Annotated in this window: 114 protein-coding genes (2 of these 114 running past the window's edge); 52 read left to right on the top strand and 62 right to left on the bottom strand. The window is 72.6% G+C overall.

Going from position 1 to position 109,519, the window contains the following annotated elements; translation table 11 throughout:
• Together Aau02nite_RS13150 and Aau02nite_RS13145 are read right to left on the bottom strand one after the other, a co-directional pair.
• On the bottom strand, positions 1-528 hold the 5' portion of the coding sequence (locus tag Aau02nite_RS13150) for a 1-phosphofructokinase family hexose kinase (protein WP_212988652.1). Its footprint begins 420 nt before the window's first position; 528 of the gene's 948 nt are visible here — the first part of the coding sequence; it begins with the start codon at positions 526-528; the stop codon falls past the left edge of the window.
• Positions 529-532: 4 nt separating this feature from the next.
• A complete protein-coding gene (locus Aau02nite_RS13145) occupies positions 533-1,363 on the bottom strand; it encodes an endo alpha-1,4 polygalactosaminidase (RefSeq protein WP_212988651.1) in 831 nt (276 codons plus the stop codon).
• Between the two features lie 252 nt (positions 1,364-1,615).
• On the opposite strand from Aau02nite_RS13145, the gene Aau02nite_RS13140 reads away from it, so the two are divergent.
• The 3 genes from Aau02nite_RS13140 to Aau02nite_RS13130 are packed head-to-tail and all read left to right on the top strand — an operon-like array spanning position 1,616 to position 3,735.
• A complete protein-coding gene (locus Aau02nite_RS13140; RefSeq protein WP_212988650.1) occupies positions 1,616-2,515 on the top strand; it encodes a carbohydrate kinase family protein in 900 nt (299 codons plus the stop codon).
• A gap of 59 nt (positions 2,516-2,574) precedes the next feature.
• On the top strand, positions 2,575-3,234 hold the full coding sequence (locus tag Aau02nite_RS13135; RefSeq protein ID WP_212988649.1) for a helix-turn-helix transcriptional regulator: 660 nt from the start codon (positions 2,575-2,577) through the stop codon (positions 3,232-3,234).
• Between the two features lie 33 nt (positions 3,235-3,267).
• Positions 3,268-3,735, top strand: a complete 468-nt coding sequence (locus Aau02nite_RS13130; RefSeq protein ID WP_212988648.1) for a DUF3291 domain-containing protein — start codon at positions 3,268-3,270, stop codon at positions 3,733-3,735.
• 3 nt (positions 3,736-3,738) lie between these two features.
• On the opposite strand, the gene Aau02nite_RS13125 is transcribed toward Aau02nite_RS13130, so the two are convergent.
• The 5 genes from Aau02nite_RS13125 to Aau02nite_RS13105 all read right to left on the bottom strand — a co-directional run bounded on the left by Aau02nite_RS13125 (position 3,739) and on the right by Aau02nite_RS13105 (position 9,124).
• The gene (locus Aau02nite_RS13125; protein ID WP_212988647.1) at positions 3,739-4,581 is read right to left on the bottom strand and encodes a carbohydrate ABC transporter permease; all 843 of its coding nucleotides are present in this window, start codon (positions 4,579-4,581) and stop codon (positions 3,739-3,741) included.
• Complete coding sequence (locus Aau02nite_RS13120; protein ID WP_212988646.1) at positions 4,581-5,525, bottom strand: carbohydrate ABC transporter permease; 945 nt, start codon at positions 5,523-5,525, stop codon at positions 4,581-4,583. The genes Aau02nite_RS13125 and Aau02nite_RS13120 overlap by 1 nt, the downstream gene beginning before the upstream one ends.
• Entirely contained in the window at positions 5,525-6,844 is a 1,320-nt protein-coding gene (locus Aau02nite_RS13115; protein WP_212988645.1) for an ABC transporter substrate-binding protein, read from the bottom strand. Before Aau02nite_RS13115 ends, Aau02nite_RS13120 begins: the two co-directional genes overlap by 1 nt.
• 17 nt (positions 6,845-6,861) lie before the next feature.
• Complete coding sequence (locus Aau02nite_RS13110; protein ID WP_212988644.1) at positions 6,862-7,749, bottom strand: SIS domain-containing protein; 888 nt, start codon at positions 7,747-7,749, stop codon at positions 6,862-6,864.
• Between the two features lie 82 nt (positions 7,750-7,831).
• Complete coding sequence (locus Aau02nite_RS13105; RefSeq protein ID WP_212988643.1) at positions 7,832-9,124, bottom strand: alpha-glucosidase/alpha-galactosidase; 1,293 nt, start codon at positions 9,122-9,124, stop codon at positions 7,832-7,834.
• A 110-nt stretch (positions 9,125-9,234) separates the two neighbouring features.
• Between Aau02nite_RS13105 and Aau02nite_RS13100 the strand changes: the two genes are divergently transcribed.
• The gene (locus Aau02nite_RS13100) at positions 9,235-10,023 is read left to right on the top strand and encodes a DeoR/GlpR family DNA-binding transcription regulator (protein ID WP_212988642.1); all 789 of its coding nucleotides are present in this window, start codon (positions 9,235-9,237) and stop codon (positions 10,021-10,023) included.
• A 25-nt stretch (positions 10,024-10,048) separates the two neighbouring features.
• Positions 10,049-11,179, top strand: a complete 1,131-nt coding sequence (locus Aau02nite_RS13095; RefSeq protein WP_212988641.1) for a PQQ-dependent sugar dehydrogenase — start codon at positions 10,049-10,051, stop codon at positions 11,177-11,179.
• On the opposite strand, the gene Aau02nite_RS13090 is transcribed toward Aau02nite_RS13095, so the two are convergent.
• On the bottom strand, positions 11,155-11,682 hold the full coding sequence (locus Aau02nite_RS13090; RefSeq protein WP_212988746.1) for a YsnF/AvaK domain-containing protein: 528 nt from the start codon (positions 11,680-11,682) through the stop codon (positions 11,155-11,157). The two genes, Aau02nite_RS13095 and Aau02nite_RS13090, sit on opposite strands and share 25 nt — an antisense overlap.
• A gap of 168 nt (positions 11,683-11,850) precedes the next feature.
• On the opposite strand from Aau02nite_RS13090, the gene Aau02nite_RS13085 reads away from it, so the two are divergent.
• A complete protein-coding gene (locus Aau02nite_RS13085) occupies positions 11,851-12,315 on the top strand; it encodes a DUF4262 domain-containing protein (protein ID WP_212988640.1) in 465 nt (154 codons plus the stop codon).
• On the opposite strand, the gene Aau02nite_RS13080 is transcribed toward Aau02nite_RS13085, so the two are convergent.
• Together Aau02nite_RS13080 and Aau02nite_RS13075 are read right to left on the bottom strand one after the other, a co-directional pair.
• A complete protein-coding gene (locus Aau02nite_RS13080) occupies positions 12,302-13,546 on the bottom strand; it encodes an SGNH/GDSL hydrolase family protein (protein ID WP_212988639.1) in 1,245 nt (414 codons plus the stop codon). The genes Aau02nite_RS13085 and Aau02nite_RS13080 overlap by 14 nt on opposite strands.
• A 76-nt stretch (positions 13,547-13,622) precedes the next feature.
• The gene (locus Aau02nite_RS13075; RefSeq protein WP_212988638.1) at positions 13,623-13,964 is read right to left on the bottom strand and encodes an ArsR/SmtB family transcription factor; all 342 of its coding nucleotides are present in this window, start codon (positions 13,962-13,964) and stop codon (positions 13,623-13,625) included.
• A 60-nt stretch (positions 13,965-14,024) separates the two neighbouring features.
• Between Aau02nite_RS13075 and Aau02nite_RS13070 the strand changes: the two genes are divergently transcribed.
• Entirely contained in the window at positions 14,025-15,062 is a 1,038-nt protein-coding gene (locus Aau02nite_RS13070) for an FAD-dependent oxidoreductase (RefSeq protein WP_212988637.1), read from the top strand.
• 169 nt (positions 15,063-15,231) lie between these two features.
• On the opposite strand, the gene Aau02nite_RS13065 is transcribed toward Aau02nite_RS13070, so the two are convergent.
• From Aau02nite_RS13065 to Aau02nite_RS13055, 3 genes are all read right to left on the bottom strand, one after another.
• A complete protein-coding gene (locus Aau02nite_RS13065) occupies positions 15,232-16,014 on the bottom strand; it encodes a hypothetical protein (protein WP_246595098.1) in 783 nt (260 codons plus the stop codon).
• A 119-nt stretch (positions 16,015-16,133) separates the two neighbouring features.
• Positions 16,134-17,699 carry a pectate lyase family protein gene (locus Aau02nite_RS13060; protein WP_212988636.1) on the bottom strand — a complete coding sequence of 522 codons (1,566 nt, stop codon included), beginning with the start codon at positions 17,697-17,699 and terminating at the stop codon, positions 16,134-16,136.
• 201 nt (positions 17,700-17,900) lie between these two features.
• Positions 17,901-19,955, bottom strand: coding sequence for a S9 family peptidase (locus Aau02nite_RS13055; protein WP_212988635.1), 2,055 nt, complete (start codon positions 19,953-19,955; stop codon positions 17,901-17,903).
• A gap of 232 nt (positions 19,956-20,187) precedes the next feature.
• On the opposite strand from Aau02nite_RS13055, the gene Aau02nite_RS13050 reads away from it, so the two are divergent.
• Positions 20,188-20,397, top strand: coding sequence for a hypothetical protein (locus tag Aau02nite_RS13050; RefSeq protein WP_212988634.1), 210 nt, complete (start codon positions 20,188-20,190; stop codon positions 20,395-20,397).
• Positions 20,398-20,517: 120 nt separating this feature from the next.
• On the opposite strand, the gene Aau02nite_RS47320 is transcribed toward Aau02nite_RS13050, so the two are convergent.
• Complete coding sequence (locus tag Aau02nite_RS47320; RefSeq protein ID WP_281420974.1) at positions 20,518-20,646, bottom strand: hypothetical protein; 129 nt, start codon at positions 20,644-20,646, stop codon at positions 20,518-20,520.
• On the bottom strand, positions 20,624-21,967 hold the full coding sequence (locus tag Aau02nite_RS13045) for an APC family permease (RefSeq protein ID WP_212988633.1): 1,344 nt from the start codon (positions 21,965-21,967) through the stop codon (positions 20,624-20,626). The genes Aau02nite_RS47320 and Aau02nite_RS13045 overlap by 23 nt, the downstream gene beginning before the upstream one ends.
• Positions 21,968-22,078: 111 nt before the next feature.
• On the opposite strand from Aau02nite_RS13045, the gene Aau02nite_RS13040 reads away from it, so the two are divergent.
• Positions 22,079-22,570: an Lrp/AsnC family transcriptional regulator gene (locus tag Aau02nite_RS13040; RefSeq protein ID WP_212988632.1), complete on the top strand. Its 492-nt coding sequence runs from the start codon at positions 22,079-22,081 to the stop codon at positions 22,568-22,570.
• Here Aau02nite_RS13040 and Aau02nite_RS13035 read toward each other — a convergent pair.
• Positions 22,512-23,036, bottom strand: a complete 525-nt coding sequence (locus Aau02nite_RS13035) for an Rrf2 family transcriptional regulator (RefSeq protein ID WP_212988631.1) — start codon at positions 23,034-23,036, stop codon at positions 22,512-22,514. The genes Aau02nite_RS13040 and Aau02nite_RS13035 overlap by 59 nt on opposite strands.
• Before the next feature lie 60 nt (positions 23,037-23,096).
• Here Aau02nite_RS13035 and Aau02nite_RS13030 point away from each other — a divergent pair, with 60 nt between their 5' ends.
• On the top strand, positions 23,097-23,843 hold the full coding sequence (locus Aau02nite_RS13030; protein WP_212988630.1) for an NIPSNAP family protein: 747 nt from the start codon (positions 23,097-23,099) through the stop codon (positions 23,841-23,843).
• A gap of 29 nt (positions 23,844-23,872) precedes the next feature.
• On the opposite strand, the gene Aau02nite_RS13025 is transcribed toward Aau02nite_RS13030, so the two are convergent.
• Entirely contained in the window at positions 23,873-24,529 is a 657-nt protein-coding gene (locus Aau02nite_RS13025; RefSeq protein WP_212988629.1) for a TetR/AcrR family transcriptional regulator, read from the bottom strand.
• An 80-nt stretch (positions 24,530-24,609) separates the two neighbouring features.
• Between Aau02nite_RS13025 and Aau02nite_RS13020 the strand changes: the two genes are divergently transcribed.
• A complete protein-coding gene (locus Aau02nite_RS13020) occupies positions 24,610-26,370 on the top strand; it encodes an ABC transporter ATP-binding protein (RefSeq protein WP_212988628.1) in 1,761 nt (586 codons plus the stop codon).
• Positions 26,371-26,380: 10 nt separating this feature from the next.
• Here Aau02nite_RS13020 and Aau02nite_RS13015 read toward each other — a convergent pair whose 3' ends face one another.
• Both Aau02nite_RS13015 and Aau02nite_RS13010 read right to left on the bottom strand, forming a co-directional pair.
• Positions 26,381-27,556, bottom strand: coding sequence for an amidohydrolase family protein (locus tag Aau02nite_RS13015; RefSeq protein ID WP_212988627.1), 1,176 nt, complete (start codon positions 27,554-27,556; stop codon positions 26,381-26,383).
• Positions 27,557-27,622: 66 nt separating this feature from the next.
• Positions 27,623-28,162, bottom strand: coding sequence for a hypothetical protein (locus tag Aau02nite_RS13010; protein WP_246595097.1), 540 nt, complete (start codon positions 28,160-28,162; stop codon positions 27,623-27,625).
• A 213-nt stretch (positions 28,163-28,375) separates the two neighbouring features.
• Between Aau02nite_RS13010 and Aau02nite_RS46375 the strand changes: the two genes are divergently transcribed.
• Together Aau02nite_RS46375 and Aau02nite_RS46370 are read left to right on the top strand one after the other, a co-directional pair.
• Positions 28,376-28,840, top strand: a complete 465-nt coding sequence (locus tag Aau02nite_RS46375) for a hypothetical protein (RefSeq protein ID WP_246595096.1) — start codon at positions 28,376-28,378, stop codon at positions 28,838-28,840.
• A 232-nt stretch (positions 28,841-29,072) separates the two neighbouring features.
• The gene (locus Aau02nite_RS46370; protein ID WP_246595095.1) at positions 29,073-29,333 is read left to right on the top strand and encodes an EAL domain-containing protein; all 261 of its coding nucleotides are present in this window, start codon (positions 29,073-29,075) and stop codon (positions 29,331-29,333) included.
• Between the two features lie 45 nt (positions 29,334-29,378).
• Here Aau02nite_RS46370 and Aau02nite_RS13000 read toward each other — a convergent pair whose 3' ends face one another.
• From Aau02nite_RS13000 to Aau02nite_RS12985, 4 genes are all read right to left on the bottom strand, one after another.
• Positions 29,379-29,600, bottom strand: a complete 222-nt coding sequence (locus tag Aau02nite_RS13000) for a hypothetical protein (protein ID WP_212988626.1) — start codon at positions 29,598-29,600, stop codon at positions 29,379-29,381.
• Between the two features lie 167 nt (positions 29,601-29,767).
• Complete coding sequence (locus tag Aau02nite_RS12995; protein ID WP_212988625.1) at positions 29,768-30,880, bottom strand: hypothetical protein; 1,113 nt, start codon at positions 30,878-30,880, stop codon at positions 29,768-29,770.
• Positions 30,881-31,542: 662 nt separating this feature from the next.
• Positions 31,543-31,785: a hypothetical protein gene (locus Aau02nite_RS12990; protein ID WP_212988624.1), complete on the bottom strand. Its 243-nt coding sequence runs from the start codon at positions 31,783-31,785 to the stop codon at positions 31,543-31,545.
• Positions 31,786-31,817: 32 nt separating this feature from the next.
• The gene (locus Aau02nite_RS12985; RefSeq protein ID WP_212988623.1) at positions 31,818-32,591 is read right to left on the bottom strand and encodes an SDR family NAD(P)-dependent oxidoreductase; all 774 of its coding nucleotides are present in this window, start codon (positions 32,589-32,591) and stop codon (positions 31,818-31,820) included.
• 160 nt (positions 32,592-32,751) lie between these two features.
• On the opposite strand from Aau02nite_RS12985, the gene Aau02nite_RS12980 reads away from it, so the two are divergent.
• From Aau02nite_RS12980 to Aau02nite_RS12965, 4 genes are all read left to right on the top strand, one after another.
• Positions 32,752-33,651 carry an AraC family transcriptional regulator gene (locus tag Aau02nite_RS12980; RefSeq protein WP_246595094.1) on the top strand — a complete coding sequence of 300 codons (900 nt, stop codon included), beginning with the start codon at positions 32,752-32,754 and terminating at the stop codon, positions 33,649-33,651.
• 129 nt (positions 33,652-33,780) lie between these two features.
• A complete protein-coding gene (locus Aau02nite_RS12975) occupies positions 33,781-34,743 on the top strand; it encodes an NAD(P)-dependent alcohol dehydrogenase (protein WP_212988622.1) in 963 nt (320 codons plus the stop codon).
• A gap of 108 nt (positions 34,744-34,851) precedes the next feature.
• Entirely contained in the window at positions 34,852-35,298 is a 447-nt protein-coding gene (locus tag Aau02nite_RS12970) for a hypothetical protein (protein WP_212988621.1), read from the top strand.
• 157 nt (positions 35,299-35,455) lie between these two features.
• A complete protein-coding gene (locus Aau02nite_RS12965; protein ID WP_246595093.1) occupies positions 35,456-35,758 on the top strand; it encodes a hypothetical protein in 303 nt (100 codons plus the stop codon).
• A gap of 32 nt (positions 35,759-35,790) precedes the next feature.
• Here Aau02nite_RS12965 and Aau02nite_RS12960 read toward each other — a convergent pair whose 3' ends face one another.
• Positions 35,791-36,555 carry an NAD-dependent epimerase/dehydratase family protein gene (locus tag Aau02nite_RS12960; protein ID WP_212988620.1) on the bottom strand — a complete coding sequence of 255 codons (765 nt, stop codon included), beginning with the start codon at positions 36,553-36,555 and terminating at the stop codon, positions 35,791-35,793.
• A 440-nt stretch (positions 36,556-36,995) separates the two neighbouring features.
• Here Aau02nite_RS12960 and Aau02nite_RS12955 point away from each other — a divergent pair, with 440 nt between their 5' ends.
• Positions 36,996-38,921: a hypothetical protein gene (locus tag Aau02nite_RS12955; RefSeq protein ID WP_212988619.1), complete on the top strand. Its 1,926-nt coding sequence runs from the start codon at positions 36,996-36,998 to the stop codon at positions 38,919-38,921.
• Between the two features lie 45 nt (positions 38,922-38,966).
• Here the strand turns inward: Aau02nite_RS12955 and Aau02nite_RS12950 are convergent, their stop codons facing one another.
• The 3 genes from Aau02nite_RS12950 to Aau02nite_RS12940 form a co-directional block, all read right to left on the bottom strand.
• Complete coding sequence (locus tag Aau02nite_RS12950) at positions 38,967-39,749, bottom strand: SAM-dependent methyltransferase (protein ID WP_212988736.1); 783 nt, start codon at positions 39,747-39,749, stop codon at positions 38,967-38,969.
• Between the two features lie 141 nt (positions 39,750-39,890).
• The gene (locus tag Aau02nite_RS12945) at positions 39,891-40,136 is read right to left on the bottom strand and encodes a hypothetical protein (protein WP_212988745.1); all 246 of its coding nucleotides are present in this window, start codon (positions 40,134-40,136) and stop codon (positions 39,891-39,893) included.
• 37 nt (positions 40,137-40,173) lie between these two features.
• Positions 40,174-40,809, bottom strand: a complete 636-nt coding sequence (locus Aau02nite_RS12940) for an acyl-CoA-like ligand-binding transcription factor (RefSeq protein ID WP_212988618.1) — start codon at positions 40,807-40,809, stop codon at positions 40,174-40,176.
• 80 nt (positions 40,810-40,889) lie between these two features.
• Here Aau02nite_RS12940 and Aau02nite_RS12935 point away from each other — a divergent pair, with 80 nt between their 5' ends.
• The 4 genes from Aau02nite_RS12935 to Aau02nite_RS12920 all read left to right on the top strand — a co-directional run bounded on the left by Aau02nite_RS12935 (position 40,890) and on the right by Aau02nite_RS12920 (position 44,150).
• Entirely contained in the window at positions 40,890-41,828 is a 939-nt protein-coding gene (locus tag Aau02nite_RS12935) for an oxidoreductase (protein WP_212988617.1), read from the top strand.
• 113 nt (positions 41,829-41,941) lie between these two features.
• Positions 41,942-42,457: a VOC family protein gene (locus Aau02nite_RS12930; RefSeq protein ID WP_246595092.1), complete on the top strand. Its 516-nt coding sequence runs from the start codon at positions 41,942-41,944 to the stop codon at positions 42,455-42,457.
• A gap of 128 nt (positions 42,458-42,585) precedes the next feature.
• The gene (locus Aau02nite_RS12925; protein WP_212988616.1) at positions 42,586-42,774 is read left to right on the top strand and encodes a hypothetical protein; all 189 of its coding nucleotides are present in this window, start codon (positions 42,586-42,588) and stop codon (positions 42,772-42,774) included.
• A complete protein-coding gene (locus tag Aau02nite_RS12920) occupies positions 42,771-44,150 on the top strand; it encodes a dihydrolipoyl dehydrogenase family protein (protein WP_212988615.1) in 1,380 nt (459 codons plus the stop codon). The genes Aau02nite_RS12925 and Aau02nite_RS12920 overlap by 4 nt, the downstream gene beginning before the upstream one ends.
• Before the next feature lie 54 nt (positions 44,151-44,204).
• On the opposite strand, the gene Aau02nite_RS12915 is transcribed toward Aau02nite_RS12920, so the two are convergent.
• Together Aau02nite_RS12915 and Aau02nite_RS12910 are read right to left on the bottom strand one after the other, a co-directional pair.
• Positions 44,205-45,710, bottom strand: a complete 1,506-nt coding sequence (locus tag Aau02nite_RS12915) for a P-loop NTPase (protein WP_212988614.1) — start codon at positions 45,708-45,710, stop codon at positions 44,205-44,207.
• Positions 45,701-46,072 (bottom strand): hypothetical protein, encoded by a 372-nt coding sequence (locus Aau02nite_RS12910; protein WP_212988613.1) that lies wholly within the window; start codon positions 46,070-46,072, stop codon positions 45,701-45,703. The genes Aau02nite_RS12915 and Aau02nite_RS12910 overlap by 10 nt, the downstream gene beginning before the upstream one ends.
• A gap of 114 nt (positions 46,073-46,186) precedes the next feature.
• On the opposite strand from Aau02nite_RS12910, the gene Aau02nite_RS12905 reads away from it, so the two are divergent.
• Together Aau02nite_RS12905 and Aau02nite_RS12900 are read left to right on the top strand one after the other, a co-directional pair.
• Positions 46,187-47,785, top strand: a complete 1,599-nt coding sequence (locus tag Aau02nite_RS12905) for an MFS transporter (RefSeq protein WP_212988612.1) — start codon at positions 46,187-46,189, stop codon at positions 47,783-47,785.
• A 92-nt stretch (positions 47,786-47,877) separates the two neighbouring features.
• Positions 47,878-49,095 carry a cytochrome P450 gene (locus tag Aau02nite_RS12900; protein ID WP_212988611.1) on the top strand — a complete coding sequence of 406 codons (1,218 nt, stop codon included), beginning with the start codon at positions 47,878-47,880 and terminating at the stop codon, positions 49,093-49,095.
• A 17-nt stretch (positions 49,096-49,112) separates the two neighbouring features.
• Here the strand turns inward: Aau02nite_RS12900 and Aau02nite_RS12895 are convergent, their stop codons facing one another.
• From Aau02nite_RS12895 to Aau02nite_RS12880, 4 genes are all read right to left on the bottom strand, one after another.
• On the bottom strand, positions 49,113-49,625 hold the full coding sequence (locus Aau02nite_RS12895; protein ID WP_212988610.1) for a hypothetical protein: 513 nt from the start codon (positions 49,623-49,625) through the stop codon (positions 49,113-49,115).
• A complete protein-coding gene (locus Aau02nite_RS12890; RefSeq protein ID WP_212988609.1) occupies positions 49,612-50,064 on the bottom strand; it encodes a MarR family winged helix-turn-helix transcriptional regulator in 453 nt (150 codons plus the stop codon). Before Aau02nite_RS12890 ends, Aau02nite_RS12895 begins: the two co-directional genes overlap by 14 nt.
• A 52-nt stretch (positions 50,065-50,116) precedes the next feature.
• Complete coding sequence (locus tag Aau02nite_RS12885) at positions 50,117-50,794, bottom strand: hypothetical protein (RefSeq protein ID WP_212988608.1); 678 nt, start codon at positions 50,792-50,794, stop codon at positions 50,117-50,119.
• 110 nt (positions 50,795-50,904) lie between these two features.
• The gene (locus Aau02nite_RS12880) at positions 50,905-51,501 is read right to left on the bottom strand and encodes a TetR/AcrR family transcriptional regulator (protein ID WP_212988607.1); all 597 of its coding nucleotides are present in this window, start codon (positions 51,499-51,501) and stop codon (positions 50,905-50,907) included.
• Between the two features lie 66 nt (positions 51,502-51,567).
• Here Aau02nite_RS12880 and Aau02nite_RS12875 point away from each other — a divergent pair, with 66 nt between their 5' ends.
• Positions 51,568-51,957 carry a nuclear transport factor 2 family protein gene (locus Aau02nite_RS12875; RefSeq protein WP_212988606.1) on the top strand — a complete coding sequence of 130 codons (390 nt, stop codon included), beginning with the start codon at positions 51,568-51,570 and terminating at the stop codon, positions 51,955-51,957.
• Between the two features lie 25 nt (positions 51,958-51,982).
• Here the strand turns inward: Aau02nite_RS12875 and Aau02nite_RS12870 are convergent, their stop codons facing one another.
• The 6 genes from Aau02nite_RS12870 to Aau02nite_RS12845 all read right to left on the bottom strand — a co-directional run bounded on the left by Aau02nite_RS12870 (position 51,983) and on the right by Aau02nite_RS12845 (position 57,353).
• Positions 51,983-54,253 carry a heavy metal translocating P-type ATPase gene (locus tag Aau02nite_RS12870; RefSeq protein ID WP_212988605.1) on the bottom strand — a complete coding sequence of 757 codons (2,271 nt, stop codon included), beginning with the start codon at positions 54,251-54,253 and terminating at the stop codon, positions 51,983-51,985.
• An 11-nt stretch (positions 54,254-54,264) separates the two neighbouring features.
• A complete protein-coding gene (locus Aau02nite_RS12865; protein WP_212988604.1) occupies positions 54,265-55,239 on the bottom strand; it encodes a DUF8832 domain-containing protein in 975 nt (324 codons plus the stop codon).
• Between the two features lie 2 nt (positions 55,240-55,241).
• On the bottom strand, positions 55,242-55,451 hold the full coding sequence (locus tag Aau02nite_RS12860; protein WP_212988603.1) for a heavy-metal-associated domain-containing protein: 210 nt from the start codon (positions 55,449-55,451) through the stop codon (positions 55,242-55,244).
• A gap of 157 nt (positions 55,452-55,608) precedes the next feature.
• A complete protein-coding gene (locus Aau02nite_RS12855) occupies positions 55,609-56,220 on the bottom strand; it encodes a DUF305 domain-containing protein (protein ID WP_212988602.1) in 612 nt (203 codons plus the stop codon).
• 96 nt (positions 56,221-56,316) lie between these two features.
• Positions 56,317-56,754: a DUF6153 family protein gene (locus Aau02nite_RS12850; RefSeq protein ID WP_212988601.1), complete on the bottom strand. Its 438-nt coding sequence runs from the start codon at positions 56,752-56,754 to the stop codon at positions 56,317-56,319.
• A 29-nt stretch (positions 56,755-56,783) separates the two neighbouring features.
• On the bottom strand, positions 56,784-57,353 hold the full coding sequence (locus Aau02nite_RS12845; RefSeq protein WP_212988600.1) for a TetR/AcrR family transcriptional regulator: 570 nt from the start codon (positions 57,351-57,353) through the stop codon (positions 56,784-56,786).
• 82 nt (positions 57,354-57,435) lie between these two features.
• On the opposite strand from Aau02nite_RS12845, the gene Aau02nite_RS47315 reads away from it, so the two are divergent.
• Complete coding sequence (locus Aau02nite_RS47315) at positions 57,436-57,570, top strand: hypothetical protein (protein WP_281420972.1); 135 nt, start codon at positions 57,436-57,438, stop codon at positions 57,568-57,570.
• 2 nt (positions 57,571-57,572) lie between these two features.
• Positions 57,573-58,103 carry a DUF2269 domain-containing protein gene (locus Aau02nite_RS12840; RefSeq protein WP_212988734.1) on the top strand — a complete coding sequence of 177 codons (531 nt, stop codon included), beginning with the start codon at positions 57,573-57,575 and terminating at the stop codon, positions 58,101-58,103.
• Here Aau02nite_RS12840 and Aau02nite_RS12835 read toward each other — a convergent pair.
• Positions 58,081-60,060: a heavy metal translocating P-type ATPase gene (locus Aau02nite_RS12835; protein WP_345478705.1), complete on the bottom strand. Its 1,980-nt coding sequence runs from the start codon at positions 60,058-60,060 to the stop codon at positions 58,081-58,083. The genes Aau02nite_RS12840 and Aau02nite_RS12835 overlap by 23 nt on opposite strands.
• 36 nt (positions 60,061-60,096) lie before the next feature.
• On the opposite strand from Aau02nite_RS12835, the gene Aau02nite_RS46365 reads away from it, so the two are divergent.
• A complete protein-coding gene (locus Aau02nite_RS46365) occupies positions 60,097-60,270 on the top strand; it encodes a hypothetical protein (protein WP_246595114.1) in 174 nt (57 codons plus the stop codon).
• 236 nt (positions 60,271-60,506) lie between these two features.
• On the opposite strand, the gene Aau02nite_RS12830 is transcribed toward Aau02nite_RS46365, so the two are convergent.
• Positions 60,507-61,538: a LacI family DNA-binding transcriptional regulator gene (locus tag Aau02nite_RS12830; RefSeq protein ID WP_212988598.1), complete on the bottom strand. Its 1,032-nt coding sequence runs from the start codon at positions 61,536-61,538 to the stop codon at positions 60,507-60,509.
• Positions 61,539-61,568: 30 nt separating this feature from the next.
• Here Aau02nite_RS12830 and Aau02nite_RS12825 point away from each other — a divergent pair, with 30 nt between their 5' ends.
• Positions 61,569-62,783 (top strand): MFS transporter, encoded by a 1,215-nt coding sequence (locus Aau02nite_RS12825; RefSeq protein WP_212988597.1) that lies wholly within the window; start codon positions 61,569-61,571, stop codon positions 62,781-62,783.
• Between the two features lie 6 nt (positions 62,784-62,789).
• Here the strand turns inward: Aau02nite_RS12825 and Aau02nite_RS12820 are convergent, their stop codons facing one another.
• The gene (locus Aau02nite_RS12820; RefSeq protein ID WP_212988596.1) at positions 62,790-63,077 is read right to left on the bottom strand and encodes a hypothetical protein; all 288 of its coding nucleotides are present in this window, start codon (positions 63,075-63,077) and stop codon (positions 62,790-62,792) included.
• A 172-nt stretch (positions 63,078-63,249) separates the two neighbouring features.
• Between Aau02nite_RS12820 and Aau02nite_RS12815 the strand changes: the two genes are divergently transcribed.
• Positions 63,250-64,029, top strand: coding sequence for a class I SAM-dependent methyltransferase (locus Aau02nite_RS12815; RefSeq protein WP_212988595.1), 780 nt, complete (start codon positions 63,250-63,252; stop codon positions 64,027-64,029).
• Here the strand turns inward: Aau02nite_RS12815 and Aau02nite_RS12810 are convergent.
• Positions 64,019-64,705 carry a Type 1 glutamine amidotransferase-like domain-containing protein gene (locus Aau02nite_RS12810; protein WP_212988594.1) on the bottom strand — a complete coding sequence of 229 codons (687 nt, stop codon included), beginning with the start codon at positions 64,703-64,705 and terminating at the stop codon, positions 64,019-64,021. The genes Aau02nite_RS12815 and Aau02nite_RS12810 overlap by 11 nt on opposite strands.
• Positions 64,706-64,982: 277 nt before the next feature.
• Between Aau02nite_RS12810 and Aau02nite_RS12805 the strand changes: the two genes are divergently transcribed.
• Positions 64,983-65,513 (top strand): EXLDI protein, encoded by a 531-nt coding sequence (locus tag Aau02nite_RS12805; RefSeq protein ID WP_212988593.1) that lies wholly within the window; start codon positions 64,983-64,985, stop codon positions 65,511-65,513.
• A gap of 221 nt (positions 65,514-65,734) precedes the next feature.
• On the opposite strand, the gene Aau02nite_RS12800 is transcribed toward Aau02nite_RS12805, so the two are convergent.
• Complete coding sequence (locus Aau02nite_RS12800; protein ID WP_212988592.1) at positions 65,735-66,700, bottom strand: GlxA family transcriptional regulator; 966 nt, start codon at positions 66,698-66,700, stop codon at positions 65,735-65,737.
• A 70-nt stretch (positions 66,701-66,770) separates the two neighbouring features.
• Here Aau02nite_RS12800 and Aau02nite_RS12795 point away from each other — a divergent pair, with 70 nt between their 5' ends.
• The 10 genes from Aau02nite_RS12795 (at position 66,771) to Aau02nite_RS12750 (ending at position 75,846) form a co-directional block, all read left to right on the top strand.
• A complete protein-coding gene (locus Aau02nite_RS12795) occupies positions 66,771-67,523 on the top strand; it encodes an EamA family transporter (protein ID WP_212988591.1) in 753 nt (250 codons plus the stop codon).
• A 15-nt stretch (positions 67,524-67,538) separates the two neighbouring features.
• A complete protein-coding gene (locus Aau02nite_RS12790; protein ID WP_212988590.1) occupies positions 67,539-67,772 on the top strand; it encodes a hypothetical protein in 234 nt (77 codons plus the stop codon).
• Complete coding sequence (locus Aau02nite_RS12785) at positions 67,742-69,094, top strand: ABC transporter substrate-binding protein (RefSeq protein ID WP_212988589.1); 1,353 nt, start codon at positions 67,742-67,744, stop codon at positions 69,092-69,094. Before Aau02nite_RS12790 ends, Aau02nite_RS12785 begins: the two co-directional genes overlap by 31 nt.
• A gap of 1 nt (position 69,095) precedes the next feature.
• A complete protein-coding gene (locus Aau02nite_RS12780) occupies positions 69,096-69,995 on the top strand; it encodes a carbohydrate ABC transporter permease (protein ID WP_246595091.1) in 900 nt (299 codons plus the stop codon).
• A 4-nt stretch (positions 69,996-69,999) separates the two neighbouring features.
• Positions 70,000-70,893, top strand: coding sequence for a carbohydrate ABC transporter permease (locus tag Aau02nite_RS12775; protein ID WP_246595090.1), 894 nt, complete (start codon positions 70,000-70,002; stop codon positions 70,891-70,893).
• Between the two features lie 54 nt (positions 70,894-70,947).
• Positions 70,948-71,916, top strand: coding sequence for an NAD(P)/FAD-dependent oxidoreductase (locus tag Aau02nite_RS12770; RefSeq protein WP_212988588.1), 969 nt, complete (start codon positions 70,948-70,950; stop codon positions 71,914-71,916).
• Positions 71,917-72,023: 107 nt separating this feature from the next.
• On the top strand, positions 72,024-72,845 hold the full coding sequence (larE, locus tag Aau02nite_RS12765; protein WP_212988587.1) for an ATP-dependent sacrificial sulfur transferase LarE: 822 nt from the start codon (positions 72,024-72,026) through the stop codon (positions 72,843-72,845).
• Positions 72,838-73,512: a nickel pincer cofactor biosynthesis protein LarB gene (larB, locus tag Aau02nite_RS12760; RefSeq protein WP_212988586.1), complete on the top strand. Its 675-nt coding sequence runs from the start codon at positions 72,838-72,840 to the stop codon at positions 73,510-73,512. Before larE ends, larB begins: the two co-directional genes overlap by 8 nt.
• On the top strand, positions 73,509-74,741 hold the full coding sequence (gene larC / locus Aau02nite_RS12755; protein WP_212988585.1) for a nickel pincer cofactor biosynthesis protein LarC: 1,233 nt from the start codon (positions 73,509-73,511) through the stop codon (positions 74,739-74,741). Before larB ends, larC begins: the two co-directional genes overlap by 4 nt.
• A gap of 25 nt (positions 74,742-74,766) precedes the next feature.
• Positions 74,767-75,846, top strand: coding sequence for a LacI family DNA-binding transcriptional regulator (locus tag Aau02nite_RS12750; protein WP_212988584.1), 1,080 nt, complete (start codon positions 74,767-74,769; stop codon positions 75,844-75,846).
• Here the strand turns inward: Aau02nite_RS12750 and Aau02nite_RS12745 are convergent.
• Genes Aau02nite_RS12745 through Aau02nite_RS12715 form a run of 7 tightly spaced genes read right to left on the bottom strand, consistent with a single transcriptional unit; the run spans position 75,843 to position 82,853 of the window.
• A complete protein-coding gene (locus Aau02nite_RS12745) occupies positions 75,843-76,715 on the bottom strand; it encodes a sugar phosphate isomerase/epimerase family protein (protein WP_212988583.1) in 873 nt (290 codons plus the stop codon). The two genes, Aau02nite_RS12750 and Aau02nite_RS12745, sit on opposite strands and share 4 nt — an antisense overlap.
• Positions 76,712-77,761, bottom strand: a complete 1,050-nt coding sequence (locus Aau02nite_RS12740) for a Gfo/Idh/MocA family protein (protein ID WP_212988582.1) — start codon at positions 77,759-77,761, stop codon at positions 76,712-76,714. Before Aau02nite_RS12740 ends, Aau02nite_RS12745 begins: the two co-directional genes overlap by 4 nt.
• On the bottom strand, positions 77,758-78,585 hold the full coding sequence (locus tag Aau02nite_RS12735; protein ID WP_212988581.1) for a sugar phosphate isomerase/epimerase family protein: 828 nt from the start codon (positions 78,583-78,585) through the stop codon (positions 77,758-77,760). Before Aau02nite_RS12735 ends, Aau02nite_RS12740 begins: the two co-directional genes overlap by 4 nt.
• 19 nt (positions 78,586-78,604) lie before the next feature.
• A complete protein-coding gene (locus tag Aau02nite_RS12730) occupies positions 78,605-79,591 on the bottom strand; it encodes a Gfo/Idh/MocA family protein (RefSeq protein WP_212988580.1) in 987 nt (328 codons plus the stop codon).
• A 5-nt stretch (positions 79,592-79,596) separates the two neighbouring features.
• The gene (locus Aau02nite_RS12725; RefSeq protein WP_212988579.1) at positions 79,597-80,511 is read right to left on the bottom strand and encodes a carbohydrate ABC transporter permease; all 915 of its coding nucleotides are present in this window, start codon (positions 80,509-80,511) and stop codon (positions 79,597-79,599) included.
• The gene (locus tag Aau02nite_RS12720; RefSeq protein ID WP_212988578.1) at positions 80,508-81,509 is read right to left on the bottom strand and encodes a carbohydrate ABC transporter permease; all 1,002 of its coding nucleotides are present in this window, start codon (positions 81,507-81,509) and stop codon (positions 80,508-80,510) included. The genes Aau02nite_RS12725 and Aau02nite_RS12720 overlap by 4 nt, the downstream gene beginning before the upstream one ends.
• 6 nt (positions 81,510-81,515) lie before the next feature.
• Positions 81,516-82,853: an ABC transporter substrate-binding protein gene (locus Aau02nite_RS12715; protein WP_212988577.1), complete on the bottom strand. Its 1,338-nt coding sequence runs from the start codon at positions 82,851-82,853 to the stop codon at positions 81,516-81,518.
• Between the two features lie 177 nt (positions 82,854-83,030).
• Here Aau02nite_RS12715 and uxaC point away from each other — a divergent pair, with 177 nt between their 5' ends.
• On the top strand, positions 83,031-84,428 hold the full coding sequence (gene uxaC, locus Aau02nite_RS12710) for a glucuronate isomerase (RefSeq protein WP_212988576.1): 1,398 nt from the start codon (positions 83,031-83,033) through the stop codon (positions 84,426-84,428).
• A complete protein-coding gene (locus tag Aau02nite_RS12705; protein WP_246595089.1) occupies positions 84,425-85,726 on the top strand; it encodes a mannitol dehydrogenase family protein in 1,302 nt (433 codons plus the stop codon). The genes uxaC and Aau02nite_RS12705 overlap by 4 nt, the downstream gene beginning before the upstream one ends.
• A 41-nt stretch (positions 85,727-85,767) precedes the next feature.
• Here the strand turns inward: Aau02nite_RS12705 and Aau02nite_RS12700 are convergent, their stop codons facing one another.
• On the bottom strand, positions 85,768-86,163 hold the full coding sequence (locus tag Aau02nite_RS12700) for a hypothetical protein (RefSeq protein ID WP_212988575.1): 396 nt from the start codon (positions 86,161-86,163) through the stop codon (positions 85,768-85,770).
• 34 nt (positions 86,164-86,197) lie between these two features.
• Entirely contained in the window at positions 86,198-86,581 is a 384-nt protein-coding gene (locus Aau02nite_RS12695) for a hypothetical protein (RefSeq protein ID WP_212988574.1), read from the bottom strand.
• 39 nt (positions 86,582-86,620) lie between these two features.
• On the opposite strand from Aau02nite_RS12695, the gene Aau02nite_RS12690 reads away from it, so the two are divergent.
• Positions 86,621-89,521, top strand: a complete 2,901-nt coding sequence (locus Aau02nite_RS12690) for a CHAT domain-containing protein (RefSeq protein ID WP_212988573.1) — start codon at positions 86,621-86,623, stop codon at positions 89,519-89,521.
• A gap of 332 nt (positions 89,522-89,853) precedes the next feature.
• Here the strand turns inward: Aau02nite_RS12690 and Aau02nite_RS12685 are convergent, their stop codons facing one another.
• Together Aau02nite_RS12685 and Aau02nite_RS12680 are read right to left on the bottom strand one after the other, a co-directional pair.
• Complete coding sequence (locus Aau02nite_RS12685; RefSeq protein WP_212988572.1) at positions 89,854-91,026, bottom strand: hypothetical protein; 1,173 nt, start codon at positions 91,024-91,026, stop codon at positions 89,854-89,856.
• A gap of 235 nt (positions 91,027-91,261) precedes the next feature.
• Positions 91,262-92,422 carry a hypothetical protein gene (locus Aau02nite_RS12680; RefSeq protein WP_212988571.1) on the bottom strand — a complete coding sequence of 387 codons (1,161 nt, stop codon included), beginning with the start codon at positions 92,420-92,422 and terminating at the stop codon, positions 91,262-91,264.
• Between the two features lie 308 nt (positions 92,423-92,730).
• Here Aau02nite_RS12680 and Aau02nite_RS12675 point away from each other — a divergent pair, with 308 nt between their 5' ends.
• Positions 92,731-93,435, top strand: a complete 705-nt coding sequence (locus Aau02nite_RS12675; protein ID WP_246595088.1) for a Crp/Fnr family transcriptional regulator — start codon at positions 92,731-92,733, stop codon at positions 93,433-93,435.
• Between the two features lie 108 nt (positions 93,436-93,543).
• Positions 93,544-94,734 (top strand): helix-turn-helix transcriptional regulator, encoded by a 1,191-nt coding sequence (locus Aau02nite_RS12670; RefSeq protein ID WP_212988570.1) that lies wholly within the window; start codon positions 93,544-93,546, stop codon positions 94,732-94,734.
• Here Aau02nite_RS12670 and Aau02nite_RS12665 read toward each other — a convergent pair.
• From Aau02nite_RS12665 to Aau02nite_RS12635, 7 genes are read right to left on the bottom strand one after another with little or no spacing between them, the layout of a single operon-like run.
• Positions 94,664-95,323 carry an isochorismatase family protein gene (locus tag Aau02nite_RS12665; protein WP_212988569.1) on the bottom strand — a complete coding sequence of 220 codons (660 nt, stop codon included), beginning with the start codon at positions 95,321-95,323 and terminating at the stop codon, positions 94,664-94,666. The two genes, Aau02nite_RS12670 and Aau02nite_RS12665, sit on opposite strands and share 71 nt — an antisense overlap.
• Positions 95,324-95,354: 31 nt before the next feature.
• The gene (locus tag Aau02nite_RS12660) at positions 95,355-96,104 is read right to left on the bottom strand and encodes a 2,3-dihydro-2,3-dihydroxybenzoate dehydrogenase (protein WP_212988568.1); all 750 of its coding nucleotides are present in this window, start codon (positions 96,102-96,104) and stop codon (positions 95,355-95,357) included.
• On the bottom strand, positions 96,101-97,255 hold the full coding sequence (locus tag Aau02nite_RS12655) for an FAD-dependent monooxygenase (RefSeq protein WP_212988567.1): 1,155 nt from the start codon (positions 97,253-97,255) through the stop codon (positions 96,101-96,103). Before Aau02nite_RS12655 ends, Aau02nite_RS12660 begins: the two co-directional genes overlap by 4 nt.
• Positions 97,256-97,265: 10 nt before the next feature.
• Positions 97,266-98,561: a phenylacetate--CoA ligase family protein gene (locus Aau02nite_RS12650; RefSeq protein WP_246595087.1), complete on the bottom strand. Its 1,296-nt coding sequence runs from the start codon at positions 98,559-98,561 to the stop codon at positions 97,266-97,268.
• Positions 98,558-99,325: an amidohydrolase family protein gene (locus Aau02nite_RS12645; protein ID WP_246595086.1), complete on the bottom strand. Its 768-nt coding sequence runs from the start codon at positions 99,323-99,325 to the stop codon at positions 98,558-98,560. Before Aau02nite_RS12645 ends, Aau02nite_RS12650 begins: the two co-directional genes overlap by 4 nt.
• Positions 99,322-100,443 (bottom strand): 3-dehydroquinate synthase II family protein, encoded by a 1,122-nt coding sequence (locus Aau02nite_RS12640; RefSeq protein WP_212988566.1) that lies wholly within the window; start codon positions 100,441-100,443, stop codon positions 99,322-99,324. Before Aau02nite_RS12640 ends, Aau02nite_RS12645 begins: the two co-directional genes overlap by 4 nt.
• Positions 100,440-101,231, bottom strand: coding sequence for a 2-amino-3,7-dideoxy-D-threo-hept-6-ulosonate synthase (locus tag Aau02nite_RS12635; RefSeq protein ID WP_212988565.1), 792 nt, complete (start codon positions 101,229-101,231; stop codon positions 100,440-100,442). Before Aau02nite_RS12635 ends, Aau02nite_RS12640 begins: the two co-directional genes overlap by 4 nt.
• 188 nt (positions 101,232-101,419) lie before the next feature.
• Here Aau02nite_RS12635 and Aau02nite_RS12630 point away from each other — a divergent pair, with 188 nt between their 5' ends.
• From Aau02nite_RS12630 to Aau02nite_RS12605, 6 genes are all read left to right on the top strand, one after another.
• Positions 101,420-103,363, top strand: a complete 1,944-nt coding sequence (locus Aau02nite_RS12630; protein WP_212988727.1) for an anthranilate synthase family protein — start codon at positions 101,420-101,422, stop codon at positions 103,361-103,363.
• Positions 103,364-103,479: 116 nt separating this feature from the next.
• Positions 103,480-106,257, top strand: coding sequence for an AAA family ATPase (locus Aau02nite_RS12625; RefSeq protein ID WP_246595084.1), 2,778 nt, complete (start codon positions 103,480-103,482; stop codon positions 106,255-106,257).
• A gap of 73 nt (positions 106,258-106,330) precedes the next feature.
• Entirely contained in the window at positions 106,331-107,818 is a 1,488-nt protein-coding gene (locus tag Aau02nite_RS46360; RefSeq protein ID WP_307857876.1) for an FAD-dependent monooxygenase, read from the top strand.
• 65 nt (positions 107,819-107,883) lie between these two features.
• Positions 107,884-108,498 (top strand): hypothetical protein, encoded by a 615-nt coding sequence (locus Aau02nite_RS12615; protein ID WP_212988564.1) that lies wholly within the window; start codon positions 107,884-107,886, stop codon positions 108,496-108,498.
• A gap of 244 nt (positions 108,499-108,742) precedes the next feature.
• A complete protein-coding gene (locus Aau02nite_RS12610) occupies positions 108,743-108,961 on the top strand; it encodes a hypothetical protein (RefSeq protein WP_212988563.1) in 219 nt (72 codons plus the stop codon).
• Positions 108,962-109,014: 53 nt separating this feature from the next.
• Positions 109,015-109,519, top strand: the 5' end (the start) of a protein-coding gene (locus Aau02nite_RS12605; protein ID WP_212988562.1) for a caspase family protein. Its footprint extends 1,472 nt past the window's final position; 505 of the gene's 1,977 nt are visible here — the first part of the coding sequence; its start codon is at positions 109,015-109,017; its stop codon lies off the right edge, out of view.

Genomic DNA, 109,519 nt, shown 5'->3' with positions numbered 1-109,519 from the left:
ACCGGCGGCCAGGCCGTGTCGCAGCGCCTCGCCGCTGGTGTCGAGCACCGTGGGCACTCCGGCGGCCGCGGCGAGACGGATCAGGGTGGCGTACCCGTCGATCGGAACGCCCGGCGGGAGGGAACCGCTGAGCGCGACCACCGACGCCCGGCCCAGCAGAGCGCCGAAGTGGCCGGTGAAGGCGGCCCACTCCCCCGGCGTGACCCGGGGACCCGGCTCCCAGAAGCCGGTCGCGTCGTCGTGGTCGGCGACCGCGACCGTGCGCCGGGTCTCGCCCGCGATGGTCACGAACGCGGCCGGCACCCCTTCGCCGGTCAGCAGCCCGGCCACCCGCTCACCGGTCGGGCCGCCCAGCAGTCCGGTCGCCAGCACCGGCTCGCCGAGCGCGTGCAGCACCGTGGCCACGTTCAGCCCCTTGCCGCCGGGCCGCTCGGCGACGGTCGTGACGCGGTGGGTGCCGTGCGGCACCAGGGCGTCGATCTCGTACGTGAGGTCGAGCGCCGGGTTCAGGGTCACCGTGACGATCATCGGTTCAGCAGGCCTGGTAGACGTAGGTGCCGCTGCCGGGTGCGGTGACGTCGAGGTCGCGGCGGACCACCGAGACGCTCGCGCCGACCGCCGTGCACGCCTTCTTGAACGCGGCGGCCGTGTACTCGATGACGATCAGGTTGGCCCCGTAGACCTCGGTGTAGGCGTCGCACTCGTCGTACCGGCCGCACTCCTCGGCGATCGCGAAGTCGAGCCCGGCCGCCTTGCCCTGACCGTCGAGGGTGGTGGTGTTCTTCTGAGCGATGGCGAGCCCGGCGCTGTGCGCGTGCGGGGCGAGCAACCGCAGGTACGCCACCGCCTGGTCCCGGGTGAGCAGGCCCCCGAACCGGTCGTACGTGTCGATGTTGTCCGGCTCCACCGCCTGGAAACCCTTCGCCGCGCACCCGTCGATCCAGCCGTTGACGATGGCCGCCAGGGCCGTGCGCTTGGCCGGGGTGCGGATGTCGAGCACCATCTCGTCCCAGGCGCCGTCGATGACGTACCGGCCCTGGGCGTCGCGCAGCAGCAGGTCGTCGTGGTGCTGCTGCCACCAGGTGGCCTCCTGCGGCTGCACCTGGAAGGCGTTGACGTAGCAGATGTTGTAGAGGCCGGCCGCCGGCGCGGCCTCGCGGTCGCGGCTGACCACACGCACCGCGGCGGGCGGGGTGTAGACCTGGCCGATCTGGTAGTCGAACGCGGCGTTGACCGGCGGCAGCGTGTACGCCGCGGCGACCCGGGCGGTGGTGCCCGCGTCGGCGTGCAGGGTGAACCCGGCGGCGGCGGCGAGGGCAGCCACGCCGGCGGCGATCCAGCAGCGAACGGTACGGGTGACCACGACGGAGACTCCCGGGATGCTCAGGGATCTGCCCCGCCTCGGGTGCGGTGCCCGCCACCCTGGCGCAGGAGATGCCGGGCTGGCTACCGGCTGGGCTCGATCGTTGTCAGCGATTCAACTGATCGAACGCACAGGTGTCAATAGTCGTTTGTGCGCGTATGGTGCTGTCGAGCCGCTCCCGCCGGGCGGAAAAGGGTAAACGCGCAATTCAGATTGTTCATTTGGACAGTGTTGAGGACAGCGGAGGACTTCATGGACGTGCTCGTGGTGGGCGACGCCAACCCGGACCTGGTGCTGCGCGGCGACGTGCGTCCCCGCTTCGGCCAGGCCGAGCAGTTGCTGACCGGAGCGGACCTGGTCCTCGGCGGCTCCGCGGCGATCACCGCCGCCGGCTGCGCCCGACTGGGCCTGACGACGGCGCTGCTCACCGCGATCGGCGACGACGTGTTCGGCGACATCACCCGCGAGCGGCTCACCGAGCGGGGCGTGACGCTGATCCAGCCGCGGACGGCGACCGGCCGGCCGACCGGGCTGAGCGTGATCCTCACCCCGCCCGGGGACGACCGGGCGATCCTCACCCTGCCCGGCACGATCCCCACCCTGCTGCCGGAGGACGTCACCGACGAGCACCTGGCCGCCACCCGGCACCTGCACGTGGCGTCGCTCTACCTGCAGCCCCAGCTGGCGGCCGGGCTGGCCGGGGTGTTCGAGCGGGCCCGGGCCCGCGGCGTGGGCACGTCGCTGGACACCAACTGGGACCCCGCCGAGAAGTGGGAGTCGTTCGCCGACATCCTGGCGCACACCGACGTGTTCCTGCCCAACGCCAACGAGCTGCGCGCGGTCACCGGCGAGCCGGACGTCGAGGTGGCCGCGGCCGGCCTGGTCGCGGCGGGCACGACCGTGGTGATGAAGAACGGCGCGGCGGGGGCCCGGGCGTGGTGGCCGGGCGGCGAGGCCGGCGCGCCGGGCCGGGCGGTCGAGGTGGTGGACACGACCGGGGCGGGCGACAGCTTCAACGCCGGTTTCCTGGCCGGGCGGCTCGCCGGGCTGCCGGTGATCGAGGCGATCCGGTGGGCGGCCGCGGCCGGTTCGCTGAGCACCCGGGCCGCCGGCGGCACCGCCGCCCAGGCCACCCGGGACGAGCTGGACTGACCCGGCCGCGGCCGGCGCCGGCGTCTTAAATCAACGGTGGTTGGCAATACGATGGCGGGATGACGGCCCCCGATGAACTCGATTCCGGCCTGGCGGCGCTGGGCGCGCTGACCGACGGCGTGCGCCGCGCGGCCTACCGGGCGGTCCTGGCCGCCGGGACCGGCCCGGTCGGCCGCGACGAGGTGGCCGAGGCACTCGGCGTCGGCCGCACCCTGGCCGCGTTCCACCTGGACAAGCTGGTCGGCGCCGGGCTGCTGGAGGTCTCCTACGCCCGGCGCAGCGGCCGCGCCGGGCCCGGCGCGGGCCGCCCGGCCAAGCTCTACCGCGCGTCGGCCGCCGAGCACGCGGTGAGCGTGCCGCCGCGCGACTACCGGACGGCGGCCGAGCTGCTGGCCGAGTCCGTGGAGCGCAGCGGGGCCGACACCGCGCTCTTCGACGTGGCCCGCGAGCACGGCCGCCGTACGCCACCCGGGACGGACGTCCGCGAGTTGCTGGCCGCGCACGGCTACCTGCCGGTGGAGACGCCGGCCGGGATCCAGCTGACCAACTGCCCGTTCCACCGGCTGGCCGAGCAGTTCCCGCCGCTGATCTGCGGCATGAACCTGGCCATGGTCAACGGACTGCTGGAGGGGGCCGGCGCGGCGGCGGGCTGGCACGCCCGGATGGATGCCGCGCCCGGCCGCTGCTGCGTCGTGGTGTCTAAAAACAAATCTGATTGACATTAGAGAGCGGGGTCTGCTGTGCTGCTGGGCATGACGAGCGCATTCCACCTGGCCCAGTTCAACGTCGCCCGCCTCCGCGCCCCGCTCACCGACCCGTCCATCGCGGAGTTCGTGGCCGGGCTGGACATCATCAACGCCCTGGCCGACGCGGCCCCCGGCTTCGTCTGGCGCCTGGCCGAGGGCCCGGACGGCGACGCCACCACCGTGCGGCCCCTGGCGGAGGACATCATCGTCACGATGTCGGTGTGGGACTCCGTCGAGTCGCTGCGCGCGTTCTCGTACCAGAGCGCCCACCTCGACTACCTGCGCCGCCGCCGTGACTGGTTCCTGCCGCACGACCTGCCGGCCTCGCTGGTCCTGTGGTGGGTCCCGACCGGCCACCTCCCCACCGTCGAGGAGGCGTGCGAGCGCCTCGACCTGGTCGCCGCCGGCCCGTCACCGGAGGCGTTCACGTTCCGGCGGACGTTCCCGGCCCCGGAGCTCACCACCCGGCGCTGAGGACTACCCCTTGAGTCCGCTGAACGTCATGGTGGCGATGAACCGCTTCTGGGCCACCAGGAAGGCGATGATCAGCGGCATCGTGGCGATCACGTTGCCGGCCATCAACTGCGACCATTCCGTACGCCGGGTGCCCTGGAAGCTGGCCAGCCCGACCTGCAGCGTGAACCTGTTGTCGTCACTGATCGCCACCAGCGGCCAGAGCAGGTCGTTCCAGCTCGACAGCAGGGTGAAGACGGCCAGCGTGGCCAGCGCCGGACGGGCCAGCGGCAGCACCACGCTGATGAACGTGCGCAGCGTGCTGCAGCCGTCGAGGCGGGCCGCCTCCTCCAGCTCGACCGGCAGCGACAGGAAGAACTGCCGCATCAGGAAGATGCCGAACGCCGACGCCAGCCACGGCACGAACGCGGCGGCCAGGGTGTCGACGATGCCGGCCCGGGCGAACATCAGGTACGTCGGGATCATCAGCAGCTGCATCGGGATCATCACCGTGGCGACGACGGCGAGGAAGGCCAGACCCCGCCCGGCGAACTTGAGGCGGGCGAAGCCGTAGCCCGCCAGCGAGCACAGGATCAGGTGCGAGACGACCGCGATCGCCGAGACCAGCACGGTGTTGGCGAACCAGCGCACGATGTGCGACTCGCTCAGCAGCGCCCGGTACCCGTCGAGGTGCAGGCTGGCCGGGATGAACTTGGGCGGGAACTGGTTGATCTCCTGCGTGGTCATGAACGAGGTCAGCACCATCTGGACCAGCGGCAGGACGAAGATCAAGGCCAGCGGCATGAGCAGCAGGTGCCAGGGGTTGAACGGCAGGCGGCGCCGCCGGAGGGAAACCGGGTTCGACATCAGAAGGCCCCCGATCCGGAACGGCGGTTGTACCAGATGACGACGACGGTCAGCAGCATCGTCACGGCGAAGAGCAGGTAGGCCACGGCGGCGCCGTACCCCAGTCTCTGGGTCTGGAAGGCCAGCTCGTAGATGTAGTAGACGACGGTCTGGGTGCTGTTCATCGGGCCGCCGCGGGTGGTGGTGTAGATGAGGTCGAACAACTGCATCGCCGTGATGGTCTGCCAGATCGCGGTGAAGACGGTGACCGGGCGCAGCTCCGGCAGCGTGATGTGGCGGAAGACGCGCCACTTGCCCGCGCCGTCCACCGTGGCCGCCTCGACCAGTTCCTTGGGGATGTCCTGCAGGGCGGCGAGGTAGATGACCGCGCAGAAGCCGACCTCGCCCCAGAGCGCGATCAGGCAGATGACGATCAGCGCCTGGCCCGGGCTCTCCAGGAACTGCTGGGCCGGCAGTCCCAGCCGGCGCAGCGCCTCGTTGGCCGCGCCGAACTGCGGGTTGAACACGAAGCTGGCCAGGATGCCGGTCGCCGCCGCCGACGCCACGTACGGCACGAAGATGCAGGTGCGGTAGAAGCCGATGAGCCGGATCTTCTGGTTCAGCGCCACCGCGATCAGGATGCCGAGCAGGATCGAGGCCGGCACGAACAGCACCGTGAGCACCAGCGTGTGCTGGGCCGCCGCGATCGCGTCCGGGTCGGTCGCGATCCGCTGGTAGTTGCGCCAGCCGACGTCGGTGGCCGGCGCGATCCCGTTCCACTTGGTCCGCGAGATGAAGAACGCCCAGACCGCGGGGAAGATCGACAGGCCGACCACCAGCAGGGTCGCCGGCCCGGCGAACCCCCACCCGGTGAGCGAGCGGCGGGCCGCCCGGCCGCGCGACGAGCGCGGCCGGGGTGTCTCGGGGCTGCGCGTACGCGGCGTCGCGGCGAACGTGAGCGCCATCAGTTCTCCAGGGCGTCGGCCGACTTGCGGGCCGCCTCGTCGAGGGCCTCCTTCGGCGAGGCCGCACCCTGCAGCACCTTGGCGATACCGTCGCCGACGTTGCGTGACATCACTTCGTAGCCGGCGACCGTCGGCCGGGCCTGCTTCGCGTTGGCCAGGTTGTCGAAGAACTTCTGCCCACCCGGGTACTCCTTGACGTAGGCCGCGAACTCGGGCGTGCTCTCCTCGGACGACCGCAGCGGGAGGTTACCGACCGCGAGGTTCCACTTGGCGTCGATCTGCGCGCTGGTCAGCCATTTGATGAAGTCGCGCGACGCGCCGGCACGGTTGGCGTCCTCATGGTCGAAGAGCACCCACAGGTCGGGACCGGAGACGGTCTGGTGATCACCGTTGACGCCGGGCAGCGCGGTCACGCCGTAGTCCAGCTTGGCGTCCTTGATGTCCAGCAGCGCCCACGGTCCGGACAGGATCATCCCGACGTGCCCGCTGTTGAACAGCGGGCCGTACTTCTCGTCGGTCTGGTCCAGGTACATCGACTTGTCGTCGACGGCCATCACGCGCAGCGTCTCCAGGGCCTTGACGCCGGCCTCGGAGTTGAAGGCCGGCTTGGTGCCCTCCAGGATCTTGCCGCCGTTCTGCCAGAGCAGCGGCCACAGGTGCCAGGTGGTGTCCTCGCTGCCGGAGACCGAGTACGCGGTGCCGTAGGTGCCGGTCGCCGGGTCGGTCAGCTTCCTGGCCGCCTCGCGGAACTGCTCCCAGGTCCAGTCGTCGGTCGGGTAGGCCAGCCCGGCGGCGTCGAAAAGCTTCTTGTTGTAGATCAGGGCCAGGTTGTCGACCAGCGCCGGGACGCCGATCACCTTGCCGTTCGAGGTGGCCACCGTCCGGGCCGCCGCCGGCATCTCGGTCCAGGCGAAGGACGGGTCGGCGACGAAGCCGGTCAGGTCCTGGGTCTTGCCGCTGGCGGCCAGGTCGCCGGCCCAGTTGCCGAACGCGTACGAGATGTCGGGGTAGCTGCCGCCCGCGAAACCGGCGGAGAGCTTGGTCAGCAGGTCGTCCGTGGTGGGCGCACCCGGCGAGGTCTTGATCGTGACGTTGGGGTGGGCCGCGTGGTAGTCGGCGGCCAGGCCCTCGGCGACCTTCTGGGCCTCCGAGGTCTGCCCGGTCCACCAGGTGAGGGTCACGGTGGCTGCGGGGTCGTACCCAGCCGCAGCGTCCTTGCCGTCGTCGCTCTCGCCGCCCGTGCAGGCCGCGGTCAGGAGCAGGGCCGCGCTTGCGGCGGCCAGCAGCCGGGTCCGCCGGCCGCGCCGAATGGAGGTCATCGCTGTACCTACTTTCGTCAAACCGCGTCGGTGAGGACCACGGATCTGGTGAGCAGCCGGGGGCGGTCGGGGTCCAGGCCGCGGTGCGCGGCCAGGGCCAGGGCGAAACGCTGGGCGAGGACGAGCTGGGCGAGCGGGTCGCGGTCGTCGCGGTAGGTGGTGGCTCCGGCCGCACGGCCGGCCTCGTCGAGCGCGAGCGGCACGTCGCCGAACGAGAAGACGAGGCTGCGGGCCCCGGCCACGGCGACCGGCCCGTGCCGGAAGTCCATCGCCGGGTACGACTCCGAGTAGGCCTGGGCCGCCTCGCGGACCTTCAGCGCCGCCTCGTGAGCGAGCCCGACGGTCCAGCCGGTGCCGAGGAAGACCAGGTGGTCGATGGCGGCCGGGTCGGCCGGCAGCGGCGCCTCGAGGGCGGCGGTACCGTCCGCGACCAGGTGGCTCAGGTCCGCCCCGAACGCGGCGCGGGCCAGGGCCAGCACCGTGGTCGGGAAGCGGGTCTGCACCACGCTGCGCTCGTCGGCGAAGTCGAGCAGCAGCCGGGTCTCGGCCAGCGTGTCGACCGGCTCACCGGCGACGGCGGTGACCGCCACCCGGTGAGTGCCCTGCGGCACCTGGCGCAGCGCGTCGAGCACCTCGGTGGAGGTGCCCGAGCGGGTGATCGCCACGACGCGGTCGTAGCGGCGCCGGGGCACGTACTCGGAGGCGCACACCGCGTCGGTCTCGCCGAGACCCGCGCTCTCCCGCAACTCGGCGATGCTCTGGGCGACGAACCACGAGGTGCCGCAGCCCAGGATCAGCATCCGCTGCCCCGGCACGGCGAGCTCGCGGCGAGCCTGGGCGGTCAGGCCGAGGCCCTGTTCCCAGACGGCGGGCTGGCTGGCGATTTCCTCCGACGTGTCGTTCATGGTCGAGGATTATGCTCGTTTGTTTTCGCTTCACAAGCTTTTGCGTCCAAACGAGCATTCCACGCTGCGCGTCTTGGAGCGGCTACCGCAACGATCCGGGGATCAGGTCACCGTGGGCGGCGGTCAGCTCGTCACACAATGCCCAGATCTGTTCCACCGCCAGGGTGGCCGCGGTGTTCGGGTCGACCATCGCCGCCTGCCGCACCATGCGCTTGTCGCCGGTGACCGCCGCCTGCACCGTCAGCTGACCCACGTTCACGAACCCGCGGTTCAGCGCGGCGCACTGCGGGGGCAGCGCACCGACCCGTTCCGGGCGTACGCCCAGAGCATCGACCACGCACGGCACCTCGACGGCGTAGTCCTCGGGCAGGTTGCTGATCAGCCCGCGGTTGGCGACGTTGCCGTGGATGCGGCGCAGGGTCCCGGTGACCATGCTGTGGATGACCTGGGGGGCGTACTCGGTGGCGTCGCGGCTGACGTCCAGGGGCTCGCCGGCCAGCACCGACTTGCGCACGGTGTGGTACTCGGCCACGTTGTCGGCGCTGATCCGCAGGTAGTCGCCGACCGGGATGCGCAGCCGCTCGATCTCCGCGTCGTCGTGCAGGTACCAGGGCAGGTACTCCGCGGAGTGCTCGCTGGTCTCGGTCGGGAAGTAGCCCAGCCGGGAGTACATGTCCATCCGGACCCGGCGGCGCAACCCGGGCTCCCGGGCGAGCAGCTCGTCGAGCTGCGGATACAGGCTCTGGCCGCGATGCTCGAAGCGCAGCAGCCACGCCTGGTGGTTCACTCCGGCTCCGGTGTAGTCGACTTCCTGGTACGGGACGCCGAGCAGCTCGCTCAGGTCGCGCACGGTCCAGTAGACCGAGTGGCACAGGCCGACGGTCTTGAGCTCCGGGGCGACGGCCGCGAGGTAGCCGACGTTCATCGCCATCGGGTTGGTGTAGTTGAGCAGCCAGGCATCCGGGCACAGCTCACGCATGTCCCGGGCGATGCCCTCGAGCACCGGGAAGGTGCGCAGCGCGCGGAAGATGCCGCCGACGCCGAGGGTGTCGCCGATGGTCTGGCGCAGCCCGTACTTCGCCGGGATCTCGAAGTCGCGCACGGTGGCGGCGTGCATGCCGACCTGGACGGCGTTGATGACGAAGTCGGCACCGTCCAGCACGGCCCGGCGGTCCAGGCTCGTGGTGATGACGGGCCGGGCGCCGAGCTGCTCGGCCGTACGCCGGGCGATCGCCTCGGCGGTCTCCAGGCGCTCGGCGTCGATGTCGTGCAGGGCGAGGGTCACCCCGCGCAGCTCGTCGAAGGAGAGGATGTCCGCGAGCAGCTCACGGGTGAACACGACGCTGCCCGCGCCGAGGAAAGCGATCACTGTCATGGCGGGATTGTTGGCGGTTACGCCCCAAGCGCGCAAGGAAATCTGGTGTTTCGCTTGGAAACGAACTACAGTGACTGCGCGTTTGATCAATCCATACCTGATGAGGGCCCATGCCACAGAGTTCGCTGCGCCGCGCCGACCGGGTGTCGGCCATCCTCGAGCGGGTGGCCAGCCACGGCTCCGTCGACGCCGGGCACCTGGCCGACGAGTTCCGCGTCTCCCCCGCGACGATCCGCCGCGACCTGCAGGTCCTGGAGGACCAGCGGCTGCTGTCGCGCACCCACGGCGGCGCCGTCGCGGTCGACGTCGCGTACGAGCTGCCGGTGCGCTACCGGGTGGGCCAGCACCGCGAGGAGAAGGCTCTGGTGGCCCAGAAGGTGGCGGCGCTGCTGCCGAAGGGCCCGCTGACCCTGGGCCTGACCGGCGGCACGACCACCCACCTGCTGGCCCGGCTGCTGGCCGAGCGCGTCGACCTGACCGTGGTCACGAACGCGCTGAACATCGCGGCCGAGCTGGCTCTGCGTCCCCGGCTCAAGCTGATCATGACCGGCGGCGTGTCCCGCACCCAGTCCTACGAGCTGGTCGGGCCGATCGCCGACCAGGCCCTGGCCGGCCTGAACATGGCGGTGGCGGTGGTCGGGGTGGACGGCATCAGCGCCCGCGGCGGCCTGACGACCCACGACGAGATCGAGGCGAACACCAACGCGGTGATGATCAGGCGGGCCGACCGGGTCATCGTGGTGGCGGACGGCTCCAAGGTGGGCAAGGTCTGCCTGGCCGGCATCTGCGCCATCACCGACGTGGCGACCCTGGTCACCGACACGAGCGCGGATCCGGCGGGCATCGAGGCCATCCGCCGGGCCGGCACCGAGGTGATCGTGGCCAGCGCCCCGGACTGAGCCGGGCGCGAAGGAGTAGATTGACATGCTTCAATTGCCATCGCTGGAGGTTGAAGTCATGCGCCGCAAGCTCGCCCTGGTCAGCACCCTGATACTCGGTGTCGGCACGATCGCCGTCACGCAGGCCGCCGAAGCACACTCGCAGGCTCGCCCGGACGTCCTGCTCGCCCCCGACCTCGCCGACCCCGAGGTCGTCGCGACAGGTCTCACGGTGCCCTGGGGCCTGGGCTTCCTGCCGGACGGCAGCGCCCTGGTCGCGGAGCGCAACAGCGCCCGCATCCTGCAACTGCGCCCGGGCAGCGCACCGGCGGTCGTCGCCACGGTCAGCGGGGTCGCCGCGGCCGGTGAGGCCGGTCTGCTCGGCCTGGCCGTGTCGCCGACGTACGCCGAGGACGGCTTCGTCTACGTCTACTTCACCTCGGCCTCGGACAACCGCATCGCGCGCCTGCGGCTGGACGCGCCGCAGGACCAGGAAGTGATCCTCAGCGGGCTGGCCAAGGCCAACATCCACGACGGCGGCCGGATCGCGTTCGGGCCCGACGGCATGCTGTACGCGGGCGTCGGCGACGCCGGCACCACCGCCAGCGCGCAGAACCAACAGAGCCTCAACGGCAAGATCCTGCGGATGCGACCCGACGGCGGTGTGCCCGCCGAGGGCAACCCGTTCCCCGGCTCGCTCGTCTACAGCCTGGGTCACCGCAACGTGCAGGGCCTCGCCTGGGACGCCCAGGGCCGCCTGTACGCCTCGGAGTTCGGCCAGAACACCTGGGACGAGGTCAACCAGATCGTGTCCGGCGCCAACTACGGCTGGCCCACCGTCGAGGGCCGCAGCTCGGACACCCGCTTCCGGAACCCGATCGTCGTCTGGACCACCGCCGAGGCCTCACCCAGCGGCGCCACGATCGACGACGGCACCCTCTACGTCGCCGCGCTGCGCGGTCAGCGGCTCTGGTCGGTCCCGCTGGACGGCAACGGCGGCGCCGGCACCCCGACCGCGTTGCTGCAGGGCCAGTACGGCCGCCTGCGGACCGCCGAACGGGCACCCGACGGCTCGCTGTGGATCACCACCAGCAACCGCGACGGCCGGGGCTCCCCGGCGGCCACCGACGACCGGGTGATCCGCTTCCCGGCTCAGTCCACGGTCGCCGGCGGCTGACCCGGCACCTGGACCTCGATCCGTTCCTTGCGCACCTCGCCCGAGACGGTCTGCTGGTCGGTGTGGACCACCTTGCGCAGGCGGACCCGCTCGACCGGCACGATCTCGGTGGTGACGACCGGGCGCTCCTCGTGCAGGGTGACCTCGAAGATGGTGCCGCCGTCGGGCGTCAGGAAGTCCTCGTCGGTGCCGAACACGTCCGGGTCCGCCACCAGGGACTGCGCGTGGGCCGGGACGGGCTCGCGCTCCAGGCGCAGCTCCTCGCGGCGGATCGTGACGGTGATCTGCACGTCCTCGGTGACCACGTGCTTGCGCAGCCGGGCCCGCCCGATCTCCACGACGTCGGCCCCGACGACCAGCCGCTCCTCCGAGCGGGTCATCGCCCCGTCGTCCAGGGTGGCGATCAGCTCATCGCGGGACAGGTCCGCGGCGCCGAGCACGCCGGCCCCGCGGGCCCGTTCCCGGAGCTGGTCGTCGCTCATCGTGTCCAAGTGGGTAGCCACAGTGCCTCCATGAGCGTCGTCTGCCCGCGACCTCCGGCACCGCGGTGCCGCTGAACTGCCCGCACGTTTACGGCATAAACGCACGGGACGCTCCCGCACCCGAACGGGTCGGTAATCTCTTCGTCGTCCGGGTACGCCGCAGGCGACGCACATGGAAGGCGGTTGGCGATGACGGCCGGACCACCCGACGCCTCGCTGCGCGCGATCGCCGCGGCCATCGAGCAGGCCGGGGTCTACCTGCAGTTCGAGCCGCAGCCGACGGCCCTGGAGACGTGCTGGTACACGGTCGGCCTGACCGGCCACGGCCATCCCGAGCTGATCCTGTTCGGGCTGCCGCCGGACCTCACGCGCCCGGCTCTGCGCGCCCTGGCCGCCGATCTCATCGCCGGGCGCCGGACGGTCGACGCGGGCCGCGAGGCCGACGACGTGCTGGAGGGGCACCCGGTCACGTTCGTCGCGGTGACCGAGCCGGAGCGGCACCTACCGGTCGCCGCGCAGTTCTACGCCGGCCGGACGGTGCGGGCGCTGCAGATCGTGTGGCCGGACCGGTACCACCGGTGGCCGTGGCAGGCCGGCACGCGGGTGCACGACATGCCGGTGCTGGGCGAGCACGCCCGCCTCACCGAACGGTGATCTGCCCGTCCGGGGAGCGCGTGCAGGTCACCGTGCGGGCGGTGGCCGCGGCCGCACCGGTCAGGCAGTGGCCCAGGACGGCGTGGCCGTTCGCGTTGGGATGCCAGGACTCCTGACAGGTCTGGAAGTAGGTGACGCAGGAGCTGGCGATGCGTTGCACGGCGATCTTGTCGTACCCCGCGAGGTCGGTCAGGAAGACCCCGGTCGGGCCGTCCTGCAGCCGGATCGGGGTGGCCAGGGCGGCGGCCGGGTCGGCGCCGGACTCGCACAGCCGCGCGCCGTCGAACGCCCGCTGCACGTTCAGGTGAACCAGGTCGGCCGCGGGGAACTCGGCGGACATGTCGGCGTGCACGGCCGACACCAGGCTGCCCAGCGCCGCGGAGAAGGCGTGCCCGGCGGGCAGGCTGGCGCGGTGCACAGGACAGCCGGCCCGGTACCGTTCCGCCCCCAGCGCGCGGAACTTGTCCCGGTCGTCGGCGCGGTCGTCCTCGGTGTACAGGGCCGGGACGACGTCCGTGGGCAGCGGGTTGGTGTAGTCCTGGAAGACGACCCGGTGCCGGCCGTCGGCGTCGACCGCGTCCAGGGTCGTCAGCAGCTCCCGTACCGCCGCCTTGGTCTCCGCCACCGCGGCGGTGACCTGCGCTGCCGTGGCCAGATCGTCGGCCGTGCACGGCTCCTGCTCGACCGGGCCGTTGATGTACGCCCACAACTCCCACCAGCCCGTCCACGCGTCGGCGATGAACCGGTTGGCGCACTCGGAGGCGGCGTCGCCGAAGGTGAACCGGCTGTTGTTGGAGCCGAGCCCGATCAGGACCAGATCGATGTCGTACGCGCCCGCGACCGCCCGCAACTGGTCGAGCTGCGCCGCCACGGCGCGTCCGCGCGGCCGGTCCTGTGACGGCTGGGCGAGGTCCTGTGGCTGAGCGCCCGAGCAGGCCAGGTTGATCCGGGCCTGGATGCCGGCGAGGTCGGCCCGGTGCAGCGACGCCCGGGCGGAACGGTGGCAGAAGTAGGCGTCGGTGTTGGGCGCGGACCATCCCGGGAACCCGCGACTGGCGCCGTTGACGTCCACCACCGGCTCGTACGCGCCGGCGCCCTCCCCGCTGATGAAGCTGTCGCCCAGCGCGACCGCCGCCGTCGGCAACGCGGCCGAAGCGGGTGCGGGGATCGCGGCGAGCGCCGCGACGAGCAGGAGTCCGGATGCGAGGGCCCAGATACGGCGCGGGGACACGTCGGCCTCCGAAGGGGTCGGCGGAACGCGAGGAATACTCCGGTCCGCCGATCTGACCACGCAGCCGCGCGGGGCGTCAACGGGGCGGGCCGGTTTCCCCGGTCGGTGCGAGGGAGGCGGGCGGGCAGCACACCGTCAGGTACGCCTGGAGCTGCTGCAGCCGTACCCCCATGGCCTCGGGATCGACCCGGTAGCGGACCAGCTTGCCGTCGCGGCGCGAGGTCACCAGACCGCCGCGGCGCAGCAGCGCCAGTTGCTCGGAAGTCGTCGACTGGCTCAGCCCGGAGCGGGTGGCGATCTCCCCCACCGTGAGCTCGGCATCGCCGGCGAACAGCAGCAGCATCTGCTGGCGGGTCTCGCTGGCCAGGGCCTTCAGGAAGCCCTGGGTCGCCTCGTCCAGCGCCTGTGTCGTGGTCATCACGTCCAGTCTCCCACGCATTCATTTCGTCATTCAACGATATGACGATACTTTTGGAGCATGACAGACACGGACGTAGCCATCATCGGTGGCGGCCAGGCCGGGCTGGCCGCCGCGCACGTCGCCACGGCGCGCGGCCTGCGAGCGGTCGTGCTCGACGCGGCGGACCAGCCGGGCGGCTCCTGGCAGCACTACTACGACAGCCTCACGCTGTTCTCCCCCGCCCGCCATTCCGCCCTGCCGGGCCTGCCGTTCCCCGGCGACCCCGACCACTACCCGGCCCGCGACGAGGTGATCGCCTACCTCGGCGCCTACACCGCCCGCCTGGACACACCGGTCGAGTTCGGGCGCCGGGTCACCTCGGTGACCACGGCCGGCGGCCACTTCGCCGTCGGCACGGACCGCGGCCCGGCCGTGACGGCCCGAGCCGTCGTCGCGGCCACCGGCGAATTCGGCCGGCCGTACCGGCCCGCCCTGCCGGGCCTGGACACCTTCACCGGTACGGTCCTGCACTCGAGCGAGTACCGCCGGCCGGAACCCTTCACCGGTCACCGCGTCGTCGTGGTCGGTGCCGGCAACTCGGCGGTGCAGATCGCCGCCGAGCTCGCCACCGTCGCCCGCGTCACCATCGCCACCCGCGCCCCGCTGCGCTGGCAGTCCCAGCGGATCCTCGGCCGCGACTTCCACTGGTGGCTGGCCACCACCGGCCTCGACACCGCGGGCTGGGCGCCCGGCCTGATCGGCCGCCTGATCCCGGTCATCGACGACGGCCGCTACCGCGCCGCGATCCGTGCCGGCCGCCCCGACCGGCGGCCCCTGTTCACCCGCCTCGACCAGGATGTCGCCCACTGGCCCGGACACCCCGCCGAGCACATCGACACGGTCATCCTGGCCACCGGCTACCGCCCCGACCTCGGCTATCTCCGGCCCGCCGCCGCGCTCACCGCCGGCGGAAGGCCCCTGCACCGGGGCGGGGTGTCCACGGTGGTGCCGGGGCTGGGTTATGTGGGCCTGGAGAAGCAGCGCAGCTTCGCCTCCGCGACCCTGCGCGGAGTCGGCCGCGACGCCGCGTACGTGCTCGACCGGCTGCATCCCTGAGCCGTACGAGTGATTCTCGCGGCGTTGGCCGGCGCAGGCGGTGGCGGTGGCGGTGACGCAGGCGCTGGTGGCGGACCTGGTGCGCGTCCTCGGTTCCGAGCATCCCGAGACCGTGGCCGCGCACCGGGCCATCACCGATTCGACTGTCGACCGCTGAACCGGAGGATCGTCAGCAGCCCAGTCGCTGGGAGGAGAGGGCGATGTCGTCGATCCACAGGTCGAAGCCGGCCGGGGTGGTGCCGCCCTGGTAGAGCTGCCAGCCGATCTTCACCGTGTCGACGGCGGGCAGGACGAACGGGACCTGGTTGCCGCCGTGCGAGTCCTCGTCGGCGGTCAGGGTGATGTCGTCGCCGATCCAGGTGGTCACCGTGTTCGTCGCCGGGTCGAGGCGCCATTCCACGCACTGCCAGGTGTCCGCGACGGCCGGGGCCGATTCCGTCCAGGCGGTCCAGTCGCCGGTGGGTCCGCCGTCCGCGCCGATGCCCCACAGGTTCCGGTCCACGGTGGGGACGTACTGGCCGCCGACCGGGCGCACGATCTCCGCGCTGCCCGGGCCGGTCGCCTCGACCAGGGTGAAGTGCGCCCAGTCGGGCGCCGTGGGGAACGCGTCGACGCGCAGCCGCATCCGGCCGTAGAAACCGCCCGGGGGTACGGCCAGATCGTCCACCCGCAGGAAGGCGCGCCCGTTGTCGACCGTACGGACGTGCAGCACCTTGCCGCCGCGGCCGGCGCCCCGGCGTTCCACGGTCAGCGTGCCGTTGCGGGTGTCGATCCCCCAGTCGAGGCTGCTGGCGCCGCCGACGGGCAGCCGGTCGAAGTTCTCGCAGAAGAGCACGCCGGGCCGCGCACAGTCACGGGCGCCGGAGGCAACCGCCGCGCCGGCGGCACCGCTGCCGGCGAGCAGGCTGAGGGTCAACGCGGACACAGCGGTCAGCAGGCCGATGGGCTTCAAACCGTTCCTCCTCGAGCAGGTATGGGAGCGCTCCCATCATCGCACACCATCGATGCCTTGGAGGCGCCGCAACGGGGCCGCCGGCTGCGGCGACCCCGTCGTTGTGCGGCGGTGCGGTGCTATCCGGCGTACGTCTCGAACTCGGCGACCCTCGGCGCACCGGTCGAGCCGGTGATGTTGAAGGTGATCTTCGTCAGCGAGGTCGCGGCGAAGCTGATGACGCCCGCGCCGTTGCCCGAGGCCAGGACAGCGCCGGTGGCATGGTTGATGAGCTGCCACGAGCCGATGCTGCCGGCCGAGCCCGACGCCTCGCGGATGTTGACCCGGGACACCGTGGTCGCGGATCCCCACTTGATCGAGATCGAGCCGGTCGCGCCGGCCGGGGACCAGAAGGTGCTCAGGTCGCCGTCGCGGACGTTGCCGTAGCCCGTACCACTGGCTTTGCTGGAGCCGTCCGAGCCGGCGCCGATGCTGAGGTTCGTGCCGCTGGGCTGGGTCGGCGCCGGGGTCGTCGGAGCGGGAGTGGTCGGGGTGGGCGTGGGGGTGGCCGGTCCCGGCGTGGTCGGGGTCGGCTGCTGCGGCGAGCAGTTGCCGTTGGAGACCTGCAGACCCTTGTTGGCGCCGGCCGTCTGGCTGACGATCGCCGGTACGCAGCTCGCGCCGTCCAGGGTGTAGGCGTACGGGATGCTCACGGTGGTGTTGCTCTGCGGGTCGGGTCCGGCGGGGTTGTTCTCGCCGCCCGGCGCGGACCACGTCACGTTGTCGAAGATGTTGCCGCTGACCTGCCAGAAGCCGGCCTCGGAGGTGTAGAAGGTGCCGAGGACGTCCTTGGAGTTCCGGAAGTGGTTGTTCTCCACCTTGGCGCGGGCGCCGGCCCGGGAGTTGATGCCGGACTCGATGAGGCTCACGTACGAGTTGTTGTAGATGTGCGCCACGCCGCCGCGCAGCAGCGGCGCGCGGGAGTCGATGTTCTGGTACGCGTTGTGGTGGAACGTGATGAAGCTGTTGGAGCGGTCGCTCTCGCTCGAGCCGATGAGCCCGCCCCGGCCGGAGTTGCGCAGGATGCTGTAGGACAGGGTCACGTACTGGGTGTTGTCCTTCATGTCGAACAGGCCGTCGAAGCCTTCCGACTCCCCGCCGGACGCCTCCAGGGTCACGTGATCGACCCAGACGTTGCGCACGGTGCTCTCCATGCCGATGGCGTCACCGCCGTTGGAGGTCGGCGAGCCCGACTTCTTGACGTTCCGCACCGTCACGTTCTGGATGATGATGTTGCTGGAGTCCCGGATGTGGATGCCCAACTGGTCGAAGACGGCGCCGCCGCCGACCCCGACGATCGTGACGTTGCTGATCCCCTTGAGCTCGATCTTGTCGGCCGCGGTGTTGCAGCTGGCCCCGGACACCTTGGTGGTGTTGCCGTGGTTGATCGTGCCCTGCACCTCGATGACGATCGGGGTGCTGCTGCCGGCCCGGCCGCACAGGGCGGCGTGGATCGCCGTTCCCGTGGTGGCCCGCACCGTCTGGCCACCCGCACCGCCGGTGGTCCCGCCGTTCTGGGTCGCGTAGCCGGTGACCCCGCCGGTCGCCGCCGACGCCTGGCCCATCGGCAGGGCCACCGCGATGGCGGCCCCGACGGCCGCCGTACCCAGGGCCGCCTGCAGCCGCAATGCGACTCGTCGTCTCATCGTCGTCCCACCTTCTCTCGCGTGTGCCGTGGTTTCGTGAAGCCCGGTGGAGCGCCCCACGGCACCGACGAACATGCCGGCCGGCTCGCCCCAGGTAAGCGCTTACCTGGGGCGAGGATAGAGAGACGTTCATCGATAGGGCAAGGTCCTGTCCGGATTACGGGGATACGGCCGTGATGTTTCCCCGTCATTGCGCGGACGTCAGTGGACGATGCCGAGGGACTCCCGCAGGAAGGCCAGCTCGTACTCCCAGAGACCCGGCACCGACACGCCCATGTGGGTGACACCCGGCAGCGGCAGCACGGTGTGCGGACGGCCCGCCGCCACCAGGGCCGCGGACAGCTTCATGGTGTGCACCGGCAGCACATTGTCGTCGATCATGCCGTGCACGAGCAGCAGGGGACGGCGCAGATCCGGGGCGTCGGCGATCAGCGAGCCGCGCGCGTACCCCTCGGGGTTCTCCGCCGGCAGGCCGAGCGTGCGCTCCTGCCAGTGGGAGCTGTAGAGCAGCTGGTCGGTCACCGGGGCGCCGGCGACCGCGGCGTGGAACACGTCGGGGCGGCGCAGCACCGCCAGGGCCGCCAGGTACCCGCCCGCCGACCAGCCGCGGATACCCACCCGGTCCAGATCCAGGTCGGGGAACCGCCCGGCGGCGGCGTGCAGCGCGTCCACCTGGTCCTGCAGGCGGGGGCCGGCGTGGTCGCCGGCACGGGCGCGTTCCCAGCGGGGCCCGCGCCCGGGGGTGCCCCGGCCGTCCGCGACGACCACTGCGAAACCCTGGTCGGCGAACCACTGGGCGGCCCAGTACCGGGACCGGGCGGCGACGGCCCGCTGCGCGGCGGAGCCACCGTACGGGTCCATGAGCACCGGCAGCCGTGCCGTGCCGGGCTCGTGCCCGGTGGGGAACAGCACCGCCGTCCGCAGCTCCCGCTCCCCCAGCGTCAGCAGCCGCGGCGCCGGGCGGACCGGCGGCTCGGCCGCGAGACTGCGCAGCTCACGACCGTCGACCGTGACCGCCTCACCGTCGAGCGTCTGCGCGTCCACCACGGTCACCCCGCCGGCCCGGCGCCCGCCGTGCAGCCCGGGAGTCGTGGTGATCCGGGCCGGGCCGGCCGACGGCGACCACGTCCACAGGTGCCGCTCGGCCGGCTCCTGCCGGGCCGCGAAGAGCACGGTGTCGCCGTCGACCGAGAGCACTTCGTCCAGCTGCAGGCCGGGCGGGGTCACCGGTACGCCGTCAGCGGTGAGCCGCCGGGTGTCGCCGTCGTCCACGCTCCAGAGCAGGACCCCCGACGCCGTGTACGCGGGAATACCGGCGACGATCGTCGTCCACTCCGGATCGGTGTTCTCCCGTAGCACCGTGGTGGCGCCGGTCACGGGATCGGCGGTCAGCACCCGCATCACCGTCTGGCGCCTGTTCTGCACGACCACCAGCAGCCCGGTCGCGTCCCAGACCACCCGGGTCACGTACTCGAACGTGGCACGGTCCCAGACCACCGGCGTACGGCTGCCGTCGAGACCGAGCAGGTGCAGGCTGACGTCGGCGTTCGGCGTGCCGGCGGACGGGTAGCGCAGGGCGGTCGGTGGCTGCTCGGGGCGACCGGGGTCGGCGACGTACCAGACCTGCACCGGGGCGTTGTCCACCCGTGCCGCGACCAGGCTGCGGCCGTCCGGCGCCCACCAGTAGCCCTCGAACCGGTCCATCGACTCGGACGCCTCGTGCTCGGGCAGGCCCCACGTCACCTCGGGGCCGTCGGGTTCGGCCAGCGGCCGGTCGTCCTTGCCGTCGCGCCCGACCACCCGCAGTTCGGCCTCGCACACGTACGCGACCGTGCGGCCGGCCGGGTCGATCCGCGCCTCGGCGGCCGGCTCCCGCGCGCCCAGGTCGGTGACCCCGGCGGATGTCACGTCGACCGCGTACAGCCGGCCGGCCAGGGTGAACACCGCTGTGCGGGCGGCGGCGTCGGTGGCGTACGAACCGATCCCGGCGGACCGGTCGCGCGCCCGTTCCCGCCGGGCGCGCTCGCGTTCGGTCAGCGGTGCCCCGTCGGCCGCCCCGAGCGCCGTGGCGTCCACCAGCAGGCGTTCCGTCCCGGTCGCCACCTCGTACGACCAGAGATCGCCCACCGGGTCGGCGCCACCGCGCGAGCGCAGGAACAACACCCGGGAACCGTCGGGGGCCACCACGAACCGGCGCGGACGGCCGAGCGAGAACCCCTGGGTGCGGGCGACCAGCGCGGGAAACGAAGAAGTCATGCCCCAGTCTCGCCCGGGGCTTGCCGGTTCGCTGCCGGGTGCCTGCCTGGTCCTCCCACCCGGCCGGGGCCGAGGATCGAGGCACTCGCCGCGACCGGAGGAGGCCCGATCCTAGGGAGGTTCTGTCAGTACCTCCGACACCAGTCCCTCCCAGCCGCCGGATTCTCGACCTAACCTTGCCGGACGGGCCGCGCCCACCTCGGGACCGCCGGATGACGTCAGGAGCTGTGCCATGCGGATCAGAACCGCCCTCAGTGCCGCAGTCGTTTCCCTCGCCGCGGTGACCGCGCTGTTCGTCGCCGGGCCCGGCCCGGCGGAGCGCCCCGAGGCCGCGGAGCCCCTCGTGATCGTGCTGGAGCAGGATCACGACACTCCCGCGTACGCCGCCGACCGGCCGGCGCTGCACGGCGGCTCGTCATCGTGGGAATGCGACGAGGTGTAGGCGAGGCCATGGACGGCGGTTCCTGGTCCTGGCGCCACGTGCTCGAGGACTCGGCCGCCGTACGCGGGGGCGCGATGGCCGGGGCCACCGGCTGGATCCTTCCCGGGTGGCCGTGGTCGGTCACAGCCTCGGCGGATTCGCCGCGCTGATGACCGCCGCCGCGGCGGGCTCGCGCCGCGCCTGGCGGACCGGCCGGTGCTGCTCGTCGGCACGGGCCGCGATCCGGTCACGCCGGTCGGCACGCATCATCACCCGCTGGTGCAGTGGTGCCGGGAGCATCCGCCCGACCGGCTGGAACACCGGCTCTTCGATACCGGTCACGCGCTGTCCGATCACCGGACCGCGCTGGCGGGCACGGTCGTCGGCTTCCTCGATCGGCGGCTGGGACCGGCCACATCGCCGTCACGGCCGTCACCAGCAGAGCCGGGATCAGAGCGTATCCGCTGAGGAACAGGACGGCGGCGACGGCCACCGTGGCGACGGCGGCGACGGCGCGCGGGGTACCGGTGAGGATGCGCCAGCCGGACACCGTGCAGCCGAGGTAGACGGCGAGGAAGAAGGCGCTCGGCACGGTGACCATGGCCGACACCGGGACCCTGCCGGTGCCGAGCAGCCAGGTCGCCACCAGCTCGGCGGCCAGCATGACGGTCAGCAGCCACGGCGGCATGGCCAGGCGGTCGCTCCGGCGCCCCGGGGCGGTCAGCGATCGCGCCAGGGCGGCACCTCCGGTGAAGTAGGCGTTGGTCGTGCCGACGGTCAGGGCGATCGCGGCACCCGCCGCCACCGCCGAACCCGCGGAGCCGAAGGCCAGGGACAGCAGGGCAGCCAGCGGCACCTCCGTGCCGGCGCGCGGGCCGAGTGCGGCGATGGTGACGGCGGCGAGCGAGAGGTAGACGACGGTCGTCACCGCGAACGCGATACCGATGACCCGGGGCAGCCGGCGGCGCGGGTCGGCGAATCGTACGGTCAGCGGCGCGATCGCCTCCCAGCCGACGAACGAGAGCATCAGCAGGGCAGCCGCGGATCCGACGGCCGCCCACCCGTGTGGCGCGAACGGATGCCAGTTGCCGGCGGCCGAGCTCGGCACCGCGCCGGCGACCGCCACGATGACGACGACCAGGAGCACACCGATCAGGGCGAGCTGCACCGTCGTCGAGGTTCGGACCCCGCACAGCGTGACGGCGAGCACGACCAGCAGCAGGGCGGCGCCGGCGAGCGCGGTGCCTCCCCGGCCTGCGCCGAGAGAGGCAGCGAGGTAACCGGCGCCCATGTGGCACACGACGGGTGCTCCGGTGATGATGCCGGCGAGGAAGCACCAGGAAGCGGCGCGGCCGGCCCGGATCCCGAGCCCGGCCCGCACGTAGGCGGCGGCCCCGGCGTTCGACGGCCGGGCCACGCCCAGGGCGGCGAAGACCACGGCGAGCAGGCCGGAAAGGACCAGCAGGCCGATCCACGCGAGGATCGATGCCGGGCCGGCGGCGGCCGCGGCCAGTCCGGGCAGGACGAGCAGACCGGGGCCGAGCAGGGCACCGACATAGAGGGCCACACCCCGGGAGACGCTGAGTTCCATGCCGCAATTTTGTTCCGTACGCAGCCGCACGCGATGGCAAAGATGCTGCCCGGAACCGTCTTCGGCGCACGATTGTGTCGCCGAACCGTGCCGTGACGCCATAATGTGCGTATGCCTCAGTACGACGCCACCGACCGCGCCATTCTCGAGCGGCTCCAGCACGACGGCCGCATCGCCAACGTCGACCTGGCCGACGCGGTGTCGCTGTCGCCGTCCGCCTGCCTGCGCCGCCTGCGCGCGCTCGAGGAGCAGGGGATCATCGCCGGCTACCGGGCCGAGCTGGACCGCGCCCGGCTGGGTCTGGAGCTCACCGTCTTCGTCGAGCTGAAGGCCGACCGGCACTCGCTGGAGACGTCGACCCGGATCGAGCAGGCCCTGACGGCCATCCCCGGCGTGGTGGCGTGTCACGTCGTCTCGGGCCACTCCGACTTCCTGGTGGAGGTGGCGGTGCCGACCCTCGCCGCGTACGAACGGCTGCTGCTGGACCGCATCCTGGCCATCCCGTCGGTCGCCGACGCCCGGAGCACTTTCGCGATCCGTACCGTCAAGAGCCGGGGGCCGTTGCCGCTGGACCATCTGGCACCGCGCCGGGACGATCGCTAGGCAGGCCGGGTATCCCCGCCCATTCGGTGGGCAGGGGGTGCGTGCGCAGCAGGGTGTCCAGCAGGTGGTCGATCGTGTGCCGGGAGAGCTCGCCGGCCACGGCCCGGGCCACCTCCTCGTAGATCTCCTCGAGGACCGGCCCGATGCCGTAGCCGACCGGGCACTCCTGGCTCGGCCGGTGCGGGTGCAGGGCGAAGACGGCGCCCGGCTCGACCAACGCGTACACCTCGGCCAGCGTGATGCCGGCGGCCGGCCGGCCCAGCGACCAGCCGCCGCCGGGCCCGAGGCCGGCGGTGACCAGGCCGGCGTCGCGCAGGGGCCCGAGCGCCCGGCGTACGGCGACCGGGTTGCCGGCCAGGCTCGCGGCGATCTGGTCGCTGGTCAGCGCGGGGTGACCGTGCCGCCGGGCCAGCGCGAGCCAGCACAGGGCATGCACGGCCACGGTGAGGCGACTGTTGCCGGCCATGACGCGTTCCCCTTCGTGGTCCATAATGAGTAACACACATTGTTACAGATGGGGGAAGCCATGCCGAGTCAGCCGCTTGCAGTGCCCGCCGACCTGGCCGGCTGCGACGTCGTCGAGATGCGCCGGTACACGTTGCGGCCGGGCACGTTCGACGAGCTCCAGGCGGTGTTCCAGCGGTGGTTGGTCGACGGCCAGGAGCGGTCGGGTATGCGGCTGGGCGGCCAGTTCCGGGACCGGGACGACCCCGACCGGTTCGTGTGGTTCCGTGGCTTCGCCTCCATGCCCCAGCGCCACCAGGCGCTGGAGGACTTCTACCTCGGGCAGGTCTGGCACGCCCACCGGGACACGGCCAACGCCACGATGATCGACAGCGACGACGTGCTCCTGCTGCGGGCGACCGAGCCGGCGCACCGCCCGGGGCCTGCGGTGGACGCCGGAGCCCCGGGACCGACCGCCGACCCGGCGTGGGTGATTGCTCTGGCCTGGTCGCTCCCGGCCGGCACCTACCTGGAGCCGGCGCTGACCGGCCACGGACACGAGGTGCTCCAACAGGCGCTCGGTGTGCCGGTGGCCATGTGGCGCACCGAGCCGAGCCCCAACACCTTCCCCCGGCTGCCGGTGCGCGACGGCGACCACGTGGTCGCGCTGGCGGTGTTCGCCGACCGGGAGCAGTGGTCGAGGGCGGAGAAGCGGCTCGGCGCCGACACCGGGTGGCAGCGGATCGCCGAACGTCTCGACGAGGCCGGGGTGACCGTTGAGCTCATGCACCTCGAACCGACGGCCACCTCACGCCACCCGATGTCGTGACCGTCGAGCGGGGCCGGGTCTCTGCCCGCTCAGGACGGGGTGATGCCGCCGCGAAGCGCTCGGACCGCGAGTCGCCCGGCCTCATGCGCCGGCATGGCCCCCCGCACGGCCTGCTCCGCGGCGCAGTAGAGCACCGAGTAGTAGACCGCCAGCAGCCAGTCGGCGGGGGCCTCGGGATCGAGCGATCCCTCCGCCTGGCCGCGGCGGATCAGGGCGAGGGTGGTGTCGTCCTCGCCGCCCACCAGGTCGTCAGCGAGCGGATGGCCGGAGAAGCGCGATGGGTCGGTCCACAGGAACAGCACCCAGTCGCCGAGTCGCACCACACTCTCGAGCTGACTCAGGAGCTGGTCCAGGGCCGGCGGCTCGGGCGCTGCGCGCGGGACGTCGTCGCACGGATTGACCCCGCCGAAGACCTCGAGCGCCGTACGGAGGCAGGCGTCGAGCAAGGCCGGACGGTCCGGGAAGTAGCGGTGCAGGGTGCTGCGGCTGACGGCTGCCTGCTCGGCGATGGCACTCAGCGGGGCGGCGAAGTCACGTGCCCACATGTGCACGGCGGCGTCGACGATAGCGCGCCGGGTGCGCCGCCGGACCGGCGTGTCCGGGCTGGACGCCGGCCCGAGCGCTGCTGCGTCGGACGGCGGAAGGACGACGTCTGCGGCGGCCACCGGGCCTGAGGAGGACGGCATACGTGCAGCGTATGCTCCCGCGACCCGAGCGCTCGAAAAAGAAACTTGGCAGGCCGATAATGGGACAGTAGTGTCGCATCATGGCTTCCGAAGGATCCTCCGAGACGCCCCGGTGGCGGCTCCTCGCGGGATACGTCCGCCCGCGCCGCGCTGCGCTGGCCGTGGCCACCGCGCTCGGCCTCGTCGGGACGGCGAGCGGGCTCATCAGCCCGCTGGTCACGCGGTCGGTGCTGGAGCGCCTGGGGACCGGCGCCTCCCTGACGGGTCCCGTCATGCTCCTGATGGGCGTGCTCGTGGTCGGCACCGTCATCGGCTACGTCCAGACCGTGATGCTCGGAACCATGGCCGAGCGCATCGTCCGCGGCGCTCGGCGCGCCATGCTCGGGCGGATGCTGGGCGCCCGGTCCGACGCGATGTCGGGCCGCACCGGCGGCGAGATGGTGTCCCGGGTCACGTCCGACACGACCCTGATCCGCGAGGCTGCGACGAGCAGCCTGGCCAATCTCGTCAACGGGGCGGTCTCCCTGATCGGCACGCTCGTGCTGATGGCCTACCTCGACCTGGCTCTGGTCGGTGCGACGGCCGCCGTCATCGTGGTCGGCTCGGCCCTCGCGATGGCGTTGATGCCGTTGCTCGCGCGCCTGCAGCAGCAGGTGCAGGAGGAACTGGGCCGGCTCGGGGGCCGTCTGGACGGCGTGGCGCGGGCGCTGCGTACGGTCAAGGCCAGCCGCGCCGAGGCACGGGAGCTGGACCGGCTGGGGAGCCACGTCGACCGCGCGGCGCAGCTGGGGACGCGCGCGGTCCGCGTCGAAGCCGCGGCGTGGACGCTGACCGGCGTGGCCATCAACCTCGTGGTCCTGGTGGTCCTCGGCTTCGGCGCCTATCGGGTCTCCGTCGGAGCGCTCGACGTACCCACCCTCGTCGCGTTCCTGCTCTACGTCTTCGGCCTGACGTGGCCGGTGATGATGCTGACGATGAGCGTGACGTCGCTGCAGTCGGGCCTGGCCGCGGCAGCCCGGATCGAGGAGGTCACCTCACTGCCGCAGGAGACCGACGCTCCCGGTGCGAGCGCCGCACCGGTGGGCGTGCGCTCCGACGAGGGCTCCGTGCTCGTGGTCGACGACGTGCATTTCCGCTACGGCCCCGAGGGCCCGGCCGCACTGGCGGGCGCCGCGTTCGAGGTTCCACGTCGCGGTCACACCGCGCTCATCGGCCCGTCGGGCGCCGGCAAGACGACGGTGCTGTCCCTGCTGCTCAAGTTCCTCCACCCGGCCGAGGGACGGGTGCTCCTCGACGGGGTGCCGTACGACGCCTGGACCGCCGACGCCGTGCGCCGCCGTATCGGCTACGTCGAGCAGGACACGCCGATCGTGCCGGGAACCGTCAGGGAGAACATCGTGCACGCGGCGCCCGACGCTGACGACGCACGCGTGTGGGACGCGCTGGAGACCGTGCGCCTGGCCGACAAGGTGCGTTCCCTGCCCCGAGGTCTGGACACGGAGGTCGCGGCCGGACAGCTGTCAGGAGGCGAGCGCCAGCGCTTGGGGATCGCCCGGGCCTTGGTCGCGCGGCCCGCTGTGCTGCTGCTCGACGAGGCCACCGCGCAGCTCGACGCGCTGACCGAGGCCGCGGTCACCGCCGGCGTACGCGACCTCGCGGTCACCGGCGCAGTCGTCTCCATCGCCCACCGGCTCTCGACAGTCATGGACGCCGACCACATAGTGGTGCTCGACGCCGGCCGGGTGCGCGCCGCCGGCAAGCACTCCGAGCTGCTCGCCACCGACGAGCTGTATGCCGGCCTCATCGCGGCGCTACGGATCAGCCCGGCGCCCGTCCCGTGACCGAGACCGTTCAGGCAACCGGCTCACCGGCGAGGTAGACCGCCCGCGGCCGGGCCAGCGTCGTGATGTCCCGGGTCGGGTCGCCGTCCACGAGCACGAGGTCGGCGTCCTCGCCCCGGCGGATGCGACCGCGCCCGGCCAGCCCGCAGACCTGCGCGGCGACCGACGTAGCAGCGGCCAGGGCGGTCGCGGGGTCGATGCCGGAGTGCACGTACTCCGCGATGGTGGCGGGCAGGATGCCGTGCGGTTTGGCCGGGCCGATCCCGGCGTCCGAGCCGGCCACGAGGCGCACCCCGGCCCGGTACAGCCGGGCCGCCCCGTCCTGCAGAGCGGCCTGGGTCAGACCCGCGCGCTCGGCCATCGCCAGCACGGCCGGCGGCACCACCACGGCGGGGTCCGAGCCGAGCGTGGCACAGACCGCGGTCCCCGCCTCGGCGAGCGCGGCCGCCAGGTCGTCCTCGACCCGGGTGCCGGTCGCGGTCACGCAGGTGCAGTGCTCGATGCCGTCGACCCCGGCCCGCAGTGCCTGCCGGACGGCGGAGGTCGCGTGGGCGTGCGCGGTGATCGGCAAGCCGTGCTCGTGGGCCGCCCGTACGGCCGCGGTGAGCTCCTCGTCGGTGAACTGCGGCCGCGTGGTGTCCGTGCCGGGCGTGAACACGCCACCGCTGGCCATGATCTTCACGACGTCGGCGCCCGCGGCGGCCCGGTCCCGGACCGCGGTCCGGATCTCCGCCACCCCGCGGACCTCGCCGCCCATCGACCCGCAGTGCCCGCCGACCGTGGTCAGCGGTGCGCCCGAGGCGACCACGGTGGGCAGTCCGGCACCGGCCGCGGCCCGCCAGGCCGGCACCGCCCCGCGCCGGTCCCCCAGGTCCCGGACCGCGGTCACGCCCGCGGCCAGCTGGGCCCGCAACGACGCCTCGATCACCCCGGACACCTCGGCATCGGGCAGGTCGGCGAGCCGGTCGAGCGCGCCCGGTCCGCTGTCCGCACACAGGTGGACGTGCGCGTCGATCAGCCCCGGCAGCAGCGTGCCGTCCGGCGCCTCGACCACCGGCAGGTCCTCGGGCACCGCATCCGTCCCGAGCCGTACCTCGGCGATCCGGCCGCCGGACACGAGCACCACGGCTCCGCCGTCGTGCATCCGTTCGCCGTCGAACAGCCTCGCCACCCGGATCGCGACCATGCGAGCTCCTCCCCCAGGAGCGGCCGGCACGCCCCGGCCACATCGAAAGAGAAGGATGGCATGCCGTCAGTTCGTCGGCGGCTCGCCCGGCACGGTGAACAGCGGTTGCCACGGGTCGTCCGGGTCGGTCGGGTATTCGGTGGAGGGCGCGCCGCCCGTGGTCGACCATCGGGCCTGGTGCGGCAGCGCATCGAACAGCACCCGGTCCCCCCGGGCGTAGACCTCGGCCGGATCCCATTTGTCGGTCACCCCGGTCACCGCCGGGCTCGGGCGCGGCGCCTTCTCCGACGGGCTGACCGGTCCGATCACCGACCACGGGCTGGGGCTGGACCCGTCCCCCGCCGCCGACGGGTCGAAGCCCTGGTTGACCCACTTCGCCTCGTAGACGACGCCGTGCCAGACCACCTTGTATCCGCTCACGTACTGGGCGGTGAGCCGCCAGACCGGGTACGGGCTGGTCTCCGGGTCGTCCACGACCGGCGCCCGGTCCGGGATCGCCACGGAGTCGCGGCCGGAGATACCCACCGCGCTGCCGGGCAGGCCCGCGAAGACCGACGAGAAGGCCAGCGCGTCCTGGGCCACGCCGCTGCAGGTGTTGGAGTGCACGACGACGTTGGTGTGAGCAGGATGTCGCCGCCGGCGGAGCGCAGCTGGCTGATCCGGCGGTCCAGCTCCAGCGAGGCGGCCGCCTCGTCCGGGGTGTAGGCGCCACCCCAGCTGGGCGCGCAACCGTCCTTCGGGTCGGCCACCACGAAGGCGAGGGCCACGTCGTTCGCCGGATTGACCGCCGGATCCTGAAACTCGAAGGTCGGCGTCAGCGTGACGTCCACGTACGGCACGGCCCAGGACTTCGCGGTCGGGCCGGCCGAGTCGCGCAGGTACAAGCGGCTGGACGTGCTGCGGGTCTACGGCTTCAACCTGATCCTGCTGCCGGTCAACCTCTCCGGCAGCTTCGCCTCGATCCTGCAGCTGCTCACCGGCGAGAAGAGCGCCTTCAAACGGACGCCCAAAGTGCGCAACCGGACGATCGCCGCGACGACGTACCTGCTCGCCCCGATCGCTCTGATCGCCCTCTGCGCCTACACCGTGGTCCGCGACGTGCAGCTGCGCCAGTGGGACGACCTGGTCTTCGCCGGGCTGAACCTGGTGCTGGCCACGTACGCGATGGTGGCGTTCGTCGGGGTCGGCAACACCGTGGTCGACCTGGTGACCCAGCCCCGGTCGAGCTCCTTCGAGGAGTTCACCTTCTTCACCGTCTTCCAGCCGACCTCGACGCGGCGCTGATCCGAGCCGCCCTGGCGTCCGCGACCGCCCTGCCGGAGGACACGCGGCTGGCGGTCAACGTCTCCGGCGACCTGCTGCGGCGGCCCCGGGAGCTGTAACCGCTGCTGGCGGAGAGCACCCGGCCGCTGGTCCTGGAGATCACCGACGCCGACGGCGCGGATCTCTCGAACTTGCCGGCGGGTGTCCGGTCGCGGTCGACGACGCCGGTGCGGGATACGACACGCCGGCCCGGATGGAGGCGCTGAAACCGGGCTTCCTCAAGCTCGGGCGGGCGTCATTGGCCGGGGTGGAGGCCGAGGGTGCCCGCCGGGCCTCGATCCGGTCGCTGGTCGAGTTCGCGCGGGAGTATGGCTGCACTGTCATCGCCGAGGGGATCGAGTCTGCGCCGCAACGTGATGCGCTTGTTGGGTGTGGTGTGCCGCTGGGGCAGGGGTTCTATCTTGGGCGGCCGGTGCCTGTGGAGCGGGCGCTCGCTGACGCTGCCAGTCGCTGACCGGCTACGCGTCGGCTTCGGACGGCCGCTTGCCGCGGCCGGCCTTCAGCTCTCGGCGGCGACGCGTCGCTTGGTGCGCCGCTTGGTGAGGTAGGGCAGCGCGAACAGGTACAGACCCGAGAACAGCAGCAGCCCGAGCGGCAGCAGTGGCACATAGGACACCCACAGCACCGGATCCTCCTGGGCCAGGGCGACGAAGGTGACGATGACCGTCACCGTGAAGGCGATGGCGAGCCAGCGGTGGAACTGCCGGATCCACTTGTTCATGGGGACCTCCTCCTGAAGTGGCTGACCCCGACTCGCGGCGCGCCGGCGGGCGGGATCTCTACGCCGGTCACGCTATGTGCGGTGCGGTGGCGGCCGCTTCTTGATTCCTGACCGGTTCCGCGCAGGATCCACGCCGGGCGCTGAGCACCCGGCGTGGGTGTGCCGGATCAGGCGGACCGCAGGACGAAGTTCCCGTTCGAGGTCTCCTGGTCCACCACGACGACTCCGCGCCGGTCGATGCCGATGACGGTGATGGCGATGTCGCTGACCGGCTCCGGGAACAGGGTGGTCTGCCCCTTGCGCCAGCGGAACGGCACCGCGGTGCTCTGCGGGTCCGGCCACGTGGAACCCGTGACGTCGCCGCGCTCGTTGATGTCCACGCCGCCGCCCACATGGCCCGGCAGGCTGAGGTCGAGCATCCGGCCGGCCCGCCACAGCACCGGCCGCGAGTCACCGGTGCCGAAGGTGGCGGCGCCGGTCATCATCCCGGCCTCGTTGAGGTCCGCGACCCGGCCGGCGGTGGCGTCCGTACCGGCGAGCAGGTCGGTCATCCGGCCCCGCTGCCAGAGGAACGGGTGCTCGTCGGCTGACCCGGCGACCGCGCTGGTGCCGGCCACCTGACCACGATCGTTGATCGCCGTCGGCGTGCTGCCGGCGCCGCCGAGCGTGCCCAGCTCGGTCATCCGGCCGCGTTGCCAGAGGACGGCCCGCTCGGTCGATACCCCGCTCCGGGTGAGGACGCCGATGACCTGACCCCGGTTGTTGATCCCGACGGCCCGGCTGTCCATCCCCGCGGGAGTCGCCAGCATCGTCATCCGTCCGCCCTGCCACACGAAGGCGCGGGAGGCGTCGTTGCGATCGGTCGCGGTGCCGGCGACCTGATCACGCTCGTTGAGGAAGGTCGCCCCGAACGAGGCCACGGCGGGTCGCTTCAGATACCTGACGGACCCGGACCGCCACAGGAACAGCCCGCCCGGGACAGACCCGGCGATGTGCCCCTTGTCGTTGACGGCGCCGGCCGTGGCGCCCTTGACGGGCACAGCGGTGGGGGTACGCCGGCCCTGCCACCACACGACGGCCCGGTAGTTGTCGGCGGCGTCGATGCTGGCGCCGATGATGTCGCCGCGCTCGTTCATCGCGGTGGCGAACGACCCCGGGCCACCCAGCGAGTGCAGCGGGACCAGTCGTCCCGTACCGGCGGCGGGTGGCGGGGCCGCGGTCGCCATGGAGGGGACAGCAACGGTCAGCGCCACGGCGCCGGCCGTCAGGATGAGACTCACTCTTCGGATCGGGTACAAGGTGTCGGCTCCTCAGATCGTGGCCATGTCACCTTGTTCGTCACCGCCGGCCCCGGATCCGTTCACCGAACGCACTGTCGCGTCGCCGACTCAGCAGAACCAGGACCAGGTCGGATCAGGTCGTCTGGTACCGCACAGCGTTCATGGCCGCCCGGATCCGCAGCCACGTCGGGTCCGTGTCCTCCGCGCTGGTCACGGTCGCGAGGTCGTCCTGCTTCCAGCTCGTCCGGGCTGAACACCGGCGTCTCGTAGCCGTCGCAGTCCAGGATCAGCGCCCGGCGGAGCACCCGCATCGCGGTCCCGGCGGCCCGCGCGAACAGGCCGAGGGTCGCGCCCTGATGGCTGCTGAACGTCAGCCTCAAACCGCCGGCCGGATGCACGGCGACTCCGGTGTCCCACCACGGTCCGGCTGTATCCGACCTCACCGCAGCGGCCGAGAGACCGGACCCCGCGGAGCTGGACTGCGGGCGCGACGGTTCCCGCGGCGAGGTCGATGACGTCCGACGACACCGAGCCGTAGGTCGTGCTGCTCGACGACGGTGACGCCCCCGACGCTCGGCCGTCCGGACTGAAAGCCAGATACCGGCACGCCGTGGTGGCAGGCACAACCTCCACGTAGGACATTCCCGAGGCGGTCCACTGCGTCACGCCGTCCTCGCCGGACGCCACCGGCAGGGGCTGGGTCGGATGCCACGCCACCGGGGCATCCGGTCCCGGTCGATGATCCCGATCTCCCGCAGGTCCTGCCCCGCACAGTCCCAGATGCGCACCGCCGGGCTCCCGGAGGCCGGGCCGGCGACCAGCGGAAGGCGGGGATGGCACACCAGCCGCTCGACGGCAGCTCCAGCACCCACGCGGATCCGGGCCACGGTCTGCATGACAGCCATCCCGACACCTCAGGCCGTGCGGATCGGCGCGGTCAGAGGTCGTAGCCGCCGGAGACCTCGATGTTCTGCGCCGTGATCCAGCGGCCGTCCTCGCCGAGGAGGGTCGCGATCACCATGGCGATGTCGTCGGGCTCGCCGATGCGGCCGAGGGCGGTCTTGGCCGCGAGCGCGGGGATGACCTCGGGGTACGCCTCGAAGGCGGCCACCCCGGAAGAGTCGGAGAGCCGGGTCCGCGTCGGGCCGGGCGAGACGGCGTTGACCCGGATGCCGCGGGGCGCGAACTCCTTGGCCAGATAGCGGGTCAGTACGTTCAGGCCGCCCTTCATCGTGGCGTACGCGGAGAAGCCGGCGTCCACCAGTCCGGTCGGCAGCGCCGAGTTGCTGCTCACGTTAACCACAGCGCCGCCGTCGACCAGCAGGGGCAGCAGGGTCTGGGTCAGGAAGTACGGACCCTTGAGCAGGACCCGCATGAACTTGTCGAACAGTTCCTCGGTGGTGTCGGTGAACATGGCCATCCCGCCGAAGCCGGCGTTGTTGACCAGGTAGTCGAACGTGTCCCGCTGCCAGGTGTCACGCAGTGCCGCCCCGACCTGCTCGCGGAACTCCGGGAAGGTCTCGCTACGGCCGATGTCGAGCCGCAGAGCGACGGCGGTGCCACCCTCCTTCTCGACGGCGGCGACGGTGTCCCGGGCGCCGGCCTCGTTGCCGCTGTAGGTGAGGATGACGTCCGTCCCCCGCTTGGCGAGCTGGATGGCTGTGCTCTGCCCGATGCCCGAGCTGGCGCCGATGACGATGGCGACCTTCATGCTGTACCCACCTGTTCGATCCTGGAGCCTTGGGCAGCTCCCTGCGATGTCGATGGATCCATTCCAGCATCGTGAGCAGGTCGAACAGTAGAGCAATGCTCCCGTACCCTTGCCTGATCCTCTCCTTGTGAGGAACGCGGCGGGATGCTCTAATCGATCCGTGCCCCTCGACGAACTCCGCACCCTGCTGGCCCGCCATGCCCGCGAAGACTGGACCACCCCCATCGACGGTGTCCTGATCGGCCGGGCCGAGCAGGCGTTCGAGTCATCGGTGTCGATGTCCGGGATGGTCCTGGCCCTCATCGCCCAGGGCGCGAAGACACTCGCGCTGGGCGACCGGGTGTACGAGTACCGCGCCGGGCAGTACCTGGTCGCGTCGGTCGACCTGCCGGTCACCGGTCACTACACCGAGGCGAGCACCGCGCGCCCGGCGCTCGGCTTCGGGCTGGTCCTGCAGCCGGCGGCGATCGCCCAGCTGCTGCTCGCCGCGCCCGGCGACCTTCCCCGGGGCGGCGGCACACCGTCCGCGATGGCTGTCAGCGACGCGCCGGCCGAGCTCATCGACGCGGCCGTGCGGATGCTGCGTCTGCTCGACCGGCCACGCGACATCCCGGTGCTGGCCCCGTTGATCGAGCGGGAGATCCTGTGGCGGCTCATCACCGGCGAGCAGGGTGCCACCGTCCGCCAGCTCGGCCTGGCCGACAGCAGCCTGGCCCACGTCGCCCGCGCGGTCCGGTGGATCCGCGAGAACTACCGGGAGTCGTTCCGGGTGGAGGACGTGGCGCGGATGAGCGGTATGAGCGTGTCCGCGTTCTACCGCAATTTCCAGGCGGTCACCGCGATGAGCCCGATCCAGTTCCAGAAACAGATCCGGCTCCAGCAGGCCCGGCTGCTGCTGGCCACCCGCCCGGGCGACGTGACGGCGGTCAGCCACCAGGTCGGCTACGACAGCCCGTCGCAGTTCAGCCGCGAGTACCGCCGCCAGTTCGGCGCACCACCGAGCCAGGACGCGGCCCGCCTCCGCGAGGCCACCCAGTCCTCCGAGCTGTCCGTGCCCTGACCCGCCACGCCCCGTCCTGCCCTGCCCCGTCCTGCCCCGCCCCGTTAGCGTTGCCGCGCCGTCGCCAGCGACTCGCTACCGCGCGGCGCCCTCAGCGCGGTCACAGCGGCGCCTCCCCATGATGAGCCCATGCGAGCGGTGATGTTCCAGGCGTACGGTCCGCCCGAAGTCCTCACCCCGGTCGACCTGCCCACGCCCGTGCCCCGCGGCGACCAGGTTCAGGTTCAGGTGCACGCGACCACGGTCACCTCCGCCGAATGCGGCATGCGCCGGGGTGAGCCCCGCTGGGGCAGACTCATCCTCGGACCGCGCCGGCCCCGCAAGGGCGTCCGGGTGCTCGGGCTGGAGTTCGCCGGCCAGGTCACGGCTGTCGGCCCGGCGGCGCGGCGCTATGAGATCGGCGATCGCGTCTTCGGATTCACCGGCTTCGGCGTCGGGGCGAACGCCGAGTACAAATGCCTGTCCGAGCGGGCATCGCTCACCTGGATGCCACCGAACGTCAGCTACCAGCAGGCCGCGGCAACCGTGGACGGCTTCACCACGGCCTGGTACTTCCTGCGCGAACTGGCCCGGATCCGATCAGGACAACGGGTCCTGGTCATCGGCGGCTCCGGCAGCATCGGCACGTACGCGGTTCAGCTCGCGAGGCGGACCGGTGCCGTGGTCCACGCCGTGTGCAGCGGCCGCAACGTGAAGCTTGTCGAGTCACTGGGGGCGGAACGGGTCTTCGACTACACCGTCGAGGACTTCACCGCCGGCGGCGAGCGGTACGACGCTGTCTTCGACACCGTGGGGCGGAGCTCGTTCGCCCGGTGCCGGCCGGTGCTGGCACCTCGGGGCTGCTACCTGCCCACGACGGGGCTGGTGAACAACGTGCTCGCCCTGCGTACCGCGGTCACCGGTGGACCGCGGGTCCGCACCGGCATGTCGGTGCGCAAGCACGCGGCGCTGGCCGAGCTGCGCGACCTGCTCGCGCAGGACGCGCTCCGGATCATCATGGACCGCAGCTACCCACTGGCCGAGCTCGCCGAGGCGCACCGGTACGTCGACAGCGGCCACAAGACCGGCAACGTCGTCATCACCGTCACCTGAACATGAACCTCAACCCGACCTCACCGCGGAGAGCGTCACCTCAACCCGACCTGACCACAGGAAGCGTCACCTCAAACTGACCTGGCGGCGGGAAGCGATGATGGCAGCGTGTCCCGAACCCCGGAAGTCTCCGGCGTGGAGGCCGACGACCGCACGGTCGGGGGTCTGCTCGCCTATCAGGCTCTGATCGAGATCCGCGCCCTGGCCGGGAAACCGAGCCGCCACCCGGGAACGGTGAATGCCGACGAAGTGCTCATGGAGATCCGGGTGCTGGCGGACCGGGCGCACAATCTACCCCTGGGACCGGGCCCGCGAGGCAGGTGGCGAGCAGCCCGCGCGCGGCACGCCGGCCCCCGGGAACAGGCGATGCGGGCCCGGCCGATGAGCTACACCTGGCACACCACGGGTGAGCAGGGACGAGTGTGGATGCTGCGGCACATCTCCGAGGCGGGATACCGGTGGACACCGCCACCGCCTCTGCCGACGTCCGGTAGGAACGCCGACGCTTGGTCCTTCCGCCGGTGGCTGCGCGCGCTGGTCGCCCGACTGAGGTAGGGAAATGACCGGCACCGCCGCTGATTGATCGTTTGCGCCGAGGTGCTTCGCTGACGCCTTCGATCCCGCGACGTAGGAGCCGACGATCTTCTTCTTCGAAGGCGAGCGGGCCGGCCTTTCCCAGCGCCGGTCTCCCCTGGCCGGCTTCTGGGCGCTGGTGGTGGGCGGCGCCCTGCTCATCGTGCTGACGGTGGCGCTCCAGCCGGTCACCGACGTGCGGGACTGCTCGAACTACGGCGGCAGCGGCAACGCCAGCGTCTTCTCCGACGAGAACTGGGATCTGATCTACCCGCTGCTGTTGCTGGCCTGGCTGTCCGCGGTCGTGACCGAGCAATTGCTACCGATCACCTGGAACGGCCGGAAGGGTGGTTTGATCGTCGCCCGGGCCACGCTCGCCGTGATGGTTGCCCTGGTCGCCTCCTGCTGCGCCGGCGTCCAGCTGCTCGGGCTCTGCCACTAGCCGGCCGGGTACGCACCCACAGGACCATCTCGTCATGGCTTGCCGAGCGGCTTGGCCGGCATCGTCCCGCCGACCAGCCGGTGCTCCGGACGGTTCAGGTCCGGCTCCCCCACCGTGGCGGCCCAGCGCTCCGCGTCGTCCTGCGGCTGGTAGCCGATCGCCTGGCCACCCGCGGGCGACCACCAGCGGCGGGTGTTGGCCGACACGCCCCAGACCAGCCGCCACCCGGTCGCCGTGAGTGAAGCCTCCACCAGCCGCGCCGCGTCGTCGGGCGAGAGCCACACCGACAGATCGCGCGGGTCGCCGGGCTGCTCGGTGCAGGAGCCGATGCGTAGGCAGATCACGTGGATGCCGTACCGGTCGTGGTAGAGCCGGCCCAGCGACTCCATCGCCGCCTTGCTCCAGCCGTAGTAGGAATCCGGCCGCGGCGGCACGTCGTCGGCCAGGCCCTCCGGGCCGGCGTCGGCACGCTCGTACAGCCCGGCCGCGTGGTTGCTCGACGCCAGCACCACCCGCGGCACCCCGGCCTCGTGCGCCGCCTGCAGCACCCGCTCGGTGCCGCGCACGTTGACCGCCAGCACGTCCTCGAACGGCCCCTCACCAGCGATCCCGCCCAGGTGCACCACCGCGTCGACGCCCCGGCAGGCCCGCCCGACCGCCGCCGCGTCGGTGACGTCCAGCGCCTCGACGCCCTCGCCGGCCCGCACGTCGGTCAGCCGCAGCTCGTGGTGGCCGAGCCGCTCGCGCAGCATGTGCCCGATGGAACCGGACGCGCCGGTCAGGAGAATCACCGCCATGGGTCCGGTGTGCCCCATGGGCGCAACCCCATGCCTGACCAGGACCACCATCCGTCCGGGCGGAGTCGCCGACCCCGAAACCGTCAACAGAGCCGCCGTGAGCGCCGAACGACCGACCAGGGCCGAGCCACCCACCCCGCGGTCATCGAGCAAAAAGCCGCCGGCCACGCGGATCAACCGGCCAGGACCACCGACCACCCCGGCCCGAACCACCCACCCCGCAACAGCCGCCAGAGCCGCCCCAGCCGCGCCGATCGACCGGCCAGAGCCATCGATCACCCCGACCGAGCCGCCCGCCCCGTGATCATCGGGCAGAGCTGCCGGACGCATCGATTGACTTGGCCGCCGCCGCGCTCCTACGCTCACCGTTTCTCAGGTGTCTATTCGGTTACTCCGCAGTGAGTATCGTCTGTTATTCAGGTGAACGGGGAGTTTTACACGTGTACGCCGTCCTGGCTTGGTTCTCCGAACGCCGCGATCCCGCCGGGACCGACGCTGCCCTGCGGCGCTGGCGGGCCGCGGTTGATCCGCTGATTCCCGACGAGTACGCGCGGCGGCACTTCGGCGGCGACGACTGGGGCCTGGAGGTGCTGCACACGACGACCCCCGGGGCGTACCGCTGGCCGATTCTGGCCGAGGAGGGCCCGGTGACCGCCGTGTCGATGGGCCTGCCGGTCGGCATGGACACCACCGGCGGCGCGATCGGGCTGGCCCGGCGCCTGCTCGCCGGCGAGGAGGTGCACGGCGACGTCGTGCCGCCGTTCACGATGCTGGCGACCGAGGGTGGCGAACGCTTCGCGATCCAGCAGGACTGGCTGGGCATGGGCCGGGTCTTCACCGGCAGCGCCGGCGGGATCACCGTTTTCTGCACCCGGCCCGGGCCGGTCGCCGACTTCCTGCACGGCCGCCGGGAGCCCGACCTGGACGGCTGGCTGGCGTACACGGCCAGCGGCCAGTTCGGTGGCGACCTGTCGCCGATCCGCGGCGTGCGGCTGATGTCGCCGGGTGAGCACGTCACCGGGCAGCGGCACCCCGCCGGCGGCTGGCGGCTGACCTCGCGGATCCGCCGGTCCGCCGACGACATCGTGGCCGAGGGCGTGGCCGCCCAGAAGGGCGGTGCCGAGGCCGCCATCCAGCTCGCCGCGGACGGCATGCTGGCCGTCGCCGACAGCATTTTCGAGCTGTACGACGACGAGATCCACATCGGGTTGTCCGGCGGCAAGGACTCCCGGGTCATCGCGGCGACGTTCCTGGCCGCGGGCAAACCGGTCAACTTCAGCACCAATGCGGACTTCGCCGCCGAGGGGGAGACCGCGACCCGGTTGTTGGAGATCGTCCGGGAGAGCCGGGGATGGAAGCCCGACCACCGGGTGTTCCTGGCCGGCGAGCCGGCCGACGTGCTGAGCGAGGGCCTGCTCGAGCGGACCCGACGGCTGCAGAGCCTGTACGACTTCCAGTTCCCGTCCAGCTACATCGAGCGGCCCGCGACGTCCCGTCAGCTGTCCATGTACCGGCCCGCCTCGATCAGCGGCGTCGGCGGTGAGCTCATCGTCGCGTACTGGTATCCGGCGGACGAGAGCACCGACCTGGACATGGCCCTCGGCCGGCAGACCGCGATCGACCACCTGGCCCGCAGCACGCCGCCCCGGTCGATGGCGCCCGAGGCGCTCGCCCGCGAGCACGAGCGGATCGGCGCGATCGCCGATCACGGCGCGACCCTGGGCATCCAGGGCCAGGCCCTGGGCGACTACATCTACCTGGTCGAGCGCGACCGCCGCTGGTTCTCGCCCGCGTACATGCACGGCGTCATCTCGCCCTTCCTGTCCCCGGCGGTCGTGGCTGCGTCGTTCGCGCTGACCGCGGCCGAGAAGCGCCGGTGGGCGATCCACCACGGCCTGCTCGACCGGCTGGTGCCGGAGTGGCAGGGCGTGCCGTTCGTCAAGGGCGCCGGTCACGGGCAGAGCACCGCCACCGCCATCTGGGACGGCGACGGTGTCAAGACGATGTGCGACCTGCTGGACACCACCGGCGGACCGCTCACCGAGCTGATCCGCCCGCAGGCGATCCGGACGGCCCTCAAGCACTGTGTGGACGGTGCCCACCCGGGCAAGCGCAACGCGACCGCGCTGCGCCAGTTCACCTACCTGGCGGTGGCGACCCAGGCCCTGCTACCGGACGAGGTGCGCAGCACGCCACCCACCACGTACGCCCGGCTGACCGCGCCGCCGAAGCCGAAGCCGAAGACGCCGAAGACGCCACCGCCGCCGCCGTCGCTGATCCGCAAGGTCGGCCGGCGGATGCGCTTCATCCGCCGGACGGCCCTGGGCCGCCGGGTCTGGTCGGCGGTCGGCAAGCGCGTCCGCTGATCCCGCCCGCCCGCCTCACGAGGCGGGCGGATCGGCAGCGGCCGGTCAGCGGCGGGTCGCCGCCACCGCGCCGTAACCCGTGGCCTCCGCGGGGGTCGGCCGGGGCCCGTCCCCCTCCGGGCGCCAGTCGGACACCGAGACGATTCCGGGCTCCAGCAGGTCCAGGCCGTCGAAGAACCGGGAGACCTCGCTGAGCGTCCGCGGGGAGAAGCGCGGCTTGATGTTCTCGTTCACCGCGTTCATGGCGGCGATCGTCTCCGGGTCCAGCGGGTCGAACGTCGCGTGCGACAGCACCAGGTAGCTGCCCGCGGGCAGGGCGCTGACCAGCCGCTCCACGATGCCGTACGGGTCCTCGGCGTCCTCGACGAAGTGCAGGACGGCGACCAGCAGCAGGGCCACCGGCTTCGTCCAGTCCAGGGTGTCGCGGACGGCCGGGTCACGGAGGATCTTCTCCGGCTCACGCACGTCGGCGTCGATGTAGGCGGTGGCGCCCTGCTCGGAGCTGGTCAACAGGGCCCGGGCGTGGGTGAGCACCAGCGGGTCGTTGTCCACGTAGACGATGCGGGACTCCGGGGCGATGCCCTGGGCCACGTCGTGCACGTTGTTCGCGGTGGGCAGCCCGGTGCCGATGTCGAGGAACTGCCGGATGCCGGCCTCGGCGGCGAGGAAACGCACGGCCCGCTGCATGAAGGCGCGGTTCTCCCGGGCGGCCGTCCGGATGTGCGGGAACACTGCGGCGATCGCCTCGGCGGCGTCCCGGTCGGCCTGGAAGTTGTCCTTGCCGCCGAGCCAGTAGTCGTACCGTCGCGCCGGGTGCGGTTTGGTCATGTCGATGCGGGCTGCGCCACTTGACCACTGCTCGTCGGTGCTCACCACGATCTCCCGTCGTCCTTGACAATGTGGCGTCGGGGTCCCGCGGGAGCGTGCCCACGAGATCCATTCGGGCCATCGTAGTGGGGCGATGAAGTCTCAGCGGCGGGGCGGGCGGTTGCGCCGGCCGATCCGGCCCCACGGCTTCACCACGCTGAGCACCGTGGCGACCGTCAGGGCGGTCAGCGACACCGCCGGCGGGAAGAACAGCGACGAGATCTCGGCCGGGGCCTGCGCTCCGGACCCCAGGTCGCGCCGGTACGCCGGCGCCACCGCCGGCCCAGGACGAAGGTTGCCACGCTGCCGGATCCCCGGGCCCGGCGCGTACGTCGAGCGGCGACTCATCGCCTACGCCGCCGGCCGTAGCGGCGGTCCGGCCCGGTCAGCGCGGTGCGGGTGCCCCGGCCGGCGCGTCGAGGGCCGGAGCCACGACGGCGAAGGCCTGATCGGTCAGCTCGGCGAGGCGCTGCTCGTCGTCGCCCGGCCGCCACTGCTGCAGCACGGTGTCGAACACCACCAGGGCCATCCCGGCCGCGATGCGCGGGTACGGGTCGGTGTCCGGGTCCAGGCCGCGACGGGCGGCCAGCTCGGCGATCAGCCCGGCCCGCCACTGGGTCTGGCGTTCCAGCCAGCGGGCCTGCAGGGCGGGGGTGTCCAGGACCAGGCGGACCACCTTGCGGGCCCGCTCGATGTGGTCGGGATGGTCGGTGCAGGCGGCGAGCGGCACCCAGACGGCATGGCGCAGCGCGACCGACGGCGGCTCGCCGGCCGGCCGGGCGGCGAGCGCGGCCACGATGTCGGCACCCATGTCGGCCAGGAACCGGACGACCACGTCCTCCTTGGACGCGTAGTAGCGGTTGAAGGTGCGCCGCGACATGCCGGCCTCGGTGACGATGTCGTCGACGGTCACCGTGTCGAAGCCGCGGGTGGCCAGCAGCATCAGGGCGGCGTCGCGCAGTTCGTCGGCGACGAGCTGGCGTTTGCGTTCGGCCACGCCGGTGTTCACCCGGGATTGCATGGGGCGATGCTACGTCATGCCTTGAATGGCCGAGCGAGCACAACTTGACGCAGTGTGCCACGAATAGCACAGTGGGACGCATGACTGCTGATGGCTGGACCGAGGCCCTGATCCCCGACCAGACCGGCCGAACCTTCGTCGTCACCGGCGCGACGAGCGGGCTCGGCCTGGCCACCGCGCAGGCGCTGGCCGCCTGCGGGGCGCGCGTGGTGCTCGCCGTACGCGATGAGGAGAAAGGCCACCGCGCGGCCGCCGGCATCGCGGCGGCCCGGCCCGGCGCGGAGCTGGAGGTACGGCGGGTCGACCTGGCCGACCTCGGATCGGTACGCGACTTCGCCGCCCGGATGCACGCCGACCACCGCCGGCTGGATGTCCTGATCAACAACGCCGGGGTGATGGCCCCACCCCGGACGCTCAGCCCGCAGGGCCACGAGCTGCAGTTCGCCACCAACCACCTCGGGCACTTCGCCCTCACCGGCCTGCTCCTCGACCTGCTGGCCGCCGGCGGCCGGCCCCGGGTGGTCACCGTGACCTCGGTCAACCACCGGCAGGCCCGGCTGCCCTTCACCGATCCGGCCGGCGAGCGGCGCTACTCCCCCATGGGCGCCTACAACTCGTCCAAGCTGGCCAACGCGATCTTCGGCCGGGAGCTGCACCGGCGGCTCAGCGCGGCGGCGAGCCCGGTGCGTAGCTTCCTCGCCCACCCCGGCTACACCGCCACGAACCTGCAGACCAGCGCCACCACCGGGCTCTGGCGGTTCCTGCTGGGCCGGATCGGCAACCCGTTGCTGGCCCAGCCGGTCGACCGCGGCGCCTGGCCGCAGCTGTTCGCCGCCACCGACGCGGCAGCGCAGCCGGGTGAGCTCGTGGCCCCGGACGGCGCGGGCGAGCTGCGCGGTCACCCGGCCCCGGGCAGACTGTCCGCGGCGGCCACCGACCCGGAGCACGGCCGCCGCCTGTGGGAGCTGTCCGAACAGGCCACCGGCGTACGGTTCACCGCCCTGCGGCCGTCGGTCTGACCTGCGGCACGCGTCCGGACCCCCGGGTCCGGACCAGGGCATCTCACGGGCGCGACGGGTACGGCGCGCGGAGCAGACTTCGGGCTGTCAGCAAACAGCCCGAGGAGGTCATCATGACCAGCAGCACCCACACCAGCGGCGCATCGCAGACCACCGGCTCCACCGGCAGCACCGTGGCGTTCCGGCTCGAGGTCGCCGTTCTGCCCGTCACCGACGCCGCCCGCGCCCGGGACTTCTACCTGGGCCTGGGATGGCGGCTCGACGCCGACATCGACCCCGGCGGCGGCTACCACGCCGTGCAGGTGACGCCGCCCGGATCGAACGCCTCGATCATTCTCGGCACCGGGGTCACCACCGCCCGTCCGGGCGCCGGCGGCGGGCTCCTGCTCGCGGTCGACGACATCGAGGTGGCCCGCGCGCAGCTCGTGTCCCAGGGCGTGGCGGTGAGCGAGATCTTCCATGCCGCCGGCGGCAGCCTGGGCGGCGGTTTCGTCGCCGACCCCGCGAGCCGCGCCTCCGGTCCCGACCCCGAGCGCCGCTCGTACGCCTCGTACGCGACGTTCGACGACCCGGACGGCAACCGCTGGCTGCTGCAGGAGATCACGCAGCGGCTGCCCGGCCGCGTCTGAGCACGAGCGGAGAACCAGCACCGGGGGCCCGGGACCAGTGAGTTTCCCGGGCGCGAGCACGGGCCGGGCCACGCGACAGTGAGGTGGCCCGGCGGCGAGCCGGATCGCACAGACACCGAGGAGCAGAGATGGACGTCGCAACGCTGGCCGAGCTTCTGCACGAGGCCGAGAAGAACCACGGCCGGTACGAGCCGACCGCCCCGAAGCATCACTGGTGGGACTGGTACGCCGCCTTCGTCGTCGCCCGGCAGCAGGGCCGGACCGCGGACGAGGCGTACCGGGACGCCACCGCCGCCCTGGAGGGAACGCCGCGATGAGCACCGACTTCGACGTCATCGTGCTCGGCGCCGGTGCGCCCGGGGAGCACTGCGCGGCGGCGCTGGCCGCGGGTGGCCTGCGGGTGGCCATGGTGGAGCGGGAGCTGCTGGGCGGCGAGTGCTCCTACTGGGGCTGCATCCCGTCCAAGACCCTGCTGCGGCCCGGGGAGGCGCTGGCGGCGGCCCGCCACGTCCCCGGCGCCCGGGAGGCCGTCGCCGGGACCGTCGACGTGCCGGCCGCGCTGGCCTGGCGGGACTTCATGGTGTCCGGCTACGACGACGCCGGGCAGGTGGCGTGGGCGCGCGGGGCCGGGATCGAGGTGGTGCGCGGCGAGGGCCGGCTGGCCGGGCCGGGTGCGGTCGAGGTCGGCGGTACGACGTACACGGCGGGGCACGTCGTCGTCGCCACCGGTTCCGATCCCGCCTTCCCGCCGCTGCCCGGGCTGGCGGAGCTGCCCGGGGTGTGGACGGACCGCGAGGTCACCGGCCTGACCGAGGTGCCGCAGCGGCTGCTGGTGCTCGGTGGCGGGGCCATCGGCGTCGAGATGGCGCAAGCCGTTACCCGGCTCGGCGGCTCCGTCACGCTCGTGCAGCGCGGCGACCACCTGCTGCCGCGGGAGCCGCGCGCCCTGGGCGAAGGTGTGGCGGAGGTCCTGCGGGCCGACGGCATCGAGCTGCGGCTCGGCCAGTCCCCGGCCGCCGCCCGCCTCTCCGACGGTGAGTACGTCCTGGAATTCGCCGACGGCTCGCACGTGCGCGGCGACCGGCTGCTCGTGGCGACCGGCCGGCGGCCCCGGGTCGCCGGCATCGGGCTCGAGACGGTCGGCATCACTCCGGACCCGCGCGGGATCGCGGTCGACGGCCGGCTCTCCGCCGGGCCCAACCTCTGGGCGATCGGCGACGTCACCGGGCTGTGGCTGCTCACCCACGTCGGCGAGTACCAGGGCCGGGTCGTCGCGTCGAACATCCTCGGCCGGCGCCGGGAGGCGCACTACGAGGCCGTGCCCCGGGTGATCTTCTGCGACCCGCAGGCGGCGGCGGTCGGCGCGGCCGACGGGCCCTACCTGGCCACCATCGCGCTCTCCGGTGTCCCCCGCACGTCCACCTACACCCGGGCCTACGACACCCAGCCGGGCTTCCTGACGCTGGTGTCGAACGGCGAGCGGATCACCGGGGCCTACGCCCTGGGGCCCGAGGCCGGGGAATGGCTGCAGCAGGTGACGCTGGCGATCCGTGCGCGTACGCCGCTCCCGCTGCTGCTCGACGTCATCCAGCCGTTCCCCACGTTCTCGGAGGCCGTCTTCCAGGCGTTGCGCGACCTCGACGCCCAGGTCTCGCGGGCGCGGTCCGCCGCCGCCGACGTTCCCGTCGGATGAGGGGTTCGACAAGACGATCACGCAGCTGTGTCCGGGCCGTGTCCTCGGCCACCGTTACGCGGTCCGGCGGCTGTTGAGCAGCAGCGACACCTGCAGGATGCCGCAGCTGAGCAGCGCCGCCGCCGGGTGCAGGTCGATGCTGCGCTCGGTGACGTGCCGGCTGATGGCCGCGGCGATCGCCGCGTCGGCGTACGGGGTGATGGCCAGCAACGCCGGTCCTCCGGCGTCGACCGCCAGTGACGGATCGGCGTGCAACAGCGTGCGCAGCGCCGCGCCGACGTGCGGCCACGTCGCCGCGGCGGCGGCCAGGAAGATCAGTCCCCGGCCCGCGTGGCCCGGCACCTGCCCGTCCTCCCGGGCGAACACGCCGGCGAGGGCGCTGCCGCACCAGGTGTCGGCGAGGCTGTCCGGCTGATCGGTCCGCAGGGTGAGCCCGATGAAGTCCTCGGCGAGACGGTCGGGGTACAGCGGTTCCAGAACCGTCCCGGCGGTCGCGGGCGGATAACAGCGGGCATGGGCGTCGAGGATCTGCTGCGCACTCGTGCCGGCGGCCTCGGGCAGACCGCTGCGGGCGAGCAGCGCGGCGCCGGCGGGCCGGGGCACGGCACCGGTGATGGACGCGATGAACGCGGCCCGCGCGGCCGTGGCGGACCGGTGCTCGCCGTGCAGGACACTCCAGTAGTGACACTCGCGGTTGAGCAGATACCGCGACAGATCCCGCGCACCCAGCGGGGGCCGCCGATCCCGGGCTTCCGCGTCGACGACGGCGAGCGCCGCCATGTGCACGGTCAGCACCGAGCCGTAGGCGCGGTCCGCGGGACCCCCGGGAACGGCGAACTCCGTGGACGCCGGCAGCCCGTAGATCTCCGCGAAGCGGCGGCAGGCCGCCTCGAACAGCTCCCGCCGCTCGGCGTCGGTGCCGGCGAGCGGCTCCAGCGGCACCGGTACGCCCGTGATGATCCCCAGCCGCTCGCAGATCGTGTCCGCCACCGACCACCAGCTCAGCGACCGGGCCAGCAGGAGGACCCGCAGCGGGCCGGTGTGCCCGGAGTACCGGGCCAGCAGGGACTGCAGGTGCGACATCGGCCACCGCTCGGCGTAGTCCACGACGATGAGCAGCGGACGGTGGCCGTCCTCGGTGAGGGGCGCGCCTCCGCCCGGGGTGTCGGTGCGGTGCCGGGCCCAGCCCACCGCCCATCCCGCCGCGGCGGCGTGCTCGGCGGCCCGGGCGGCCAGCCGGGTCTTGCCCTCGCCACCGGCGGCGTAGATGAGCTGCGCCGCCAGCCGCGGACCGTTCTGGCGCCAGGCGTTCAGGTCCGCGAGCTCCCGCGTCCGGCCGCTGAACGGGATCACCCGGCGGCGCGCGTTGAGCAGCTTGCTGGGCTGCTCCCGCAACGCGGCGAGATCCGCGGGCTCGTGGGGCAGTTCGGGCGGGGGCGTCTCGACGGTGAACACCGGGCCGTCGCCGCCGTACACGTTGGTGGTGATCGGCGCGTGCACGTCCCCGCCGACGCTGACAGCGCCCGGACCGGCCGCGTACGCCTCCGGCGTCACGGCCACAGCTGCACGTCGGTACGGATGGCAGCCGTGCTCGTCCCACCGATCGCGACGGACGCGGGACCGCTCGCACCGGAAGACGGCGGCGGGGCGGGACCACAGAACTTCGTGCTCACCTCCGCGTGGTTGTCACCGCCGACCGCGACAGCGCCCGCACCGGCAGCGGTCACCGGTGGCGGAACGGCGGCGGACCGGGGCGCCGGCACCACGTACTGCCAGCACAGTGCCACGACGGCCAGCAGGGCACAGACGGCACTGGCGATCTTGTCGGCCGTGTCGAGACCCGTCGCGGCGAACAGTGCCACGAGCCCCAGGACCAGCAACCCGGCCACGACGCACCCCGCGCGCCGGCTGAACTCCATCACGGCACACATTAGAAGGCCCGCCGTGTGCATGAGCCAAGGCCGGTCACCCCATCGTGGCCAGCGCCGGATTCCCGTGCGGCGGTAGACGGCGGCACGCCCGGGTAGACCGGTACGGTGAGCGCCCAGTCCTCCACCGTCCGGGCCGCGCCGCCGTCGGCGTGGGCACCGTTGCGCGTCGCCGCTTTCCGCAGCCTGTGGCTCGCCCTGCTGGCCAGCAACATCGGCACCTGGATGCAGACCGTGGGAGCCCAGTGGCTGCTGGTCGAGCAGTCCGGGACGGACACCCTGGTCGCGGTGGTGCAGACCGCCAGCACCCTGCCGATCGTGCTGCTCGCGCTGCCGTCCGGCGCGCTGGCCGACACCTTCGACCGGCGCCGGCTGCTCATCGGCGTGCAGGCGTTCCTGGTCGCGGTGGGTGCCCTGCTGACCGTGCTGACCTTCGCCGGGCACATGCCGCCGACGCTGCTGCTGACGCTCACGTTCGCGCTCGGTGCCGGTCAGGCGCTGACCGCTCCGGCCTGGCAGGCCGTCATCCCCGAGCTGGTGCCGCGGCCCCAGCTGGCCTCCGCCTCGGCGCTCGGCGCGATCAGCATGAACCTGGCCCGCGCGGTCGGCCCGGCGGTCGCGGGCGTGCTGATCGCCCGTACCGGCGTCGGTGTGGTGTTCGCGCTCAACACGTTCTCCTTCGTGGTGTTCGCGCTCGTGCTGTGGCGCTGGCGGCCCCCGGCCGCCGGCCTGGGCACCGCGCCCGAACGGTTCACCGCCGCGGTGCGCTCCGGTGGGCGCTACGTCCGGCATTCCCCGGTGGTGCGGCGCATCCTGCTGCGTGCGGGGCTGTTCCTGGTCCCCGGCAGCGCCCTCTGGGCGCTGCTCCCGCTGGTCGCCAGCCGTCGGCTCGGGCTCGGCTCCGGCGGGTACGGCGTCCTGCTCGGCGCGGTCGGCGTCGGCGCGGTGGCCGGAGCCGTGCTGCTCCCCCAGTTACGGGCCCGCTGGTCGCTGAACCGGCTGCTGTTCCTCGCCGGTACGGCGTTCGCCCTGGTCCTGACCGTCCTCGCGCTGAGCCGCTCCGAGGCCGTCATCGTGGCGGCACTGCTGCCGGCCGGCGTCGCGTGGGTCATGGTGCTGTCCAGCGTGAACGCGGCGATGCAGCTGTTCCTGCCGAACTGGGTACGCGCCCGCGGCCTGGCGGTCTACCAGATGGTCTTCGCCGGAGCCCAGGCCGCCGGCGCGCTCGTCTGGGGCGCACTGTCGGACGTGGGGGGCCTGGTCCCCGCACACCTGGCCGCCGCCGTTCTGATGCTGGCCGGGGTGGCGACCCTGCGCTGGTGGCCGATGCGCGACACCACCGGGCTGAACCGTGAGCCCGCCGTGTTCTGGCCCGAGCCGCACCTGGAGACGGACCCGGACAGCCGCGACGGCCCGGTGCTGGTCACCGCCAGCTACCCGGTGAGCGCCGAGCGGGCGGCGGCGTTCGTCGAGGCGATGGAGGCGGTGCGGCGTTCCCGGCTGCGGACCGGAGCAGTGCGCTGGGGACTGTTCCAGGACGGGGAGCACCCGGACCGCTTCGTCGAGGCGTACCTGGTGCCGAGCTGGGACGAGCACCTGCGCCAGCACGGCGGCCGGCTGACCGGCGCGGACCGGGCGGTGGAGGAACGGGCCCAGGCCCTCGCCGACGGCCCGCCGCAGGTCAGTCACCTGCTCTCGGCCCGCTGACCCCCGGCAACGGGTCGCCCCGCCCGTCGTTTGCCCGACAATGCCGATTCTGGCATTGAGAACGATCACTGCATTCCGCCAGAATCGCGACCATGAGTGACGACATCGCAACGGTACGGGACTACAACCTGTTCACCCCGGAAGTGATGGCCGACCACAACGCCTTCCTGCACCGGGTCCGCGCGGAAAGCCCGCTCGCCCGGCTGCCACAACTCGACGCCTACCTGCTCACCCGGTACGCGGACATCAACGCCGCCCTGCGCGACAAACGCATGGACAGCGCCAACATGGCCCAGGTCCTCCAGCGCCTCACCCCCGAGGAGCAGGAGGAGCTGGCCCCGATCCGCCGGTCCATCGAGATGTGGATGGGGCACACCGTCCCGGCCGACCACGTCCGGTTCCAGCAGCTGCTCAAGCGCTACTTCACCCCGGCGATGGTCGACCGGCTGCGGCCGCGGGTACGCGCGTTCACCCACGAACTGCTCGACGCGGTCGCCCCCAAGGGACAGATGGACGTGGTCCGTGACCTCGCGTACCCGTTGCCGGCCAACGTGATCGCCGAGCTGCTCGGGATGCCGACCACCGACCGCGAGCAGCTGCAGGCGTGGTCCCGCGACATCGTGCCGATCTTCAGCCAGGGCGACCTGCAGCAGATGCGCCAGGCCCAGCGCAGCATGCTGGAGATGCACGACTATCTGCGCGTCATCGCCGCCGACCGCCGGCGTGCTCCGCGCGAGGACGTGCTGAGCATGTTCATGGCCGCCGAGGCGGAGGGCCTCGTCACCGAGGACGAGGCGGTGGCGAACTGTGTGCTGCTGCTGTTCGCCGGTCACGAGACCACCGCGAACCTGATCGCCAACGGCCTGGTCCTGCTGTTCGACCACCCCGACCAGCTGGCCCAGCTGCGGGCGAACCCGGACCTGATGCCGTCCGCGGTCGAGGAGATGCTGCGCTGCGACGGCCCGGCCGGGGTGATCGGCCGGGTCACCAGGGAGCCCGTCGAGGTGGCCGGGCATCCCGTACCGGCCGGCCGGCACATCTATCTGGCGCTGATGGCGGCCAACCGCGACCCGGAGATCTTCCCCGACCCGGACACCTTCGACATCACCCGCAAACGCAACCGGCACCTGAGCTTCGGCATGGGCACGTACTACTGCCTGGGGGCGGCGCTCGCCCGGATGGAGACCGACGAGTGCCTGCGGATCGTGCTGGACCGCTGCCCGCAGCTGCGGCCGGCGTACGGGACCCCGGACTGGCAGCCGACCGCACCCTTCGGCCACCGGCTGGAGACCCTGCAAGTCACCTTCTGACCACTGTGGACGGGTGATCAGCCCGGGGTGGCGTGCGCGCCGTGGTCGCCGACCTGAGCGTCGAACCAGGCGTGCAGGGCGGCGACGTGGGTGGCGTCAGCGGTCGTGTAGGTGATCGTGGCGCCGTCGGCCGTGTCGGCGTACGTCGCGGCGATGCGGCCGGCGGCGGCGCGCAGGGTGGCCAGGCCCGGCATGTCGTCGCCGTGGATCCGGGCCGGGTCGGTGAAGTCACCCCGGGCGAACAGCTCGGCCTCGCGGCCGAGGTGCCGGCGGATCAGCGTGATCTGCCCGGTGTCGGCGGGATCGTCGGCGACGACGGTCTGCACTCCCCCGGTGTCGTTCTTGGTGAAACTGTGGGTGGTGCGGTCCAGATCGAACGGCATCACGGACGCTCCCCGCTCGGCCACCTCGGCCTGGCGTGACGTGTCCGCCGAGGGCGGGGTCGGCTGCCCGGCCGTGCACCCCGCGGCCAGCGCCGCGACAGCGATCAACACGACGGCCGTCCGGCCGGCACGGTCAGAGCGGCTCATCGGTGACCTCCGCGAGAGTCTGCAGTGCCTGGACGACGGTGGCGCGCCGGTCCTCGGGGACCCGGGCCAGCAGGGCGGCGAAGCGGTCGCTGCGGGCCTCGGCCTGCCGGGCCGCGGCCTGCACCCCGGCGTCGGTGAGCTCGAGCGTCACGCCGCGGCCGTCGTCGTCGGCACCGGACCGCCGCACCCAGCCACGGGCGGTCAGGTTGGTCACCAGCCGGCTGACCGTGCTCTTCTGCAGGCGCAGCCGGCGGCCCAGCTCGACCTGACGCAGCCGGCCGTCGCGGGCCAGCTCCGCCAGGGCGTGCGCCTCGGACACCGGGAGCGGTTGCCCACAGGGGGTGCGGTCCGGCTGATGCAGGCCGAAGTTGCGGACGAACCGCATCAACGCGTCCTGCACCGAGCTGACGTCCGCGTCGGCCGGTCCGGCATCTGGCATGGTTCGACAATACAACCATCAGGTTCGGCGATACAACCAGTTGGCCGGGCGGTCATCCGCCGGTGGCGATGATCCTCGGTAGCCGCAGAGCCAGGGCCGCGGTCACGGCGGCGAGGGCGAAACCGCTCCACGGCTGGACCGGCTGCAGGAAGAAACCGGACAGGGCGAAAAGCGCGATGAGTACGGCGTACCCGACGCCGTACCAGCGCAGCCGCCGGCTCGTCCGGGCGATGGCGCTGCCGAGCAAGGCCGCCGCGACGATGAGCAGGAACGTGGCACTCAGGGCGGTCGCGACCAACGCGGGCCCGTACGCGGTGTCGTCGTTGAGGGCCGGCATGCCCGCGACGCCGTCGAGGTGGGCCCGGCCGAGGCCCGGCTGGACGAAGGCGGCACTGCCGAACGCCGCGGCCAGGAACACGTTGGCGAGCACGGTCAGCACCAGCCCGGCGATCGCGGCGCGGGCGGCCCGTCCGGGCACCAGCAGGGCGGTGACGGCGGCGGCGCCGACGACGGCCAGGCCGGCGCCGAGCACGCTGCCACCCAGATGGCTGAGGAGGAAAACTCCCGTGGTGACGTAGCGGGCGTAGGCGTCGAAGTCCTCGACCGGCGGTTGGTGCGTCACGGTGCTCAGGCCCAGCAGCACCGCGTACGCGGGCAGGGCCCACAGCCCGGCGCGGGCCGCTCGCTGCCCAGTCGTGGCGGTTGTATCGGGTCTGGTCGATGCGCTCATGTCAGTCACCTACTCGCTCGTACTACCCCCGGGGGGTACCTTGCCGACCTGAACAGGTGTACCTCCCGGGGGTATCGGGTGTCAAGGCACGGCAGAGAACGAAGTGGGCGTCACGCGGGGGCGCGAACCAGGCGCAGCACACTGTCGCGGTATGCCGCGCCGGCGTCGCGCGGGCTCATCCGGCCGGCGCCTGCTTCCTGGCCGGCGGCGTGCCCGAGCGCGACTACCGCGGCGACGGTCCACGCCTCGGGCAGCCGCGTGTCGAAGGCGCCGCTCATCCGGCCGCGCCGGATCAGTGCCTCGAGCCGCGCGGTGACCGACCGGTGCCGGGCCACGTCGTCGGCGCCCGGCCCGGCCGTGGCCATGACCGGGCTGAGCAGCACCGGGTAGCGCTCCACCATGCTCCAGCTCACTTCCAGCCACCGGCGCAGGGCGTCGACCTCGGACATCGTGTCCAGGTCGAGCGTGTCGAGCGTGGCCGTGGTCTCCGCGGTGAGGTGCTCCACCACCGCGGCGAGCAGGGCGCCGCGGGACGGGAAGTGCGCGTAGACGGTCTGCCGGACGACGCCCGCCGCCGCCGCGATGTCCTCGACGCTCGCGTCCGCCTGCCGTCCCAGCACGGCGATCGCCGCGTCGAGCACGGCGGCACGACTGCGCTCGGCGTCGAGACGACGCTTACGGCCGCGCGGTACCACTGCTTCCGGCATGGTTGCCCAGCCTAGCGGCGGCCATTATCTTGGACATCCGTGTCTAAGATAAGTGGAGGACCTGCCATGGTCACGCCCTTCCCGAGCACACCCGGCGCGGATCTGACCGCCTACCTCACCCGCTACCCGCGAGAGATCACGTTCGGCGAGGACGATGCCGCCGCCGTCTTCGACCGCTACCACACCGACGACTTCGTCCTGCGCAACGACGGCACACCTCTCGACCGGGAGCGCCTGCTCGCCCACGTACGGCCGGCGCGGCGCAACGCCGTCGAGGTTCACGTCGACGTCCACGAGGCCCTGGTGTGCGCCGACCGGATCGCCGCCCGGTACACGCTGACCGCGGTCATGCGCCAGGGTCACACGGTGGTCACCGACATCCATATGTTCGGTGAACTGGCTCCGGACGGCCGCCTGCGCCGCGCGGAGCAGCTCACCCGCAACGCCGCCGGATGAGGCCGCGTCCGCCGCGGCCGGGTCGTCAGGCGGCCCGGACCGCGCTGGTGAAGCGGCGCAGACGCAGACTGTTGGCCACCACGAACACCGACGAGAACGCCATGGCCGCGCCGGCGATCATCGGGTTGAGCAGGCCCGCCGCGGCCAGTGGCAGCGCCGCGACGTTGTAGGCGAACGCCCAGAACAGGTTGCTCTTGATGATGCGCAGGGTGCGGCGGGACAGCCGGATCGCGTCCACCGCGGCCATCAGGTCCCCGCGGACCAGGGTCAGGTCGGAGGCCTCGATGGCCACGTCCGTGCCCGTACCCATGGCCAGGCCCAGGTCGGCCTGGGCCAGGGCGGCTGCGTCGTTCACGCCATCGCCGACCATCGCGACGACCTTGCCCTCGGCCTGGAGCCGCTTGACCACGTCGACCTTGCCGGCCGGCAGCACCTCGGCGACGACCTCGGTGATGCCGACCTCGGCGGCCACCGCCCGGGCGACGGTCGTGTTGTCACCGGTGAGCAGCACCGGTGTCAGACCCAGCGCGCGCAGGGCGGCGACGGCCTGCCGGCTGGTCGGTTTGACGGCGTCCGCGACCGCGAGGACGGCGCGGGCCCGGCCGTCCCAGCCGGCCACGATCGCGGTACGGCCGGCCGCCTCGGCATCCGCGGCCGCCTGCTCGATACCGGCCGCCACGTCGAGTCCTTCGCGCTGGAGCAGCCGCAGCCGCCCGACGAGGACCTCGGTGCCGTCCACGGTGCCGCGCACGCCGAGGCCTTCGAGGTTGGCGAAAGCGGTCACCGGCGGCAGCACGCCGACCCGGTCGGTGGCGGCGGCGGCCACGGCCTGGGCGATCGGGTGCTCGGATGCGGCTTCGACGGCCCCGGCCCGGCGCAACACCTCGTCGGTGTCCACGCCCTCGCCGGGGACCACCTCGAGCAGCGTCATCCGGCCGGTGGTGACGGTGCCGGTCTTGTCCAGCACGACCGTGTCCACCGTACGGGTCGACTCGAGCACCTCCGGGCCCTTGATCAGGATGCCCAGCTGGGCGCCGCGGCCGGTGCCGACCAGCAGCGCGGTCGGCGTGGCCAGGCCGAGCGCGCACGGGCAGGCGATGATCAGCACGGCCACCGCGGCGGTGAAGGCGGCGGTCCAGCCGCCGCCGGTGCCCACCCACCAGCCCAGCGTGGCGGTGGCCAGGGCGATGACGATCGGCACGAAGACCCCGGAGATGCGGTCGGCCAGGCGCTGGACCGCGGCCTTGCCGGTCTGGGCCTGCTCGACCAGCGTCGCCATCTGCGCGAGCTGGGTGTCCGCGCCGATGCGGGTGGCCCGCACGACCAGCCGGCCGCCGGCGTTGACGGTCGCGCCGACCACCGTGGCCCCGACGCCGACCTCGACGGGTACGGATTCCCCGGTGAGCATGCTGGCGTCGACCGCCGAGACGCCGTCCTCGACGACCCCGTCGGTGGCGACCTTCTCCCCCGGCCGTACCACGAAGCGGTCCCCCACCGCGAGCTCGCCCACGGGGATGCGGGTCTCGACGCCGTTGCGCAGCACGGCGACGTCCTTGGCGCCGAGCTCCATCAGGGCGCGCAGGGCGGCGCCGGCGCGGCGCTTGGACCGTGCCTCGAAGTAGCGGCCGGCGAGGATGAACGTGGTGACCCCGGCGGCGGCCTCGAGATAGATGTTGCCGGCGCCGTCGCCGCGGGTGATGGCGAAGCTGAACGGGTGCACCATGCCGGGCACGCCGGCGGTGCCGAGGAACAGCGCCCACAGCGACCAGCCGAACGCCGCCAGGGTGCCCAGCGAGACGAGCGTGTCCATGGTGGCGGCGCCGTGCCGCAGGTTGGTCCACGCCGCCCGGTGGAACGGCAGCCCGCCGTAGACGACGACCGGCGCGGCCAGAGTCAGCGACAGCCACTGCCAGTACGTGAACTGCAGCGCCGGGATCATCGCCATGGCGATCACCGGCACACTCAGCACGATCGAGGTCCACAGCCTGGTCCGCAGCCCGCGCAGTTCGTCGGCCGGCTGCGCCTGCTCCGCGGGATCGTCCGCCGTACGCGGCGGGGGCGGCAGCTCGGCGGTGTAGCCCGTCTTCTCCACCGTGGCGATCAGGTCGTCGGCGGTGACGGCGTCCGGGAACGTGACCGCGGCCTTCTCGGTGGCGTAGTTGACCGTGGCGGTGACGCCGTCCATGCGGTTGAGCTTCTTCTCGATCCGCGACGCGCAGGAGGCACAGGTCATGCCGCCGATCGACAGCTCGATCCGGTTCGGCGCGGTCAGCAGCGGCTCGGCGCCTGATGCCATGGCTGCTCTCCCTACTCGTGGCTGTGGTCGGTGGCGTCGTGCCCGCCGGTGGCGGACGTCGACGGGGCAACCGGCGCTGGGGTCGGTGTCGCCGCCGGGGTGCCGGCGACGGCGGTGAACTCGGCGGTGCGGACCGTGCCGGCGTGCTGGAAGTCCAGGTACAGCCGGTAGCTGCCGCTCGACGGAACTTCAGCGTAGAAGGTGACCTGCGGCCCGGCCGCGGTCCGGCCGTCGCCGGGGGCGCCGTCGGGGTGCACGTGCAGGTACGCGAGGTCGCCGTCACGCAGGGCGACGAGATGCCCGTACGCGCCGAGGTACGGCTGGAGGTCGGTCACCGGCGTACCACCCTTGGCGACCGACAGGGTGAGCTTCGACGACGCACCCGGGACGAGGTCACCGCCGAGAGTGACGGTGTAACCGTCGACGGTGGCCGTCCGGGCCGCCGCGGGCAGGGGCCGGGGCCGGTAGTCGCCCGGGGCCGGCACGTCCGCGCCCAGCGTCAGTCCCCGCGCGTGCCCGGCGGGCCGGAAGTCGGCGAAGACCCGGTACTGCCCCGGGGCGGGGATCGCCAGCGGGATGGACCAGGTGCCGTCCGCGGCGAGGGTGGGGTGCACGTGCTGGAAGCCGGACAGGTCCCGGCGCACCACGATCAGGTGCAGGTCCTTGTCGTGGGCCGTGGTGTAGCCGGTGAGCGGCTCCCCGGTCGGTCCGATGATCCGGAAGGCGAACGGCTGCGGCTTTCCGACGGCCAGCGCCGGGGAGACGGGCTGGAGGCGGTAGCCGTCCTCGGTGATCTGCAGCCCGGCGGGCACGTGCTCGCCGGCACTGCTCTCCGCGGTGGTGCTGCCATGCCCGGCGTCCGCGTGTGTCCCGGTGTCGGTGGCCGCATCCGCGGTGGGGCCGGCCAGGTTGCCGAGCCCGAACGCCGCCGAGAACACGACCGCCAGGGCGAGCGCGAAGGACCCGAGCTTGAGTGGTGTGCCCATTGCTACTTCGCCACCTCGTAGCCGGCCTCGTCGACGGCCGCGGCGACCGCCTCGTCGTCGACGGGCTGGTCGCTGGTGACCGTGACCGCGCCGGTGGCGAGGTCGACCCGCACATCGCTCACGCCGGGGAGCCGGCCGACCTCGGCGCTGACCGAGCCGACGCAGTGCGAGCAGGTCATTCCGGTCACGGTGTAGGTCTTCGTCGTCGTCATGACGGCCTCCTCGTCGACGGGGTCCGGTGGGACCGGGCGGCCCTGTGCCACCGCTACCGTCACCGTACCCATACCCCCCAAGGGTATCAAGAGACCTGACGGTGACGAACGGCACGGCCGGGCACCCGTACGGAATGCCCGGCCGTCGCCGCCGGCGCTAGAGCCGGTCGAGGATCGTCCGCATCGTGGCGATCTCGGCCTGCTGATCGGTGACGATCTTCTGGGCGAGGGCCTTGGCGCCGGCGTTCGAGCCGTCCTCGAGCTCGTCCTGCCCCATGGTGACGGCGCCCTCGTGGTGGGCGATCATCATGGTGAGGAACTGCTTGTCGAAGGCGGTGCCGGTGGCAGCCTCCAGCTTCGTCATGTCGGCGGCCGACATGGCGCCCGGCATCGCACCGTGCGCCATCTGCGGCATGGACATGCCCGGCTCCGGGGCCGGGCGGCCCCAGGCGCCGAGCCAGCCGGTCATGGTGTCGATCTCCGGCTGCTGAGCCGCCTTGATCCGGCCGGCCAGGGCCTTCACCTCGGCGTCCGCGGCGCGCGTCTCGGCCAGGGCGGCCATCTCGACGGCCCCCCGGTGGTGCACGGTCATCATTTGGGCGAACATCACGTCCGCGTCGTTGAACGCCGCGGCACCGGCCGGAGCGCTCGCGGCGGGGGCCGGACCCGAGCCGTGGTCCATGCCGGAACCCGCCATGTCGTCGCCGCAGGCGGACAACGCCAGCAGCGCGGTGGCGGTCGCTCCCGCGAGCAGGACACGGCGCGGCATCACAGAATGTTTCAACACAACAGGGCCTTCCGGTATCGGTGAGTGTGCACGGGGACAGGGCGCGGCCCACCCCGGACGGGTGAGCGACGCGCGGTCCTATATGCGCAGCACCGACACTGCGGCGAGGGCGAGTCCGGCCGGTCTGACCGGCGGCCCGCGGGAGAGGGCCGCCCACGGGTCGGCCACCGACGCCGGCCGTTGCCGCCGGCGCGACGGCGCCACCAGCATCGCGAGCAGGATCAGGATGGCGACGGCACCGAGCACGGCGAGGCAGACGCTCCAGCCGGCCATCCCGCCGTGCGGCGCCGATCCCGGGCCGTGCGCGCATCCGCCGTCACAGAGACCGTCAGCAGCGGACTCGGCCGATGTCGTGCCCGCCATGGCCACGACCATCGGGGGCGGGTGGTGGTCCGACGCGTCGTGCCGCATACCGGCGTGGCCGATCGTGTGCATCGCGGCCAGGCCGAACAGGGTGCAGGCGAGCAGGAGCCACCGGACGGTTCGCCCGGCTTGTCCAATTCCATCGCGCGGCACGGGTCCAAGTTAGCGCGCCGGGTCGCCGGCTACGACGCCGGGCGCAGACCGGCCAGCGTGAGCGTGACCAGCCGGCCGACGGCAGCCCGTGACGGCAGGTCACTGGCTGCGGCCAGAGCATGCAGACAGTACGTGGCCAGCTCGCCGGCGGCGATGTCCGCGCGCACCTCCCCGGCGGCCGCGGCCCGGCTGATCAGCTCGGTGACGAAGTCCCGCAGATGCCGATGGGCGCGGTCGGCGTGGGCCCGCTGGTGCAGGGCGAGCGCCAGATCCTTGCCGTGGTGCTCGTGCGAGATGAGCGCGAAGGCCTCGAGGACCGCGGCGAGCTGCCGGCCCGGATCCGGGGTGCCGTCCCGGGCCTCGACGAGCTGCTGCAGGTGGTGCTCGATCTGGCGTTTGTGCCACGCCACCAGGATCGCCTCGACGTCGGGGAAGTACTTGTACAGCGTGGCGCGGCCGATGCCGGCGCTGCTCGCGATCTGCGACATGGTGACCGAGGCGAGGCCGTGCTCGGTGGCCAGCGCGGCGGCCGCGTCCAGGATCGCCGCGTGCACCGTCCTGCGGTGCCCGTCGATCGTGTCGTCCCACAGCCTCGGCACCCCGTCAGCATACGGACCGCCGGACGTTGTCAGAGTGTCCTGGGTGTAGACATGCTGTCTCGAAAAATGGTGTCATGGGGTCATGAGCGAGATGCCGCGCTGGGTGAAAGTGTTCGCTGTCGTCGGGATCGCGCTGGCCGTCCTGGTGCTCGTCGCCCTGGTCACGGGCCACGATCCGGGCCGGCACACCGGCGCGGGGGCCGGGCTCGCGCTGTGACGATGTCACCCGCGGTACGACGCCTGATGCTCGTCGCCCACGTCGCCTGTTCCGTCGGATGGCTGGGCGCGGTGGTCACGTCCCTGGCGCTGAGCGTGATGGGACTGACCGCGGACGAGGAGCTGGTCCGCGCGGTCCACCTGACGCTGGAGCCGCTGGGCTGGTACGTGCTCGTCCCGCTCAGCGTGGCCTCCCTGCTGACCGGGCTGGTGCAGTCGCTCGGCACCACCTGGGGCCTGTTCCGCCACTACTGGGTGCTGATCAAGCTACTGATGACCCTCTTCGCGACCGGCGTACTGCTGCTCTACATGGGCTCCCTCGCCGCCCTGGCCGACCGGGCCGGGGCGGCGGCCCCGGGCAGCAACGGGACCGCCGGCCTGGCCGACCCGTCCCCCGTGCTGCACAGCGCCGCCGCCGTCGTACTCCTCCTGATCGCCACAGTGCTGTCGATCTACAAACCGCGCGGCCTGACCGGCCACGGGCGACGGATCCGGCACCGCGAATCGCAGGTCACGCCGTCCGGCCGGGCGTGAGCCGTACCCGCCGCAGCAGCTGCGCGTTGAGCGCGACCACGATGGTGGACGCGGACATGAGCACTGCGCCGACCGCCGGGCTGAGCGTGAACCCCGCCCAGGCCAGGACGCCCGCGGCGAGCGGGATCGCGATGACGTTGTAGCCGGCGGCCCAGCCCAGATTCTGGATCATCTTGCGGTAGGACGCCCGGGACAGCCGGATCACCCCGGTGACCCCGCGCGGGTCGGACGAGGCGAGCACCACGCCGGCCGACTCGATGGCCACGTCGGTGCCGGCGCCGATCGCGATGCCGACGTCGGCCCGGGCCAGCGCGGGCGCGTCGTTGACGCCGTCACCCACCATCGCCACGGTCAGGCCCCGGCCCTGCAGCTCCGCGACCGCGTGGTCCTTGTCGGCCGGCAGCACCTCGGCGAAGACCTCGTCGACGCCGGGCCGGAACCCCAGGTCCGCGGCGACCGCCTCGGCCACCGGACGGGCATCCCCGGTGATCATGACGATCTTGCGCACACCCTGCGCGCGCAGGTCGGCGATGGCCTCGCGCGCCTCGGGGCGCACCTCGTCCTCGAGCGCGAACGCACCCAGCACGTGCGGACCCCCGTCCGCGGGCAACCGCAGCAGATGGAGGACCGCGGCCCCACGCCGCGACCACTCCGCGGCGGTACGGCGCAACTCGGCCGGCTCCTCGACGTCCAGTTCACGCAGCAGCGACGGCCCGCCCACGGCGTACGCGGTGCCGTCCACGACGGCCCGCACCCCGCGCCCGGTCAGCGACCGGAAGTCCCGGGCGGACGCGCGCAGTCCACGCTGATCGGCGACGGCGACGATCGCCCGGGCCAGGGGATGCTCACTGTCCGCCTCGACCGCGGCGGCCAAGCGCAGCACGTCGTCCTCGGTCTCACCGTCCACCGCGGCGACGCCCGTGACCGTGTGGGCGCCCTTGGTCAGCGTCCCGGTCTTGTCGAACAGCACGGCGTCGACCGTGCGCATCCGCTCGAGCGCCAGCCGGTCCTTGACCAGGATGCCGGCCTTGGCCGACACGGCCGTGGACAACGCGATCACCAGCGGAATGGCCAGGCCGAGCGCGTGCGGGCACGCGATGACCAGGACCGTCACGGTACGGACCACAGCACCGTCCACATCCCCGAGCAGCCACCACACCACGAACGTGAGCGCCGCCGCGGCCGTGGCGATATAGAACAGCATCGCGGCGAACCGGTCGGCGAGCACCTGGGCGCGACCGTTGGAGGCCTGCGCCTGCGCGACGAGACGCCCGATCCCGGCCAGCGCGGTGTCCTCACCGATCGCGTCGACCCGTACCCGTAAAGCGGAGTCCGTCGCCACCGTGCCGGCCACCACCCGGTCGCCGACCGCCCGGGCGACCGGGCGACTCTCCCCGGTGATCATGGACTCGTCGAGCTCGGCCGCCCCGTCGACGATGCGGCCGTCAGCCGGGACGCGCGCGCCGGAGCGGACCAGCACGGTGTCGCCCACCCGCAGGCCGGCGACCGGCACCCGCTCGACCTCACCGGCGCCGGTGATCCGCTCGGCGTCATCGGGCAGCAGCGCGGCCAGGGCGGCCAGCGCGCCCTGGGCCTGACCGATCGCCTTCATCTCCTGCCAGTGGCCCAGCAGCATGATGGTCACCAGGGCGGCGAGCTCCCACCAGAAGTCCAGGTCGAACGCCCCGAAGCTGGTGGCCAGCGACGCCGCGTACGCGACGGTGATCGCCATCGAGATGAGCAGCATCATGCCGGGAGCGCGGTCCCGGACCTCGGCGACGGCGCCGGCCAGGAACGGCCACCCGCCGTAGCCGAACACGACCGTGCCCAGCACCGGCCCGACCAGGGGAATCCCGGGGAAGTCGAGGGAGTAGCCGAACCAGTCCATGACCATGTGGCTGGTGAGCACGATCGGCAGGGTGAGCGCGAGGCTCAGCCAGAACTTGCGCCGGAACATCTCCGGATCGTGCCCGGCGTGCTTGTCGTGCCCCTGATGACTTTCGTGACCGGCGTGGCCGGTATGACCTTTGCGACCGGCGTGGTCGTCGTGACCGGCGTGGCCGCTGTCGTGGTCGTCGCCGGAGTGGTGATCGTGGACTGCCGTGACCGCACTCCGGGCCCGGCTCTCACTGTCCGCTGCATTCATCGTCGTCACCTCCAGGAATGAAGTTATACCCCCTAGGGGTATCTGACAACGTCTGGCGGGTCACAGAAAACGGACATTGGGCTCGAGGATGCGGTCGTGGATCCCCGGAACCGTGGCCGGTCGACCCCACCGGATCACCCCAGCATCACGGCAATCCGCCGCCCGCAGGCATCGCACGTCCGCGAGCAGCCGCCGACCTAGGCGCCGCGGTCAACCGACCTCCGCGCCGCGGTCAACCGGCGACCTCCGCGCCGCGGTCAACCGCCGGTCGATGCCCGGCGGACCACCCGCCAGGCATCGCGGAAGTCCGCGGCCGGATCACCGAGCGCCGCGGCGGCGCAAGCCGCCCCCTGCTCCCGCAGTGACTGGGCCACCGTGGTGAGCCCGTGCTCCCCCGCGAGCGCCGAGTCGTCCCAGCCGCTGATCCGCGCCCGGTCCCCCGCTTCCCGCTTGGCGGCCAGCGCCATCGGGTCGTTCATCGCGGCGACGGCGTCGATGTCGGGCGCCGCCGCGAGCAGGCCGCGCATGACTGCGCGGGCCTCGGCCTCGTCGTTGGTGCGGCACACGGCCACCGGCACCCGGGACCAGTCGATGCCGAGGTCGCCGGCGGCGTCGCGGTAGCCGGCCAGCCGGTCCCGGGTGACCGGATAGGCGACCTCGGCGGGATCGAGGCCGGCGCGCATGAAGGTGTGTCGCTGCCGGTCGACGGGGAAGCTCAGCACGGCCGGGTGCCGGGCGGTCGCGAAGACCTCGGCTCCCACCGCGCGGGCCGCCGCGCGGTTGTCGATGCCGACCATGGTCCGGCCGTCCCGGGCCGGTCCACCGTGGATGACCACCGGGCGGCGGGTGCCGTAGGCGGCGGTCAGCACGGGGTCGTCGTCCGTCGTCGCCCAGACCACGTAGGCGTCCACCGCCGCGGCCACCACCCGGTCCGGGTCGTCGTCGCCCGTGCCGGTCGGCACGATGAGCAGCCCGTACCCGCGCTCGGCGCAGATCTCGGCGATGCCGGCGAGGAACAGCACCGCCTGCGGATCGTCGAAGGCGTAGGTGAGGTGCTCACCGAGCACGACCCCGAGGGTGCGGGTGGCGCCGTACCGCAGGGACCGGGCGCTGGGATCCGGCCCGGCGTACCCGAGCGACGCAGCCGCCTCCAGCACCTTGGTCCGCGTCTCGGCGGAGACCCGCTGCGGGCGGTTGTAGGTGTACGACACGGTCATGGGCGACACGCCGGCCGCCCGGGCCACGTCCGTCATCGTCACCCGACGCGAGGCGGGCCGGCGCGCTTGCACCCGGCCATCGTAGCTGTGTAGCGTTACACAATGCGTGTCGCCGCGATGCACCGCCGCCTCACCACGGCCGCCTACCTCGCTTCGGGCATCTTCGGCGCGTTCTGGGGGACCTGGGGTTCGGCCGTGCCCCGCGTACGGGATCAGGCAGGTCTCGACGACGCCCAGCTCGGCACCGCTCTGCTGTTCATCAGCGCGGGCGCTCTGCCCGCCATGCTTCTGACCGGCCGGGCCCTGGACCGCTGGGGGCTGCGCTGCACCGCGTCGCTGATGATCGCCCTGGGCGCGGCGGGCCTCGTCGCAGCCGTCACGGCGGACGGGCTCGTCAGCTTGTGCGCCGGGCTCGCCGGCGTCGGCATGACCAGCGGCGCCGCCGACGTCGCGATGAACTCGGTCGGCGGCCGCGCCGAGCAACGCTCCGGCCGCCCGGTCATCACCCGGGCCGGCGCGGTGTTCTCCACCGTGGTCGTCGGATCCAGCCTCGGCACCGGCGCGGCGTACGCCCTCGGGGCGCCCACGTGGGTGCCGTTCGCGGCCGTGCTGCTGCTCTCCGTCGCGGTCGGTGCGGCCATCCTCCGGTCCCTGCCCGCCGGAGAATCAGGCCCGGTCCCGGCCCCGACCGGCGGCGCGGAGGGCCCGCGGATGCCGGTCATGCCCCTGCTCCTCGTGGGTACGCTCGGCGCGATCGCCTTCGCCGGCGAGAACGCCCACCAGAGCTGGGGTGCGGTCTATTTGGAGGACGTCCTGGCCACGGGGCCCGGGCTCAGCGCAGTGGCCCCCGCGGTGTTCGCCGCTGTCGTGGCGATCACCCGCTTCGCCGCCAGCACGCTGAACGCTGCTCACGCGCGTGCTGTGCTCGTCCTCGGCTCGCTCATGGCAGCCGCGGGCGCGGCGGTCGTCGCTCGCGCCTCGTCCGTGCCGGTCGCGCTGGCTGGGCTCGTCCTGGCTGCTGCCGGGGCCGCCGCACTGTTCCCGACGCTGATGAGCATCGTGTCCCGCAACGTGGCCGAGTCCTCGCGCGGGCGGGCGACCTCGCTCGTGACGGTGGTGTCCTATCTCGGGTTCCTGCTGGGGCCGGTGTACGTCGGAATGTGGGCGTCCGTGGCCGGCCTGCGCGGCGCAATGCTCGCCGTGGCAGCGCTCGGCGTCGTGATGGCTGTGCTGACGCTGCCGCTGCTTTCGCTGAGCCGGTACGCGGTGACACCGTCGCGAGCGGAGCGTCAGGAGCGGGCAGCCGACCGCCACTGACCTTGCTCACCAGCGGGTGGCGGCGGCCAAGAACATCGGCACGGCCAGCATCAACCGCCCCTCAGCGGCACGCCGCGCCTGCTCACCGATCCACGCCTCGGCCTTTTCATCGCTGATGGCAGCCGTGTTGCACGCGGCCGCGGCATGCCCGGCGAGTAGCGGCAATGTTGAGGCTTCCGTGAACACCATGGTGTGCACCTTAAGCTCCGCCTCCCGAAAACCGTTGTCCGACAACAGGTTGCGGTAGGCGCGAGCGACCCGGAGATGGCGGATGGCGTCCGCGCGGGCGTGCACGATCCGGCGGGTCAGGGCGGCCTGGCAGATGTATGGCCGAGCCGGCTTCGACTCCTCCGCAAGCGCATCCTGCTGGAATGAAGGTCTGAAGATTTGTCATCCCGCAGACGAGACTGCGAAAACAGCTTGCGGACCTCGCAGGTACTGATATTGCATCGGCGGGGTGCAGTGGGTGAAGGACTTCTATTCGCGTACCGGGAGCTGGTGGGGCCCGGCCGAGGCACGCATCTCCGAGCGCGATCATCAACGCTTGTCGCTGCTCCATGCGCACCTCGGCACGGAACCGGCCCAGGTGCTGGAACTGGGCGCCGGCTACGGCAGTACAGCTGCCGTCACCGCCCAGGCCGGCCATGCGGTCACCGCGATCGAGATCAGCGATCGCGCCGACTTCGCCGAAGAGCTCACGATCGACGCTCCCGGCGGATCGTTGACCTTCATCAAGGACGACTTCTACTCGGTGGACCTGCCGCGCCAGTTCGATGTGGTCTGCTACTGGGACGGTTTCGGAGTGGGATCCGACGCCGATCAGCGCAGGCTGCTTCGCCGGATCGCCACACAATGGCTGCGACCAGGCGGAACAGCGCTGATCGACGTCTTCAACCCTTTCGTCTGGGCTCAGTGGGACGGCGACGAAGAGCACAGGACACCGAATCCCGATCTGGGGTACGAACACGAACTCTTCGAGCGAGTGACCTTTGACCCGGTAACGTGCACCGCCACTGACACCTGGTGGGACGCCGCTCGTCCGGATGAGAAGATCAGCCAGCGTCTCCGCTGCTACACCCCGGCGGACCTGGCCCTTCTCCTCGCCGGCACTCAGTTGGAACTCGCCACGATCACCGCTGGAGATCTGACGTTCGAGGCAACACGCCGGCCCGAGGACAGTGGACTGCTACGCCGACACGCCTCGTATCTCGCAATCCTCCGCCTTGGGCCTCCCGTCAAGGATTGATGAGTTTCCAGTCCCCTTCGGAGATGACCTCAACAGCCCCATCGACCACCTTGATGGCGGTGTTGTCGTCGATGGCGTAGGTGGGGACCGGGATTCCGGACGCCCACTTCTGGATGTTGGACAGCTCGGTGTCCTCCATGTCCGGATGGTTGAGGTGCGGGTACAGCGTGAAATCCACCAGTCCCAGCGCCCGATCGGCGCCCTGCGCCATGTCGCTGCCGTCAGGGACGAAACCAAGGTTGAATTCGGCGTCACAGTTGTACGGGGTGACCGCGATACTTCCGGCACTGACCCCTACATAAACCGTGTCGCTCAGCGACGGCAAGAGGTCAGCCAGACCCGACTGGCGCAGCCAGTAGGTCAGGTACAGCACGTCGCCGCCCCAGACCAGGAGGGCATCCGCCTCCCGGACCGCCGGGACCCAGTTCTCTTCTCGAATGGTCGGCAGCGCGGTGAGCTCCAAGATCCCCAAGGACTTCCAACCCAGCTGGCACAGCGGGATGGAAGCCTGGCCGTGAATCGCCTTCCACGCCCTCTCACTCCCGCCGGGGAAGGGGTAGACACCGGTGGGGATGAACAGGGCCGTGGATTCGGCGATCGGCTTGCCCAGCAGGTCGACGAGTGCGTCGGAGATGCTCGGGTTACCGATGCCCGACGACGTGAGAAGGAACTTCATGAAATCCGCTCCCGAGACACCCCAGCACCGACGCTCTCCAACACCGCCATTCTCACCCACCCGGACGCTGACCCGCCGTCCCTGACCGCGCCCGGCGGCATCCCCGCCACCGCAGGAGCGGGCCCACGACCAGCGATATTGATCGAGGAAAGCCGGGCACTCCCGGACTTCGCGAGGGATGGAGCCCACGTCCCGTCACGGCATTGATTGATTTCACCTCGTCGGGCCTACCAGCGTCACCATTGCGTGTACGTACATGTATGCGTATGATCCGAGTATGCCGAACAAGACGATCTACGTGGCGGACGACGACCTGCCGCTCTACCAGCGCGCTCAGGAACTGGCCGGCGGTACCTTGTCGGCGACCATCACGGCGGCGCTGCGCCGCTTCGTCGAGGTCGAGGAGGGCCGCAGGCAGGGGTACGACGAGATCGTCGTACGGGTCGGCCCCGGCCTCGGCCGCAAACAGCGCTTCTCCGGCGTGCTCCTGGCCCAGTGGGAACAGTCCACCAACGAGCGGACGGAGACCTTCCGCGTCTACCGCTCCCGCAGCGAGAAGTTCGTGGTCCACGTCGAACGCTCGGAGGCCTACACCAACGTGGGCCCCAACGCGGAGAAGTGGAACACCGGCTGGCGCGCCTGGGTGGGTGACTGGAGCGCCAACCAGACGTTCACCCGCACGCCGGCCGAGTCGAGCCTGCGCGTCGCCGACTCGCTGGAGGAACTGCGGGGCATGGTGCCGGGCGAGCTCTACGACCTCGTCGCCGACCTGGTGGACCAGCCGACCATCGAGGACCTCGACATCTGAGCTCGATGAGCGTTGCCAGCTCTCGCACCCCCGCGCGTGCGAGCCGCGCCCATGCCACACAGCCAGTCGCTTCCCATCCGCCTTCGACTCCACAGCAGTGGATAGCAGCCCGACCAGAGGCCCGCCAGGCGGCAGGAGGCCAGTGCGCTGGCGCAGGTCAGCGCGCGGGCACACCCCGGACGAGGCCCGTCAGCGCACGGACGCACGCTCAACGACGCCCGTCAGCGCGTGGGCGCGCCGAACGCCGTGCGGTACTGCTCCGGGCTCACGCCCCGCACCGCCCGGAAGTGCCGCCGTAACGTATCCGGACTGCCGAGCCCGCACCGCCGCGCCACAGCCGCGATCGTGGCGCCGTCGCGTTCCAGCATCTGTTCGGCCAGGCGGATCCGCTGCGCGCGCACCCACGCCGCCGGGCTCGATCCGGTGGCAGCCGCGAAGTGCCGCGCGAACGTGCGCGGCGACATCGCAGCCCGGGCGGCCAGCGCCTCCACCGACAGATCAGCGTCCGGGTGGGCCGCGGCCCAGTCGAGCAGATCAGCCAGGGTGCGCGAGCCGGGCAGCTGCGGTGCGGTCACCGGCGTACGGGTGAACTGCGACTGCCCGCCGCTGCGGTGGGCCGGCACGACCAGCTCGCGGGCGACCCGGTTGGCGATGTCGGCGCCGTGGTCCGTGCGGGTCAGGTGCAGGCACAGGTCGATCGCGGCGGACGCCCCGGCGCTGGTCGCGATCGGCCCGTCGACCACATAGATGCTGTCCGGGTCGACGGTCGTGCCGGGGTGGCGGGCGGCCAGCTCGTCCGCGTACCCCCAGTGGGTGGTGGCGCGGCGCCCGTCGAGCAGGCCGGCCTCGCCGAGCACGAACGCCCCCGTGCACACCGCGGCCACGGTGGCGCCGCGGGCGGCGGACCGGCGCAGCGCTGCGAGCAGGGTGGGGGTCGGCGGCGGGATCGGCGGGGCGGCGCCGGTAACGATGATCAGGTCGGCGGTGGCGAGCCGGCGCAGGGTGTGGGTCGGGGTGACCGTGAAGCCGGTGGAGGTGGGCATCGGCGCCCGCTGCTCGGCGCAGATCGCATAGCGGTACGACGGCAGCTCCGGGTCCAGCCGGCGCAGTCCGAACAGTTCACTGACGATGCCCAGCTCGAAGGCCGGCACCGGGGCGGCGACCACCACCGCGACGTCCGACGGCATCTGACCATCTTGGCAGAAACTGCGGGATACCTGGCAAGTCTGCCGTCCCGGTCCGGGGCACGGTGAAGACATGCCTCTCCTCGGACCTCTTGCGATCGTGTACGTCGTCTGGGGCTCGACGTATCTGGCCCTGAAGGTCGCCGTCGAGCACCTCCCGCCGCTGACCCTCAGTGCGGTGCGTTTCCTCGTCGCCGGGCTGCTGCTCTACGCCTGGTGCGCGTGGCGACGCCGGCGCCGGCCCGAGCGGGGCTGGCACCGGCCCACCCGGGCGCACTGGCGGACCGGCCTGGTGCTGGGCCTGCTGCTGCCGGCCGCGGGCACCGGCGGGGCGACGTGGGCGGAGCAGGAGATCTCCTCCGGTACGGCGGCCCTGCTGCTGGCCACGATCCCGCTCTGGATCGTGCTGGGCACCCGGATCGTCGACCGGGAACGGATCAGCGCGCCCGTCGCCGTGGGCCTGGTCGCCGGGATCGCGGGCGTAGGTGTGCTGGTCAACCCGTTCTCCGGGGCCGCGCCCGACCCGCTCGCCGCCGCGGTGGCGCTGGGCGGGGCGATGTGCTGGGGCCTCGGCTCGGTGTACGGACGGCACGCCCCGCACCCGGAGCAGCCGCTGCTGGCGAGCGCCGTGGAGATGATCTGTGCCGGCGCGGCCCTGGCCGTGCTCGGTGGCCTGGGTGGCGAGTTCGGCCGCATCGACCTGTCCGCGGAGGTGACGGTCTCCCTGGTGGCGGTGGGTTACCTGATCGTGTTCGGCAGCCTGCTGGCCTACAGCGCGTACGAGTGGCTGCTGCGGAACGCCCCGGCCCGGATCGCCGGCACGTAGGCCTTCGTCAACCCGGTGGTGGCGGTGCTGCTCGGCTGGTGGCTGCTGGACGAGCCGCTGGGCGGGCGCACGGTCCTGGCCGGCGTCGTCATCGCCGGTGCGGTGGCGCTGATCGTGCTGCCCGGCCGGCCGGCCGGGCCCGGTCGTCCCGAATTGCGAAGGAATCGACGCGATTCTATATTCCGGCTACGGGAACGTGCGCCGATAGGAGAACATCGATGTTCATCCGATCGATCCGGGCGGCAGTGAGCGCCGCCCTCGTGGTCGCGATGGCGGCCGGCTGTGGCGGGGTCGGCAGCTCCGGCAAAGAGTCCGGCAACGCCACGGTGACCCTGACCATGATGGGTTTCGGCACCGGCGACGAGGTCGCGAAGACGCGGTTCGACGCGGCCAACGCCGCGATCGCCCCCAGCAGCGCCAAGGCGTCCGAGGGCAGCTTCAGCGCCCAGCAGTTCCTGTCCGCGGTGGCCTCGGGCAGCCCACCGGACCTGGTCTACATGGAACGCCGGCTGCTCGGCACGTACGCGGTCAAGAAGGCGATCCTGCCGCTGACCGACTGCGTCGAGCGCGAGAAGATCGACCTGGGACAGTTCCGCCCGGCCGCGGTCACCGAGGCCACCCTCGGCGGCACGCTGTACGGCCTGCCGGAGTTCTACAACAACCGGGTCCTGATGATCAACGACACCGCCTTCGCCGAGACCGGGCTGGATCCCGCGGCGTTCAGCACCGCCGACTGGCCGGCCCTGACCGCCGCCGCCAGGAAGCTCACCGCGATGCGCGGGGGCAAGCTGTCCCGGATCGGCTTCGACCCGAAGATCCCCGAGTTCCTGCCGATGTGGGCCCGCGCCAACGGCGGCTCGCTGGTCAGCGCGGACGGCCGGACCGCGCAGCTGACGGATCCGAAGGTGGTCGAGGCACTCACCTTCACCGTCGCATTGATCAACGCGCAGGGCGGCTGGGCCACGTTCAAGTCCTTCCGCGACTCCTTCGACTTCTTCGGCGCGAAGAACCAGTTCGCCACAAATCAGCTCGGGGCCTTCCCGATGGAGGACTTCTACCTGAGCGTGCTGGGCGAGAGCTCCCCCGACGTGAAGCTGACCGTCGCCCCGTTCCGCGGCGTCGACGGGCAGCCGGTGGACTGGATCACCGGCAATGCCTGGGCCATCCCGGCGAAGAGCGCGCACCCGGCCCAGGCCTGCAAGTGGATCAAGACGATGACCGACACCGCGAGCTGGATCGCGGCCGCGAAGGCGCGGGCGGCGGCCCGCCAGGCCGAGGGCGCGCCGTTCACCGGCCTGTTCACCGGCAACATCAGGGCCGATGAGGTGATCTTCAGAGACGTCGTGAAGCCCACCGGCCACGCCGGATTCGACGCCGCCGTGCAGACAGTCCGGCAGACGCAGGAGGCCGGGTTCTCCGAGCCGGCGCTGGCCGCCGGTGAGGAGTTCAAGGCGGCCTGGCAGGACGCGGTGAACCGGGTGCTCGCCGGTGAGCAGCAACCGGCCGAAGCACTGGCCCAGGCCCAGCAACAGGCACAGGCGGCTCTGGACAAAGCCAACAGCGGCTCCTGAGATGACGGTGCGCCGCCGCGAGACCTGGGCCGCGTACGGCTTCCTGTCGCCGTGGATCGTCGGGTTCCTGGTGTTCCTGGCCGGACCGATGGTCGCCAGCCTGGTGCTGTCCTTCACCGACTACGACGTGCTGACCAGCACCGCCTTCGTGGGCGGGGAGAACTACCGGATGCTGCTGGCCGATCCGAAGGTGCGCACCAGCCTGGCCAACACGATGTTCTACACCGTGCTGCACGTGCCGCTGACCATGGCCGTGGCGCTGGGGCTGGCCATGCTGCTGGCCCGGGCCGGGCGCCGGTCGGCCGGCTTCTTCCGGACGATCTTCTACCTGCCGACGATCACCCCGAAGGTGGCCGTGGGAGTGCTGTTCCTGCTGCTGTTCAACGGCCAGATCGGCCTGATCAACGAGATGCTCGGGTGGGTCGGGATCAACGGGCCCGACTGGACCTCCGACGGGCCGTGGATCAAGCCCGGCCTCGTGCTGATGAGCGCCTGGAGCCTGGGCAGCACGGTGATCATCTACCTGGCCGCGCTGCAGAACGTGCCGCGCGACCTCTACGAAGCGGCCGAGATGGACGGCGCGTCACCGTGGGCCCGGTTCCGGGCGGTGACCGTGCCGATGATCAGCGGGGCGCTGTTCTTCACGCTGATCATCAACACGATCAGCTCGCTGCAGACCTTCGACGAGGTCTACACCGCCTTCTTCGGCAGCGCCAACCAGCAGACGTACGGCAACGACGCCGCCCTGTTCTACGTCATCTACCTGTTCCAGCAGGCGTTCCAGTTCCTGCACATGGGCTACGCGTCAGCGCTGGCCTGGCTGCTGTTCCTGATCATCGTGCTGATCACGCTGGTCCAGGTCCGGCTCAGCCGGCGCTTCGTCTACTACGAGAGCGAGTGAGGCCATGACCGCCCTGCAGGAGCCGCAGGCCCGCGCCCCCGTGGACACCGGCGCGCCCCGGCACTCCGGACGCCGGCAGCGGCACCGGTGGGTGCTGTGGACAGCCCTCTCGGCCGCCGCCGTGGTCTTCGTGTACCCGTTCGCCTGGCTGGTCAGCGCGTCGCTGAAACCGCGGCCGGAGGTCTTCGACAACGTGCTGGTCCCGCGGCACTGGGCGCCGGAGAACTACGCCACCATCTGGTCGGCGGCGCCGGTGTTCACCTGGATGGTCAACAGCGTCGTGGTCGCGCTGGCGGCGGCCGCCGCGGTGACCGTGTCGAGTGCGATCGTGGCGTTCGGCTTCGCGTACTTCCGCTTCCCCGGGCGCAACCTGCTGTTCGCCTCGGTGATCGGCACGATGATGCTGCCCGGCGCGGTCACGATGATCCCGACCTACCTCATCTGGAACGAGTTGGGCCTGGCCGCCACGCAGGTGCCGCTCTGGGCGAGCAACCTGTTCGGCAGCGCGTTCTACATCTTCCTGATCCGGCAGTTCTTCCTCGGCGTGCCCCGCGAGCTGTTCGAGGCGGCCCGGGTGGACGGAGCCGGCTACTGGCGGCTGTTCTGGCGGATCGCGGTGCCGCTGTGCAAGCCGGCGCTCATCGTCGCCTTCGTGTTCGAGCTGCGGGCGAGCTGGTCCGACCTGCTCAAGCCGCTCATCTACCTGCGTGATCCCGCCCTGTTCACGATGCCCCGGGGCATGAAGTCGATCCTCGACCAGTTCGGCCAGGCCGGCGAGGCGCAGTGGGAGGTCGTGCTGGCCGGTGCGGTGCTCACCACCGTACCCATGATCATCGCTTTCTTCCTGTGCCAGCGCTATTTCGTCGAAGGCGTGGCCACTCAGGGCCGCAAGGGATGAGCAAGGGGTTACCGTCACGGGGAGCGGTCGGGCGCTGGAGAGGGGCGGACCGGTATGCGTGAGGTCGATGTCGCCGTCATCGGGGCCGGGCCCACCGGGCTGTTCGCCGCGTACTACGCGGGCTTCCGCGGGCTCACCGTGGCGGTGGTCGACACGCTGCCGGAACCGGGCGGGCAGATCACCGCCCTGTACCCGGAGAAGGACATCTTCGATGTCGCCGGCCTGCCGTCGATCAAGGGCCGCGACCTGGTCACCAATCTGGTCGCCCAGGCGGCGCCGTTCGCGCCGCACTATCTGCTGGGGGTACGCGCGGAGAAGTTGTCGTACCGCGACGGGCTCCCGGCGCTGCACCTCGCCGACGGCAGCGACCTGGGCTGCGGTGCGGTCATCGTGACCGGCGGCCTGGGCAGCTTCACCCCGCGTCCGCTGCCCGCCGCCCAGGGGTATACCGGTGCGGGGATCGTCTACTTCGTGCCGCAACCGGCCGACCTCGCCGGGCGGGACGTGCTCATCGTCGGTGGCGGCGACTCGGCCTTCGACTGGGCACTCGCCCTGCACTCCGTGGCGCGTTCGGTCACTCTGGTGCACCGGCGTGACCGCTTCCGGGCGCACGCCGCCACGGTGGCCCGGGTCCAGGAACTTCCCGTGACCATCCTGGTGAACGCGCAGGTCACGGCCCTGCACGGCGCCGGGGCGGTGACGCATGCGGACGTCGCGGTCGACCGGGCCGGCACCAGCCGGATCCCGGTCGACACCGTGGTCGCCGCGCTGGGCTTCACCGCGGATCTCGGCCCGCTCGCGGATTGGGGGCTGGAGCTGGACCGCCGTCACATCGTGGTGAGCAGCACCATGGCGACCAACCTGCCGCGGGTGTTCGCCGCGGGCGACATCGTGGACTATCCGGGCAAGGTCCGGCTCATCGCCACGGGCTTCGGCGAGGCGGCCACCGCCGTGAACAACGCGGCCGTGGTCATCGATCCCGGCGCCCACCTCTTCCCCGGTCATTCCTCGGAGGGCGGCTGACCCCCGGCCGGCAGCACCACAACTTCTGGCAATCGCTTGCCAAGGCTCGGCGCGGACCCATGGAATGGGTGGCGGACCGGACATTCCCTCCGCCGGAAGGACACTCCATGATCGGTGCGGCTGCCGTCGCCGACCGGCTCGCCGGGATCGGCCGGCTGGGCGTCGCCTTCTCCGGCGGGGTGGACTCGTCCGTCCTGCTCGCCCTGGCGGTCCGGGCGCTGGGCCGCGATCAAGTCGTGCCGATTCTGGGCGTTTCCCCCAGCCTCGCCGCCGACGAACGCGCCGCCGCCCACCGGGTCGCCGCCCACATCGGTGTCGCCGTCGTCGAGGTGCACACCCACGAGGGTGACCGGGCGGCGTACCGGGCGAACGGGCCGGACCGCTGCTTCCACTGCAAGGACGAGCTGTTCACCGTGATCGCCGACGAGGTCGTGGCCGCGCACCGGCTGGACGCCGTCGCGTACGGCGAGAACGCCGACGACGCCCGCCGGCCGGACCGCCCGGGTTCGCGCGCCGCGGTCGAGCACCGGGTGCTGCGGCCGCTCGCGGACGCCGGGCTCGACAAGGCAGCGGTACGCGGCATCGCCCGCGACCTCGGGCTGCCGTGCGCGGACAAACCGGCCGCACCCTGCCTCGCGTCCCGGATCCCGCACTTCGCCGAGGTCGTGCCCGGCAAGCTGCACCAGATCGACCGGGCCGAGGCGGCTCTGCGCCGGCTGGGCTTCGCCGACCTGCGGGTACGCCACCACGGCGACATCGCCCGCGTCGAACTGCCGCCCGAGGACCTCCCACGGGCCGTCACCGATCCCCTGCGCACCGCGATTCGCGACGCCGTCGTGGCGGCGGGCTTCCGCTTCGTCACCGTCGACCTGACCGGCGTGCAGTCCGGCGCCTTCACCCTGCCGCTGGTCCGGGCCGGCGATGTCTGACGAGCTGTCCGGCTTCGCGCGGCTGGATCTCGACCGCACCGCGCGGCGCGGCTATCCCGAAGCGGTCTACTGCGAGGGCAAGTCCCCGGAGCAGGTCGCCGCCATCGCCGCCGCGGTACGCGCGCGCCCCGACGTGGTCACCCTGTTCACCCGGGCCGCCCCGGCGCACGCCAAGGCGATCCTGCACGAGCTGCCCGACGCCCTCCACGACACCGAGGCGGCCCTGGTCGCCTGGCCGCCCGTGCCCCCGGAGACCACCGGCGGGCTCGTCGCGGTGGTCGCGGCCGGCACTTCCGACCTGCGGGTCGCCCGGGAGGCTCTGCAGACCGCGCGTTACCTGGGCCGCCGTACCGAGCTGGTGGTCGACGTCGGCGTGGCCGGCCTGCACCGGGTGCTGGGCCAGCTCGACCTGCTGCGCCGGGCCCGGGTCGTGGTCGTGGTGGCCGGGATGGACGGAGCCCTGCCCAGCGTGGTCGCCGGTCTGGTCGCCGCGCCGGTGGTGGCCGTGCCGACCTCCGTGGGCTACGGCGCCGCCTTCGGCGGGCTGGCCCCGCTGCTGGCCATGCTCAACTCCTGCGCACCCGGCGTCGCGGTGGTCAACATCGACAACGGGTACGGCGCCGGCCACCTCGCCGCCCAGATCGCCGCCCCGGCGGACGACGCGTGAGCCCGGACCGGCACGCGTGGATCGACGCGTCGGCGGGCGTGGCCGGCGACATGCTGCTCGGTGCCCTCGTCGACGCGGGCGCCGGGCTCGCCGCCGTCCAGCGGGCGGTCGACGCGGTGATCCCCGGCTCCATCCAGCTCACCGCGACGACCGTGACCCGGGCCGGGCTGCGGGCACTCAAGGTCGACGCGCAGCCCCTGGTGGCCGACCCGCCGCACCGCACCTTCCCCGGCATCCGCGACCTGCTCGCCCATGCCGCCCTGGCCGGCCCGGTCCGTGACCGGGCGGGCGCGGTGTTCGCCCGGCTCGCCGACGCGGAGGCCCGGGTGCACGGCATACCGGTCGACGAGGTGCACTTCCACGAGGTGGGCGCGCTGGACTCCATCGCGGACGTGGTCGGTGTCTGCGCCGCTCTGGCAGAGCTCGGCATCACGACCGTGTCCGCCGGTGAGGTTGCGGTCGGCTCGGGCCGGGTCCGGTCCGGCCACGGCGACCTGCCCGTGCCCGTGCCGGCCGTGGCCCAGCTGGCCCGCGGCTGGCGCGTCCGGGCCGGCGGTTCCGGCGAGCTGGCCACCCCGACCGGGATGGCGGTGATCCGGGCGCTCGCGACCGCCTGCGAGGACCTGCCGGCCATGGCGGTCCAGGAGGTCGGTGCCGGCGCCGGCGGCCGGGACACCCCCGGGCGGGCCAACGTGGTCCGCGTGCTCGTGGGCGTGCTGACGACCGCGGAGCCCGCCGAGCCGATGATGCTGCTGGAGACCAACGTCGACGACCTCGACCCGCGGCTGTGGCCGGGGGTGCTGGCCGGGCTGCTGGCCGACGGTGCCGCCGACGCGTGGCTCGTACCGATCGTCATGAAGAAGGGCCGTCCCGCGCATACCCTGAGCGTGCTGTGCCGGCCGGAGCGCGCCGGTGTGCTGCGCGACCGGATGCTCCGCGACACCAGCACGCTGGGCGTCCGCGAACAGGCGCTGCACCGCTACGCCGTCCCGCGGACCTTCGTCGACATCGAGCTGGACGGCGGCACGGTCGCCGTGAAGGTGGCCCACCGGGACGGCGTCATCACCCAGGTCATGCCCGAGTTCGACGACGTCGCCGCGGCGGCCCGCCGACTCGACCGGCCCGAGCGGCTGGTCCTGCACCAGGCCGCCGCGGCCGCGGCCGCGGCGGGCCTGGTCGTCGGCGCCGCATACCACGACAGCCGTGAATACCGGACCGGCGTCTTTTGACCGGACCCGGCCTACGATGAGCGGCATGGGGCGACGCCCGACGATCTACGACGTCGCGCGGGAAGCCGGCGTGGCCGCCTCCACCGTGTCCCGGGCCTACTCGCGGCCGGGCCGGGTGCACGCCGAGACCGCCCAGAAGATCTTCCAGGCGGCCGAACGCCTCGGGTACCGCTCCGGCCCGCTCAACGGCCAGCAGCCCGGCGGCCGGGCCACGCACCGCTCGATCGGGCTGGTCATCGCCGACGTCACCAACCCGTTCTACGGCGAGATCATCAAGGGCGGGTACGAAGCCGCCCGCGAGGCCGGGTACCAGCTGGTCCTGCTGCACACCAACGAGTCGCCCGAGGTGGAGCGGCAGACCATCGAGCGGGAGATGGAGCAGGTCGACGGCATCGTCATCGCCAGTTCCCGGATGAGCGACTCGGCGCTGCGGATGATGGCCAAGCAGAAGCCGGTGGTGCTGCTCAACCGGATCATCCCCGAGGCGAGCTGCGTGGTGAACGACAACGAGCGCGGGATCCGCCAGGCGGTGGAGCACCTGTGCGCCCTCGGCCACGACACGGTGCTGTACGTGGCCGGCCCGGAGATCAGCTGGGCCGACGGGGTGCGCTGGCGGGCGTTGCGGGAGGCGGCGGCCCAGCTGCCGCTCGAGGTGCGGCGCATCGGCCCGAACGAGCCCACGGTGCTGGCCGGGCTGAGCGCGGCGCGGCGGGTGGCCGAGCTGGGCGCGACGGCGGTGCTCGCGTACAACGACATGCTGGCCATCGGCATCATGAACGGGCTGCACAAGTTGGGTGTCATGGTCCCGCACGACGTCAGCGTGGTGGGCTTCGACAACATCGTCTACGACGAGCTGATCAACCCGCAGCTGACCACGATCGCGGCGCCGCTGTACCGGATGGGCCTCACCGGGGTGCGCAACTGCATCGCGGTGTGGCACGGCACCCGGCCCAGCGGCACCCCGCTGGTCCTCCCGGTCCGCCTGGTCGTCCGTCAGTCGACGACTCAGCGCCGGCGCCGGAGCACCTCCCCCGCCCGCGGCACGACCGGCGGGCCGGGCCCGGCCGTGCCACCGGCGAGGTCGATCATCGCCGGGTCGCGCTAACCGGTCGCCGGCAGGTGGCCCCGGGCCCACTCGAACGAGATGCGGTGCGACTCCGCGCGGGAGTCCATGCTGGGCTCGTCGACCTCGATCATGAAGTCGCCGTCGTAGTCCGCCGGGATCGCGGCCAGCACGGCCGCGAAGTCGACCACGCCCAGCCCAGGCTCGGCCCACAGTCGTTTCGTGGCCTGCACTTCGTGGTAGCTCATCCCCTTGCGGCTCTCCGGACTCAGCAGGTCCGGGAAGCAGTCCTTGATGTGGATGCCGCCCATGCGGTCGGCGTAGCGCCGGATGAACGGTGCGGGGTCGATACCGGCCCACCGGAGGTGACCGGTGTCCGGCCCGAAGCCGATCACGTCCGGGCCGAGGTCGTCGAGCAGGCGCACGATCTCGTCCCCGGTCTCGAAGACGCCGCCGACATGCGAGTGGTGCAACGGGCGCAGCCCTTCGGCCCGCAGCACCCGGCAGACCCGGCCGCAGTTGTCGATCGCGCGGGCCAGCCGGCCCGGGTCGAGATCGGCGCCGACGGCCGGTTCGGCCATCCGGGCGGGCACGGCCATCGACGAGATCATCGTACGGTCGAGGCCGAGCGCCACCTGGGCCGCCGCGAACCGCTTGGCCCGCTCGACCTCCGCGGCCATGTCGACCGTCTCGTCGAAGGGCGAGCTGAACAGGCTGAGCGACGGGGCCAGGCCGTACCCGGCGATCCAGTCCCGGTACTCCTCCGCGGTCATGTCGTCGGGTACGTCGGCCTTGACGGCGGTGAAGCCGATCTCCTGGAAATCCCGGAAAGCCTCGGCGAACACCTCCCGCGTCTTGCCGGCCCGGCTCCAGTACGGGATGGGATTGGCGGCGATGCGTGGCGTGGTCACGACAGGCGCACCGGCCTTCCGGTCCGGGCGGACTCGTACGCGCCGGTGATGACCCCGATCGACTGCCGGTTGGTCTCCAGATCCACCCGCAGCTGCTCGGTGCCGTCGAGCGCGCCGAGGAAGTTCAGGTACTGCAGGCGGTGGGCGTCGGACAGGCTGCCGGGGTTGCTGCCCGCGGTGGGGACGGAGGTGCTCTGCGTCGTACCCATCAGCTTCTCCTCGGGCTCGCGGCCCGCCGCGGTGGCGTGGAAGAACGCGAGCTGGTCGTTGTCGATCACCGCCGAGCCGCGGTCGCCGTGCACCTGCAGGCGCGCGCTGAGCCCCGGATAGGCGGCGGTGGTGGCGTGCAGGACGCCGAGGGCGCCGCTGTCGAAGCGCACGACGCCGACTGCGACGTCCTCGACCTCGATCCGCTCGTGGGCCAGCGTGCCGGCGTACGCGAACACCTCGACCGGCCGGCCCAGGGCCGCGACCAGCAGATCCACCGTGTGCACGCCCTGGTTCATCAGCGCGCCGCCGCCGTCGAGTTCCCAGGTGCCCCGCCAGTCGCCGGAGTCGTAGTAGCTCTGCCCGCGCCACCAGTCGATCGACGCGATGCCCGAGGTCAGCCGGCCGAACTCGCCCCGGCCGATGGCGGCCAGCGTGGTCTCGGTGGCCGGGTCGAAGCGGTGCTGCGAGATCACCGTGACCAGCGTGCCGGCCTTGTCCCGGGCCTCGATGATCTCGTCCGTCCGGGCCACCGTGAGCTCGGCCGGCTTCTCGACGATGACGTGCTTGCCGGCCCGCAGCGCCTCGACGGCCACCTCGCCGTGCAGCCCGGTCGGCGTGCACACCACGACCACGTCGATCTCCTCGGCGGCCAGGGCGGCGGCGAGCGACGGGTACGGCCGGCCACCACGTTCGGCGGCGAGCTGCTCGGCCCGTCCGGTGTCGATGTCGGCCACCGCGACCAGCTCGGTCCGGTCCGCCAGCTGGCTGATGACCAGCCCGTGGTGCCGTCCGATGACACCGGCGCCCACCACGGCGATCCTGCGCGGGTTGCTCATGTGTACTCGATTCCCTGGGTCGTGAGCAGGTCGGTGAACGCCTGCCAGGCGGTGCGGAACAGCTCCTCGCCGGAGAATCCGCCGGTGGCGGTCGCGGCGCTCAGGTGCGGTTCGAGCGAAAAGAACCCGTCGAAGCCGTCGTGGTGCAGCGCGCGGACGGTGCGGTCGAGCTCGCCGTCGCCCTTGCCGGCCGGGACCACGGTGCCGTCCCCGGCGAGCGCGTCCTTGATCTGGATGTACGCGACGTGCGGGCGCAGCACGGCGTACCCGTCGGTGTAGGGCCGGACCCCGACCTGGACGAAGTTGGCCGGGTCCCAGGCCAGCCGCAGGTGCGGCGAGCCGACGGAGCGCACCACGTCCAGGCACCGGGCCGGCACGTCGCCGTAGATCTCCTTCTCGTTCTCGTGCAGCAGGATCAGGTCGGCGTCCTCGGCCACCCGGGCCAGCGCGCGCATCCGGTCGATCACCTCGTCGCGGTGCGCGGCCGGGTCCGCGCCCGGCCGCAGGAAGAACGAGAAGATCCGCACGTACGGCGCGTCGAAGAAGCGCGCGACGTCGGCGGCGTGCCGCATCCGGTCCAGATGCGGGGCGAAGTCCTCGTCGATGAAGATCTTGCCGATCGGTGAGCCGATGCTGGACACCCGCAGGTCATGGGCGGCCAGTGTGCTCTTCATGACGCCGAGCCGGGCGGGATCGAGGTCGAGGATGTTGACCTGCCACGCGCTGCGGATCTCGGCGAACCTCAGCCCCAGGCCGGCCGCCACCCGGCACTGCTCGGTGAAGTCGGGTGAGATCTCGTCGATGAATCCCGAAAGTGTCCACACGGGCGCGTCCTTTCCTGCGTCAGTCGTGCTGTCGGTAGATCTCGTGGACCAGACGCAACGATCTGGCCCCCTCCCGCGGTCCGATCCAGAACGGCTGCGGGCCGGCCGCCGTGCGGTAGAAGTCGGCGATGAGCAGCTCGTGCGAGGCTCCCCAGTAGGACCGGCCCGCGGAGCCGGCGCGGCGTTCTGCGACCGTTTCGGTACGGCCGTCGGTGTAACGCACCGTCAGGTCGCCCCGGATCGTCAGCACCGCCTGCTCGGTGACGATCTCGATGGTCACCGGCGAGTCGGTGACGTGGGCGACGGTCGCGAAGAACACGCTCCGGGCGCCGCCGGCATGGTCGAGCACCGCGTGGGCGGTGTCCTCCACGTCGACGACACCGTCCAGCGCGTACCGCCCGGCGTGGCCGCGGACCCGGACCACGTCGCCGAGCAGCCACTCCAGCAGGTCGAGGGTGTGGATCGCCTGGTTGATGAGGACGCCGCCGCCGCTGTCGCGGACGCGTCCGCGCCACGGCCGGGCCGCGTAGTACGCCGCGTCGCGATGCCACAGCACACTGGCCGAGCCGCCGAGGACCGCGCCGAGCCGCCCGGAGCCGAGCAGCTCGCGGGCAGCCCGGGTGGCAGCGTTGTACCTGTTCTGCAGGCAGATCCCGGCCCGGAGATCCGGGCGGGCTTCGGCCGCTTCGATCAGCCGGTCCGCCTCGGCGACCGTGTGCGCGACCGGCTTCTCCACCAGGACGCCCGCGCCGGTGTCGAGGCAGTCGATCGCCACCTGGACGTGCTGGTGGTGCGGGGTGCACACGTGGACGACCTCGGGGCGGGTGGCCTCCAGCAGCTGCCGGTGGTCGGTGAACGCCGGGACGCCGTACCGCTGGGCCGCGGCCCCGGCCCGATCCGCGTCGGTGTCGCAGACGCCGACCAGCTCGACCCCCGCCAGGCCCTCGATCGCCTGCAGGTGCACGACCGAGACGTCCCCGCACCCGATGACCGCGGCCGTGGTCATCGGGGTCACTTGACCCCGCCGGCGGTCAGCCCGCCGACCAGGTAGCGCTGGAACAGCAGGTAAAGCAGCACGACCGGGGCCGCGCAGACCAGCGCCGCCGCCATCATCTGCGAGTACACCGGCAGCGCGCCGCCCTCCTGGGTGGTCCCGAAGATCTGCAGCGCGACCGCGGCGGTCTGCGTCTCGGGCCGGGTGAGCACCGACGCGAACAGCACGTCGTTCCAGCCCAGCAGGAACGCGAAGATCCCCGACACCACGATCGCCGGCAGGCTCAGCGGGACGATGATCCGGAACAGGATGGTCAGCGTGGACGCGCCGTCCACCCGGCCCGCCTCCTCCAGCTCGCGCGGCAGGCCGCGCAGGTAGGTGACCATCACCCAGGTGGAGAAGGGCAGGGCGAAGGTCAGGTACGCGACGAACAGTCCCCAGCGGGTGCCGATCACCGTGACGCCGAAATAGGTGCCGGCCGAGGAGAACAACACGAACACCGGCAGCAGCATCAGCGTGCCGGGGATGCTCTGCAGGCCCACCAGGCCGCGCAGGATGGTGACCCGGCCGACGAAGGTGTAGCGGACCAGCACGTACGCGGTGACCGTGCCGAGCAGCGCCGAGGCCACCGCCACCAGCCCGCAGACCAGCAGGCTGTTGAGGATGCCGGTGGACAGGCCCGCGGTGGTCCAGATCTTGGTGTAGCTCTCGCCGGAGAACGAGCTCGGCCAGAACTCGCCCTCGGCCACCCCGACGTCGGTGTTGAGCGAGGCCAGCACGATGTAGAGGATCGGCACCAGCACCAGCACGCACAGCCCGACGGTGATGATCGCCAGCAGCGGCCCGGGCAGCAGCCGATGGGCCTCGCCGGCCGGGGTCCGGCGGCGGGACCGCCGGGATCCGCCCGGGGTTGCGATCGCGGATGTGCTCATTTGCGGCCTCCCTCCTCGTGCACGTCCAGCCGGACCGCACGCAGATAGACGAACAGCGGGATGGCGATCAGCACCAGCGACACGACCGCCATGGCCGCGCTGAGCCCGAACCGCAGGCTCTGGAAGCTGGTGACGTAGACCAGCATCGGCATCACGTTGACGTCATCCGGAGCAGGTGCGCCGAACAACACGTACGGCAGCGTGAAGTTGTTGATGTGGTTGAGAGTGGCCAGCAGGCAGGCCAGCAGCACCGGGCCGCGCACGTACGGCAGGATCACCCGGCGCAGCTTCGGCCACCAGTCGGCCCCGTCGATGGCCGACGCCTCGTGCACCTCGCTGTCCACGCTCTGCAGCCCGGCCAGCGCCATCAGGTAGATGAACGGCCAGGCGGCCCAGATCTCCACCAGGATCAGCGTCCAGTACGACCGCGGCCCGCTGAGCCACAGCCCGCCGTCGACCCCGGCCCGGGTCAGCGTCGCGTTGACGATCCCGTCGGGCTGCAGCATCGTGCGCCACACCGAGGCCACCACGAACGACGGCAGCACGTACGGGATCAGGAACACCGCCCGCACCCAGCCCCGCCCGCGGTACGCGTTCTGGGTCACCACCGCGGCGGCCACCCCGAGGGGAACGGTCGCCACGGTCGCGATCACGGAGAACGAGACGCTGATCCAGACCGAGTGCAGCAGCCCGGACTCGAACGCCTCGGCGAAGTTGTCCAGCCCGATGAACGGCGCCTCGAGCCACCGGCGCAGCGTGTACTGGTCGAGATCGATCAGCGAGATGTAGAAGGCCAGCAGCAGCGGGATCCCGATGACCAGCGTCATCAGCGTGCCGCCCGGGATCAGCAGCCACAGCGGCCGCTGCCGTTCGGTGACGCCCCGGCGCCGCCGCCCGGCCCGGTCCGCCGGCGGTTCCCGGCCGGCCGGGTCGCGACCGGCGGCGGTGGCCACCGGAGCGTCCCCGGCCGTACGCGTGGTCGTGCGGTCGTCGGTCATGACGCTCTACTTCGCCCTGTCCAGCGAGGACTGCGCGGTCTTCTGGGCCGCGGCCAGCCGGCTGTCGATCTGGGCGTCGCTGATCGAGCCGCTGGACAGGTCGGGGATCGACTGCACCACGGCGTTGGTGAGCGCGAGCTGGATGTCGGCCCAGGCCCCGGTGAACGGCGTGGCCACCGACTTCTTCTGCGCCTCCACCACCGGGCCCAGCCGCGGGTCCGACAGCAGCGTCTGGGCCGCCGCGGCGTTGGCCGGCAGCTGGCCCAGCTTGGCGTAGATGTCCAGCTGGGCTTCCTGGTCGGTGATCAGCTTGACGAACTGGAACGCCAGGTCCTGGTTCTTGGAGTAGTCGGCGACCAGCAGGTTGTCGCCGGAGAGGATGCTGGCGGCCTCGACGCCGTTGGCCGGCCGGGTGGTGGCGCCCGGCGGCACGGTCGGCAGCAGGGTGAAGGCCCACTTGCCCTTCACCGCGCCGGCGTCCAGCGACTTGGCGGCCAGCGCCGAGGTGAGCGCGAAGTAGCCGGTCTTACCCTTGGCGAAGGCGGCGACCGCCTGCGAGTTGGTCCAGCCGACCGCGGCCGGATCGACCACCTTGTCCTTGGTCAGCCAGCCGAAGTACGTCTGGTAGGCCTTGCTGACGGCGGGATCGGCGATCCGGGCCGTCTTGCCGTCGACGATCGGGTTACCGGCCTGCACCGACATACCCCAGATGAACTTCCAGGGGTCGAAGTTGTCCTTGTAGGCCACGGCCAGGCCGTACTGGTCGCCCTTGGTCAGCTGCTTGGCGTGCTGGGTGAGCTCGTCCCAGGTGGTCGCCGGCTTGGCGATGCCCGCGGCCTTCAGCATCTCGGTGTTGTAGACCATCACGAACGGCCGACCGACCCACGGGACCCCGATCTGGTTCTCCGCGTCCGGTCCGGAGATGCCCAGCGAGGACGGCACGAACTTGTCCTTGCCGCCGAGCTTCTGCCACTCCTCGTCGCCGAGGGTCACGAACGCCCTGGTCGAGTACGCGGTCGGGGTCAGCGTGGTGCCGATGGCGTAGACGTCCGGGCCGGTGCCCGACACCACCGAGGTCTGGATCTTGGTCAGCTCGTCGTTCGCACTGGCGAACGTCTCCCACTTGACGTCGGCGCCGGTCTGCGCCTTGAACTTGTCGCTGACCGACTTCTGCCAGTCCTGTTGCTCCTGCGGGTACTGAGTGTTGGCGCCGATCAGCACATTGAGCGTCTTGCCGCCGCCGCTGCCGCCCCCGTCGTCATCGCCACCGCAGGCGCCGAGCGCGACGGTGAGTGCCGTCGCACCGGCCAGCGCCACCACTGCACGCAAAGTCCTCGAGCCCATCGTCGATCTCCCTTGGCTTGTCGCCGGTGCGATGTGATCCGCATTACGGCGGGAGTGTTACGAGATGGTTGCGTCGCGGCTCAGCGCCAGGCAATCAGTTGCACGTTGTTGCTTGGCGGCGCCGACAACAGATGGCAATTGCTTGTGGACCGGGCCGAGCGCCGTGAGGCTCAGGCGATGGCCACCTTGACCGTGCACCCCGACCGCCTGCTGCCGGCCGAACCCGGCGTACGCGACATCGCCCGCCGGCTGTACACCGCCGTCCGGGACCTGCCGATCGTCTCGCCGCACGGGCACGTCGACCCGCGCCTCCTCCTGGAGGACACGCCGTTCGCGGATCCGACCAGCCTGCTCATCCAGCCCGACCACTACGTGACGCGGCTGCTGCACGCCGGTGGCGTCCCGCTGTCCGACCTCGGCGTGGGCGAAGGGCCGATGGCCGAGGACCGGGCCCGGGCGGCGTGGCGGCTGCTGTGCAGCCACTGGCACCTGCTGCGCGGTACGCCCGTACGGTACTGGTTCGACAGTGAGCTGGTGGACATCTTCGGCGTGACCGAGCGGCCCTCCGCGGCCAACGCCGACGCGCTCTACGACCTGATCGCCGGTCAGCTGGCACAGCCCGGCCACCGGCCGCGCGCGCTGTTGCGCCGCTTCGGCATCGACTTCCTCGCCACCACCGACGACCCCGCGGACGACCTGGCCGCCCACGACGCGCTGCGGGCCGACCCGGACGTGTCCACCACCGTCGCGCCGACCTTCCGGCCCGACCGCTATCTGGAGGTCGGGCGGCCGGGCTGGCCCGAGGCGGTCAAGGAGCTGGGCGGCGACTGCGGCCACTACACCGGCTACGTCGCCGCGCTGGAGGAACGCCGCCGGTACTTCGTAGCGCACGGCGCCGTCTCGGCCGACCACGGCCACGCCGACGCGGGCACCGAACCGCTCGGCCACCGCGACGCCGAACGCATCTACCGCTCGGCCCTGGACGGCACGGTCACCCCGCAGGAGGCCACCGCCTTCCGGCAGCACATGACCTTCGAGATGGCCCGCATGTCGTGCGACGACGGGCTCGTCATGACCCTGCACCCGGGCGTCTACCGCAACCACCACCCGGCCACGTTCGAGCGGTACGGCCCGGACACCGGTCACGACATCCCCCTCGCCGTCGAGCTGACCCGCTCGCTGCGCCCGTTGCTCAGCCGCTTCGGCACGTACCCCGGCTTCCACCTGGTCCTGTTCACCGTGGACCCGGACGTGTACAGCCGGGAGATCGCCCCGCTGGCCGGCTTCTACCCCGCGGTGTACGCGGGCGCGCCCTGGTGGTTCCTCGACAACCCCGCGGAGATCGGGCGCTTCCAGGCGGCGGTCACCGAGACCGCCGGGTTCAGCCGGCTGTCCGGCTTCATCGACGACACCCGGGCCTTCTGCTCCATCCCGGCCCGGCACGACATGTCGCGCCGCCTCGACGCCGGTTTCCTGGCCGGCCTGGTCGCCGCCCACCGGCTCGACGAGGACGAGGCCCACGACACGCTCACCGGCCTCGTCAGCGACCAGCCGCGCAAGGTGTTCAAGCTGTGACCGCGCCGGTGCGCATGGTCCATCTCGGGCTCGGCGGGTTCTTCCGGGCGCATCAGGCCTGGTACACCGGGGCCGCCCCGGACGCCGCGGACTGGGGCATCGCCGCGTTCACCGGGCGGTCCCCGGAGCTGGCCGACCGGCTGGCCGCCCAGCACGGCCGGTACACGCTGATCGTCCGCGGTCCCGAACACGACGAGATGGCCGCGCAGAGCGCGGTGGTCGCCGCGCACCCGGGCACCGACGTCGCGGCCTGGTGCGGATACCTGGTCCGGCCCGAGGTGGCGGTGGTGACGCTGACCGTCACGGAGGCCGCCTACCGCCGCGACCGGAGCGGCGGGCTCGACCTGAGCGACCCTGCGGTGCGCGCCGACCTCGAAGCTGTGCGCAGCGGTGCGGCTCCCGTCACGGTGCCGGGAAGGCTGGTCGCCGGCCTGGCCGCGCGCCGGGCCGCGGGCGCCGGACCGCTGGCCGTGGTGTCCTGCGACAACCTGCCCGGCAACGGCGAGGTCACCGCCCGGGTCGTGCTCGACCTGGCCGCGGCCGCCGACCCGGCCCTGGCGCCGTGGATCCGCGACTCGGTCTCGTTCGTGACGACCATGGTCGACCGGATCACCCCACGCACCACGGACGACGACGTACGGGCGGTGCACGAGCGCACCGGCTTCGCCGACGCCGTCCCGGTCGTCACCGAACCCTTCACCGAATGGGTCCTCAGCGGCGACTTCCCGGCCGGGCGCCCGGCGTGGGACGCGCGCTTCGTCGGCGACGTCACCCCGCACGAGACCCGCAAGCTGCTGCTGCTCAACGGCGGGCACTCGTTGCTGGCGTACGCCGGCAGCGCGCGTGGCCACGACACGATCGCCGAGGCCATGGCCGACCCGGTCTGCCGGGACTGGCTGTCGGAGTGGTGGGACGAGGCGTCGAGGCACGTGCCGCTGCCCGCCGGCGAGCTGGCCGACTACCGCGCGGCGCTGACCGCCCGGTTCACCAACCCGCGGATCCGGCACCTGCTGGCCCAGATCGCCGCGGACGGCTCGCAGAAGCTGCCGATCCGGGTGCTGCCGGTGCTGCGGGCCGAACGCGCGGCTGGCCGGATGCCCGGCGCCGCGGTGCGTGTGCTGGCCGCCTGGATCGGTCACCTGCGGGGCCTCGGCGCGCCGGTGAACGACGAAGGTGCCGCACCGTACCGGAAGCGCGCGGGATCCGTGCCCGACCTCCTGGCTCTGCTGGCACCGGACCTGGCCGGGGACAACGACCTGATCAAGGCGGTCGAGTCCCTGGGGCGCGGACGGGGGTGACCGTGGCGTTCGCCTCGTCGCCGGAGCGAAGGTGCACCCGGTCAGCCGGCGGCCGAGGTCAGCTCGCGGCCGATCGCCTTCTTGCGCCGGTTGACGACACCGGCGAAATTGACCAGGACACCGAAGTAGGTGATCGTCCGCGAGGCCCACATGTCCACGGTCGAGCCGCCGCCGGGACGGGCCTCGATTTCGATGGACATGGTGATGCCGCCACGGACCCCACGCCGACGCATGTTGATCACACCGGGGCCGGCCCTGGCGGTCCACAGCACTGCGCGGGGGCCGGCGAACGCCCCCTGCACCAGCTGCGCGACCTGCGCGGGCTCATGGGCCGACTCGACCGTCGTCGTCGCGACGGCGTGGCGCGTCTCGATGAACTGCCACACCGGAACGGCGATGAACACGGCGACGACGGCGAAACACAAAAAGCCTTCCATGACGGGCTTCCTCTCTTCTCGGTTGGACGACGGTTCAGTCGGTCTGGCGGAGGCGCTGCATCTCGTAGCCGGTCAGTGCGCCGGTGGGGAGCCCGCGGGCGCGTTTGAACGCGATGCCGGCATCGATGATCGGCAGCGCGGCCGGAAGGTGCAGGGCGTCGCCGCCGAACAGCTCCCAGACGACCCGGGCGGCGCCGAAGGTCGCGAAGCCACCGCGGTCGTCCGCCACGACGGCCCGCAGGTCGGTGAGGAAGCCGTCCCGGTCGCTCCGCGCCATCTCGTGGAACGTCGCGATCCGGCTCCACATCTCCCCGTCGTCGATGCCACTGTGGAGGTCGAACGTGTACCGGCCGAAGGTCTCCAGCCACCGCGGCATGTCGGCGGGGAAGCGGGACCGGGATCGTCGGAAGAGTGCCATGCCGCTATCTGACGGACAGCGGTCCGTCAGACAACAGTGATGGGCCGCCGACCACCACGAACTTCCTACGGCTACCTCGCGCCGCCCGAGGCGCGGGTCCGGGGCTGGAAGTGCGTCAACCAGGAATGCGGGACCGGTGACGAGCCGGCCCCGCGGTCCTGGCCGTACCCGTGCCGGCGGTGCGGGCACCCGGCCGACGCCACCTTCGCGGAACCATGGGCGCACGAGGCCCGGATCCACAGGATCCGGCATGAGCTGACCGGGCCGGACCCGTACCGGCGGGAGACGGCGGAACTCGAGCAGCACGTCTGGGCCTACAAGGACGCGTGGTGGCGGGACGACAGCGCGGCGGCGGACCGGGCCTGGCTCGCGTACCGCCGGGCCCGGCCGCCGCGGTGGCAGGGCACCGACGCCTGGTGGATCGTGTCCTCGACGCTCTCGGAGATGGTCTCGCTCGCTGCCCGCTCCGGTGACACCGGCCGGGCGATCACCGAGCTGCTGGAGTGCTACCCGTTCGTCGACACCCGCGACGTCGACGACGACAACACCCGGCGGACGATCGCGCGGGCCTTCGTGACGATGTGCATCGGCGTGCTGGAGCAGGACACGTCCATCGACCACCCCGGGGAGGCCGAGCTGCACGCCGCGATGGACGACGTCGCCGGCCGGATCGAAGGCGTACTGATGGACCACCACCACCGCGGGTTCCAGCGCCTCGCCGAGCTTCGCGCCCTCCACCGCAGCCGCACCACCCTGGCCCGGACCCGCCGATCGGCCGTCACCGCGGTCGACGGCCTGCCACCCGTGTCGTGGCCCCTCGTCTCCCCGCCGAGGACGGTGGCCGACCCGCGCGAGGTCGTCGATCTGCTGCGCCGGGAACCGCGGACCGCCCTGCCGCTCGTGGACAGCGTGATCGACGCCGCGCAGACCCATGAGCACACCGGCCCGCTCGACGACCTGGTCCGACAGCTCGCCGCGGCCGCGACGTGGCCCGCGCTGACCCACCTGCTCCGCTCCCGGCTGCACGTGATCACCGGGGACCTGACAGCCGCCGTAGAGGAACTGGAGCTGGCCGCGGCTGAGACCGGGCCGCTCGCCCGGCGGCTCCGGCCGCAGATCCTCGCCACCCATGGCCTGCTCCTGGCCCGGATCCGGCCGGACCGGCTCGACGACGGCATCGCGCTGGGCCGGGCCGGCCGGGCTGCCGGCCGGGACCGGTGGCGGCGCGTCACTCCGGCCGACACCGGCCTGGCCCGGCTGCTGCTCTGGCGGGCGCTGCGATCCGGCGGGCTGCCGGCCGACCGGTCCCGCGACGTCCGCGAGGCGGTCCGGCTGAGCAGCCGTCGCTGCCGGCCCTGGCACCCGCACGGGCCGGACGACCGGCTCGTCCACCGGGAGGCCCTCGCCGCACGGGGTGCGCTGACCGGCCGCGGTGACGACAAGCGGTCGCAGCGGGCCTGGCGCCGGTCGGTCGGTGCCGCGCCGAGTGTCGTCGCCGGCGCGCGGACGGCCGTGGCGTGGGCGGAATGGGCAGCCGGTACCAGGATCCCGGAGTTCGCCGCTGAGGCGTACGGCCACCTGGTCACCCTGGCCGCCCGGGACGCCGTCGCCCGGGACGGTGAGGTCGCGAGGCAACGAGTGCTGACCAGCGCCCAGGAGTACGCGGAAGAGGCGGGTTACTGGCTGGCCCGCACCGGGCGGTACCGGGAGGCCGTTCTCGCCCTGGAGACCGGGCGGGCTGTGGGCCTCAGCGAGGTCCTCGGCGGCCGGGGCTTCAGCTATGAGGACATCACGAGCCAGACCGGCGACGGCGCCCTCGTCTACCTCGCCGCGGCCAAGGCCGGCGGGTACGCCCTCGTGGTCGCCGCCTCGCACGACCCGCAGTTCCTCGATCTGCCCAAGCTGAACCGGGCCACTGTCGCCGGGATCGTCGGCCGCGTGCAGCCGGAAGCCGAGCCGTCGACCGGACTCGCCCGCCTGGCGGGCGGCCGCGATCTCGCGGTGTCCGGGGAGGCCGGCACCGATCCGATGGCTGACGGCCTGCGCACGCTGTGGCACAACGGCGTCATGGACCTGTTGCTGCACAGCGCCCGAGGCCGCATCGTCACCTTCATCCCCGTCGGTCTGCTCAACCTCGTGCCGCTGCACGCGGCCGGGGAGCCGGGTGCTCCCGGCGACCGGTACGCCGAGTGGCGCCACACCGGCCACTTCTCGGCGATCCGCTACGCGCCGAACGCGCGGGCGCTGCGGCGGTGCCGGGACACCGTGCGGGAGTCGGCCGCCCGGGAGCAGACGCTGCTCGCCGTCGACGTGCCGGCCGGGCACGGGGTCCGCCCCGGCGGGTATCTGCACCACGTCACGCGGGAGACCACCGAGGTCACCCGGCGCTGGACCGGATCGGCGTCGGCACCGGTGCACGCCTGCACGTGGGCGGAGTTCAGCGCGGCCGCCGACCGGCACACCGTCTGGCACCTCGCGTGCCACGGCTCCGCCGAACCGGCTTCCATCCTCGACAGCCGCCTGTACTTCGCCGACCGGGTGGTCACCCTGGAGGAGCTGCGCCGTACCCTCTCACCCGGCCGGCGCCGCCTGGCGGTGCTGTCCGCGTGCCGGACGAACCTGGTCGGGTCGGCCGCCCCGAACGAGGTCGTCGGTCTGCCGTCGGCGCTGATCCAGCTGGGTTTCGCCGGCGTGATCGCGACCGCGTGGGCAGTCGACGACCTCGCCTGCACCTACCTGATGACCGCCTTCTACCAGCGGTGGTGCCGGGACGGCGAGGAGCCGGCCGTGGCGCTCAACCAGGCCCAGCAGTGGCTGCGCCGAGCGACCCGGTTCGACCTCGAGGCGTTGCTGCCCGGCGTCGAACCGGCGGGCGGCCCGGACGCCTGTCCGTACGTCGATCCGAGGTACTGGGCCGCCTTCGCCTACACCGGTGCCTGACGTCGCCCGGCCGGTCCCGCCGCGTGCCGTCCGTCAGGTTTACCGGACAGCCCAGCTCCCGGCCGGCCGGCGCCACCGGCGAAGCGGTCCGCCGGCAATCTGTGCCGGCCTTTCATCCGGCGTGAGGAGTCACTGATGACCACCCCGGCATGCTGCCGTCCGCCCCTGACCGCCCGTCCGTGCTGATGGAGCTCACGCCGGGACAGCGGAACCGGGTCAGGCAGTTTCTGGAGACCGAATTGCGCCGGGTGTGCCGGTCGGCGCTCCTGCGCGGCGTCGAGCCGGGCGAGGTGGCAGATCTGCTGGCCACCCACCGGCGGGCCCTGGTGGAGTCAGTCGGCGGTCTCCCGGACGATGCCGAGCACCCGGCCGACGACCTCGGCGAGGACGGCGGGATCGTCGAACACCGCTGACAGGCGGTCACCGGCGGCCGGGCCGGCCCCGGGCGGGCGGTGCATCTCCTCGACTCCGCTGCCGCCGAGGAACAACGTGCTGAGGACCCGGGTGACCGTCGCCTCCGGGTCCTGGCCGTTCTCCAGGCCGCCCGTGATGGCCTCGAGGGCGGCCCCGGCCAGCTCGGTGATGGCGGTCTCGGCCACGTCGTCCCCCGGCGCCGGGACGTCCGGGAGGTCCGCGGCGACCGGAACCGGCTTGAGCGACAGCGGGCGCTCCACGTGTTCGGCGTACCAGCCCGGCCGCCGCCGCAGCACCCGCAGCACCTGCTCGGCCTCGGCGGCCACGACGGCCGGGGTGCTCGCGGACGGGTCACCGGTCATCCCGGCACGGCGCTGCGCCCACTCGTCCAGCGGCCACAGACCGGTCCCGGCGGTGGCCGGGACACCCACCCAGGTGAGGATCCGCAGAGCGAGATCCATCAGCCACCGGTCGTGGCCCAGCCGGCCGGCGAGGGCCCGGGTCATCCGCGGCCGCTGAAGTGCTCCGCGGGCACCCCGCCGCCTGCGGTGGCCGTCGACCGCGGCCCGGGGGGCCCAGAAGGTCAGCCAGGCCGGCAGGTCGGCGATCGGCGCGGTCGCCGCGAACAGGTGCTCGACCAGCGCTTCGACGTCGTCGTGGAAGCCGTCCAGGCAGCTGCCGGTCAGTTGCCGGAGGCCCTGCGCGCACGCGCGATGCCCGCGTCGCTGTTCCACCTTCCGGGTGACCGCGGAGAAGACGATCGGGAAGGCGATGTCGTACGCGGCGGCGTGGAGCCGCCGGCGCTGCGCAAGATCCGCAACGGCGACCGCCGCGGCCAACCCTCCGGTCCGGGCCAGCTCCCGGACGAGCGCGTCCGCGTCCCCGGCTGTGGATCGGTCCGCGGGTCCGTCGGTGGCCGGGAACCCGTTCGCGGCCTGGTGGGCACCGGGGTGGCGCTGATCGGGAATCCGCCCGACGGCCGGCCCGCGGGGGGCCAGGCCGGCCGGGCCCGCGGCCGGCCTGGTGATCGGGGAGCCGGATCGCCGATGCGCGGCAGGTCGCCGCGACCCGGATTTTTCTGCGGTGGTCACGAAGGTCTCTTCCGGTGGTGCCGCGTCAGGACGGCAGGCTGATGACGGTTCAGGCGGATAAGTCCACCTTGGGAGAGTTTCCTGACGTCGAGCACGATCGGCTAGTCCCGCGGCGGTGAAACGACCGTCCGCGGGACCAGGTGTGCCCACAGCGCAGCGGACCGGTGGCCGCTTCGTCGCGGCCGGCTGCCGACCGATGCTCCGGTGCTGCCGCGCGGCTTACCCCGTTCGCATGTCAAATGCATCCGGGCGCGGCTGAACCGTCACCGCACTCGCTGATGATCGCGCGTACCGTGGCGACGATCCGGTCCACGGTCGCCGGGTCGGCGAGCGCCTCGGTCACCGAGCCCGGGTCGGCGGCCTCGTGCGGGGCCCGGTCGAGCACGGCGGGCACCGACCCGCCGAACACCCGGCGGACCACGTCGACGACGATCCGCTGGGTGTCCTCCCCGCGGCCCCGGCGGCTGCCGATCACCTCGACGGCGGCGGCGGCCAGCCGCAGCATCTCGCTCTCGACAGCGACGCCGGGATCGCCGAGGGCGAGCGGAGTCGCCGCCGGACCCGGTCCGTTCTCCACCGGCATAGCCGCGACGGGCGCCTGCTTGCGGCCGAGCGGGCGCTCCACATAGGACTCAAACCACTCCGGGCGGCGGCGCATGACCGCCAGGACCGTCTCGATCTCGCGGGCCACCACGTCGGGATCACTGCCGCGCCAGTCGCCGGTGACGGTGGCGCGCTCCTGCGCCCACGAGCCGACGGGCCATGTCTCGTTGCCCGCGGTCTGCGGTACCCCCACCCATTCGAGGATCCGCACGGCCAGCGCCGTCAGCCAGCGGTCGCGGCCCAACGCCGTGTCGAGCCAGCCGGGCAGCCGCGGGCGCTGCAACGCGCCGCGCTCCCCCCGGCGGCGGCGGTATCCGTCGACGGTGGCCGCATTGACCCGGCCCGCGATCCACGCCTCGAGGTGGTGCACCGGTTGCCGGGTGCGCGAGAGCAGGTCGTCGACCACGGCCTCCACGTCGTCGTGGAAGCGGTCGAGACACTCGTCGGCCAGCTGGTGGACCCCGCCCATGCAGCTGAGGTGGCCCCGGCGCTGCTCGACGCGGTACGTGAGCCGCGAGTAGACGATCGGCCAGACCACGTCGTACGCGGCCGCACTCAGCACCCGCCGACCGGCCTCGTCGGCGTCGGCCACCGCGGCGGCGAGCCGGCCGTCCCGGGCCAGCTCGCGCAGGCGCCTGACCCGATCGTCGCCCCGCGGCCGGAGATTTCTGGTGCGCGAGCCGATGTGGTCGACCGCCCTGGACACGAACAGCCCGGCCTGGGGGCCGTTCGGCGCGCTGCGGGGCGTGCGATCGTATTCCAGCGGCTGGGTCGGCCCATCCGAAAGCCCCACTGAGGGCTCCTTCCGATGTATCGGGAACACGACGTGTGAGCGTGCCGAAACCTCTTCAACTGGACAGGCGCCGACGCCTCGAAGCTTGGACCAAACTGTCGCGGTACGCGACCACCCGACCATTGATCGAGCGGTTCGGACTCCTTGTCGGCACCTTCAGCCGAGGCGGACGGATGATCGTCGATCCACGACCGACGAATCATCCATCGACACCACTGCCGGCACCTGTTGACGGAGCAGCGTCGACTTCGGACTGCCGAGAGCCGCGGTCTGTGCTTAGCTGGCACGGACATCGCAGGGGGTGACCGGTGGTCGATCCGGTGGTGCGGCAGAACGCCGGCTGGGCGCCCGGCACTCTGCTCGGCAGTCTGGGGCCCGCTGCCGCCATGGAGTTGGTCGCCCTGGGCGTCCGGCGGCAGTTCCCGCCCGGCCGCCTGATCATTCGCCAGGGTGGCCGCGACTCCCACGTCGTGGTGCTGATCAGTGGCTTCGTCAAGGTCACCACCGCGGTGGAGGGTGTCGAGACGCTGCTCGGCATCCGCTTGCCCGGTGAGGTGATCGGCGAGATCAGCGCCCTGACCGGCGACCTGCGCAGCGCCACCGTCACGGCCTGCGGCCGGGTCGGCGCGGGGCTCGTCGCCGGCCGGGACTTCGCGGCGTTCCTGCGCCGCCGGCCCGAGGCCGCCACGCTGGTGACGGCCATGGTGGCCCGGCAGCTGAACTGGGCGAACCGGCGCCGCACCGACTTCGCGGCCTTCCCGGCGCACATCCGGCTGGCCCGGTTGCTGATCGAGATCGCGGAGGTCTGCGGGCGGGACCGCCCGGACGGCGGGATCGACATCGCCGTACCACTGAGCCAGCCGGAACTGGCCGCCATGATCGCGATCGCCCAGGCCACCGTGCAGAAGGCGGTCCACGAGCTGCGCGACCGCAAGCTGATCAGCACCGGCTACCGGCGGATCACGGTGACCGACCCGGCCGGCCTGCGTGCCCTGGCCGACGGCCTCGCCTGATCACGGCGGTCGGCAACCCGACTGTGCGGCGCGATCCCCTATTAGTAGGCGGTCCTGGCCGCGGGCCTGGCCCAGCATCGGTCATAGCCGATGATCGAAGGGGGACCGATGGGATGTGCACAGGTCACAGACGGGATCCGGCCGACCGCGCCGACGGTGCTGGTCGGGCGGGACCGGGAGCTGCGGGAGATGACCGGTCTGCTCGACAGGGCAGCGCCGGGACAGCCGACCGTCCTGGTCGTGGAGGGACCCTCCGGGAGCGGCCGGACGCGCGTGCTGGACGAGCTCACCGCGGTGGCCCGGCGGCGCGGGGTCACGGTGGTGCCGGAGGCCGATTGGATCAGGATCGCTACGACGGGCGGTGCTTCGTCGACGGCTCTGCTGCTGGTCAGCGACCGCCCGCCGCACTGGGACGCGGGCCTGGCACGGGCGCTGCGGCAGCTGGCCGCGACGGCACCGGTGCTGGTCGTGCTGACCGCGCGGACCGGCGCCGACCCGCGCCTGCTCCCGCCCGGCGCCCATCGGATCCGGCTCGGTCCCCTGCCGGCGCCCGAGGCCGAGCGGTTCCTCACCCTCATGCTGGGCGGGCGGCCCGGCCCGGATCTGCTGGACCTGAGCCGGGTCGCGGCCGGCCGGCCCGGCGCCCTCCGTGATCTGGTCCTCGGGTTGCGGGAGGAGGGACTGCTCGCGGTCAGCGGGGATCGGATCGGCCTGCGCGCGGTCCGGCTGCCCGCCCGGACCCGGTCCCGGCTGCGCGAGGAACTGGCGACGATGTCCCCGCCGGCCCGGCACCTGCTGCAGGCGGCCGCCACTCTGCGCGCGCCGTTCCCGCTGGGCCGGCTCACCCGCCTGCTGCGGGTCAGCCCGGTGGCGGTGCTGCCGGCCGTCGACGAGGCGCTGGAGTCCGGCCTGCTCAGCGACGACGAGCTGGTGCGGTTCAGCCACGACCTCATCCGCCCGGTGGTGCGGACCTCGATGCCCCGCTCGGTCGTCGCGGCGCTGCGCGACGACCAGCCCCACGCCGCCCGCCGACCGGCCGTCACCGGCCCGGGGCCCCGGCCGGCGCCCGCTCTGCCACCACCGGACTGGAGCCTGCTGACCCCGCGCGAACACGAGATCGCCGGCTTCGTGGGCCGGGCGCTGACGAACCGCCAGATCGCCCACCGGATCGGCCGGTCCCCGCACACGGTCAACTTCCACCTGCGGCAGATCTTCCACAAGCTCGGGCTCACCTCGCGGGTCCAGCTGGCCTCGCTGGTGCGGCAACGAGAGACGTCATCCGGTCCGTCGTCATCGTGACCGCACACCGGCGCGCGGCGTAGTCCAGCGCCTGCAGGTGCTCCACCAGGCTGAAGTCGGCAACGGCGTCGGTCAGCAGGAACGACTCCAGATCGTGGGAGAACGCGTCGGCCGCGGTGAGCAGACACCCGATGTGGGCGAAGACGCCGCAGACGATGAGCTGGTCCCGGCCGAGCGACGCCAGGAGGCGGGCGAGCGGGGTGCCGAAGAAGGCGCTGTACCGGCGCTTGGTGACGACGTGGTCGTCCGGCCCGGGCGTGAGCTCGGTGATGATGTCGCGGTCGCCGGGCGCGTCGGTCATGCCCGGTCCCCAGAGGTCGTACAGCCGGCCACGGTCGGCCCGCGCCACCCGTCCCGGCTGGACGCTGTAGATCACCGGCAGGCCACCGGCGTAGGCCGCTTCGCGCGCCCGCCTGATGTTGGCCACCAGGTCGGTCGTGGGTGGGCGGCCGGGCGGGAGAAAGCCGACGAAGTAGCCCTGCATGTCGTGGATCAGCAGCGCGGCACGGTGGGGGTCCGGCAGCCAGGCCGCCGGGCCGGCGCCGGGTCCGGTGGGCATGGGGTACGGCGCGATCCGCGGAATGGTCATGAGTCGAGCTCCCAACTGTCTCGGCGGGGTGTCAGGCGCGCAGGCCGGCGCCACCGTCGACGTAGAGGTCCTGCATCGTGATGTGCCGGGCGCGGTCGGAGCACAGGAACAGGACGGCGTCGGCGACGTCCTCGGGCTCGGCGATGCGTCCGAGGGGAATGCCGGCCTTGAACTGGGCCGGCTGCCCGGCGATCGTGGTGGCCGCGTCGGCGCCGCCGGTCCACAGGCCGCGCTGCATCGGCGTGTCGGTCGAGCCGGGTGAGACGACGTTGCAGCGGATGCCCGAGCCGGCCAGCTCGAGCCCGAGGCACCGGGTGAAGTGGGCGGCCGCCGCCTTCGACGCCGCGTACGCGGCCATGGCCATCCGCGGCACCCCGCCGGCGTTCGAGGCGACCGTCACGATGGTCCCGCGCCGGCGTACGGCCATGTGTCGCGCGACGGCCCGGCTGAGGTGGAAGACGCCGTCCACGTTGACCGCGAAGACCTCCCGCCAGTCGGCGTCGGAGCATTCCAGCACCGGGCCGGTACGCAGCACGCCCGCCACGTTGACCAGGACGTCGACCGGTCCGAGGGACTCCTCGACGTCCCGGACGGCCGTGGCCACGGCGGCGGCGTCGCGGACGTCGAGCACCCGCTGGTGGACGCCCGCCTGGTCGCGTACCCCCGGATCTTGAAGGTCGGTCGCGACCACCCGGCAGCCGTCCCGGGCGAAGGCCCGGACGACCGCCGCACCGATCCCCTGGGCGGCGCCGGTGACCAGCACCAGCCGGCCGGCGGTCATCGGGCGGCCCGGGCGGCCGGGTCGTGGCCACCGGCATAGAGCCAGTCGAAGGTGGACAGGTCGGTGGCGGCGAGAGCGGCGTCCCGGGCCCGCTGCTCCGGGCCGTCGGGCAGGTGAAGGTCGCGCAGGCCGGCCCGGGCGACGGCACAGACCTGCTCGACGCGGCCACGCCGGGCCGCCTCGTAGCGGGCGGGACCGCCGGGTTCGTCGAGGTGGGCGGCGAGCACGTCGGCGTCCTCGATCGCCTGGGCGGCGCCCTGGGCGATGAACGGCAGCATGGGATGCGCCGCATCACCGAGGAGGACCACCCGGCCGCGATGCCAGGACGGCAGGGCCGGCCGGTCGAAGAGTCCGTGGTGGTCGAGGCGGCCGGCCACCGCGAGCAGGCCCCGCACCACCGGGTGCCAGCCGGAGTAGGCCGCCAGCAGGTCGCTGCCGGCCACTTCGCGCACTGCGGTGGGCGGCGCCGGCTCGGGTGCCGTGGCCACCAGGTTGAGGCTGCGGCCGCCGTCGACCGGGTACGTGACGCAGTGCCGCCCCGGTCCCAGCCAGACCACGACCCGGGGCGGCGAGGCCAGCCGGCCGGCCCGCTCGGCCGGCAACACAGCCCGGTAGACGGTGTGACCGCTGTACCGCACGGCGTCCTGGTGCACCGCGCCGCGGACGATCGAGTGGAGTCCGTCGGCCCCGATCACCGTGCCGGCGCGCCGCTGCGAGCCGTCGGCGAACCGCAGGAGGACACCGTCACCGTCCTCCCGGAGGCCGACGCACCGGGAGCCGAACCGGACGCTTCCGGGCCCGGCGGCCGCCAGCAGCGCCCGGCTCAGCGCCGCGCGCCGCACCGTGAGGTACGGCGCCCCGAAGCGCCGCTCCGCGTCCGGCCCGAGCTCGACCCGGCCGATCAGGCTGTCGTCCCGCCATCGGCGCAGCTCGCGGGCCTGGGGCCGGACCGCGTCGGCCGGCGCCGGTCCGACGCCGAGGCGGTGCAGCACCGCCATGGCGTTCGGGGAGAGCTGGATGCCACCACCGGAACCGCCCGGCGCGGCGGATCGCTCGTGGACCTCACATTCGATTCCTCGGCGGGCCAGGGCGACGGCGGCCGTGAGCCCGCCGATGCCCGCCCCGACCACCGCGATCCGGGACGTCGTCATGTCGCTCCTCCTAGTAGTACCGCAGGGCGCGGGTCCAGTCCTCGCCGTCGTCGAACAGCCCGCGCGGCTTGAGCACGTCCGGGGACGCGGTCAGCAGCGCCGCCGGCACGAGAGCGCCCGGCGGCAACGCGTCGATCTCGGCCGTCAGCCCGTGGACCGCACCGATTCCGTCGCGCAGTCGCCGGACGGCCGGCTCCCGGTGCCCCTCGGCCACCTCGATCTGCACCCGCAGCCGGGCACCTTCGGTCCGGGCCCGCCAGAACAACACGCCGTACTCGGCGGGCAGGCCGAAGACCAGTTCCTCGACGTCGGCCTGGGTGAGCCCCGCGCCGGGCCGGTAGCGGCCGAGGACCCGGACCGTCGGGAGCACCCAGCCGCACGGGCAGGACTCGTAGGAGACGTCCACCTCGTCCTCGATCAGGTACCGCAACAGCGGCATGGCCTCGCGGTACAGCGGGGTGACGACGAGCTGCCCATGCCCGGCGGGAGTCGTCCGGCCGGTCAGCGGGTCGCGGACCTCGAAGATCGCCCGGTCGGCCCACAGGTGCAGCCGGCCGTGCGGGCACTCCCCCGCGAGGCTGCCGGTCTCGGTCGCGCCGTACTCCTCGACGACCGGCGCGGCCCAGAGCTCGGCGATCCGGGCCCGCCGAGCCGGGCTGAGCGGTTCCCCGCCGACGAACAGGGCGCGCAACGCCGGGAAGTCGTGGGCCGGCCGCAGTCCCAGGTGCGCGGCGGACGCCGCCCACAGCAGCGCGTCGGTCGGCAACGACCAGGTGAGTGAGACGTCCAGGTCATGCAGGAGCCGGACCACCTTGGCGTACGGCGTCACGAGCGACCGGTTGTCGGCCGGCACGACCGTCGCCCCGCGGGACCGGGCGGCCGCGTGCGCCAGATGCCCGGTGATCATCAGCGCGTACGGCGTGCGGACCAGGAACGTGTCGTCCGCTCGGATGCCGACGTGTTTGCGGGCGTACCGGTCGATCAGATCGAGCCAGTCCTCGGCGGTGTAGTAGCTCGCGGTCGGGCTCCCGCTGCTCCCGCTCGACTCGTGGTACGTGGCCACCTCGGTCCGGTCCACCGCCAGCAGCCCGAACGGGTACGCGTCCCGCAGGTCCTGCTTGCCGGTGAGCGGGTAGTCCGCGAGTTCGGCCCGGGACGCCGGGACGCCGTCGGCCCGATTGCGGTAGAACGGTGACCGGCCGGCCGCCGCCAGGGTCCGGCCCAGCCGCGCGTCCTGCAGCCGTTCCAGTCCGGCGTAGTCGGGCCAGTCCCCGATCCGGGGCCGGCGGTTGAGCGCGCTCGTCACGTCGTCTCCTCTCCCAGCAGTCGGCCGGCGTTGCCGGCCATGACCTCGCGCAGTTCGGATGGTGCGAGACCGAGCGCCGCGGCCTTCGCGAGCTCGACCCGCGGATGCTGCAGCGGGTACTCGGTGCCGAACAGGACCCGGGACACGCCGAACCGGCGGACCGCCTGGACCGCGGTGACGGTGAGACAGCCGGAGATCTCGGCGTGGACGTTCGGCACGGGGGCGAGTTCGGCCAGGCCCGCGAAGTCCAGTCCGGTGTGCCCGCAGTGTCCCCAGACGAAGGGGACCCCAGTGCAGCGTCGGGCCAGGCCGGCCAGGTCGGCTGTCCGGGTGCCGGGGTGGGCGAGGGTGACCACGTACACCGGGTGGCGGGCCGCCGCGGCGATCGTGATCAGGTCCGCCACCGCAGGGTCGTCGAGCCGGAAGCCGTGCACGGCCGGGGAGATCTCCAACCCTCGGAAGCGGCCCGCGGCGGCCCGGTACGCCTCGACGTCGCGCACCGGATCGGCGAAGAAGAACGGCAACAGCCGGCCGGCCGAGCGCGCGCACTGTTCGTGGACGCGGTCGTTGCCGGCTGCGACATCGGCCCGGCCGCCGTCGTTGATCTGCGCCGACAACCGGTCGAGGCTGAGCAGGCCACCGGCGGACACCACGCTGCGGCCGATGCCCGCCTCGTCCATGGCCGCCAGCAGGGCGGCGGGCGCCCGGTCACCCGGGGTGAGCCGGGCATGAAAATCGAGCACCGGTACGCCGGGAGCGGTCATTGCTCGTAGCACAGTTCGTCGATCGGGTACCCGACGTGCCGCTGCCGGCCCGGCAGGTACCCGAGCACCTCGTCGCCGGGACGCAACTCGGTCGAGTTGAGCACCGTGCCCCCGGGACCGAGCACCCGTACGTGCCAGTCCTCCTGCACGATGAGGTTCACCCGTTCCCCGGACCCGGCGACCGCGTCGACGGACAGCAGCGGCCGGGTTTCGATCTTGACCCGGCCGACCGTGACCCGCCGGGTCCGCCCGTCGGCCCCGACCGCGAGCACCGTGCCGCCCGCCTCCAGCTCGCTGAGGTACCGGGTGTGCTCGTGGTCGGCCAGGGTGTAGGACATGATCGCCCCGGCGTTGACCCGGAACGGCCGGGTCGGCATGTAGGGCAGCGGATGGGTCTCGCTGACGCAGAGGATCATGCCCTGGGCCCGCGAGCCGACCAGAATGCCCTCGTCCCGGCGTAGGTAGGTGCAGGTGTCCACGCAGGCCCGCTCCCCCGTACCCGCGTGGGCCACGGCGGTGACGGTCAGCGTGACCAGGTCGAGGTCCGGTGACCGGTGCCGGACGACGTCGGCGAGCCGGGTGGCGTCGCCGGGTCCCGCCGGCGCCAGCAGCACGCCGTCCGGGCCGCGCTCGAGCACACTCAGATGCACGGCCGCGTCCTCGACCCCGGCCACCGCGGTGATGATCGTTCCCGCCGTCCCGTCCGCGGCGGCCAGCACGATCTCCAGGGGGATGTTGGTCGGGTCCCGGAACCGCAGCACGGTCAGCGGGTCCCGGCGGACGCTCGCACACGCCGCGGCCAGGCCGTCCCGGTCGGCCACGTCGAGGCGGCTGCCGAAGACCAGGCCGGGGTGCAGCGCCGCGAGGCGGGCCGGGTAGCCGTGCACAGCCGGGTCCACGACGACCACGTCGGCGTTGCCGAAGTCGGTGGGCAGCTCGGCCCCGGCCGGGGCGAGCACCCGCGACACGGTGGGCGGCAGCGCGGCCAGGTCCGCCGGGTCGGCCGCCACGATCGCGTCGAACCCCTGATGAACGGCTTCCTCACAGACGGCCCGCTGCCAGTCACCGGCCTCCCGGACGTCGAGCCAGCACTGCTTCTCAGCACCGGTGGCGGTCATCGCGCCGGCACCGGCGTGCGGCCGTGGACCAGCGTCGCCAGCCGGCGGACGGTGGCGCCCGGGTCGTCGGCGGTGAACACCAGCCGCCCGGCGGCGATCCCGGCGGCGCCCGACGCGACGGCGGTGGCCAGGCGCCCGAGAGCGGCCCGCGGATCGCTGACGTCCCCACCACCGGCGGCGAGCACGGGCACGGGACATGTCGCGATGATCCGGACCATCGCCGGCGCCGGTTCCGGCAGCGCTGTCTTCACCAGGTCCGCGCCCAGTTCCACGGCCACCGCGAGAGCGTGCGCCACCAGGTCAGGAAGGCGACCGTCGGGCACCTGGGGACCGCGGACGTACATCATGGCCAGCAGGGGCACGCCCCACCTCTCGCAGGACCCGGCGACCGCCGCGAGGTGCGCGATCTGCGGTCCCTCACTGATCGAGGCGACGTTGACGTGCACACTCACGGCGTGCGCGCCCAGGCGCAGCGCCTCCTCCACGGTGGCCACCGGATACTTCGCGTCCGGATCCGGCGCGAGGCCGGTGCCCGCGTTCAGGTGCACGATCAGGGACATCCGACGGAACCGCCGGGGGTCGACCCGGCGTACCGCACCCTTGTGCAGCACAACCGCGTCCGCGCCGTTGTCGGCGATCTCCGCGAGCAGCCTGTCCAGATCACCCCGGTGGGCCAGCGGCCCGGCCCCCACCGCGTGGTCCAGCGGCACCACGAGAAGGCCGTTGTCGTCCCGGCGGTGCAGGCGGAGCAGCCGCAGTCGCCGGGCGAACGAATCATTGACCTGCATACCGGACACCCCTGTCTTCCGTCGTTGCCGGAATACGCCCAGACGCTATCCGTGAAGCTCCGGTCGGCCCACTACTCACATGAGTAGGTAATGGCTTCACCGGCCGCGACGAAACGCGGAAACGCAGTTCTCAGAAATTCATCGCCGACCATTTGAGTAGTTGCCCGGCTTTTCTCGGGACGGCGATGATGCCGGCCATGAATCCCGTCTTCGCCGGCCTGCCGGCCGCGTCCGCCTTCGCACTGCTGCACCGGCCCGGGACCGCCGCCGGCGAGGTGCTGGTCCTGGTCGGCGAGCCCCTGACGGTGCCGTCGCTGGCCGACCTGCCGGTGCCGGCTGCCGGGGGCGACGGGCAGGTGCTGGCCGTGCTGCCGTACCGGCAGATCACCGAGCGGGGGCTGCACTGCGTCGACGATCGGACCCCGCTGGTCGCGATCGAGGTGCGGGGCCGGCGAAGCATTCCGGTCGCCGACGCGCTGCGGTGGCTGCCCGGGTCGGCGCCCCTGCCGGAGCCGGGCGACTTCGACGTGTCCGACGCCGACTACGCGGCCACGGTCCGGCAGGTGCTCGACGGTGACATCGGTGCGGGGCACGGCTCCAACTTCGTTATCCGGCGGGACTTCCGGGCCGCGTTCGACGGATGGTCGCCGCACGCCGCCCTGGCCCTGTTCCGCCGGCTGCTGCTCGCCGAGCGGGGTGCCTACTGGACCTTCGTGGTGTGCCGGCCGGGCCGGACCCTGGCCGGGGCGACGCCCGAGTGCCACCTGCGCGTGGCCGGCGGCGTGGCGACGATGAACCCGATCAGTGGCACGTACCGGTATCCGCCGGCCGGGCCGGACACCGCGGGCCTCCTGCGTTTCCTCGGTGACCGCAAGGAGACCGGCGAACTGCTGATGGTGGTGGACGAGGAGCTCAAGATGATGGCCCGGGTCTGCGACGGCGGCGGGCGCGTGCGGGGACCGTGGCTGCGGGCGATGTCGCGGCTGGCCCACACCGAATACCTCATCGACGGACCGACCTCACTGGACGCCCGCGACCTGCTGCGGCTGACCATGCCGGCGCCGACGGTCACCGGCAGCCCGGTGGCCAGCGCGTGCCGGGTCATCGCCGGGCACGAGCGGAGCGGGCGCGGCTACTACGGCGGGGTCATCGCCCTGCTCGGGCCGCGCTCACTGGACGCGGCCCTGATCATCCGCACGGCCGACATCGACGACCACGGCCAGGTACGCATGGGCGTGGGCGCCACCCTGGTCCGCGACTCGTCCCCGGCCGCCGAGGCGGCGGAGACCCGGGCCAAGGCGGCGGCGCTGGTGGCGGCGATGCGGGCGCCCGGCGCGCGGGCCGGCACCACGGTCCGCCGGGCCGGGGTGCTGAGCGACCCCCGGGTGACCGCGGCCCTCCGGAACCGCAACGACGGCCTCTCGCACTTCTGGCGTGGGCGCGAAGCGGCCGGACCGGCCGCGGGTGGTCCACCGGCCGGCCGCCGCCTGCTGCTGATCGAGGCGGAGGACGACTTCACGGCCATGCTGGCCACGGTGGCCCGCTCGCTCGGGGTCACCGTGCGGATCAGCCGGTGGGACGCGATACCGCGGGACGGCTACGACGTGGTGCTCGTCGGGCCGGGTCCGGGTGACCCCGGCGACCGGGCCGACCCGCGCATCGCCGGACTGCACCGTGTCGTTCGCCGGCTGCTCAGCGAACGGACACCGGTGCTCGCCGTCTGCCTCGGTCACCAGATCCTGGCCGGCGTCCTCGGCCTCCCCGTCACCCGGTTGGGTGAACCGGCCCAGGGCGCACGCCGGACGATCGACTGGTACGGCCGCCCGCAACGGGTCGGCTTCTACAACTCGTTCACGGCTGTCAGCGACCGCGACGTGGTGCACAGCCCGCTGGTCGCCGGCCCGGTCCACGTGCTGCGAGACCGGGTGACAGCCGCGGTGCACGCGTTGCGCGCGAGCCGATTCCGGACGACACAATTCCACCTGGAGTCGCTTCTCACCGAGCACGGCCCGGCCATTCTGCGCGACATGCTGAACTCGGTACCGGCGGCAGCGCCGATTCCGCCGGTGTCGCCTGTTCCGCTGATCCGAACGGCGAAACGCACGATGCCGGCCCGGCCGGACGGCGATTAGATTCGATCATGAATTTCCCGCACAATCAGCGTCTGACCCATCGACCTCGATGACGCCCGGGAGCTTCCGCTGAGATCCATCACCCTGCTCGCGAACCCCGGCACCCGGGTGGCCCGGTGACCGGGACCTTCGGCCGGGAGCCGGAAATGGCGACGATCCGCCGGGTCCTGGACGAGACGGCCGCCGGCGCGGGCGGCTGCCTGCTCATCGACGGGCCGGCCGGCATCGGCAAGTCGCACCTGCTGCGGGCCGCGGTGGAGCTGGCCGGATCGTCGGGGATCGCGGTCGCCTTCCGCGAGGCGTTCCGACTGGACCTGGCCGCTCCCCTGGTCACGTTGGCCGGCGCGGTGCGCGGCTGCCGGCCGGCGGCCGGCGAGTTCGACTGGCTGTCCAGCGATCAGGGCCTCGAGAATCAGTACCAGACCCTGGAACGACTGCGCGCGTCCCTGGAGCACGCCGCCACCCGGCAGCCGCTGCTGATCGTCATCGACGACGCGCACTGGATGGACGAGCTGAGCGCCCTCGCGGTGCGCGAGCTGGTCCCCGCCCTGGCGTCGTCCCCGGTGCGGTGGCTGTTCGCCAGCAGCCCGGTCGCGCAGGACACCCCCGGCCGGCAGACCCTGGCCTGGCTGTCGCGGGACGGCAACGAGCCGATCCACCTCGGCGCCCTGGACGACGCGGCGACCACCCGGCTCAGCACCGACGTGGTCGGGGCCGAGGTCGACAACACGGTACTCGCCCTCACCGCCGGATGCGGCGGGAACCCGCTGCGGATCGGCAAGCTGCTGACCACGTTGCGGGCCACCCGGCAGCTGGTGATCAGCGGCGGGGTGGCCACCGTGGTCGGCGAGGAGCTGCCGTCGAGCTTCATCGACACGGTGCAGGACCTGCTCGGCAGCCTGTCGGTGGAGGCTCAATGGCTGCTGCGGGCGACCTCGGTGTTCGACCGGCCGTTCGGGATCGGGTCCGCGGCCCGGCTGACCGGCCGGGCCCCGGCCGAGCTCTTCCCGCTGGTCGAGGAGGCGGGGACGGACTTCCTGACCGAGGAGCCCGACGGCCTGGTGTTCGCCCACCAGCTGGTCCGGCAGGCCATCTACCACACCCTGCGCAAGACTGTCCGCGACCAGCTGCACCGGGAGGCGGCCGCACTGGCCCGCGAGGACGGCCGGCCGGCGCTCGAGGTGGCCCAGCACCTGCTCCGCACGGACCGGTCCGGCAGCGCCGAAGCGGTCACGCTGCTGCGGACCGCCGCGAGGGAGGTGGCCGGGGCCGCGCCCGCCACGGCGGCGACGCTGATGATGCACGCGCTGGAGGCGCTGGGCCCGCACGGGCCGGGCCGCCCCGCCCTGATCGCCGAGGCGGTCGGCCTGCTGGCCTCGGCCGCCCGCCTGCACGAGGCCCGCGAGCTGGGCGAGGAGGCCCTGCGGGCGGGCCTGGACGACGAGACCGAGGCGGTGCTGCTGCTCGGCCTGGCCGAGGCGTTCAAGCACGGCGGTCAGAACCAGACGGCGGTGGACTACGCCGACCGCGGGCTGGCGCCCCCGACGGTCTCGGAGGCGACCCGGGCCCGCCTGTACGCGATCCGCGCGCACGCCCTCTGCTACGTCGACCAGCTCGAGGCGGCCGACGACTCCGGCGCCCGTTCCGACGAGCTCGGCCGCCGCAGCGGCGAGTACGGCGCCTCGGTCTTCGGTCTGACCGCCCGCAGTCTCGTCGCGCACGCCGAGGGCCGGCTCGACGACGCGTACGCCCACGCCAGCACCGCGACGGAGCTGGCCGACCGGGTCGGGGGTGCCGCGGTGCACCGCCATCCCCGGATCTGGCTGGGCAACGCGCAGGCCTGCCTGAACCTGTTCGAGGAGTCCGAGCGGACCTTCGCACGCGGGCGCAGAGAGTCCGAGCAGCTGGGCACCGCGTGGGCGCAGCCGCTGTGGCACTACTACTACTCGTCACTGCTGGCCGCCCGCGGACAGCTCGACGACGCGGCCGCCGAAGCCGACGCGGGTGTCGAGACGGCGGAGCAGCTGACCGCGTACCAGTTGGCCGTCCCGCTGCTCGGGACCCTGATCCGGCTGGCCGTGGCGCGCGGCGAGCTCGCCCAGGCCCAGGGGCACCAGGCGCGGATGCGGCGATGGATGAGCACCGGCATCACCGCGGCGCCCGAGGACGTGGTCTGGGCCGAGGGTCTGTTGTTGCACGCGACCGGGGAGAGCGGCGCCGCCCTGGCCGTGCTCACCGGCCTCTACGACAACCTGCCCGATCGCCCGGCTCTGGTCGGGACGGACCCCGGGGCCGCGGCCACCCTGGTCCGCATCGCCCGCCCCCTCGACGCGGGCCGCGCAGCCGTGGTGGTCGAGGCGACCCGGCGGCTCGCGGAGCGTAACCCCGGGTCGGCGGGGTCGGCCGGAGCGGCAGCCCACGCGGAGGGCCTGCTCAACGGCGACCCCGTGCTGCTACGGCAGGCGGTCGACCTCTTCCGGGCGACCCGGCGCCCGCTGGTCCTGGCCGCGGCCCTGGAGGACGCCGCGGTGGCCGGCCGCGGCACCGAGCCGGAGGCCACCGTCCGGAGCCGGTACGCCGAGGCGCTGGCGATCGTCACCCGCTGCGGTGCCCGGAGCGACCAGCGGCGGCTGGAACAGCGGCTCGGCGCCGCCGCACCGGCCGGCGCCGCGGCGCCGCCCTGCCTGCCGCTGCTGTCGCCGGCCGAGCGCCGGGTGGCGCTGGCCGTCGCGGCGGGCCGGACGAACATCCAGGTGGCCGCCGACCTGTTCCTGTCCCGGCACACCGTGGACAGCCATCTGCGCAAGATCTTCGACAAGCTGAAGGTGAACCGCCGGGTCGAGCTGGCCACGCTGGTCGCCCGCGAATGCCCCGGTAATCACTTGAGTACGTGATGCTGGAACCACCGTCGTTCCCCCACCATGACTCGGTGTAAAGCAACAGTCACGTCGGCCGGAAGTGGGAACGTTGACCGCACCCGTGCTCCGTACCTCCGTGCTCGTGGTCGGCGCCGGGGTGGCGGGCTCCGTGCTGGCTCTGGAGCTGGCGCGCCACCAGGTCCGCAGCACGGTGGTCGAACGCGCTTCGCGCCCTCCCCGAGATCCCGCCCTCGCCCTGGTGCGGGGCCGCAGCATGGAGCTGTTGCGCCGGCTCGGCGTGGCCGGGGACATCCGCCGGCACGGCATCGACCCGGACCTCTCCGCCGACGTCATCTGGAGCCGGGGCCTGGACCAGCCGCCCGTCCTGGTGTCGCAGGTGCCCTCGGCGAACCAGGTGCGCGACCGCTACGCCGCCGTCCACGACGGCAGCGATCTGGTCGAGCCGTACCTGCTCCTGCCGGGCGCGGAGCTGGCCGGCCGGCTGCGGGCCGCGGCGCGGGACCACCCGCTGATCGACCTGCGGGAGGGCTGGACCTTCACCGATCTACGGCTCGAGCCGGACGGCACCGTCGCGACCGTGCTGGCGGCCGGGAACGGGGTCCGCCACGTCGTCGAGGCGGACCACCTGGCCGGTTGTGACGGGGCCCGCAGCACGGTCCGCCGGTGCCTGGGCATCCCGATGGAGCACCTCGGCGCACCGGCGCCGCATTACACGGTGCACTTCCGCTGCCCGGACCTCACCGGCCGGTCCGACCGGCCGTCGACGATCATCGCCGCGGGGATCACCCTGACCTGGCACGGTGACCGTGACTTCTGGATCGCGCACCTGCCGCTGGGGCCGGACGAGTCCGCCGAGGTGGACCCGGCACACCTGGTCCGCGACCGGCTGGGCCTGCGTACGGACACCGTGGACGTGCTGGCTGTCGACCAGTGGGACGGCGCGCTGGGCGTGGCGCGGACCTACCGGCGGGGAACGGCCTACCTGGCCGGTGAGGCGGCGCACTGCTTCGATCCGGCGGGCGGCAACGCGGACATCTGCATCGGGGACGCGGTTGATCTCGGCTGGAAACTCGCCGCCTCGATCAACGGCTGGGCCGGCCCGGGCCTGCTGGCGAGCTACGACAGTGACCGCCGCCGGTGTGCGCTGCTGGACCGGGAACTGCTCGCCCGGACCTACGAGACCCGGCGCCGGTTCAGCCGGCTGGCCGCGGCCGGCGCCTCCCGGCAGTTCCTGGCCGACGTCCTGCGCCAGGAACCACCGCAGATCGAGACGACCGGCACCGGCCCGGCCGGCGGCGGGCAGTTCCTGGATCAGCTGGGTCCCCAGTTCACGCTGGTGGACTGCACCGACGACGGGTCCGGCCGGGCGCTGACCGCCGTGGCCCGGGCGCACGGCGTTCCGATGACCTACCTGCCGGTTGCCGGCCGGGCCGACCGGGGGCTCTGGGAGCGCCGACTGACGTTGGTGCGGCCCGATCAGCACGTCGCGTGGCGGGGCGACGAGCAACCGGCCGACTGGGCGGCGGTGCTCGACGTGGCGACGGGCCACCGCAGCGAGGACCGCGTGAACACGTGATGCGGCGGGCGCCGTGCGCTCGACAGGATCGGTACCGCGATACCACCCGAAAGGGACAGAGGGCGATGTCAGCGACAATCACCGACGACCTGGACCGGACCGTCATCAGCGGCTGGCACACCCGGCTGGCCACCGGCGGGTCCCCCCGGCGCAGCCATTGGCAGACCAAGATCATCTACTATCGCTCGGTCACGGACCTGCTGACCGTCCGTCCCGACCGGACACTCACCTGGAAGACCATCGTCACCGGAGCCCGGCCGCACGGGCGCCGGAGCACCTTCTACGAGGTGGCCGGCGGGCACGCCCGGCACCGCATGATCGACGACCTGCTCCACGACGGCGGGTCGGACGCGATCCAGCTCGCGCTCCGGTACCTGCGCACCGACCCGGTCGAGCAGCTCATCGACGAGACCAAGGTCTGGTCGTACTGGCCGTACCGGGAACGCCTGCTGGCCGACTGCCGGCAGGCCGGGCTGACCGGTGAACAGATGGAGGAGGCCTTGACCGCGGTCGTCAGTGCCTGGGCCCGGGGGCACGCCGCCCTGGCCGCCGCTGTCCACCACAGTCCACCGGCCTGCGCGGTCGAGGATCTGGTCGTGCTGCGACGGGGACGCCTGGCGGCGGCGGGCGCCGCGAACCGGCTGTCCGACGTGATCCGGCGCGCGGCGACGCCGGACTGACGAGCGCGGCCTGGCCGGCGCACTCCGCCACCGGACCTCCCGGGCGGGGCGGGGGCAGGCCCGGTGCCCATCGTCGTGGCGGCGACGCGGGCACCGGGCCGCCACCCGATCACCGGGTCCGGGCGACCGATGCGGATCACCGCCACCGGGCCGGCGAAACAAGGCACGGTCCCGGCGTTTCGCCGGACCCCGTCCCGGACACAGTCAAGGCCGTGACCAGCGCACCGGCCCGGCAGCGACGTTGATGGCCCTCACCGGGCGCCAGCAGGAGCGGCTGCGCCAACTCCTCGAGGACGAGCTGCGCAAGGCCGGCTCAGCCGCCATCGAGCGCGGCGCCACCCCGGAGGAGATCGCCGACCTCCTCGCCGAGCGCCGGCGCGCGCTGGCCGATGCACCACCCGGTGACCCGGACAGCGACCGGCAGCCGTCCGACGAGGCCGAGGGTCAGATCGAGCCGGGCTGACGCCCGTCCGTCAGGTCTCACCGTCACCGGAACGCACGGTCGGGGTGGACGGTTTGCCGAACGACACACGTCTCTACGCCTTGCTGGTCGGCATCAACGAGTACGCCGCACCGTCCGTGCCGACTCTGCGCGGCTGCGTCAACGACATCCGGCACGCCCGCACGTACCTCGAGCACCACACCGCCGACGGTACGGAACTGCGCCTCCTGGTGCTGCTGGACGCCGCGGCCACCCGCGACGCGATCATCGAGGCGGTCCGCTCCCATCTCGGCAGCGCCGGGGCCGCCGACACCGTCCTGTTCTGGTTCAGCGGTCACGGCTCCGAGGCGCACGTCCCCGACAGCGCGTGGTTCACCGAGCCGACCGGTCTGCTCCAGACCCTCGTCTGTGCCGACAGCCGTACCCACGGGGTACCGGACCTGTGGGACAAGGAGCTGTCGGTGCTGCTGGACCACGTCGCCGCCCGCGCCGGTCACGTCGCCGTGGTGCTGGACAGCTGTCATTCCGACGGTGCCACCCGCGACGTGACCGCTCCGGAACCGGGGATGCTGACCCGGG

Origin of the sequence: Actinoplanes auranticolor (assembly GCF_018332655.1) — a bacterium.
In the GTDB taxonomy this organism is placed as follows: Bacteria; Actinomycetota; Actinomycetes; order Mycobacteriales; family Micromonosporaceae; genus Actinoplanes; species Actinoplanes auranticolor.
The sequence above is the reverse complement of the archived record's forward strand: the minus strand, read 5'-3'. Positions and strand labels throughout refer to the sequence as shown.

What these genes read in the sequence shown, in the direction of transcription:
- Aau02nite_RS12655 (WP_212988567.1), bottom strand. Translation starts at nt 97,255, where the DNA reads ATGACGACGTCCCGGATCGCGGTGGTCGGGGCGGGCATCGGCGGGCTC.
- Aau02nite_RS13085 (WP_212988640.1), top strand. Translation starts at nt 11,851, where the DNA reads ATGACGGCCGGACCACCCGACGCCTCGCTGCGCGCGATCGCCGCGGCC.
- Aau02nite_RS12985 (WP_212988623.1), bottom strand. Translation starts at nt 32,591, where the DNA reads ATGAAGGTCGCCATCGTCATCGGCGCCAGCTCGGGCATCGGGCAGAGC.
- Aau02nite_RS12895 (WP_212988610.1), bottom strand. Translation starts at nt 49,625, where the DNA reads ATGAGCCGCTCTGACCGTGCCGGCCGGACGGCCGTCGTGTTGATCGCT.
- Aau02nite_RS12695 (WP_212988574.1), bottom strand. Translation starts at nt 86,581, where the DNA reads ATGGCACTCTTCCGACGATCCCGGTCCCGCTTCCCCGCCGACATGCCG.
- Aau02nite_RS12770 (WP_212988588.1), top strand. Translation starts at nt 70,948, where the DNA reads ATGCGTGAGGTCGATGTCGCCGTCATCGGGGCCGGGCCCACCGGGCTG.
- Aau02nite_RS13095 (WP_212988641.1), top strand. Translation starts at nt 10,049, where the DNA reads ATGCTTCAATTGCCATCGCTGGAGGTTGAAGTCATGCGCCGCAAGCTC.
- Aau02nite_RS13140 (WP_212988650.1), top strand. Translation starts at nt 1,616, where the DNA reads ATGGACGTGCTCGTGGTGGGCGACGCCAACCCGGACCTGGTGCTGCGC.
- Aau02nite_RS12640 (WP_212988566.1), bottom strand. Translation starts at nt 100,443, where the DNA reads ATGACCGCCACCGGTGCTGAGAAGCAGTGCTGGCTCGACGTCCGGGAG.
- Aau02nite_RS12730 (WP_212988580.1), bottom strand. Translation starts at nt 79,591, where the DNA reads ATGACCACGGCCGCGGTCATCGGGTGCGGGGACGTCTCGGTCGTGCAC.
- Aau02nite_RS13020 (WP_212988628.1), top strand. Translation starts at nt 24,610, where the DNA reads ATGGCTTCCGAAGGATCCTCCGAGACGCCCCGGTGGCGGCTCCTCGCG.
- Aau02nite_RS13060 (WP_212988636.1), bottom strand. Translation starts at nt 17,699, where the DNA reads ATGAGACGACGAGTCGCATTGCGGCTGCAGGCGGCCCTGGGTACGGCG.
- Aau02nite_RS12630 (WP_212988727.1), top strand. Translation starts at nt 101,420, where the DNA reads ATGCCGGCCATGAATCCCGTCTTCGCCGGCCTGCCGGCCGCGTCCGCC.
- Aau02nite_RS12900 (WP_212988611.1), top strand. Translation starts at nt 47,878, where the DNA reads ATGAGTGACGACATCGCAACGGTACGGGACTACAACCTGTTCACCCCG.
- Aau02nite_RS12860 (WP_212988603.1), bottom strand. Translation starts at nt 55,451, where the DNA reads ATGACGACGACGAAGACCTACACCGTGACCGGAATGACCTGCTCGCAC.
- Aau02nite_RS13100 (WP_212988642.1), top strand. Translation starts at nt 9,235, where the DNA reads ATGCCACAGAGTTCGCTGCGCCGCGCCGACCGGGTGTCGGCCATCCTC.
- larE (WP_212988587.1), top strand. Translation starts at nt 72,024, where the DNA reads ATGATCGGTGCGGCTGCCGTCGCCGACCGGCTCGCCGGGATCGGCCGG.
- Aau02nite_RS12800 (WP_212988592.1), bottom strand. Translation starts at nt 66,700, where the DNA reads ATGCCGTCGGACGTCGCGGTGGTGGTCGCCGCCCCGGTGCCGGCCTTC.
- Aau02nite_RS13015 (WP_212988627.1), bottom strand. Translation starts at nt 27,556, where the DNA reads ATGGTCGCGATCCGGGTGGCGAGGCTGTTCGACGGCGAACGGATGCAC.
- Aau02nite_RS47320 (WP_281420974.1), bottom strand. Translation starts at nt 20,646, where the DNA reads ATGATGCGTGCCGACCGGCGTGACCGGATCGCGGCCCGTGCCGACGAG.
- Aau02nite_RS12960 (WP_212988620.1), bottom strand. Translation starts at nt 36,555, where the DNA reads ATGGCGGTGATTCTCCTGACCGGCGCGTCCGGTTCCATCGGGCACATG.
- Aau02nite_RS46365 (WP_246595114.1), top strand. Translation starts at nt 60,097, where the DNA reads ATGACTTTCGTGACCGGCGTGGCCGGTATGACCTTTGCGACCGGCGTG.
- Aau02nite_RS12835 (WP_345478705.1), bottom strand. Translation starts at nt 60,060, where the DNA reads ATGTTCCGGCGCAAGTTCTGGCTGAGCCTCGCGCTCACCCTGCCGATC.
- Aau02nite_RS12940 (WP_212988618.1), bottom strand. Translation starts at nt 40,809, where the DNA reads ATGCAATCCCGGGTGAACACCGGCGTGGCCGAACGCAAACGCCAGCTC.
- Aau02nite_RS13045 (WP_212988633.1), bottom strand. Translation starts at nt 21,967, where the DNA reads ATGGAACTCAGCGTCTCCCGGGGTGTGGCCCTCTATGTCGGTGCCCTG.
- Aau02nite_RS13105 (WP_212988643.1), bottom strand. Translation starts at nt 9,124, where the DNA reads ATGACAGTGATCGCTTTCCTCGGCGCGGGCAGCGTCGTGTTCACCCGT.
- Aau02nite_RS12615 (WP_212988564.1), top strand. Translation starts at nt 107,884, where the DNA reads ATGTCAGCGACAATCACCGACGACCTGGACCGGACCGTCATCAGCGGC.
- Aau02nite_RS12825 (WP_212988597.1), top strand. Translation starts at nt 61,569, where the DNA reads ATGCGTGTCGCCGCGATGCACCGCCGCCTCACCACGGCCGCCTACCTC.
- Aau02nite_RS12990 (WP_212988624.1), bottom strand. Translation starts at nt 31,785, where the DNA reads ATGGCTGTCATGCAGACCGTGGCCCGGATCCGCGTGGGTGCTGGAGCT.
- Aau02nite_RS12855 (WP_212988602.1), bottom strand. Translation starts at nt 56,220, where the DNA reads ATGCCGCGCCGTGTCCTGCTCGCGGGAGCGACCGCCACCGCGCTGCTG.
- Aau02nite_RS12935 (WP_212988617.1), top strand. Translation starts at nt 40,890, where the DNA reads ATGACTGCTGATGGCTGGACCGAGGCCCTGATCCCCGACCAGACCGGC.
- Aau02nite_RS13125 (WP_212988647.1), bottom strand. Translation starts at nt 4,581, where the DNA reads ATGTCGAACCCGGTTTCCCTCCGGCGGCGCCGCCTGCCGTTCAACCCC.
- Aau02nite_RS12870 (WP_212988605.1), bottom strand. Translation starts at nt 54,253, where the DNA reads ATGGCATCAGGCGCCGAGCCGCTGCTGACCGCGCCGAACCGGATCGAG.
- Aau02nite_RS13070 (WP_212988637.1), top strand. Translation starts at nt 14,025, where the DNA reads ATGACAGACACGGACGTAGCCATCATCGGTGGCGGCCAGGCCGGGCTG.
- Aau02nite_RS13030 (WP_212988630.1), top strand. Translation starts at nt 23,097, where the DNA reads ATGCCGAGTCAGCCGCTTGCAGTGCCCGCCGACCTGGCCGGCTGCGAC.
- Aau02nite_RS13050 (WP_212988634.1), top strand. Translation starts at nt 20,188, where the DNA reads ATGCGGATCAGAACCGCCCTCAGTGCCGCAGTCGTTTCCCTCGCCGCG.
- Aau02nite_RS12840 (WP_212988734.1), top strand. Translation starts at nt 57,573, where the DNA reads ATGTCACCCGCGGTACGACGCCTGATGCTCGTCGCCCACGTCGCCTGT.
- Aau02nite_RS12670 (WP_212988570.1), top strand. Translation starts at nt 93,544, where the DNA reads ATGGGATGTGCACAGGTCACAGACGGGATCCGGCCGACCGCGCCGACG.
- Aau02nite_RS12945 (WP_212988745.1), bottom strand. Translation starts at nt 40,136, where the DNA reads ATGAGTCGCCGCTCGACGTACGCGCCGGGCCCGGGGATCCGGCAGCGT.
- Aau02nite_RS12780 (WP_246595091.1), top strand. Translation starts at nt 69,096, where the DNA reads ATGACGGTGCGCCGCCGCGAGACCTGGGCCGCGTACGGCTTCCTGTCG.
- Aau02nite_RS12725 (WP_212988579.1), bottom strand. Translation starts at nt 80,511, where the DNA reads ATGAGCACATCCGCGATCGCAACCCCGGGCGGATCCCGGCGGTCCCGC.
- Aau02nite_RS12805 (WP_212988593.1), top strand. Translation starts at nt 64,983, where the DNA reads ATGCCGAACAAGACGATCTACGTGGCGGACGACGACCTGCCGCTCTAC.
- Aau02nite_RS13110 (WP_212988644.1), bottom strand. Translation starts at nt 7,749, where the DNA reads ATGAACGACACGTCGGAGGAAATCGCCAGCCAGCCCGCCGTCTGGGAA.
- Aau02nite_RS13025 (WP_212988629.1), bottom strand. Translation starts at nt 24,529, where the DNA reads ATGCCGTCCTCCTCAGGCCCGGTGGCCGCCGCAGACGTCGTCCTTCCG.
- Aau02nite_RS12665 (WP_212988569.1), bottom strand. Translation starts at nt 95,323, where the DNA reads ATGACCATTCCGCGGATCGCGCCGTACCCCATGCCCACCGGACCCGGC.
- uxaC (WP_212988576.1), top strand. Translation starts at nt 83,031, where the DNA reads ATGGCCACCTTGACCGTGCACCCCGACCGCCTGCTGCCGGCCGAACCC.
- Aau02nite_RS13120 (WP_212988646.1), bottom strand. Translation starts at nt 5,525, where the DNA reads ATGGCGCTCACGTTCGCCGCGACGCCGCGTACGCGCAGCCCCGAGACA.
- Aau02nite_RS13075 (WP_212988638.1), bottom strand. Translation starts at nt 13,964, where the DNA reads ATGACCACGACACAGGCGCTGGACGAGGCGACCCAGGGCTTCCTGAAG.
- Aau02nite_RS13035 (WP_212988631.1), bottom strand. Translation starts at nt 23,036, where the DNA reads ATGGCCGGCAACAGTCGCCTCACCGTGGCCGTGCATGCCCTGTGCTGG.
- Aau02nite_RS12920 (WP_212988615.1), top strand. Translation starts at nt 42,771, where the DNA reads ATGAGCACCGACTTCGACGTCATCGTGCTCGGCGCCGGTGCGCCCGGG.
- Aau02nite_RS12880 (WP_212988607.1), bottom strand. Translation starts at nt 51,501, where the DNA reads ATGCCGGAAGCAGTGGTACCGCGCGGCCGTAAGCGTCGTCTCGACGCC.
- Aau02nite_RS12890 (WP_212988609.1), bottom strand. Translation starts at nt 50,064, where the DNA reads ATGCCAGATGCCGGACCGGCCGACGCGGACGTCAGCTCGGTGCAGGAC.
- Aau02nite_RS12950 (WP_212988736.1), bottom strand. Translation starts at nt 39,749, where the DNA reads ATGACCAAACCGCACCCGGCGCGACGGTACGACTACTGGCTCGGCGGC.
- Aau02nite_RS12645 (WP_246595086.1), bottom strand. Translation starts at nt 99,325, where the DNA reads ATGACCGCTCCCGGCGTACCGGTGCTCGATTTTCATGCCCGGCTCACC.
- Aau02nite_RS47315 (WP_281420972.1), top strand. Translation starts at nt 57,436, where the DNA reads ATGAGCGAGATGCCGCGCTGGGTGAAAGTGTTCGCTGTCGTCGGGATC.
- Aau02nite_RS12750 (WP_212988584.1), top strand. Translation starts at nt 74,767, where the DNA reads ATGGGGCGACGCCCGACGATCTACGACGTCGCGCGGGAAGCCGGCGTG.
- Aau02nite_RS12975 (WP_212988622.1), top strand. Translation starts at nt 33,781, where the DNA reads ATGCGAGCGGTGATGTTCCAGGCGTACGGTCCGCCCGAAGTCCTCACC.
- Aau02nite_RS12660 (WP_212988568.1), bottom strand. Translation starts at nt 96,104, where the DNA reads ATGACCGCCGGCCGGCTGGTGCTGGTCACCGGCGCCGCCCAGGGGATC.
- Aau02nite_RS12635 (WP_212988565.1), bottom strand. Translation starts at nt 101,231, where the DNA reads ATGCAGGTCAATGATTCGTTCGCCCGGCGACTGCGGCTGCTCCGCCTG.
- Aau02nite_RS12885 (WP_212988608.1), bottom strand. Translation starts at nt 50,794, where the DNA reads ATGAGCGCATCGACCAGACCCGATACAACCGCCACGACTGGGCAGCGA.
- Aau02nite_RS12810 (WP_212988594.1), bottom strand. Translation starts at nt 64,705, where the DNA reads ATGAAGTTCCTTCTCACGTCGTCGGGCATCGGTAACCCGAGCATCTCC.
- Aau02nite_RS46370 (WP_246595095.1), top strand. Translation starts at nt 29,073, where the DNA reads ATGGAGGCGCTGAAACCGGGCTTCCTCAAGCTCGGGCGGGCGTCATTG.
- Aau02nite_RS12785 (WP_212988589.1), top strand. Translation starts at nt 67,742, where the DNA reads ATGTTCATCCGATCGATCCGGGCGGCAGTGAGCGCCGCCCTCGTGGTC.
- Aau02nite_RS12930 (WP_246595092.1), top strand. Translation starts at nt 41,942, where the DNA reads ATGACCAGCAGCACCCACACCAGCGGCGCATCGCAGACCACCGGCTCC.
- Aau02nite_RS12795 (WP_212988591.1), top strand. Translation starts at nt 66,771, where the DNA reads ATGCCTCTCCTCGGACCTCTTGCGATCGTGTACGTCGTCTGGGGCTCG.
- Aau02nite_RS13115 (WP_212988645.1), bottom strand. Translation starts at nt 6,844, where the DNA reads ATGACCTCCATTCGGCGCGGCCGGCGGACCCGGCTGCTGGCCGCCGCA.
- larB (WP_212988586.1), top strand. Translation starts at nt 72,838, where the DNA reads ATGTCTGACGAGCTGTCCGGCTTCGCGCGGCTGGATCTCGACCGCACC.
- Aau02nite_RS12715 (WP_212988577.1), bottom strand. Translation starts at nt 82,853, where the DNA reads ATGGGCTCGAGGACTTTGCGTGCAGTGGTGGCGCTGGCCGGTGCGACG.
- Aau02nite_RS13135 (WP_212988649.1), top strand. Translation starts at nt 2,575, where the DNA reads ATGACGGCCCCCGATGAACTCGATTCCGGCCTGGCGGCGCTGGGCGCG.
- Aau02nite_RS12740 (WP_212988582.1), bottom strand. Translation starts at nt 77,761, where the DNA reads ATGAGCAACCCGCGCAGGATCGCCGTGGTGGGCGCCGGTGTCATCGGA.
- Aau02nite_RS13000 (WP_212988626.1), bottom strand. Translation starts at nt 29,600, where the DNA reads ATGAACAAGTGGATCCGGCAGTTCCACCGCTGGCTCGCCATCGCCTTC.
- Aau02nite_RS13055 (WP_212988635.1), bottom strand. Translation starts at nt 19,955, where the DNA reads ATGACTTCTTCGTTTCCCGCGCTGGTCGCCCGCACCCAGGGGTTCTCG.
- Aau02nite_RS12865 (WP_212988604.1), bottom strand. Translation starts at nt 55,239, where the DNA reads ATGGGCACACCACTCAAGCTCGGGTCCTTCGCGCTCGCCCTGGCGGTC.
- Aau02nite_RS12925 (WP_212988616.1), top strand. Translation starts at nt 42,586, where the DNA reads ATGGACGTCGCAACGCTGGCCGAGCTTCTGCACGAGGCCGAGAAGAAC.
- Aau02nite_RS12775 (WP_246595090.1), top strand. Translation starts at nt 70,000, where the DNA reads ATGACCGCCCTGCAGGAGCCGCAGGCCCGCGCCCCCGTGGACACCGGC.
- Aau02nite_RS12875 (WP_212988606.1), top strand. Translation starts at nt 51,568, where the DNA reads ATGGTCACGCCCTTCCCGAGCACACCCGGCGCGGATCTGACCGCCTAC.
- Aau02nite_RS12700 (WP_212988575.1), bottom strand. Translation starts at nt 86,163, where the DNA reads ATGGAAGGCTTTTTGTGTTTCGCCGTCGTCGCCGTGTTCATCGCCGTT.
- Aau02nite_RS12720 (WP_212988578.1), bottom strand. Translation starts at nt 81,509, where the DNA reads ATGACCGACGACCGCACGACCACGCGTACGGCCGGGGACGCTCCGGTG.
- Aau02nite_RS12610 (WP_212988563.1), top strand. Translation starts at nt 108,743, where the DNA reads ATGGCCCTCACCGGGCGCCAGCAGGAGCGGCTGCGCCAACTCCTCGAG.
- Aau02nite_RS12690 (WP_212988573.1), top strand. Translation starts at nt 86,621, where the DNA reads ATGGGCCGCCGACCACCACGAACTTCCTACGGCTACCTCGCGCCGCCC.
- Aau02nite_RS13040 (WP_212988632.1), top strand. Translation starts at nt 22,079, where the DNA reads ATGCCTCAGTACGACGCCACCGACCGCGCCATTCTCGAGCGGCTCCAG.
- Aau02nite_RS13130 (WP_212988648.1), top strand. Translation starts at nt 3,268, where the DNA reads ATGACGAGCGCATTCCACCTGGCCCAGTTCAACGTCGCCCGCCTCCGC.